The following is a 115,343-nucleotide window of genomic DNA, read 5'->3' as shown; positions in this document are numbered from 1 at the left end:
TCGCCCGCGTTAATTCTCAGCTACGGCGCTCTATACAATTCAGTCAGCCCGCAGCCGTTCTTAAGTCGGTCCTCGAAGTTGGTGGATTGACGATTTCACCAGATGAACATACCGTCACTCTTTACGGCGAGGTAATAGACCTAACTCCGAAAGAGTTTGATATTCTTCATTTATTGGCGAGCCATCCTAAGCAGGTGTTTAGCGCGGAGAGTATCTTCCAGCAGGTATGGGGAGAAGCTTATTATGAGAGTGGCAACACGGTCATGGTGCATATCCGTACCTTGCGCAAAAAGCTTGGTGAAGACATCAATAAGAACAAATTTATTAAGACAATCTGGGGTGTAGGATATACCTTTACTGGGTAAGGCCGCTGAGCCCTTATACATTTTAAGAAAAACTTTATAATTGTCCTGCTTTTCTTTAAAGTGTCTTCGTTATTCTATTCCTATCAAGCATAAACGTCTTAAGGAAATGGGAGGACATTACGGATGAAAAAGTGGGTTTTTTTGGTGATCGTTGTGTTATTTCTTGGTTACGCAGCCGCTCGTTATTTACCGGATACGGGTAATTTAGCTGATAAGAATGATAAGATCCAGAAAGGATCGATTAGAAATAGCGATAGTTTAAAGGTGATTACGCAAGATCAGGTATATCAAGGGGATTTATTGCTGGTGAACAAACAATATCCGGTACATGAGGACAGCGTGAAGTCTGATATTGTGACCTTATTTGATCAGAAGGATCTGGTTCAGGGCTATGGATTACTAGATACCTCGATTCGGTTGTCTGAAAGTGTAGCACATAAATTCAATAAAATGATCAAAGCTGCTGAGAAGGATGGCGTGAATCATTTTTTAATTAGCAGTGGGTACAGGGACTTTGAGGAGCAAGAGCAATTGTATGCGGAAAAAGGTTCAGACTATGCTCTTCCAGCGCAATATAGCGAACATAATTTAGGATTATCGCTGGACATCGGATCGTCTCAATCAGAAATGAGCAAAGCACCTGAAGGCAAATGGCTGGAAAAGAATGCGTGGAAATACGGCTTTATTCTACGCTATCCGAAAGACAAAACGGAGATTACGGGGATTAAATATGAACCTTGGCACTTCCGTTATGTCGGCTTGCCGCACAGTGCGATCATTCAGGAGAAGGGGATCGTGCTGGAACAATATTTAGATCTTTTGAAGGAGAATAGTGAAATTTCAACGGTTGTAGACGGCAAAACATATACGGTGAACTATTATCCAGTATCAGGATATACAAGTATTAAGATTCCAAAGGAAGGGCAATATAAAACGTCGGGCGATAATATGGATGGCGTAATTGTCACTACATTTTGATGAGTACGAAGCCTAAGAGCGAGTCTACTATGACATTATTGCTGGCAGCCGTATTTATTGTCTATATGTATTTCTTGATCCGAATTATCGTATTTAAAGGCGCACCTTTTAGCTTGCAATCACTTTGGGAACAGGCAGGGCGTATGCTCGAGCATCCCGACAGAATTTTTAAGCGACAGGGCAACTATGTACCCTTTAAAGAGATCTCGCGGGGGATAGATCATCTGTCACTTTCAGATCCTTTTTCATCACTTAATTTAGTGGGCAATCTTCTTGCGTTTATTCCGTTTGGAGTCTTTGTTCCAATGCTGTTGTCGCAAAAAGTAAGGTTATTTCAAAAGGTCTTCATGCTCTCTTTTGCGCTGAGTCTGAGCTTTGAAGTTACACAATTAGTATTGTATATCGGCACCTTTGACGTGGATGATCTGATCTTAAACACTTGCGGTGGGGTAGTCGGTTACGCCATATATAGAATGCTGGTTTCTTCTGGATTGTTTACAACTATATCGAAGCGGTGTTAGTATTTGTGGATGGTAGATATAGACAGAGGATAGAAGGGGCATGGTATGAAAAAGCGTATTACGGATATTGTTTCCATCATTGTAGGAGCATTGCTGTTTTCCTTGGCCGTTAACTTGTTTGTGATTCCGAACGAGTTCGGTGAAGGCGGGGTAACGGGACTGACTATGATTACATACTATTTGTATCAGTGGTCACCAGGTATTGTTAGCTTAATTCTTAATGCTTTATTATTGATTGTGGGTTATAAATTTCTGGACAAAACGACGACAGTATACACGATTATTGCGGTGTTTTTTAACTCGTTATTCCTGATTCTTACGAAGAATTGGCATATCGCCAGCGATGAGTTGATCATCAATGCAATATTTGGAGGCATCTTGTCTGGTGTGGGTATCGGAATGATCATACGTGTGGGTGGAACGACCGCAGGGTCAACCATTATCGCCAGAATCCTGCATAAATTTTTGGATTGGAACGTTAGCTACGCTCTTCTTCTAGTCGATTTAGTTGTGGTATTTGCTTCTTATTTCATCATTGGTGTTCAAAGTCTGATGTTTACGATTGTGATGCTCTATGTAGCGACTAAGGTGATGGACTTCATTATTGAGGGAGTGAATCCTAAGAAGGCCGTTACGATTGTATCCAAGGAGCAGGACAAAATTGCTGAACAAGTTAATGGAATCATGGATAGAGGGGTCACAGTCATTTATGGCCGAGGGTATTATACTAAAGAACCCAAAGAGCTTCTCTATATTGTCATTAGCAAACAGGAAGTAACCATGCTTAAGAAAATTGTAAGATCGATTGATAAAGAGGCTTTTATTGCCATTCACGATGTAAGAGATGTGTTCGGAGAAGGCTTTGTGGAGCTGGCAAAATAAGAGTGAAAGTGCTGTCCGGTAGCTACCTGAGCTGCTTGGACAGCTTTTTTTTGGATTGGGCATTCGAATGTGATGGATATCATTGCATTTTCTGTTTATTCACATTTTATTAAATTTTAAAGTGATTCAGCGCACACTCGCTCATTTGCAGCTTCTATATGCTTTTTATAGAGGTATTATCTAATTGCAGGAGAGAGGGTATTCATATGTTAGATCAACAAACGATTGCTATTATAAAATCAACAGTTCCTATATTACAGGTTCATGGAACAACCATTACTACGACGTTCTATGGCATGTTATTTGAAAACCATCCAGAGCTATTAAATATATTTAATCATGCCAATCAGCGGCAAGGCAGACAGCAGACAGCGCTTGCTAACGCAGTCCTAGCGGCGGCTATGAATATTGATCAACTAGGGAATATCTTACCGGTGGTAAAACAGATTGCAGAGAAGCATCGAGCACTGGGTGTATTACCTGAGCATTATCCGATCGTGGGTGAGACGTTGTTAGCTGCGATTGGACAAGTACTTGGCGATGCGGCAACACCGGAAATTATAGATGCATGGGCCAAAGCCTATGGTGTGATCGCAGATGCTTTCATTGGTGTGGAAACAGAAAAGTATCGTGAAGCTGCGGAAGCTCCGGGGGGCTGGAGTGGATTCAGAAACTTCGTCGTCACTCGGAAGGTTAGTGAAAGTGAGCATATTACTTCCTTTTACCTGTCTCCAGAGGATGGAGGAGCTATCTCCTCTTATTCCCCTGGCCAGTACATCACGGTTCGTGTTCAGCCCGAGGGGGAAGAATATTCCCATATTCGCCACTACAGTTTGTCCAGTGTTCCGGGACAGGCGTATTACCGTATCACTGTTAAACGGGAAGGTGAAGGGATAGACAGACCTGCGGGCGTCGCATCCACTTATCTGCATGATTTCGTCCAAGTGGGCTCTATATTAGAAGTGGGCTCTCCAGCGGGCGATTTCGTACTGGATCAGCGCAGTGACACTCCGGTGGTTCTAATCAGTGGGGGTGTAGGCTTAACCCCAATGGTAAGTATGCTGGAGACAATAGTTGCTGCACAGCCAGAACGCGAGGTAACCTATATTCATGCAGCCATCAATGGAAGTTTGCATGCTATGAAAGATAGGGTGGCAGATTTAGCACAATCTCATTCTTCTCTTCGGTCCTATGTATGTTATGAATCTCCAAGAGAAGGCGACAAGTGCAATAGATCTGGTTACATTGATCTTTCTTGGCTTCAAGAAATAGCAGATGTGACCTCTGAATTCTATTTCTGTGGGCCGACCCCATTTATGAAGGTCATATATAAGGCGCTCAAGGAATGGCGGGTACCTGATGACAGAATTCATTTTGAATTTTTTGGACCTGCCGGCAGTTTAGAAGAATAATATAGATAACAAAAAGCGCCTTAGCCGATTGGCTGAAGCGCTTTTTGTTTTGCGTTAGTGTTTATTTGAAAGAAGCAAATGGATCGGTGCCTTTAGGCAGTATTGAACTGAAATTAAAGGTGTAGGTAGGAATTCCAGCTGCATAAGGTGCGATTTCATATTGTTGATAGAAGATAGCTAAGCCACTTTCACTGACGTAGAAGGCTGGTTTATCTGTGAGACCACCAGTTGACTCCGGAAAAGCAATATCCTTGGTGCTTTCCTTCAACATTTTATCTAGTTTTTGTTTGTAGTTTGGTTCTGCCTTTAGCAGGTCTTTAAGCTCTATCTTCTTACCATCCTTCAGCGAGAAGGTATGTCCCTCGCGCATGGTACCGCCGTGTGCTCCACCGCTGTAACCATATTGATCGACTACAATACTAAGTACGCCTTCACGGTTAAAGGTGACAACATAAGTTTGAGAGTAGTCATATTTATTCTCTATTGTACCATCTCTGCGGCTAGCCTCTTTTTCGCTTTCTGATGCGAATAGTTCAGCCTCTTTTTTGAAGGCAGCATTAATCGTGTTTTGTACTTCATCTGTCAGACCGCTGATCTTTGGATATTGTACTTTAATACTAGCATTCTTATTGCTCTTGTCTAAGGAAACAGAGGTGATCTTGATGTCATTCATCACCTTTTTGCTAAGTTCAAGCGATTTCTGGGCTGGATTATATACGCCTTGAACACCTAAATAATCATTCAACAGTTTGAATGGAACATATAAGCGGTCGTTGATCATCTTCACTTCATGATTTCCGGTCATGCTATAAATGTAATATCCGTTCAAATCGGTACTGACGCCATAGTCAGAGACCTCCATGTTAAGCTTCACCGAGTCACTACTTACACTGTAAGTCTTTGTGGTTGAATTGTATTGAATAGCAAGGCCGAAGGCATCACGCAATACGGTTAAAGGGATCATCGTATTTCCGTCTACGATTTTTCCTTGCTGCGTTAAGACTTGGCCTTTATATTTAAGCGCCACAGAAGGCTGCTGAACAGCTTGATTGACGGTTTTTGTACCGGTAGTTGCAGCTTGAACAGAATTCCCTCCGATGAGTCCAGTACCTCCAAATAATACTCCAGTTGCTAATACAGCAGACGTCCATTTCATAGTTTTGTTCATGATTTAATTTCTCCTCTCCAATGATGGGCTTATGTAGTTCATTATGATTTTTGATGTTATCTATCACTCCTACAATTATACCTAGGCCCCAAATAGATTTGATTACAAACACGGTTACAGTGTTGTTGCATAGACGTGCAAAAGGTATATACTTTTTAACCATTTATTAATTTTTGACACAATCATGAGGACTTTAAAGTAATTACGGTAAGCTCGGGACGACAATTAAAACGTACAGGCATACGAGTCACTCCAATTCCGCGTGTGGTGTAGACCTGGAGTCGACTATCTGGGAGCTGGTATAATCCGCTTGAATATTTACTGCCGTGCGGCGGGGTATACAAGGCACCTACAAATGGGAGACGCACCTGTCCTCCGTGACTATGGCCGGACAATTGCAGATCTATGGGAAGATCACTGTATTCATCGGCAAAATCAGGCTCGTGCGCAAGGAGTAGAGTACATGCCTTATCAGGGATATGGCGTAGCGCCTGATGAATATCTGCTTTGCCGACCCACGGATCATCCACTCCAGCTAGATAAAGCGCCTCCGCATCTTTTTTTAAGACAATATGTTCATTATGAAGTACGTGGAATCCAGATTGCGTTAACCCTTTCGTCACAGCTTTCCTAGTGCCAAAAGCATCGTGGTTACCTAACACAGCATATTGTCCAAAGGGTGCCCGCAACTGTGAACAGATGTCCACAGCCTCAGAAATATAATCGACAGAATGATCTAGTAGATCCCCTGTGAAGCAGATCAGATCTGGATTTACATGTTGAATTTGCTGTACTAACTCTGTTAAGGCTTCGGACTTCGTATACACGCCTAAGTGTAAATCACTGAAATGAACGATACGAAATCTATCGAATGCTGGAGGGAGTAGACGAAGCTTTATATCTATATGTTTAACTTCAAGCCAGTAGGGCTCAACCCAGTGTGAATAAATGCCGGATGCACTTGCGGTTCCAAGCAGCCCGAGCGACACTTGAGCACTTTTCTTCAGAAATTGGCGTCTGCTAATAGTATTCATAAACAAATCATACGTGGGGATTGTTACTCTACTATGACAATATTCATTTAATAACCCATTGTGACGATAAAACTACATATACATTTTTTATATGGGAGATGAAGAGATGAGTATTATCGATGCCTTAGTCCTCGCAGCACCTTATTTCAAAAAGATTCACTCGCAGGATATTATGATTGGAATCACGGACAGGGAGATCTTCCATTATTACGCACCAAGTAAAGTTATTGATCTCGGATTGGTTAAGGGTAACCCTATCCCTCCTGAAGATCTGTCGCTTTCAAATGGACTGAAAGGTATAGCAAGCTCTAACCGAATCCCAGCAGAAATTTATGGAGCTCCTGTTATCTCAACATGTGTACCTATCTACGGAACGGATGATGATGTAATCGGGGTTTTTGCCATTGCCTATACACTAGAGAACGAGAATAAGCTTGAAGGATTCACAGATGAGATTAATGAGATAAGCAGTCATCTAATGGAGATGGTGCAGAGCGTAGCTGCCCAATCTCAGGAATTATCAGCTACTTCGCAGCAAATATTAGATAATACGCGTAGAGCCGTAACGGAATCACAAGAAGTGAATAAGGTTGCCGGCTTCATTCGTGAGATTTCTGAGCAGACGAACCTGCTTGGGCTGAATGCGGCAATCGAAGCCGCGCGTGTAGGAGAGCAAGGGGCAGGTTTTGGGGTGGTTGCTACTGAAGTGCGCAAACTGTCCGTTAACACTAAAGAAGCAACCCATAATATTGAAAAATCACTGAGTGATGTTCAAAAGTCCATTAAGCAAATGGAGCAAGAAATTGAAGCGATCTCTGCTTCTTCACACGCACAAGCAGAATTGGTCACTGAATTCAGCGGGGTAATTGAGCGCTTGAATAAGGCCAGCAAAGAAATGACTACTTTCATGCAATCCATCATCCAGTAGGGTGTATGCATAAAGTTACTTATCCTAAACCATGCTAGAAGAGAACAGGCGCATTTCAGAAGGGAGCGAATTTCATTTATGAAACAACCCGATTCCAGTCTGCAAGCGAACGACAATGTAACTCAAGCCAAAAATGCTTTAGGCAAGCTTCATTTCTCTGTCTCTCAGGCGCTTAGTCATCCAACAGAACAGACTTTGGCACAGGCTGAGAACCGTTTGGCGCATACCGAACAGGCGGTAGAGCAAGCTCGTGCCTCGTTAGGTCCCCAAGGTGTGGAGTTGGCTGAAGAACTGCTGGCCGAGGATAAGAGCAGGCTTGCTGCATTGAAGACGCAAGGGAAACGTTCAGAACGCTAGATGTTCCTGCTACAACCCGTGAAGCGAATAAGCTTCACGGGTTGTTCTCATGTGCTATTCCCCTAAGGATGTAGCTTAGGAGTGTGGGTGGTATACTGGAACGAGAGTTCTAGCATGGCTTAGATGGAGGATAAAGGATATGAATGGCATGCACATCGAAGAGTTAACCCGGCAGGCGGAGGCTTTCATTCGACAATGTTACGCTGAACTTGATAAGACTGAAGCTGAGATGGATCAACGCATCCAAGCCGTACGAGAAGAAATTAATCAATCCGGGAGTTACACACATACAACGGAAGAGCTGGCTCATGGGGCGAGAATGGCTTGGCGAAATAATAGCCGCTGCATTGGCCGCCTCTTTTGGCAATCCATTGAGCTGATGGATGAACGTCTGGCAGAGACCGAGGAGGATATTGCTGAAGCTTTGCTGCGACATCTGGAAAAGGCGAATAATGGAGGACGGATTCGTCCACTTATCACAGTCTTCCGCAGCGGGGAAGCTCCTGATCGGAGAATCCGGATTTGGAACCATCAATTGATTCGTTACGCGGGATATCCTGGTGATGCTGAACATGAACGCGCTGGTGATCCGGCATCGGATGAATTTACGAAAGTGTGCCAACAACTAGGCTGGCAGGGAACAAGGGGCAATTATGATGTATTGCCGCTAGTGATCAGCATAGGTAATGGGCACCCCCATGTATTTCCTATTCCTCAACACCTCATTCAAGAGGTACCGTTAACTCATCCTGAAATTGAACGTTTTGCGGAGCTTCAGCTTCGCTGGTATTCTGTGCCGATCATTTCGGACATGCAGTTGGAGATTGGCGGGATTCTATACCCTGCGGCTCCTTTTAACGGCTGGTACATGGAGACCGAAATTGGCTCACGTAACTTAGGGGATACTGGAAGATATAACACTTTGCCGGCTGTAGCTGATCTGATGGGACTTGACCGCTCCAGTAACACAACGCTTTGGAAGGATCGGGCGCTTCTTGAGTTGAATCGTGCAGTACTGCATTCCTTTAAGCAAGCTGGGGTCAGTATCGTTGATCACCATACAGCAGCTGATCAATTTGTGAGATTTCAAGAGCAGGAGCAGGGACATGGACGTCAGGTTTCAGGACGCTGGTCATGGCTGATCCCCCCTATGTCTCCGTCGTCTACACCGATTTGGCATGACAGTAAGCTGAAAGAATATGATTACAGCCCTCGTTTCCTTTATCAGCGATCACCTGTGGCCACCTGTCCTTTTCACTAGCAATCGAATTTATGATCAAAAAAGCGCCAAGTTCCCCTCATAAGGAAACTGGCGCTTTTTAGGCTTTTAAATGCTCTAGAAAGATTTGTTTAAGAAGCTCAAGCTGCTTGTCGGAGTCTAAATCCGATTCTAGCAGGAGGATGTTCTCTTTCATCGTTAGCTTTCTGGAAAAGAGAGTAAAGCTGTTCATCAGCGTGATTAAGGTCTCTTTCACAGGGAGATCGGCGCGAATAGAACCGTCTTCTACCCCATTTTGAATGATCCTGGAGTACTCATGCCAAATCTTGCGGTTTAATGCATTGAAATCCAGAACGTCCTCAACAGGCTCATTTAAGTGAGAGGCGTAGCTTTCAAAATTGACCATAAAAATAATGCTTAAATGATTTTGATCCTGAATAAAGAAGTCAAATAACATCTCGATCTTTTCGAGACAGGTAAGTGGCAAGTCAGCTACATGCTTAAAGTAATCGAGCATTGGCTCTAGCATCCGGGTGGCCACCGCCACGATGAGCTTTTCTTTTCTAGGAAAATATCGAAACAGCGTCGCAATCCCTATATTTGCTTCGCTTGCGACATCCTGCATCGTCGACTTTTCAATTCCTTTTTGCGAAAATATTCGTTCTGCGGATTCGAGAATCGTATATAATCGCTGCTGTTTACCGTCGGATCGTTCTTTTTCATAGCGTGCTTTAGGATTCATGAGGGATAGACCCTTCCATTTTTTAATTAGGTTCTTTAATTATTAGTATTATATCCACCGTTTATTGGATTAAGCAAGGAGAGGTTGTAGTTATTTCGTAAAAATGATATGATGAATATCACAGTAATAGTGTGACTATCATCACTCGAATTATTATATCACAATACGATTATAGAGGAGACTTAATTATGAATCGTCTAACTAATAAAGTAGCAATTATTACAGGTGCAGGCAGCGGCATGGGTCGTGAAGAAGCCCTTTTATTGTCCAAAGAAGGTGCTACAGTTGTAGCAACTGATATTAACGAAGCTGCTGTACAAGCAGTTGTAAAAGAAATCGAAGCCAATGGTGGACAAGCCGCAGCTTATGCACATAATGTAGCTTCCGAAGAAGACTGGATCAAAGTTGTAGAAGATGTGATTAGCAAATTTGGAAAAATCGACATCCTGGTAAATAACGCAGGGATCTCGTTCCCAGTTCAATTGCTTGAATCCACTGTTGATCAATGGAACAAAGTAATGAACATTAATGTAAGCAGCGTATTCCTTGGGATGAAACATGTTGTTCCTCAAATGAAGAACAATAAAGGTGGTTCCATCGTCAATATCTCCTCCATCGCAGGTTTGACTGGCAGCAGCGGTGCTGGCGCTTATACAGCTTCTAAAGGTGCCGTTCGTATGCTGAGTAAAGCAGCAGCTGTAGACTTTGGTAAAGATAACATTCGCGTGAACTCTGTTCACCCAGGATTTATCGAAACTCCAATGAGTGCTGAATTTGTAAATGATGAAAGAATGCATAGCTTCTTTATGTCCCAGACTGCATTGCCACGCGTTGGACGTGCTTCTGAAGTAGCTGAAGCTGTATTGTTCTTGGCTTCCGATGAAGCTTCTTACATTACAGGTGTTGAGCTGCCAGTTGATGGCGGAGTCGTGGCTAAATAATAAATTTCTAAATAGGCAACACTAAGAAAGCCGTCTCATGCGTAGATGTTATCTATGCGTGGGGCGGCTTTTTGCGTTCTAGGCGTCTCGATAAGCACTCAAGTAACGCTTGATATACAAAATTAATAGTAATAGATACACTGAAACCATCATAAATGAGGAGGAGATTTCAGTGTTCGATATGTTAAAGGTAGGCAAGAATATCGCTGATTTAAGAAAGCAGACAGGGATGACTCAGATGGGGCTTGCCGATCAACTTGGCATTAGTTATCAGGCGGTTAGTAATTGGGAACGAGGAGAGACTATGCCGGATGTTTCTAAGCTTCCCCAGCTGGCCGAAATTTTTAATGTGAGCATTGATGCAATCCTTGAAAAGAGCAAATCGACACAGATAGTAGTAAATGTACTCGAAAATACCACAGAACAATTTTTAAATCATAATGAGCTTTCAGTAGCCGAAATTTCCGAAGTTGCGCCTATTCTTCTTACGGAACATGTGAACGAGGTATTTGAATATGTGAAGGATCCAGTATCGATACAAGATCTGCTATCCATCGCTCCATTTATAAGCGAAGAAGTACTAGATGAGTGCGCAAAAGTTGCCTTTGAGCGAGAAGGAATTCATGCGCTGTTGTCTATTGCTCCGTTTATAAGCGATGAGATGCTGGATGAGTGTGCAAGAAGTACCTTTGAACGAGAAGGCATTAACGCATTATTGTCTATTGCTCCTTTTTTAAGTGACGAGGTACTAGATGAGTGCGCTAGAAGAGCTTTTGAACAAGAAGGGATAAAAGCCCTCGTGTCTATCGCACCATTTATTAGCGACGAGGTGATGGATACATTAGCAAAAGCGTCTCTTTCTATTTAAATGATAAACATTTAATGGCCCATTTCTACCGAACATTAGCCTACAATTCTGCATAACATATAGCACTTGTAAGCAGGAGAAGGGTGTGGTTCAGAGATGGGCATCCAATTAACAGCGCTCCATTATGTATATTTGGCATTCATCGTGTTCATTATGGCACTTCTGATTAAGCGGCGGGATACAACGATGATCTGTATTGCAGGCATCTTTGTATTAGGCTGGCTCGCGACAGAAACGGTTAGTGGTTCTGTCACAGGCGTATTCAACTCTTTTGTATATGCAACTAAGGAGCTAATGGGTACGATTATGATTATTTCGATCATTGTAGCCATGAGCAGAGTTTTAACACGTACCGGAATAAACGAGACGATGGTTGCCCCGCTTACACGTTTTTTACGTACGCCGTTTATGGCATTTTGGGGCATTGGCTTGATTATGATGGTGACATCATGGTTCTTCTGGCCTTCGCCAGCAGTGGCTCTGATAGGGGTTGTGCTGCTGCCCGTTGCTATTCGCGTAGGATTGCCTGCACTTGGAGCAGCGATTGCGATGAATCTATTCGGTCATGGGATTGCGCTGTCGAGTGATTATATTATTCAAGGTGCACCTAAATTGACGGCAGATGCGGCAGGACTTCCGGTAAGCAGTGTCATGGAAGCGAGCATTCCGCTTGTTATAGTGATGGGTGTAGTCACTACGGTAACAGCTTATTGGATGATGCGACGAGATCAGAAGAACGGTACTTGGCGAGACGGACTTATTTCCGGGAAAAATGCCGCGAATGCGCTAGCTGCAGACAGTGAGGCGGTCGAGGGTCAAGCGGTGATTCCTCCCACACTGAAAAAATGGCTGGCGATCGTTATCCCACTCCTGTTTCTAGCTGATGTAGCAGGCATGTTCCTACTGGATTTACAGGGTGGAGACGCAACGGCCTTAGTTGGCGGGACTGCTGTATTTATCTTGGTTGTAGTAACAATGCTCGCACATCGTAATAAAGGACTTGAGCAAGTCACCACATATCTGATCGATGGGCTTACGTTCGGCTTTAAAGTATTCGGTCCAGTAATTCCAATTGCGGCATTCTTCTATCTGGGAGATTCGGCCTTTGCTGAATTGTTTGGTAAAGTCTTACCTGCTGCATCTCAGGGAATTGTTAATGATCTAGGGGTTGCTCTGGCGCATAATGTACCTCTAAATGGTGCTGTAGGTGCTGTGACCGCTACCATAACAGGGGCCATTACGGGCCTTGATGGTTCAGGGTTCTCGGGAATCTCACTTGCGGGGTCCATCGGAAAATTGTTCGCTGTTGCCACACATTCCGACGCAGCTACTTTAACTGCACTCGGTCAGGTATCTGCCATTTGGGTTGGCGGGGGGACGCTAATCCCATGGGCATTGATTCCAGCCGCCGCCATCTGCGGCGTAAGTCCATTTGAGCTCGCTAGACGCAATGTTAAACCGGTGCTGATTGGGCTGATAGTTACAACAATTGTTGCTATGTTTCTGGTGTAGAACTAGCTTAGAATATTGACTCAAAAAAAGGCTGCCGAGACTAATCTCGACAGCCTTATATGTTTATCGAATACCCTTCATGAAATTCTGAATCTTAGGAGAGAACAGGAAGAGAATTAACGCGAGCACAATGGCTACTCCGCCGATAACTCCGAAGTACAGCATCTCGGTATCCGGGGTATAGAACTTCACAATCTGAGCATTAATAGCTTGCGCAGCAGCATTGGACAAGAACCACATACTCATCATCTGAGCGGTAAAGGCAGCTGGTGCCAGTTTGGTTGTTGCTGATAAGCCAACAGGTGACAAGCATAGTTCCCCAATGACGACGATAAAGTAGCTGAGAACCAGCCATAATGGATTCACCAGTGAATTGGCTCCACCGAAGTAAGCCGGTACCAGAATTACTAGGAAGGACAGACCGGCAAACAATAAACCAAGCGAGAACTTTTGTGGAATCGTTGGTTGGCGGTTACCGAGCTTTAACCAAAGCCATGCAAATGCAGGTGCAAGGGCGATAATAAACAGCGGGTTAAGCGATTGGAACCAAGCTGGAGAAATGTGTATGCCTGCAAAGTCCAATTGGGTACGCTTATCAGCAAAGCTTGCTAGAACTGTTGAAGTTTGTTCCTGAATCGCCCAGAACATAATCGAAGCAATAAATAAAGGGATGTACGCGAGAATCCGTGATCGCTCTACAGCTGTTGTTTTGGGACTGCGGTACATCACAATGAAGTACATTGTAGGAATAAGTAGCCCTAACACCCCTACGATTTTAATGAATGTCTCAAAGGTGAGTATTCCAGTAAGAATGCCGACCGTAACTAATACAGCAAGCACAACTAGTCCAATGCCAATCCAAGTAAATAATTTTTTCTTTTGTTCGGCTGGAATCGGGTTGCGTACAATCGTACCTGCCAGACCTAGATTTTTGGTGCGAGTCACTACGTAAACAACTAATCCAATAAACATGCCCACCGCGGCAATCGAGAAACCGAGATGGAAATTATTCATACCTACAGCGCCTACAATCAGTGGAGAGATGAATCCGCCGAGATTAATACCCATATAAAAAATGCTGAAAGCAGCGTCGCGGCGGTTATCTTGTTCGCTGTAGATTTCGCCTACAATACTTGATACATTGGGCTTAAGAAGTCCGGTTCCAAGCACGATCATAATCATCGAAGAAAAGAATAGCGTGGCATTTCCCGGTATCGCCAGTAAAATATGCCCAAACATAATTAGAACGCCGCCGTAAAAGACAGCCTTCGAAGTCCCGAAAATCCGATCCGCAAGCCATCCACCTATAATTCCAGACATATATACGAGTGATCCATAGATAGACATAATCGAAAGGGCCATATCCTCTGGAAATCCGAGCCCGCCTTTGCTTACTTCATAATACATGTAGTAAACAAGGATCGCTCTCATGCCATAATAGGAAAAACGTTCCCAAAATTCAGTAAAGAAGAGTGTGAATAGTCCCTTGGGATGTCCAAAAAATCCGGTTTGTGGGACACTATCTACAATTTTTTGCCTGTCTGTTGCTGACATGAATCAAATCCCCCTTGATGCTAATTGCTCTTTTCATGAAGTTAACGCAACTCTACACTACCTTAATATTTATAATACCCTCATGAGGAAAATCACAACCCTTTGGCGAGAAGGTTCTGAATAACGTCATATTTTTTAGTAATATTTCCAGTGGGAATTTATAATTAACTTTTATTGTATTTTTCATTCAGGATGAGACGCTGTATTTAACCAAAGAACCTGTGATCCTAAACGGTGGTAAATACGAGCGTTATTTGGGTTAAATTCCCACTAATCCATTTGAACAAGGGTGTGAAAGATAGAATAAAAGGCAAACTTATGATACTATTTACTCCTATATAGAAAGAGGACGTGAGCTAAAATGATCAACATAACTATGCCCAATGTGGATGTTAGTATTACTAAACAAATCAACCCGCAGCTAAGCAATATCTACGGATTCACTGATTTCCACCTAATTCCTAGAGATTACGGCGGTATCTTTATGTTCTACAATGACCAAGATGAGTTGTTGTTTGTAGGTAAAGCGAGAAAGCTAAGACCCAGAATCAAAAAACATTTTGAAGATACCGTATCTGATATTAAGCTGCATCGGGACGAGGTCACCAGAATTGATGTAAGTTTAATCGAGAGCCCCGTTCATAGAGAGATCTACGAAACGTATATCATTAATGAATTGAAGTCTAAATACAATGTAGATAAAGTGATGTTCAGATAAGTTTAAGGGAGAGGCGCCGTCTAATGACGGTGCTTTTTTTTTTATGTACAAGAAGATAGGAATGAAATAAGAGTATCGGTACACACTATACAAGATTGTTAATAGATGCTTAAAAGGAGATAGGTCATATTGAAGCCTAAGTTTTTGATTGCGAAGTTAGTTTTTATGTGTATGTTCCTTGTTGTTAGTGTAATGCCTGTAACTGCCGATGCTGCAGCCAAAGAGAAAAAGAGTTCACACAAGCAATGCTTTACGCCCTCTGTAATAGAGCTTAAGGATAATCTTAGGAAACTATGGAGCGACCATGTGATATGGACGAAAAACTACATAGTTAGCGCCTTTGCGAATTCCGAGGACAAAGAGAAGGTACTGGCAAGGTTGCTACAGAATCAGCAGGAGATAGGGAATGTTTATAAGCCGTATTACGGTGAGGCAGTAGGTGATAAGCTAGCTCAATTATTGCGGGAGCATATCCTTATTGCCGGAAAGGTAGTTGCTGCTGCACTAGCAGGTAATCAGTCGGATTTGGAAAAATACAATAAAGAGTGGTATGACAACGCTGACGACATTGCTAAGTTCCTTAGCGCACAGAATCCCAAATATTCGTATGAACAATTGAAGGAGATGCTTCATGAACATTTGGAGCTAATAACGGATGATGTGACAGCTAGAGCTAAAAAGGATTGGGATGCCGAGATCGTCGCTTTCGATAAAGGGCTCGAGCATATGATTATGTTTGGAGATATACTAACCGAAGGTATTGTTAAACAATTCCCCGATAAATTTAATTAAAACCAGAGCACCCGCAAGGGTGCTTTTTTCTTGTTATTGGCAAGAATTTAGGTCTTTTGATCCAATTCAAAAAGTTAGATATAAAGGCTCACTTACAGACAAGATAAGTAAACTATAATAGACTCGTGGGCACTCGACATTTTTTGACATTTTTTTATAATTGAGGTGATAAGATCAATGATTTCTCCCTTTTTTAAAAAGAAAGATTCAGTGGATAAGCAGTCCAAACCGGGTATGGTTCAAAAGGTGCAATTATCAGAAGAGCAGGGCGAGGAAGTAGAGGAACAGGTTGCTGGCGAGACTTTAGCAGGAGTGGTTACTACAGGGAAAGCGCCGCTTGATAAAAAATCACTCGATTTGATCTTCTCCGTGGAGCAGATCATTCAGGCCAGACAGCATGCTGAGACGAATATTAATGAACTTCAGGATCGGTTGACTCATTCCAGCAGCCATGTTGAACGTTTGAACCGGGACATGAAGAATCTCAATAAAGTGATTGAGGAAAGAGAGAAGAACGTTCGAGAGCTTGAGCATAAATTGATTGAGAAGAATCTGAAAGTCGATCAAGTGCTGGAAGATTATCGGGAGCTTCAGACTACCCTCACTGCAGAGATTGAAGAATTAAAGAGTACGATCGATCTGGAGCATCAAAAGTATGTAAATCTGATCCAAAAGCATAACGAAGCTCATGCAGAGAAGCTCAAGAAGATGAATGATCTGGAAGAGAAACTCGGACGGATTGAAACTGAGAACGCGCATTTAAGACAGAAATACGATACGATCCGCCAAGAAAAAGCATATCTCTCCGGTATGATCAGCGATTTTACAAATCGTATGACCGTTCCTTTTGGGAATGGAAGCACACTGGCGGGACGAAATGACGAAAACGGAGATACATAAGATTCATGGCAATGAATGAACCGAGCACTGTTCTAATGATTGAGTTGCTGTCGCTTGAGCATGAACAGGCCGGTTATCAGATTGAAGTAGGTTTAACCCGTGATATTGGGTATGCCAGACGCATGCTAAACATAGACGAATTTACATATGAACAACTAAACGCGCTGGCTCCCTTTTTCGGGGAAAGAATGAGATTGTCATTGTATCCGAAGTGGGATCCATTTCGTAATAGTTATTACAGCACACTGATTATTATGAACCAAACCTTCAGCGAAACTATGTATTTTGCCTGCTCTGAATATTATGTGTCTCAGCTTCTTCAATTAAAGCAAGTGAACGATCCCCATGTACAGGAAGAGATTACTGTTGAAACTACGCCGCCCTCTATACCTCCAGCACGCAGGCTAAGAAAGAAGAGCAAAAAACGGGTTGGAAGACTTAGACTGCAGAGTATCATGTTCGCTTGTTTAGTCGTTATATTGTTGTCTCTTCGAATGGGTGGTCAAGATATGGACCGTGCAGAAGGATTGGAAGGTCCCCTACTTGGCGCCAGCGCTGAGGGGATCGAGAAAATAGTCTCTCTACCGTTCATTCCTCCTATTGGTAAAATAGAAACGACCCCTAGCCAGCAAGAGGAGTCTGAGCCTACGCCAGAACCTTCTAAACCTACACCAGAACCTACAGAGCCTCCTCAAGAACAAACACAGCGGTATGAGGAGATTAAATTAACCGGGAATAAATACACCTATAGCCTGCCGAAGGGTTACGTGGCCTTGTCATTTGATGATGGTCCGTCGAAGTATACGAAAGAAATCGTAGATATTCTAGTAGAACATGAGGTGGCAGCCACCTTTTTATTTGTTGGGAATAAGGTCGCTCATAATGTGGAAGCGGTTAAGTATGCGAGTGAACATCAGATGTCGATTGGAAGTCATTCGTGGGATCATAGCAAGATGACCGACAATGGGGCTAACGAGAATCAGAATAATTTGGCGAAGGCTAACCAGGCATTGGAGCAAATCATTCAATCGCCGATTACTGTTTTTCGGCCGCCATATGGTGCGATTAATGATAAGTTAGCAGCCAAAGTGACAGAACAGCAGATGAAAGTATTGTTATGGAATCGTGATTCCGAGGATTGGAGACGCAAGACCCCAGAAGACGTCATTCAATTTGTTCATCATACTGATCCGTCCGGTGCTGTATATCTTTTTCACGAAAAGAAGATTACCGTAGAGGCATTGCCTGCTATCATTCAGTATCTAAAAGGCAAAAACATGAAATTCGTCATTTTTAAATAACATCAATGATCCATGATTGGGTCTTATCTTAGAATAAGAGTAGCTGTTACAGGGTTATGATCGCTGTGTTCAAAAGATAGGTCATGGCCCTGTACGCCACTTATTGTGATATTCGGTGAAACTAGGAAGCCATCAATTACAGCCCGGAAATTCACACCTTCTGAATAAGCTACATCAAGTGTCCGGACGGACGGCACTTTAGCATCGACAGCCCATTGAAAGCCCTCCGGTTTGAAATCTTCAGGGAACTGCTGCAGCCATTCTGGCCAAGCTTGTGTAGTCTCAAAGGCCTCAGGGGTTGTGCCCGGTAAAGAATGATTCCAGTCTCCGCCTAAGATGAGGTAATTGCCTTTATCATTCTCTCTCTGAATATAAGTAGAAAGATATTCTAATTGCTGCTTGCGAATCGTTCCCCCTTGGTCAAAGGCTGATAAATGAAGGTTGATCAGGATCAGTTCTTTCCCGTTATCGACGGGGAATCTGCTCTCCAAAAAGGCGCGGTCAAGTTCAAACAGTTGACGAGGCCAGCTTTCTTTTCCCGGAAGATCATATCTAACGTTACTTGTGCTACCGAATTTAGATAAGGTTAATAAACCGCTATTTACTGAGCCCATCGGATCAAGAACGGGAATCGGTACCCAAGGCACCTTGTAGTTCGTTGCGAATACGTTGCTGTAATCAGAGAAGGTATTCGATAACAAGGAGACTTCATCTATATGGTTGCTACGAGAAGAATCGATATCTACCTCCTGCAACATAAATAAATCTGAGCCTGAAGTAGTCATTAGAGAGGCTATTGCCTCAAGATTTGTCTTCGTTTGTTCCTCGCTGCTTGAACGTGATTTGGTCCCGCCATCCATAAAGAAATCCTGATCCTTATCCAGACCAGCATAGCCAATATTAAAGGTTGTTATTGCTAAAGGTTCTCCATGCTTCATCATTTGTTCCTGATTATGGTTTACCGTTAGTGGAGTAGTCTCCTTCGGCTTATAATCGGTAATGGTAATATACAGTAAAAAGCCACCAAAGATTAGAACGGCAGCTAGAAGGGCAAAACCGATGATTTTTATTGTGGTTGAGCTCATTTGATTCGATCTCTCCTCAGATGTAATTTCATAGAACGGACTTCTAATGGTGTAAACTTCGACGCTTCGTTACAACTCCCCTTGTTTAAATAAAAAAAATTTGAGACAATGAGTAGTGATGGACTGAACTTTAATGTTTTGAAAAGAGGATAACGAATGAATATGGAATCCATTTATGGATTAACTTTTGATCAACTGGCGGCATGGCTGTTAGAACGTGGACATAAAAAATTTCGAGCTACGCAGGTCTGGGATTGGCTTTATCGGAAGCGGATTACAGAATTCTCAGAAATGCTCGATGTAAATAAAGATTGTGTAGAATTATTGGAGCAGCACTATGTGATCCATACGCTGGAAGAACATGTGAAGCAGGAGTCTGCGGATGGGACGATCAAGTTCCTGTTCCGTTTAAAGGATGGCAACCTGATCGAGACGGTGCTCATGAGACAGAAATACGGTTTGTCCGTATGTGTCACTACTCAGGTTGGATGTAATATCGGCTGCAGCTTTTGCGCTAGTGGACTGTTAGCGAAAAGTCGTGATCTTTCCAGCGGTGAGATTGTAGAGCAGATTATGAAGGTTCAGCAGCATTTGGATGCAGCAAACCTCGAACAAAAGGTTAGTCACGTTGTAGTCATGGGAATTGGCGAACCGTTCGACAACTTCAAGAACCTGCTCAATTTCTTATCGATTATTAAGGACCACAAGGGATTAGCCATCGCAGGAAGAGGTATTACTGTATCGACGAGTGGGCTTGCTAACAAAATCGTTGAATTCGCCGATGCGAATACACAGGTGAACTTGGCAGTATCGCTTCACGCGCCTAATAATGAGCTGCGGACGAAGATTATGAAGATTAACAAGGCCATTCCAATTGAGAAGCTAATGGAGTCCATAGATTATTATTTGGAAAAAACAAATCGCAGAATTACGTTAGAATACATTCTGATGAAGGATGTAAATGACGGCAAGGAGCATGCGCTTGAGCTGACCGAGCTAATCGGCGACCGGCGCCAGCTCGTCAATGTGAACTTGATTCCTTATAATCCAGTCGATGAGCACAGTCAATATCAAAGAAGCGAGCGGGAGACCGTACGAGCCTTTTTTGATACCTTGAAGAAGCAGGGCGTCAGCGTAAGCACTCGTCTGGAGCATGGTGTAGATATTGATGCTGCTTGCGGACAATTGCGAAGCAAGCAGATCAAGAAGTCGAAAGCTATGGCTTGAGGGACGGGCGACCCCTTCATGCAGCTTTTTGTGATACAATGACGTGGCAGGTATTAGGAAAAGAGGTTGATTGAGCAATGTTGACATTTACAAGCTACAACGTGGAGAATGTTAAAGATCCTTTTGGTATACTAACCGGTAAACGGTATGAATTCGTGGTTCAACTGGATGTTCCAGAAGATGATGAGCTCTATGTAGAGAACGGAGTATCCGCTAGAGCGATTATTAAAGTGGATGAAGATCAAGTTAGCATCGTGAGTTATGATCTACAGGAGACAACAACAGGTCAGTTGCTTGACTTTGATATGGAAGAGGACGAGGAAGCAGCATTACTCCTTTTCTGTAAAGAGCATTTGCCAGAATAATGATGCAGCATTGACATCCTTGCCCAATGTTCAATTGTGGCAGGGATTTTTATTTAAATATAAGAAAGTATAGGTTTTGCACCTATACTTTAATTTTTATATTTCTCGCTTAAACGCTTACCGTCCTTACAAGGACGCCGAAGACGTTTATGCTTGTCGCATGAATGTGAAATATAGGTTAAAATATTAAAAAGCATCCAAAATAGGAGTTGTATACATGTCTAATGAAGAAGTGTTCTTGACCAAAGAAGGATTGGCTCAATTAGAGGAAGAACTGAAGGAATTGAAGGGCCCAGGGCGCAAGGAATTGGCAGCACGGCTCAAATTGGCGATCAGCTATGGAGACTTGAAGGAAAATAGCGAGTACCATTCGGCCAAGGACGACCAATCGTTCATGGAGACTCGTATTATGATTTTGGAGAAAATGCTGACCAAAGCCAAGATCGTAGATGAGAGTCAGATGGATCTGTCAAAGGTTAGTATGGGTTGTATCGTTACCCTGAACGATATCGAATACTCCGAGAAGATTGAATATAGAATTGTAGGGGCTGCTGAAGCAGATGTCCTAAACAACAAGATTTCCTATGAAAGTCCGCTGGGCAAGGAATTGCTGGGTAAAAAAGTCGGGGATATCGTTAGTGTAAACGCACCAATGGGTATCATCAAATATGAATTGCTTGAAATCAAAATGATGTAACACATGATAAAAAGGTCTCAACCTCGTTATAGGGGTTGAGACCTTTTTTAATTATAGGTAATGGCTATTGTGTATATTGATTTCATATCTTAGACGTCTTGCTCTGTTGCGCTTATAGTTTAGAGTAACTTAGAGCAGAGGAGTACTGTTCATGATCCAGAGCGTGTTATCAACGTTGTATCAAGTCATCGTGCCATTATCCATTCCGGTGATCGTCGGTGCACTGCTTGGACGGTTTAAGAATTTGGATACCAAGCCGTTATTGACGCTCTATTTATACTTTTTAACGCCGGCTATTATTCTTAATACACTGGCTACGGCCGAGATTTCTATGGATGATATTTACAAGACGCTCGCTTTTTCGCTGCTAAATCTGTGCTTTTTATGGGCGATTGCAAATATCATCGGAAAGTTATTGAAGCTCGGCCCCTCTGAAATATCGGGATTGACTCTGGTCTCGACATTTACGAATAGTGTGAATTATGGACTTCCCTTGGTGTTGCTGGCTTTCGGACAGCTTGGGCTCGATAAGGCTTCTGTTTATGTGATTGGGCAGATGATTATCGTGAATACTGTGGGCGTTTATTTTGCGGCTAGATCGCAGTTCTCGGTGAAAAATGCGGTAAAGTCCGTGTTCTCTCTCCCAGCCATCTATGCAGCTATGCTAGCACTTTTTCTTAGAATATTTGACCTGCATTTACCTTCTGAGCTTGCTACAGGGGTCTCCATGGTTGCCGGAGGTTATTCACCAGTCGTACTGGCGATTCTGGGTGCACAGATGGTCAAAGTACGAACCATGTCATCTGAACGTAAGGGTCGGTCTACTTTTTGGACAGGGATGATCATTCGATTAATCTTAGCTCCATTAGTGGCATACCTCGGATTATCTATTCTGCATATTGATGGTATTTTATTCTCTGTGCTGCTGATTCTGGCCTCCATGCCAGTTGCCGTCAACGCGGTGGTATTAGCGGAACGATTTGAAGCCTCTCCAGAGCTGGTATCCAAATGTATTTTATGGACGACGCTTGCTTCCTTTCTTGTGTTGCCGATCCTTATTGTGCTAGTGCAAGGGGCGTAAAGACAAAAAGGACCCCTCTTTCATTTCTGAAAGATAGGGTCTTTTTTTACTGTTACTTAACCTAGCGGTTAATCTCTTAGAAGTCGAAATTATCAGGGTCAGGACCTATCCGTTGATCTTGGTTCAGAGCGTTGATTAGATTCATATCCTCTTCTGTTAACAGAAAATCAAACACATCTACGTTTTCGATGATCCGGTGCTCTTTAGTAGACTTTGGAATGGTAATAATTCCACGCTGCAGGTCCCAACGGATAATCACTTGAGCTACGGATTTACTGTATTTAGCTGCAATTTGTTTCAGTACAGGCTGATCCAACAATTGCCCTTGCATTAATGGAGACCAAGCCTCCAGTTGAATTCCTTGTTCCTGGCAGAAGCTAAGCAGCGCTTGCTGACTCAAATAAGGATGGAGCTCCACTTGGTTTACCATCGGCTTAATTTCCGCATCCTTCATCACATCTTCAAGATGATGGATCTGGAAATTGCTGACCCCAATCGCTTTTACGCGTCCCTCTTTATACAAGGTTTCAAGTGCTCTCCAAGTCTCTTTATATTTTCCTTTTACAGGCCAGTGGATAAGATATAGATCAAGGTATTCAAGTCCAAGCTTAGCTAGGCTAGCTTCGTAGGCGGCAATGGTTTCTTCGTAGCCCATATCTGCAGTCCAGACCTTTGAAGTTACGAAAAGCTCTTCTCTGGACAGGTTGTTGTCCTGCAAAGCTTCTTTGATCGCTTGACCTACGCCAGTCTCATTCTGATAGATCGCTGCTGTATCGATGCTGCGGTAGCCGTGTGCAATAGCAGATTTGACCGCTTGGATCAGCTCAGAGCCTTCTTCGACTTGAAATACACCAAGTCCAAGCCAAGGCATGTTTACCCCGTTGTGTAATGCAGTTGTATCCTGTAGATGTTGAGCCATAATAAAATTACCTCCTGAGATATTTAAGAGTTTGATTGGTATGTTAAGGCAAGGCTGATTAAGCAGCCTCAGACTGGAGAAGAGTCTCATCTTTCTTCTCCAGCGCACGACTCCAAGCGGTTAGGAATACAGCGGACAGAACCATTATAGCACCCACCCAAGTGGTATGAATCAGTCCCATATGATCCGTGACGATACCGCCAAGATAGGCCCCGATGGCAATGCCAGCGTTAAAAGCAGCAATATTCAGCGCAGATGCCACATCTCGCGCACTCGGAGCATATCGATCTGCAAGTGTAACTACGTGTACTTGTAGACCAGGTACGTTCATGAAGGCTAACAATCCCATAAAGAAGATCGTAAGTAGTGCAGCCACTTTGAAGGGTGCGGTAAAGGTTAAGACGAACAGTACAACAGCTTGTATAGCAAACATGTAGAAGAGGGCATTCATAGGGTTACGGTTGGCTAATTTGCCTCCAATGACGTTGCCGATGGCGATCGCTATGCCATAAACAAGAAGGATGATGGCAACGGTACTCTCTTTGAAACCGCTGATTTCATGGAGAAGTGGAGATAAATAAGTAAAGACTACAAAGGTACCTCCATACCCTAAAGCAGTGATTGCGAAGGCAAGCAGTAACCGTCCGTTCTTCACGAGTTTGACTTGTTCGCGAAGCGGTGTTCGGGTTCCTTTGCGCAGCCCTGTGGCAGGGACCAAGATCAGATTACCGATGAGCGCTATAAGCCCGATGGCAATAATGGCGATGAATGCAGCTCTCCAGCCTAACTGTTGCCCTAGAAAGGTGCCCAGTGGCACACCGGTAACAGTAGCTACGGTTAGCCCTGTGAACATGATCGCAATAGCGCTGGCTTTACGATTCTCAGGCACAAGGTCGGCGGCAATGGTCGAAGCAATCGACATGAACAGACCATGCGAAAGGGCAGATATTACTCTAGCTATTAGCAGAATTGTAATACTGTCCGCAGCCGCGGCAAGGCTATTGCCGATAATAAATACAATCATAATGATAAGCAATAATGTTTTGCGCGATATCGCCGTGGTCAGCGACGTTAAGATTGGGGCGCCAAAGGTTACCCCTAAAGCGTACAAAGTAACAGTTAATCCAGCTGTGGTCAGCGGTATATTCAGGTCATCAGCGATTAAAGGCAGCAACCCTACACTGATAAACTCGGTGGTTCCGATCGCAAAGGCGCTAATGGCTAAAGCCAGGAGTGCCAGGGTACTTCTTTTTTGGTTTAACAACATGTCTCTCACTCCTACACTCTGATAATCACCGGCCGGTAAGTGCAATTATGAAGGCATGAGTCATTTAAGTATAGTACGTACTTTAAAGTGCTATAGGTACTAAAAAGTACCTATAAGAAATCACCTAAGGATATTGTCATCCATTCCTAGAAAAATATCCGCAATAAAGCGTTGGGCTTCCTTCAGTTGAAGGGAATACCAACGCTTTGATATTGATCTTATTGTGTTCAGTATGTTATTCGAAGCTGTATTTGATTCCCCATTGTTCTCTAACATTACTCATAATGTCCATGACATCTAAAGAGAGATTAAGGGTTTCCTGGTTGCCGTTTGCCGCGATATAGCGCTGCATATCTTCAATTTCGTATTGCAGCGCTTTGGAAGTATCGCCGGCTTCAATCGTTTCTAGGGTGCCATCTAAATATTGAATCGTGGCTTTGGAGGCCCGTGGGAAATTATCTACGGTAATAAAGCCAAGTTCTCCAGCAACGACGCCGCGTTTAGGCATTTTGGAGCGCATGGTAAGGGAGATGACCGCCATTTCATCCGCATCGTTGTTCAGAATGATTCCGGATTGTTCATCGACGCCTGTCTCAAAACGTTTCACTGTCGTTAAAATTTCCTGTGGCTGTTTGGACAGGAAGAATCTTGTGAAGGACAAGGCATACGTCCCAATATCCAGCAGCGCCCCTCCAGCCAAATCTTTGCTGAAGAAACGGTTGTTCACATCATATTCTTTATGGCTGCCAAAGGAGACTTGCACCATTTTGAGGCGTCCGATCTTACCTTCATCCACGATTTGCCGTAGCTTTTTGTACAGTGGCATATGGTAGATGGTCATAGCCTCTGCGACGACTAAGCTTTTTTGTTTAGCAAGCTCGGCGATTTCCTGCAGTTGTTTGCTATTTACGGTGATCGCCTTTTCACAGAGGACATGTTTGTTATTCTGCAAGCTTTCTATGATGTATTCGTAGTGGTTACTATGTGGTGTTGAGATGTAGACGACATCAATTTCTGGATCTTGCAGCATTTCGCTGTAATTGCCATAAGCCTTCTCCGCTCCATATTGGCTCGCGAACGCCTGGGCTTTCTCTAAGGTTCGTGATCCTACCGCATATAAAGTTCCGCCGATGTCATTTAGAGCAGCCGCAAATTCAGTAGCGATAATTCCTGGGCCGATGATTGCCCACTTCAGATTGTTCATGGTTAGCACCTCGCCTGTTTTGATTGTTTGAGCTTACTTAGAGATTACCTTGATTCCATTTGAACCAGCCACAAGTGCTGAGGTAACTTCTTTCGTGAATAGGGAGGTCTCAATGACCCCGTTAATAGCTTTGAGTTCAGTTTGGAGAGCAGTGCTATCCTCTACCTTGTCAAAAAAGACATCCAGCAGCACATTGCCGTGATCACTGACCGTATACCCATCTTTACTTGCGCTTGTTCGAATCTCAGGCTTGCCGCCCAGCGATTTCACGGAATGTTGAACATAACTAAGAGCATCCATAAGAATTTCCAATGCTACGGGATGCTTGAAGGTTAGCTTGTTCACAAGTTTAGTTTCATCTACCAGCAATATATAATGATCCGCCATACTAGCAATCAGTTTTTCTTTCGTATGAATGCCGCCACCACTCTTAAGCGCATGCAGTTGCTCATCCACCTCATCACAGCCGTCAAAAGCAACAGCTATTCGGTCAACGGACCAAGTGGGTACAACCTGCAATCCATTTTGGACACAGAGTGAAGCTGTAGTGAAGGAGGGGGTCACTACCTTTAACCGAAGATCTGCTTCTTTAATATTCCCGATTAAATAGGAAATCGTACTACCCCCACCTAAACCAATGGTTGTGTCGTTCTCAATATACTTTAGAGCTTCTACGGCGCAACTTTTCTTTCTAAAGTCCATATTCAAAGCCGATCATCTCCATTAAAAAATTGATAATTTGCACATTTGTGCAATATAATAAAAAATGTGCAAAATAATCGTCTACAGTATAACTAGGGGTTATGGATTCGTCAAATCCTTGAAAAAAGCGAGGAGTTCTATCATGGATCGAAAAGAAGACAAGAAGCTGCTCATTAAGATTGCACAAATGTACTATGAGCAGAATTTAACGCAAAGTGAAATTTCTAATGAACTTGGCATATATCGCACCACCATAAGTAGGATGCTGAAGAGAGTCCGTGAAGAGGGCATCGTTACAATCACCATCAATTACGATATTGGAGATCATTGTACACTGGAGCAGGAATTGAAAGAACGGTTCGGGCTGAAGGAAGCCATTGTTGTAGAGGTAGATCCAGCCCAGTCCGGGGTGATCAAGCGTAAAGCCATTGGACAGGCTTGTGCAAGATGGCTGGAGCAAGTGGTTCAGCCGAAAGATACGATTGGGTTCTCTTGGGGAAGCAGCTTAGCTGCCGTTGTAGACAATCTGACCCTCGGACAGAGGCCTTTTGTAACCTGTGTTCCTACGGTGGGTGGTCCATCTGGAAAGATGGAGAGCGGATACCATGTCAATAATATCTGCTACCAAGCTGCCTTAAAGTGGGGTGCGCGCTCATTAATGATTGACGTGCCAGCGATCACGGAGCAAAAGGAAACCAGAGATCAACTGATGCGTTCGCAGTATTATCAGACCATTTCCAAGGCATGGGATCGGCTGGATATCGCTATATTCGGCATTGGATCACCGGAAATTAAAGGCGAAGAGGCATGGCGTGGATTTTATGGCGATGCTGTGATTGATGAATTGGAGGACGGGGAAGTAGCTGGTGATATTTGCTCGCGTTTTTATGATGGCAATGGATTGCCTGTACGCACAGCAATATCGGACCGAACGTTGACCATTGAGCTGGAGCAGATCAGACGAGCGAGGTACGCTATTGGTGTAGCGGAATCGCTGGAGAAGGTTTCGGGGATCTTGGGCGCGCTAAATGGCGGGTATATGAATGTGCTCGTAACGACCGAAGAAACGGCGCAGAAGATCTTGGAGTAACCCCTACTAAATGTAAACAATTGAATTTCGTGAAAATAACCTGAAAATGGTATGCAAAACACTAAAAATTTTGCTTGTAAGCACCAGACAGAGCGTGTAAGATATACAAGGTATTCATATCGAACATTAATAAAACTCATATAATCTTGGGGATATGGCCCATAAGTTTCTACCGGATAACCATCGTAATTATCCGACTATGAGTGAAATAGCGCATCTAGGGTTCCGCTTTCTTCTTTGGAGGAAAGGTCTGGACCGAGCGATGCGGACACTATGTAGTGTTACACCACTAAGGGACAAAAGCCCAGAAGGACAGATTCACTTGAGAGAAACGACTCAAGGGATTTGTCCTTTTTTTGTTTTTTTAATGAAGAGGAGAGATTAGTTCACGATGAAAGTACTTCAAGAGCGCATTAGACAAGAGGGTCTTATTTTATCAGATACGGTACTGAAGGTAGATTCATTTCTGAATCATCAGGTCGATACGGAGCTAGCGCTGCAAATCGGTCAAGAGTTCAAAAAGTTGTTCGGTCATCAACCGATCACTAAGGTGATTACGATTGAAGCTAGTGGGATTCAGTTCGCCATGGCTACTGCGATTGCATTAGGTGTACCGTTTGTTTATGCGAAGAAAAAGAAAGCAGTGACGCTCTCAGAGGCTGTCTACTCAGCACCTGTTCATTCCTTTACTCGCCAAGAGGACTATCTGGTCAGCGTCTCCCAGAAATATCTTGGAGCGAATGACAAAGTGCTTATTGTGGATGATTTCCTCGCTACTGGTGCTGCACTTGTGGGATTGGTTGATATCGTAAAAGAGGCAGGAGCAGAGCTCCTTGGCGTCGGCTGTGTCATTGAAAAGAGCTTCCAAGAAGGCCGGAGCCTTCTGGAGAACAGAGGCATAGAAGTCCATGCCTTGGCTCGTATTGCATCTATGTCACCAGGTGAAATTCACTTCATTGATAATGAAAGCTCATTAGAGAAAATCAAGGAGAGTGCGGGATGTTAAGCAAGCAAAAGGTATTTACGTTAGGTCTTCAGCATGTCCTAGCCATGTATGCAGGAGCAGTAATTGTACCGCTGATTGTTGGGGGTGCCTTGAAGCTAAATGGGACTCAAATGGCTTACCTCATCGCAGCCGATTTGTTCACTTGCGGATTGGCTACACTGCTGCAAATAATGGGCACCAAGTATTTTGGTAGCAGGCTCCCGGTTATTCTTGGATGTACCTTTACAGCAGTTGGCCCGATTATTGCGATTGCCTCGACACATAATCTGGCGACTGCGTATGGTGCGATCATTATTTCCGGTTTGTTCGTTGTTCTTGCGGCCCCGCTTTATGGGAAGCTACTGAAGTTCTTCCCGACCATTGTAACGGGTTCTGTCGTGACCATTATCGGGTTATCTCTTATTCCAGTAGCTATGAATAACGTTGCTGGCGGAGAAGGCAGCGCTGATTTTGGACAACCCCGCAATTTGTTGCTTGCACTGATTACACTACTTGTCATTTTAGCAGTTAACCGTTTCGCCACTGGATTCCTGCGCTCGATCTCAGTTCTGGTAGGTCTTGTGGTGGGTACAGCGATTGCTTATGGAATGGGTATCGTTAATTTTTCTACGGTAGGTGACGCTTCTTGGGTAAGCATCGCACAACCGTTTTACTTCGGATGGCCTGAATTCAGTCTTACTGCAATCTTCACTATGATCATCGTTAACATTGTTAGTATGGTGGAGTCTACTGGGGTTTATTTTGCAGTAGGTAAAGTAATTGATCAGAAAGTTGAACAGAAGCAGATCGTAAACGGACTGCGTTCCGAGGGAGTAGCAATTATGCTGGGCGGAATTTTTAATGCTTTCCCATACACTGCTTTTTCTCAAAATGTGGGTTTGATTTCGTTGTCTCGCATTAAGACCCGTAATGTTATTTTTGCCGCTGGCGGGATCATGATTGTACTAGGACTCCTGCCTAAGCTGGCTGCCTTGACGACGATTGTACCGAATGCCGTACTTGGTGGAGCCATGATTGTCATGTTCGGATCGGTTGCCGTTTCCGGGATATCCATTCTATCCGATGTGGATCTCCGCAAGGATGGTAATCTACTGATCGCTGCTTGCAGTATTGCTGTTGGCTTAGGTTCAGCGACACTTCCTGCAATGTTCGCAGAGCTGCCTGAATTTGCGCGGATGCTGCTACAGAACGGTATCGTATCCGGTTCGCTTACAGCGATTGTACTGAACATTGTCCTCTCCAAGACAAAGGATGATGTGCAGGTAACGGATAACACCGTACCTGTTCTTACTAAGGAATCTCAAGTGTCCTAAACTTAAGCTTAGATTAGCTTGCAAAAACGAAATAAAAGATCTGACTCAGCTTCATGGCATGAGTCAGATCTTTTTTTTAATATAATAATTAATTCCACGCGACGCAGAAGGCGTCTATACTTGCGATTAACGTTTACTATGTTTGATTAATGTACCTATATTGCGCGCGGTGCGCTCCATGTTGAAGGAAGCATCGGTGAGCGCTTTATCTAACGTACATACTCCAGGCACGATGGAGAAGAACATATCGATACCATGCTCGTACACGGCTTCTACGCCAGTACCGAGGGAACCCGCTAAGGCAATAACAGGTACACCGGCGGCTTGTGCTACTTTGGCAACACCAATCGGTGTTTTGCCATAGACGGTTTGGCTATCCATACCCCCTTCGCCTGTGATGACATAATCGGCATCTTTCACTTTATCCGCAAGCTTCATGGCATCGACGACGATGTTCACGCCTCGCTTCAATTTGGCTCCTAGGAAGGCCATCACGCCAGCACCTAGTCCACCTGCTGCACCTGCACCTGCTGTATCATTCACTTCTTTGCCGAGATCGCGCTCAATGATGTTTGCTAAACGTACAAGATTTGCATCCAATTGCTTCACCATGTCGGGTGTTGCACCTTTTTGCGGACCGAAGATGGCGGATGCCCCGCGCTCACCAGTTAACGGATTGTCTACGTCACATGCGGCTACCACTTGTACACCGTGGAGTCTCGGATCTACATGATCACTATCAATACGGGTAACTTCACTTAGCGATCCTCCACCGTATCCAATCTCCGTTCCATCTTCTCGCAGGAAGCGGAATCCAAGCGCTTGTGCCATGCCTACACCGCCATCGTTGGTTGCACTGCCACCAAGACCCATAATAATAGAACGTACGCCTGCATTCAGCGCATGAACGATAAGCTCTCCTGTACCCTTTGTCGTGGTGATCAACGGATTACGCTCTTCCTTCGGCACAAGCCCAAGTCCAGAAGCAGCTGCCATCTCAATAATCGCGGTCTTTCCATCTCCCATAATGCCATAAAATGCATTCACAGGGTGACCGAGCGGCCCTGTTACGTCACAATGTACAATTCGTCCGCCTGTCGCATCGACGAGTGACTGAACCGTACCTTCGCCGCCATCTGCCATCGGAACTTTAATATATTCTGCATCGGGAAAAGAGGAACGAAGTCCTCGTTCTATGGCCTCACAGGCTTCCATTGCTGTCATACTTTCTTTGAATGAATCTGGTGCCAAAACAAACTTCATGCTCTTCACATCCTTTTGTGTTGTTTATGCTTCAACAGTTGTTATAGGAACCATTGGAATACACCGAATACTAATGTCGAAACGATCGCTAGTGTTAGACCAATTGCGGTTTCATAAGGAATCAATTTCAGACGCTCTTTCATCTGCATGTTCACACTGCCACCAGTTGCGTGGAAGAAGCTGCCGTGAGGCATGTGGTCTAATACAGTCGCACCAGAGTGAATCATTGCCCCTGCTCCAAGCGAAGCTACGCCAAGTCCCATGATGGTGGAGCCGAACACAGAGCTTGCTACGGCTGTGCCTGCTGTTGTCGATGCTGTTGCAAGAGACATTAACGCACCACTGATTGGAGCAAGCAAGTATGCCGGTAGGCCAGATGCAGTAAGGCCGTCGATAATAACATCCTTTAATTGCGAATTTGCAATGATACCAGCTAGTGTACCTGTCCCGATTAACATGACGGCTACACCCGTCATTTTACCAAGACCAAATACAGCGAACTCATTTAACTTCTTAAATCTTCCCATTGCAATGGCGCCTACGATACCTCCTACTGGAAGCGCAATAACTGGATCGATTACGATGCCTGCAATTGGACGAAGGGATAACAAGATAATGGCTACAAGTGGAGCTAGAAAGGCTGTAAAGAAGCTTGGAAGCTGCTCATTCGGATTATTCGTTACCTCAGAAGCTTCTACTTTACTGCCTTTATTGTTTAAACGCTTTGCGATGAAGTACGTTACGATAATCCCGAATACAGCTGGGATTATACCTGCTGCCATCAACGAAGTTAATGGAATATGAAATGCATCTGATGCGGCAATCGCATTCGGGTTTGGTGACATGATGTTACCGGCTTTACCGCCGCCGATCATAGCGATCAGGATTGCCAATTTCGATAGATTCGCACGTTGTGCAATAGCTAATGCAATGGGTGCTACAGTAATAACAGCTACATCCACGAATACACCGACCGCTGTAAGAACCATTGTTGCTAAGGCTAATGCGAGTAATGCCCGTGTCTCGCCGGCCTTCTGAACCAACGTCTCTGCAATCTTTTTCGCCGCGCCTGATTCAATCAATACACCTGCTAACACACCTGCTGCCAAGATGCGAAGCACGGCAGGAATCATCCCTTTGGCACCATCCATCATCAGCGTAATGGTATCCACCATACTCACGCCGCCGATTAAACCACCTACTAACGCACCGATCATCATGCCGTAGGCTGGCGGTACTTTTTTCAATATTAGAACGATTGCCACAACCAATGCAGCTAAAGCACCTAAAACGCTTACACTCACTGTCATGAGTTATTCCTCCCCAGTTTTACACAGAGTTGTATATATCGATATGTGGTTTGAGCTCATACCTATACTTTAGCGAATATTTGTAAGCGTTTCATTAGGCGGAGAAATAAATATTTCGCATCAATTGATGTCTTTTTTTGTGCATATGCACATATATCCTCTTATTCATCACAAGACATAGCAGAATGCTCCAACAAATATAACCAACGCGCACTCATGAGTAGGAACAGCTCCTGATAATTTCTTGGATCCTTCCCTGTGAGCTCGGTTATACGCTGGAGTCGGTAGCGTAACGTATTCCGATGAATGCGCAGTCGTTCAGCGATATGCTGTTGCTCCCCACTTTCGAAGTAAAATAGAGCTAATGTCTGCTGAAGCTCACCACTACGATCCTCCTCCACAAAATGCGCCCATAGCTGCAGCAACTCCTCCGACATCCAATTATGTACACTCGGAACGACCATCGTCTCCAGTTGCAGATCCGTTGCATAATAAACCGGCTCATCCGAATATATTGCATAGCCTGCACGCATCGTATCTTCTGCGGATTGAATGGACTTCATCATCCCTTGAATCCCTGTAAAAGGTTTGCCTACCGCGATACGTAGTGGAGAAATCTCCTTTTCATCTAACCAACGTCTTATCTGGTGAATTCCTTCACATATATCCGTATGCGGCTTCCGCTCATGGAGATGCTCCTTGACCAGAACAACTTGTCTGGCATTACGAATGGTAATCAATTGAACAGCCGGGCGTCCTTCTAATACATCAGTTACCCGCTTCATTGTTGCCATTAGATCCTCTTCATTACGATTAATTAATTCAATGATGCATGCGATATGAGGCTTATCCACCTGAAAATGAATCTGCTGTGCTTGATGTCGCAATGTTTGTACGTTCCCCTCATCGCCATTCATCACCGCGAGCAGGAAATTCTCCTTCATTCGTTTGTCCCATTGAGCCTGCTCTAACAGCTTCATATGCTCAAGATACATTTCCGCTGTCATCTTCACCAATTCACCATATTTCGTCACTTCCTTGGGATCACCAGTAATCCCAATAACACCAACAATCTCATTCTCAAACTCAATAACAAGGTTCGTGCCGGGCAATACCCCCTGCAATCTAGCGGCGCTCTCCTGATCAATCTCGAATCTGCCACGACGCTCTATCGCGAGTAATGCACCCTCATGTGATTGCCCTAACCGCTTACCATCTCCAGACCCAATAATTCGTCCTCGCTTGTCCATAACATTGACGTTGTACCCAATCACATGCATCGTACGTCGAACAATTTCCATCGCAACTTCTTTTGTCAAACCCCTCATGGCTACTACCTCCTATTTAGAAATTCTCTATGCGAACTCTTGTGAACACTCTTTTCCTAGTTCATGCGCGATATAATATACCTCTAAGATCTTATCATTATCACAAGCCGGGTCTGATTGAAACACTACAAGTATATATTGCGGAGAATGGAGATCATAATCGAACGGGAGTGTGGATTGATGTGGCGCAAGTAATTCCCTCTTCTAATTGCCAACCTCTTTTTATAGGCATAAAATTAGTTGAGCATGTATAGATAAATTAGGACAGGGATGGAGTAGGAATGAATGAGAAAGTAGGAATGAATGAGAAAATTGTCATGCCATTATGGACGATGTGCCTCTTTATTGTAGTGATGAACACAACGATGTTTAATGTATCGCTTCCAACCATTATTCAGGATCTCCAAATTTCTGCTGACCTAGGCTCATGGGTCATTTCCAGCTATTCGATTGGATATGCGTTGTCGACGGTTATTTATAGCCGGTTATCCGACTTGGTGCCGATTCGCAAGCTCTTGACCATTGGCTTAATTACGCTGGGGACAGCATCAGTGTTTGGATTGTTCGCACATGACTTTAATATGCTATTGATTACAAGAATCCTACAATCTGCGGGCGCCGGATCTATGGCTGGATTGGGGCTTGTACTCGCCAGTCGCTATGTTCCGATTGAAAGACGCGGCGCTGCTATTGCGATGATCTCGGCGGGGAGTGCAATGGCCTTTGGTTTGGGTCCTATTGTGGGAGGTGTCATCAGCCAGTACTTTGGCTGGAACGGATTGTTCGGCATAACTTGCCTTGTGCTTATTGTGCTGCCGGTACTGCTGCGGTTATTGCCTAAGGAACAGCCACAGCCTGCAAGCTTTGACATCCTGGGGGCAGCGCTGACCGTTGTAAATGCGGCAAGTTTACTGGTAGCTGTAACTACCCAGTCGCTTGTATGGCTAGCGGTGGGTGTAGTGTCTATTATCGTGCATGCCGTACATCTGAAGAAGGCCAAGGAATCATTCATTAATCCGCAGCTGCTTACCATGCCGGGTTACTTGAAACTGGTTGCCGTAGGCTTTTGTATTCTGGTGCTGAACTTAGGGAACTTGTTCCTGATGCCGCTTGCGCTCGCTAATCTGTTCGATAAATCAGCGCTGATGATTGGTTTGTATATCGCACCGGGAGCGTTATTATCTGCTTTTCTGACCCGTTATGTGGGACGTTTTATTGATCGGTACGGTAATATACGCTTCTTAGTGATTGGACATTGTATACTTGCAGCCGTTATGGCTGTGTTTGCCCTGAATCTTTCTGTATCACCTGTAGTACTACTGCTAGGTTATCTATGCTTCTCTCCCGCTTTCTCAGCTACGATGGCATCCTTAAACAATGAAACTTCTATAGTTCTTCCAAGGACTTGGATTGGTTCTGGTATGGGGCTTTTACAACTGGTTCAATTCTTCGGAGGCTCTGTATCTGTTGCAGTCTGCGGGCTTTTACTGCATGCTCAGCGTGATATCTCCCCTGCAAAAGCATATCAGCATGTATACGGCGTGTTGCTCCTCGTTTGCTTGTGCTCGTTAGGAATTCTTCTTTTATATAGACGTTCTAACGCCAAGAGTAAGGTTGGGCAGTCTATGCACACCTAGAACTGAAACGAAAAGGTAATAAAGACGTATCAGATGCTATAGCAGAACTAAGGAAGGAATGGTAATAATGGACAATGGGATGAATGTAATCTTATTTGAAAAAATGCCGGAAGGCGGGCTGCGAGTCATTGAGGAACGCACGTGGAGCATGAATATGATCGCAGCGTTAGAGCATGTCAATTATATTGTGGTTGGCAGTGTTGAATATGAAACGGTTGAAGGACGGCTGAATGTAGATGAAGGCAAGCTGGAGCTTTTACTTGTTCCGATGCACAACGAATGATTGAGATAAGGGAAGGAGAACCTTACGATGTCTAAAGATGAAAAGGATAAGGAATTAGCGGTATCCAAATTATTCACTTCTGATGGTAAGCCCATTCGAGTATTATCTACTTCGCTAGGCATAGCTTTGTTAGCGAATGCTATGTTTATTCCTGGCGGCGCAGGGGCTAGTGCAAATACTTCTGGAGATGAACCACAGCTAGTGTCCTGGTCTACTGAAGAGGTTAAAGCCTATTTTGACAAAAATGTGGATTGGAATATTCCATATCCGGAAGGTGCACAAGAGGTAGAACAGGAAGGCCAAGGTGTTGTAACCAATAATGGAACGACGGTAGTGAATAACTATGGTGGATATCATTCAGGTTTTGGTTGGGATGACTTGCTGCTATATCACATGCTGTTTAACAGTGGTGGCAATTACTCTTCCAGAGGATGGTCTAAGGACCGTCCAACTTATTATGGAGGCACCAGAACAACTTATAAGCCGCCTACCTATAGCAGTGAGAAATTCCAGAATAAGAAGGTTCCCGGTTCTGTTGTAAAGCCCAAAACATCGACTTCCTCCACAGGCTCTATTACGAGAAGAGGTTCTTCCTCAAAAAATGGAATCGGTGGCACTTCCAGCGGATTAAACTCTTCGAAGAACTCTAAATCTAGCTCAGGCTCGAAGTCCTCTTCGAGATCAGGCTCAAGTAAGAGTGGTTTTGGCGGATGAGTGAGCAGCAGAGTGTATTTGAAATTCTAGATCAGTCTGAGCTTGAAAGAGGTCCACGGGTCAAAGCGTTATATGAACTCGGGTTCACTTGGGCTGATCTTGAGGATGAAGAGTACTGGTTGGATGCAATTGCTCTAATGCACAGGGACACTTATAAGGAGCTTGAAGAAGCCTCATCAAAACTCTGGGCCATTCTCGATAAAGCGGTTCGCTATGTTCATCTAAAGCGCGATTTGTATGAACTGCTTGGGATTCCCCCTGTACTTTGGGAGATGCTTGACGGGTGTCCTATGCCAGAAGAAGGATTCATTAGTCGGTATGCCAGATTTGACTTTGCCATAGCCCATGATGGGACGATTAAGCTGCTCGAACTGAATGCGGATACCCCAACAGGTTATGTGGAAGCCTCGATAGCTACACCATGGATCTGTGAGCAAGCTGGAATGCAGAGTCCAAATCAAGGGATGAAGGCACAAGTTGCGGCAGCTTGGCAGGTAGAACGTCCGGATACCGCAGCTTGTGTGGCTTATGGATCTCATCTTGAAGATTCAGGTACGATAGAAGCATTAGTGAAGCACAGTGGTCTCGATATCCAGTGTGTGGATTGTCTTGATCTGTGGGTCGACAACGGAATTCTCAAGGATGGGGAGGACCGTGTGATCGAGCGGATGTTCGCTCTATATCCTAAAGAGTGGATGGCTGTGGATGAAGGCGGCGATGCCCTCGCCTATGCGGTAGAGCAATGGAATCTTCAGCTCTTTAATGGTCCTCACAGTATATTGCTCCAATCCAAGGGGCTGGTTGCAGCGGTGTGGGGAATGTATGAGCTGGGCCTGCTATTCGACAAGGAAGAGCGAGAGACGATCTCGCGCTATATTTTGCCTACTTATAATAAGCCTGTATTCTCAGGGAACTTTGTGTCCAAATCTGTTTTTGGTCGTGAAGGGGGTTCGGTGCGCATGTTTGATGATAGCGGTGCGCTAGAGCTTGAAGATGAAGACGGTTATGACAGTAGTCAGCTCTTCCCCACTGTGTATCAAAAAAGAGCCGATTTAGCACGGATAACGACATCAGAGGGTGAATTTCATCTGCTGACAGGCATGTTCGTGATTAACGGGAAGCCTTGTGGTATGCTCGGCCGAGCGGGCGGATTGATTACAGGCAATGCCAGTCATTTTATTGCGTTGGGAGTGAGATAATTGGATAAGAGCAAGAAAGCCCGAATCAGAGTCTTATGTATGATGCTTTTGACGGTACTGTTGCTAAGCGCATGTTCCAGTAATCAGGGCAGTGTATTTGATTCAGGAACAGCTCAAACTTCAGATAGTGTAGCACGGGTACCGTGGGACTACCGGGTGGTAGAGAGTACCGTAGGGGATTTAATTGGGAGTGACATGACGGTTTTGCCGGATAATGAACTGCTCCCGAATGATGGGAATTATGCTACTGGCGATAAAATTTGGACACTTCAGTTCATGGACGCCGAGTTAATCACGGATGCTGATCAGAAGAATGAAGTTCGCCTGTCTTCATGGAGCACGATTAAGTCTTATGCAGATGAAAAAACGGCAGCAGAGGATCTTACCAATCTTAAAGTATCGGTAACCACTGATGTTGATCTTGTAGGAGTATACAAGACTAAGTATAAGGATAAGACAAGAAACTTTGCGGTGCTTGAGCTCCCTTCAGGTAATCGGATTAAGCAGCCGATTGATGATGAACGCTATACCGCATTAGAAAAAAAGAAGACCGCTTCCGTAGTCCTTGAGGAAGTACATGATTTTGCCGACTATGATTCGGCTTATGCGAAATTTCGGGGGTGGGCGAAGTGACGATGGTGGTTAATTTGGTAGTGAGTGTGTTTGTGATTATTCTTTTGCAATTGTTAGGCATGGTGATCTTTGGTTTGATGACTCCGTTTAAAGATATGGAGGAGCTGAAGAAAGGCAATGTGGCTGTAGCCTTGGCTTTAGGCGGCAAGTTTCTGGCAACGGCTATTATTATTGGCGTAGCGGCGTATACGAATACCTCCATTCTGCACATGATCATTTGGTTTGCGGTAGGTTATGTGTGCTTGATTGCGGCTTATTGGATCTTTGAATTGGCAACCCCAACCTTTAAGATTTCAGAGCATCTGGAGAAGGGAAATGTGGCAGTAGGCACTATGCTTTGCTTGGTGTTTATTGGGACAGCATTTGCGATTAGCAGTTTGATTGTTTAGTTCGAGTATGAAATAGGGTTGAGACAAAGGTTGCCCCGATCCATCCATCGAGCGGCAGCCTTATTGAAAATCTAAGAAAGTATAAGTTTTACTTTTAGCTTGATGTGAAGAAGGGGTGGGCAGATGCATCTGTTTCTGAGAATTTCCACCAAGATGATGCGGTTGCGTAAACGGACTATAGGGTTAATTATTCTGATATTTATAGTTCTTAGTGCGTCGATTGCTTACCTGATTGAGCCGGGTACGTTTCACAGTTGGTTTAATGCATTCTATTGGGTTATGACAACGATGGCGACAGTGGGGTATGGGGACTATTTTGCAGAGACCGTAGTTGGAAAGCTGTTTACCATGTTTCTATATATCTTTGGTATCGGCCTCCTCAGCTTGGTTATTGGTAAGGTCATTGACTCCATTGCGGAGGTGCAGAGAAGGAGAGGAGCGGGAACGTTGAGCTTTCGGGGAAAGGACCATGTGATTCTAATTAATTGGAGTAAGAAAGCACAAGCTGCCGTAGACGAGGTTCTATGCTATTCGCCAAAATGCCACATTGTCATCATTGATGAGACAGGAAGTCATCCTCTGGAGCATATGGATCAAGTTCACTTTATAAGTGGCGATGCCTCCAGTGATGAGATTCTTCTTAAGGCTAACATCCATGAAGCAAGAGCAGCCATTGTGTTCGGGGACACAAGGATTGATGAAGCATCGCTGATCGACGGCAAGTCTTTGTTAATTGCCTCTAGCATTGAGCGCATTGCGCCACAAGTACATACGACTGTAGAAATAATGCAAGAGAAGAATATTCAGAATTTCAGGCATGTCCAAGTAAACGAGTTCGTTCTTTCGCATGATGCCATCTCCAGACTGGCTGTTCGTTCTGCACTGCAAGAGGGCAACTCTGAGGTGATAACGCAGCTGCTGAGCCGTAAATATGGTGATGATATTTATGAGATTCCAGTGAATACTACGTGGAAGACTTATGGGGATGCATTTCAGAGCCTGCTTCTGCAAGGTGCAACCTTATTGGCGGATCGTAGCGATCTAAGTATCAATCGAAAGCTGGATCAGGCTATTCCTAAGGATGCTAGATTGTATGTTGTTTCCGATGAAGCGACGTATCGCAGGATTAAGGGTTAGGTCAGAATTAGATGGAATAGGCGGATTTTCGGGAGCTATGGCTTCGCGGAATTCCGCCTTTTTTTGTTTGCCAAACTTTCCTAAAGGGTAAGAGATACATGATAATATTTACTTTACCTTTGGAAGGAGCCATTGTTAATGAGTGAACATCAAAAAGTGAACGGAAACAGCAAGAATGAGCAACTGGAACAGTTTCGCAGTAAGGATGAAGGTCACACCTTAACAACGAACCAGGGTTTAAAAGTATCAGAGGACGAGTTCTCCTTAAAAGCGGGTGATCGGGGCCCAACCTTACTGGAGGACTTTCATTTCCGGGAAAAAATGACGCATTTCGATCATGAGCGAATCCCTGAACGAATCGTGCATGCACGTGGATTTGCTGCTCACGGTGAGTTTGAAGTATATAAATCACTGAAAGAATATACAAAGGCGAAATTCCTTCAAGATCCCTCCGTGAAGACACCGGTGTTTGTCCGATTCTCGACGGTAGCCGGATCACGGGGATCAGCCGAGACGGTGCGGGATGCCCGCGGATTCTCTACCAAATTCTATACAGAGGAAGGGAATTACGATTTAGTCGGAAATAATATGCCCGTCTTTTTTATCCAGGATGCAATCAAGTTCCCAGATTTAGTACATGCGCTTAAGCCTGAGCCGCACAATGAAATGCCTCAGGCCGCATCGGCTCACGATACCTTTTGGGATTTCATAGCCAATAACCAAGAATCGGCCCATATGGCAATGTGGCTGATGTCGGACCGTGCTATTCCACGTAGCTTCAGAATGATGGAAGGGTTTGGGGTGCATACTTTCAGGTTGATTAATGAGCAAGGAAAAGCCCATTTTGTTAAATTCCACTGGAAACCGGTGCTCGGTGTACACTCTTTGGTGTGGGACGAAGCTCAGAAAATATCAGGTGCGGACCCTGACTTTCATCGCCGTGATTTATGGGAATCGATTGAAGCCGGCAACTTTCCGGAATACGAGTTGGGCATTCAGCTTCTAAGTGAAGAAGATGAATTTAAGTTTGATTTTGACGTGCTGGATCCTACAAAGCTATGGCCAGAGGAAGATGTACCTGTACAGATTGTTGGGAAAATGACCTTGAACCGCAACGTGGATAATGTCTTCGCCGAAACGGAGCAGGTAGCTTTCCACCCTGGACATGTGGTTCCAGGCATCGATTTCACCAATGATCCACTGCTTCAGGGCAGATTGTTCTCTTATACGGATACTCAGCTAATTCGGCTTGGCGGTCCTAACTTCCATGAGTTGCCGATCAATAGACCGGTATGTCCTTTCCACAACAATCAGCGTGACGGGTATGGACGGCAGACGATTAATCAGGGTTCAGTGAGCTATCATAATAATTCGCTTGCTAACAATACGCCTGCACCTGCAACAGAGGCTGAAGGTGGTTATGCACATTATCAGGAGAAGGTTGAGGGCCGTAAGGTGCGTAGCCGGAGCAAAAGCTTTGAAGACCATTTTTCACAAGCCAAGCTGTTCTGGAACAGCATGAGTGCTCCAGAAAAAACGCATATTATTGAAGCCTATTCATTCGAGCTCGGGAAGGTAAAGAGTAAGTCTGTCCGGCAGCAGGTTGTAGATATGCTCGCGAACGTTACGTTAGAGCTTGCTGTGCCTGTAGCAGAAGCTATTGGGGCGACGCCACCGAAAACGGGCGGTTCCGAGGTGGCTCAAATCTCCCCGGCACTAAGTCAGGCAAATACGAAGAAGCACCCAAACACACGTAAAATAGGTGTGATTATAGGCGACAGATTTGATGAAGACTTGGTGATGCCTGTTCTGGATACGCTTATGAGAGCCGGGATCCAGCCGGAAATAATCAGTGATAAGCTTGGATTTATTAAAGGCTCGAAGGGGACAGAGCTTGAAGTCATTCATACCTTATCCACGACAGATTCGGTGCTCTTTGATGCAATTTATGCAGCTGGTGGAAATTCGGAACATAAGAAATTCCATAAAGATACAGCGCAATTCCTGAACCAAGCCTATTCTCACTTTAAGCCCATCGCGGTGACTACTGAAAATGCTAAACTACTTGAAACGGCCGAGCATAGAAGCAGTCCGGGTGTAATCATTGGAGATGGCGGAGAGGTGTTCGCTGCCAGCCTTGTCGCGGCAATTACTGCCCATCGTTTTTGGGAACGTATGAATGAATAAATAACTGATACAGAGGGGATATCCCGCTCGCCAAAGGCGTAAGGATATCTCTTTTTTGTCTAAGGATAGATACATAACGCTCACAGTTTGATTTAACATTTTGTTGTATATTACCGTTATAGATAATACTAGGCAGTAAGCAGAATAGGAGAATATTAAAAGGAGGTGATCACTTGAGGAAAATAATTATTGCTGCACTAGCGATATTTGCAGGCATTATAGGGTTAACGGCATGCGAAAAAACGGCAGTACCGAATCCGTCCAATAGTGTTCATACTAATTCTCCAGCTCCAGTAGATTCGGAAAATGATACTAAGGTAATCCAGACGCAGGAAGTAACTAACTTAGAACAGTTTATTACCTCGAAACTCACAGGTGAGTACGGTGTATATACTAATTTTATTGAAACAGATCAGTCGGCGGAAGCGGCGAGTGGACACGAAGTTCTGAGTGAATCGGCATCTCTCCGGATGCTGGCAGCTGTGCGTAGCGGCCAACAAGAGAGATTTACAGAGCAATGGCAACTAGCTAAGCAAACCTTTGATATCAACAGCGGTTTCAGCTACCGTTACAGTCCTAAACAGCAGAAGCTATACCCCTTGAATGCTGCCGTTGATGATTTGCGTATGATTCAAGCTCTTTATGAGGCAGGGGAGAAGTTCGGCGATAAACGTTATACAGCTGAAGCGGATAAATATGGCGAAAGATTTTATGATTATAATGTAAAAGACGGAAAACTTTATGATTTCTACGATATGGAATATTCTTCAACAAACACATTCGTCACTTTGTGTTATATTAATTTGGGCACTTTGCGAAAAATGTCGTTTCCTAGCCAATTTAGTAAGAAACTGACGAATGATTTGAACGTAATATTGGAAAACGGATATTTATCGGATGAATTCCCCTTTTATGAGACACGGTTTAATTATGAGACCGGAAAATATAGTTCGGAAAACATCAATACAGTAGAGTCGCTTTTATCCATTCTAGCCTTAGCTGAAGTGGGCCAGCAGAAAGCCACCAGCATTGATTTTATCAAGCAACAGGTCGAAGCTGGAACGTTATATGGGCAATATTCGAGAGAAGGTAAGCCGCTGAACGATATCCGCTCCACAGCCATTTATGCCATTACGGCTATGATCGGCGCAGAAATCGGCGATGAATCTCTCCACCATAAAAGCATTGAAAGAATGAACGAGTTCAGAGTAACAGATGTGGATAGCCCACTGTACGGAGGATTCGGTGATGTCGCTAGCGGCCAAGCGTATTCTTTTGACAACCTGATGGCATTACTGGCCTATGTCTATTAACTTAAACTTATTGTATTGAAGGTGAACCTGCATGATGGACAACACGGTGAAAACGCCTCTAAGGCAGGGGATATCACTTGCTAATTTATCGGTTTCTCCTGCATTTCTTGCTGCATTTGGAGTGCTGCTTATTACCATCATCGCGCTGTTCACAGCTCCGTATGTCGGAGTGGCGGATAACGGTGACTTTTTCCGTAGCATTTATAGTAATGGACTCTATTTCAATCTGCCGGATTATGATAGTCAGTACTTTGGTTATTTTGTGAAGCAATATGGGATCTTTCAATATTTTAATGAGAATGGTGCAATGTTATTTTCCTCTCAGTCCTTATTTATCAAGCTGGCTATAGGACTTAACAAGTTGTTCTTCAGTAGTGAGGTATTCGACATCCGCTTTCAAGCGGCGATTTATACGATTCTATATGTAATCGCAATTTACTTATTAATAGAGGCTATTACATGGAAGATGTCCCGAAAACAGGGATTCATCATTGCAGGTATTGCTATTTTTATATTCGGAGATACCGGGTATACGGCTTATTTTAACTCCTTTTACGGCGAAAGCGTTGTGATGATCACGATGATCTTCATGTTCGCTTCATGGCTGATGTTATATCGAAAAAGATTCAATGACTACGCCATGCTGGCCTTGTTCGTAATTAGCACGCTGATCCTGACTACTTCTAAGCAGCAGAATGCGCCAGTGGGTATGATCATTGCTGTTCTGGCATGTTCACTGCTTTGGATTCGTAGAGACAAGATATTTCGGATACTAACAATGGCGTCTCTTGCTCTGATGCTGTTCGCAGGTGTGTTCACGTATTTGAATATCTCAAATGAGTTCGTAAACATTAACCAGTTCCATGCCATGACCCGAGGGGTGCTGAAGGAATCACCTGATCCAGAAGCCGCTTTAAAAGCGTTAGGGATGGACGAGCAATTCGCCATTCTGAAGAACAGCATTCACTATGAGAAATACGTGACCATAGACGTGAATTCACCACTTCTCGAGGAGAATTTCTACAGTCGTTATGGATTTGTATCCATCCTTAAATATTATTTAACGAACCCTGACCAGCTTAATTCGATTCTTAATGTAGCTGCTCAAAGTGCATTCTCGATTAAGCCTGCGGCTATGGGGAATTTCGAGCATTCTGTTGGTAAGGAGTTTCGAGCACAGAGTCACTTTTTCACCGGATACAGCCAACTGAAACAAACGCTGGCCCCGCGAACATTCGGGTTCATCTTCCTCTGGATGGTGCTTGTCATCGGTCTCTATATGCCTTCCTTTGTAAAAGCGATCAAGTCCCGTGATTTCAGAGGTATGCAGCGAATGGTATTGATTGTCGCTTCGATTGGCATTGGGCTTTCAGGTATTTTTGTATCGATTATCGGGGCAGGCGATGCCGATATTTCCAAGCATGAGTTCTTATTTACATTATCCTTTGATTTAGTCACTTTTCTGACCCTATCCAGTGTGATTGGGCGTAGAGTTTCTAAAAACAGCAATCGGGTTAAGCAGGTTAGCAAGAGCACCCTTTCTAGCCCGTATACAAAGCCTCAAAAGGATGTGAGTGTGTGAGCATCAGAGGAGTTTTAAACGGTATATTGCTACTGACGTTGACCCTAACAGCCCTTCTGATTCCCGTCACACCTGTCCAATCTGCTGCTTCGCCACAGCAGGTCCTACTACTCTATGACAGCCTCGCTAAGGGGACAACGAAGGAAGGCAACGTGACTGAACTCCAGCGACTGCTGGCGGCCTATTCCATGAAGGTCACACTTAGAAGTCTGGATCAATATGAACAAGGGATGCTGAATCATTACTCTAAAGTGATTATGGTCCGTAATGCAGCGGATATTTTGATTACTAATAAATTTTATGTAGAGGATTGGGAGCATTATCAGGGACAGTATTTGCACATCGGGTACAGTCCTCCAGCCTCGCTGACAAAGAAACTTCAGTTAACCACAGATGTCATGTATGACGCGAATCCAGATCTCCAGATCGGACAGTTCTCGGGAATTTCACTTCAGGTACAGGATATGCTCTATATAGCCGGAAGTCAGGGAACCCAGTCCCTTGGAAAGCTGATCTTCCAGGATGATAGCCTGCAAGCACCTTATGCTGTGAGTAAAGAGGATGCTGCTTATGTTCCGTATTTTGAACAAGGGAATGTCAGTGCACTGGCGATGGGGTATGTTCTGAAGGATTGGCTTCATATCAACGCAACGCCTAAAGTGTATCTTGCGATCAAAGAGATCTATCCCTTCTCTGATCTGGGACTGCTGACAGAGACTGCGGAGCGGCTGTATCAAGTGGGGATTCCTTTTCTCGCAAGTGTGCGGCCAGTGTTCAGCAATACCGATTATCCGGCAATGCAGCGTTATATGGTAGCTATCAAAAGAGTGCAATCGAATAATGGCAGCATTCTGGTCAATGCCCCTATTGCGATGCATTCAACGAGTACTAGTAATATGGATCATTCACTTCAGGTGAAGATGAACGCGTTCATTAATCTGCTGGTGCAAAACAAGATTGGGCCGCTTGGAATCGGAGCACAAATGCACTGGGCGTATGACAAGGAATACTCGGAGGCGGGGATGGGGTTTTTCGATTCTGTGATACTGTATCCGGATGAAAATGTTGATTATATGGAGCAGAGCGACACCTCCAAGTCCTTTCCATTCTCTTTATATAGTGTGCCGATTGATTTTTTGCAGGATCTGCAAACATCCAATAATGTGATGCCAGAACTGCCGATGGACACGGTAATCACTGTGGATATGCCTAAGGATAAGGAAGAACTTGAGGAAATGCTGAAGATGCTGGAACAATACTGGGTTTCTTTTGCGGATTATAAACAAGAGAGGCATGAGGTTGTTACAGACGTCAATACGATCACTTCATCAGAAGGAGTGATTTCTATTAATGGACAACCCCTGAGTCTGAATTATACGCCAGAAACAGTGAATAGCGATTATCGGTATACAGAAGAGCAGAAGAAGAGCTTTACGACGCTTTTTAATATACAGAATCAGTTCTTTATAGTTGCGATAATGATTTCTCTGTTGCTATTCGGCGGATTAATGATCATCGGATACCGATTGTATAGGAAAAAGTATTTGAAATGAGACAACTAATCGTGATTTGGAGGATCCTATGACGATTTCAGACATACTGATGGTAATTGCAGTGATCTGTATCTGGTCTCTATTGCTGGTGAATGTGACCCTCATTATCGCAGGCTATTTATATTACATTAAATCTGAAAATGAGGACATACCAGAGATAGAGGGCGAATATCCCTTGGTTTCAATTATGGTTCCTGCTCACAATGAGGGGGTAGTAATCTGTAAGACGGTGGAGTCTCTGCTAGCGCTTGATTATCCGGAAGATCGATATGAGATTATTGTGATTAATGATAATTCCTCTGATAACAGTGCTGAACTGCTGGCCGGTATCCAAAACCGAAATCCGGGGCGGCAGCTGATCGTCATTAATACGGATGCGATTACTGGTGGCAAAGGGAAATCGAATGCGCTGAATATAGGCTTTACCCATTGCAAAGGGCAGTTAATTGCGATTTATGATGCAGACAACACTCCTGAAAAAACGGCTTTACGTTATCTGGTCGCTGAGATCATGAATGATTCTAGCCTAGGCGCAGTAATCGGTAAGTTTAGAACCCGTAACCGTAACGCAAGCCTACTTACCCGGTTTATTAATATTGAGACGTTGTCCTTTCAATGGATGGCGCAAGCGGGACGCTGGAAGCTGTTCAAGTTATGTACCATTCCCGGCACTAATTTTATTATGCGCAGGTCTATCGTAGAAAGTATCGGTGGCTGGGATGTTAAAGCGATAGCCGAAGATACAGAAATCAGCTTCAGAATATATATGATGGGTTATCGGATCAAGTTCCAGCCGAAATCGGTCACATGGGAGCAAGAGCCACAGACTTTAAAAGTCTGGTTCAAGCAGCGAACGCGCTGGGCTAAGGGCAACATTTATGTCATTGTCAAAAATATCCCCCTGCTGTTCGATAAATCCGCCGCAAAAGTCCGATTCGATATTCTTTATTTTTTAGCGATTTACTTCTTATTGTTGATTTCGTTAATTACCTCCGATGTGCTGCTCATTCTGCATGCTTTGGGCTATGTACATACTACTATTGCTGGGCTTAGCAATTTTCTCTGGCTGCTCGCCATCATACTGTTCGTTGTAGGTACTTTCATAACGTTGACGACAGAGAAGGGCGAGATGAGCTTGTCCAATTTATGGATCGTAATGTTAATGTACATCTCTTATTGTCAGCTGTGGATGGTTGTCGCGGCTTACGGATTATATCTTTACGCCAAAGATCTCATCTTCAAAAGAGAAGCAAAGTGGTATAAGACTGAACGCTATTAATAATGAACAAAGAAGTAATATGAGAAATATGTGATCACAGGAGAAACAGAACATGATGATGAAGAAACAAATGGTTATACTGTTAACCTGCCTCTCTCTTTTTCTAATTCAATTGAATGTTGCAGCCGCCGAGGCTCCGCCTCAGGATACTAGATTAACCTACACAACGTCTTTCACAGGAACAGATACTGCGTTAAAGGGTTCGAGTGCTCAGCAGCAATATTTTGAGGTCATGGATTATTGGAATGTGGATGAGATCAGAATTAACCTGCACTTTCAAATTTCGCAAATTACCAAGGAGCAGATTTCTAGCGTTACCTTAACGCTAAATGGCAGCCCATTCTATACATTTAGACCCTCTCTAAAAGATAATGGCGAACAACAGCTGGTCCTTCAGGCACCTAAAGGGTTTCTAAAAAAAGGAACCAATACGCTTGGAATTCAGGGCTATTTGCAGTCGAACTATACAGATGAACAATCTTGTTCTGTCGATTATGATTTTGATAATTGGCTGCATCTGTTTAATACATCCAGTATTAGCGTGATGTATACGCCGAAGCCCTTGACTGGAGGGATTAGTGACTTTAGCGAGCGCTTCTCTGGCGTTGATACCTTAACGAAGAATCATAGTGTGCTGACCGTACCGGATAAAAGCACAGGGGCAGAATTGGAGTCGGCTACTTATGCGCTCTCCGGGCTTGTGAAGGGAAATACATTGGACAATAGAACGATTCCAATGCTTCCCTACCGGTCAGATGCGGTGAAGAATAAAGCTGCGGTTGTACTGGTAGCTATGTATGACCGAGTACCAAGTGGGCTAAAGGCTCAGCTAAGCACCTCTGAAGATTTAAGTACACATGCACTGCTGCAGTTAGTGAATAAGGATACTCAGCCCACACTTGTCATAACCTCGAAGGATGAGAACTTACTGATTAAAGCAGGTCGTTTTGTTGCGAATGAAGAGTTATTGGGTCAAATCAGCAGTGATTTAAAGGTGGTCGATGATGCTACAGAAGTATCTGCACCCCCCCTTTCGATTAGCTCCAATATTACGCTTACAGAAACGGGTGATAAACTCACTGGGGCACGTCATCAGGAGCAGACATACTTTGTTGCACTGCCCTCTAACCGCTCGATTGCAGATTCAGGCAGAATCAGATTGGATTTCCGTTATGCACAGAATTTAGATTTTGACCGTTCATTAGTGACTGTCAGCATCAACAACACACCCATTGGCAGCAAGAAGCTGACCAAAGAGCTGGCGAATGGCGATAAGCTGGATCTTCCAGTTCCCCAAAGCTTGAATATCTCTGGTAATTTCACGGTAACTGTAGCCTTTGATTTGGAGCTGAAGGGAGCCGAATGTACTTTAGATAAGGAACAAATGCCATGGGCGTATATCAGTAAAGATTCTGTAATGCGTCTTAATACTAAGGATCGTACGGATCTTTTGTTTAATAACTATCCGTATCCGTTTATACGTGACGGGCTTTACAATCAAGTAGCAGTTGTTTTGCCGCAAGAAATGGATGATTACTCATATTTGAGTTTAGCTAATGTATTTAATCTACTGGGAAAATACGCTAGCGGAAATATAGGTAACATTCAGTTCTACACGGATAACATTAGCGCTGATCATTTGAAGAATAATAATGTTATCGCCATAGGTACGTATAAGAATAATAAGATCATCCGTGATCATAATGATAAGCTCTACTTTCAATATAACGGGAACGGAACAGCGATTCGCTCCAATGAGAAGATGAGTATTGAAGATCATTACGGATCTCAAATTGGAACACTGCAGCTGATTGAATCACCATTTGAGGCGGGACGGGGATTGCTTGCTGTTACGGGAGCCCACTCTGAAGAGTACTATTTGGCGTCGAAGTTGATCGCAACAGAGCGGGACAAATGGAAGGTGTTTGGCGATGGGGTAATCGTTGATAAGGACGGTAATGTCAATGCGCACCGTTTCAAGATCATTACTGGAGCAGCAGAGGATTCCGTGGTTAAAAAAATAGCGGAACGAACGGACGTGCTGAGTTTCATTATCGTAATTGTGCTGGTGCTGACACTGGTGATTCTATCGCTGATCCTGCTGCTTCGTAAACATATGAAGAAACGTGGTGATAAGCGTGAGACGTAATCGCAGCGGTTTAGTTTCAGATATCGCTCTCTTATCGTTCCTGGTGCTTCTTTTTATTTGTATTGTCTTCATTTCAGGGGCACCCGATGATTATATCCAGAATATTATCATTTTAAATGTGGCTTTTATTCTGGCGATTGTTACGTATTTTACAACGGTGACTGCAGGGTTGGTCTTGAACCTGGTGTTTATATTTGCTTACGGCTTCTACACGATGTATCAGACGATATCTTTGGGAGAGACAATTGGACTGAATACTTACTTCTGGCTAATTATGACCCCATTGTTAACAGTGGTACTGTGGATATTTACACTAAGCAATCGTGAGCTGCAGGCTGAGAATCAGCGTTTGGAGAATAAGACTGCCAATATGGCCATCATCGACGAGAACACAGATTTGCGTAATAGTATTTCTTTTCAGAAGGATGCCGCTTTATTTACAGGCATTTCTACTCGATATCAGATTCCACTCACACTGCTTGTAGTGAAAGTGAAATACTGGAATGAGATTAGACGTATTATTCCCGAAGATAAGCTGGCTGAGGCCATTCACGACGTATCTCAGCTCAGTCAGGCCAGCATTCGTACCAATGATGCACTGTATCTGCTGGACAAAGATGACGCAACATGGGGCCTTCTGCTGTTCACCGACAACGATGGAGCAAAAATCGTGATCGAGCGGATTAAATTGAAGCTTCAAGAGCTTAATGACACTGAATTTGTCAAAAAGTATAAAGTTAGCCTCGGTCTCAAAATAGGTGCTGTAGAATATCAATCCAGCACTATTGAGAACCCGTTAGATTTTATTGTTCAGGCTAAAAAACAACTGGAGTATGATGTATAAGTCAGTTAAACGTAAGGGAATATAAGGAATATCGGATAGTAGTTGACTTTACATGTCGATTTCACGTATGATGGAGTGGTGGTCTAAATCGTAAGATTTACGAATTTTCCTACGTTTATTAGGTTATACTTATAGATAAACCTACAGATCATTTGGTTAATTTACCATAAAGGCTCCACTAATTTGTTCAGAAGGAGGACGATCAGAATGAGAGAAGGCATACATCCAAAGTACAACAAGGTTATTTTCATGGATGCAAGCGTAGGCTTCAAATTCTTGAGTGCATCTACAAAATCATCCAATGAAACAATGGAATGGGAAGATGGTAACACTTATCCTGTTATCCGCGTGGACGCAAGTTCCGCATCCCACCCATTTTACACTGGTAAACAAAGAGATACAGAACAAGGCGGCCGTGTTGACAAGTTCAAACAACGTCTTGCACAAAAGAAATAAGAATCCTTACGGATTAAAAAGGGACAACCCATTTAGAAGCGATCGCTTCAGGGATGTCCCTTTTTTGTGTTCAGGCATGTTAGAATGAAATGGAATTGATAAATTTCGATAGTGGCAGGGGAGCGATCAGTAGTGGAAAATGAAATAAAAGTAGATACCGTCCTTAAGAGTGAGGACGTTCAGGAGTTTAACCTATGGTTCAGCTTGAACAGCCGAATTATACTTAGCTCTTTCAGTGTGGTTGCTTATTTTGTGATTTTGCTGTTAATTACTAAGGATTACAGTACTAAAAATATTTCAATCCTTGCTGTGACTGCTGTGATTCTTGCCGCTGTTTTATGGTATATGACCAAATCAAGTTTGACCAAAAAATCTAAAAAAGCCTTCGCAACAGACAGTTTAGCCCAGCAGCCTCAGAGCTATTCCGTATCAGATGAGGGTATAAAGTACGTATCTGAGGCAGGTTCCGGGCAAGTAAAATGGGAAGAGATACATAAAATAGGTGAAACGATGAACCTGTTCGTGTTTTTTGTGTCTTCTAATCGAGCGCTGATTATCCCTAAACGCTACTTTCAGTCGGTACAAGATAAAGATGCATTTAAGGACTTGGCCAGAAAGTATATGTTCTCCCATCGAGTAAAGTTCAAATCGTAAGATGTACAGATGTAGAGATGTGCTGGTATTTGTTGATTCATTTGTAGGATTGATTAGGATATAATGATAGGAGCGACTTGAAAAATAGGAGAAATATGGCATGCCGTGGATTCAAGGATATCCGTATTACTTATTAATGGGCAGTGTTCTAAGCTTTTACATGGGCATCAGCTCCTATCGACATCGAAAGTCGGCAGGAAGACGCTATTTATGGATCTTAATGCTGCTGGTCAGCCTCATATTTATTGCGACGGCGGGAGAGATCATGTCATCCTCTTTTCAGGCTAAGCTGTGGTGGAAGAATATGCAGCAGGCTCCGCTTTTTTTAAGTGCGTTATTTACTTATGCTGTCGTTAAAGAATATGTGTCTCCTTCCGCGGAACGCCTACCTGTAAAACTTGCTATTTTCTCGATTCCAATTGCTTTGGACGTACTGCTTATTTTTACGGATACCTATCATCATCTAATGCGTAGTGAAGTGGGCATGGCCACTGTTGCGGGTGTTAGTGGAATTACTGTAAAGCCTACGCTTCTTAGCATGGCTTTTATTGCTTATGATCAGCTATTTGGTCTATATGCGGTCTGCTTGCTAGCTGTTTCCTTAATGAATAGACCGAGAGCTTTTTTGCGACGTGCGTTCTTACTATTTGTCGGGTTACTGGTTCCGGTCGTTTCTGTTTTTTTACTTCCCTTGTTGAAGATCACGCTTACAGGCTTTACGGCCTTCACTTATCTACCCGCAATTATAGCGGCTTATTTGTGTTTATTCATTGACTCCAAATCTACGATCTATCCTTTAACTAAAATTAAAATCCTGGAGCATATGAAAGACGGCGTAGTTTTGACAGACCGGAATGATAATATTATTGGTATAAATGAGGCTGCAACCTCCATTTTGTTTGAGATTACCGGGATATCGAATGAGACCTGGATGGGGAAAAATATTGATCTTTTTATGAGGCATCACAAGGACATTGGCGCTCATTATAGTCAAAGGACCGAAGGACAGTTTGAGATTGTATGTACTGGAATAAGAGAGGTTTGTTATGGGGTTTCCTTGATAGCGACTGAACATCAGGCAACAGAGAACAAGGGGATGCTAATTGTTTTTAGTGACCATAGTGAAAAGAAGCGGTATGAACGTGAATTGGTCTATCAAGCAACGATAGATGATTTGACGGGACTTTATAATCGCAGGCACTTTATGCAAATGGTGCAAAATCAAACGATTCCGGACGGGCTAGGACTGGCGCTGTTGTTATTTGATATCGATGATTTTAAGTTAATTAATGATACCTATGGTCATTTAGCAGGAGATCAGGCATTAGTTGATTTCTCGAATAAAATACTTCAGGTGTACCAAAACAAAGGCATTGCCGGAAGAGTCGGGGGCGAGGAGTTTGCTGTATGCTTTTTTGCTGAGGATAAACGTGCAGCCTTGATGGAAGCAGAGGATTTTCGCACTACGATGAGTGATTATAAAATAATTTTGAACGAACACGATAGCATTCAGCTTACCGCTAGCATCGGAATTTCTTTTACAGAGCGCAGAGAGGTGACTTTCGAAGATTTGTATCGGGAAGCGGATGAAGCGTTATATCGTTCCAAGAATTCGGGCAAGAATAGAGTAACGCTGGGTCGTGAGCTCATTTTAAGAGAAGCGATGAAGGGATAAAGAGGTGTTCTAATGAATCTGACAATTAATGAAGTGATGAGTAAGCTTGAGGAAATGGGTACAGAGCAGACGAAGCGTACCTTCATACGACATGGTGCTAAGGAGCCTTTATTTGGAGTAAGGATAGGGGACATGAAGAAGCTGGTAAAGGATATCAAGAAAGACCAAGGTCTAGCTCGCGCTTTGTATCAGACGGGGAATTATGATGCGATGTATTTGGCAGGGCTTACAGTTGACCCCAAGACGCTTACGAAGGAAGAGCTTCAAAGCTGGGTAGTGGCAGCTTACTGCTCTGGAATAGCGGAATATACGGTAGCGTCTGTCGCTGCAGAGAGCCCTTACGCACTAGAACTTGCAAGAGAATGGATTTCTTCATCGGATGAAATGGTGGCCACCTGTGGCTGGAGTACTTATGGGAATTACATTTCAGTTACGCCGGATGATCTGCTAGACATCGCTGAGATCAGAAAGCTACTACAGCAAATACAATCTACCATTCATCAGGAACGGAATCGAGTTCGTTACACGATGAATATGTTTGTAATTATCGCCGCCAGCAGCGTAACCGAACTGCATGATGAGGCAACGCAGATTGCTGCAAGCATTGGAAAGGTCCAGGTACAAATGGGACAAACTGCATGTAAAGTACCGCTGGCAGTAGATTATATTGCTAAGGTTGAACAGGCTGGAAAGCTTGGTGTGAAGAAGAAGACTTGTATTTGTTAATATACCCCGTGTAGTATCGCCTTCAAGTAGTCACTCCATGTCCCCTCATATTCTATTGAGGAGCGAGTGAACTTGGAGGTTTTTTATGGCAAATAAAGAGTGTTTCAACGGTATCCAAAAGTGTTTAATTTACAAGCAGTAAAAATTCTCATAGATGTCTACATAGGGTATTGGAGCAGGAGAAAAAGCTATTAATATAAGGATTTAGGCAAAGAGCTAGTTAGATGACAGGACGGAGGCACTTTGTGAAAAAACATCGATTTACTTTGCAGTATAAAATACTATCCGTTACAGTTTTGATCGTGATCTGTCTATTAGGATTTGTTATGATCATGCATGATAGAATTAATACGCTACAGCGGGAAACCAGCTTTATTTCCCATCAGGACCGAGAGATAACTAGTTTGGCAAACAAGATCGAGAAGAACATTCTTGATATGGAAACAGGACAGAGAGGTTATATTATCACCGGCGATGGAAAATATCTGGAGCCCTATAATTTGGGAAAAGCACAATGGAAGGCAAGCTATGATAAGCTCTCCGTGCTGAATGCTAATGATTCCTTGCAACTTCAGCGTCTGGTGGACATCGAAAATAGTATCCAGCATTGGATCGAGCAATCCGGGGATTATGTAATAGAGTTGAAAAAAGAGGGACAGGAAGCCGAAATCTTACGATATTTCAATTCGGATGATGGCAAGGACCAAATGGACCGGATTCGTAGTCAGTTCAGTACTTACCGCGAGACGATGAATGAGAACACTAATACTCTGATAGCCGAACAGGCAGATCGAAACAAATTGCTGCTAGATTTCCTTTATATTGCTTGGGCAATTATTGCTATTACCTCTGTGGTCGCCTCGTGGATCATTTCACATGCTATCGTTAGTACGATTCGTAAGGTTACCCATACGATTGCTGGTTTAGATTCTTCTGTAGATATGAAGACAAGAGTGGAGATTACCACGAATGATGAAATCAGCGATCTCAGCGTCGCTACGAATCATCTGATAGATACGCAACAAGAGCGGATATGGATTCAGGATCATGCTAACGATTTACTGTCAAGATATCCGGGCATCACACATGTCTCACAACTGGGAGACATCTTTTTAAGTAAAACGGCAGAAGTTATTGATTATCCATACAGTGCCTTATATATACGGACACAAGAACATGATCAGGACTTGTTTAATAGAACCTCCACGTTTGGTGGGAGTAGCAACATTACAGATCATCGGATATTTCATATCGGAGAAGGTTTGGTTGGTCAATGTGCTAAAGAGGCGCGCTTGATGCATATACAGGATCTTCCGGAGCATTATATCAATATTCAGTCTGGGCTGGGCGTTTTTGCGCCGAAAACCCTTTTATTACTTCCAGTTTCTTTTTCAGGTGAAGTAGTTGCTGTGGTGGAAATTGCGACCTTCTCTCCGCTTACGGAGCGGCAGATTGAATTCTTGGATTCTATTTCAGATGCGTTCGGCGCTGCAATTAACAGTACGATCAGCAGTATGAGAATTGAGCAGCTTCTGGAACAATCCCAGCGTTTAAACGAAGAACTTCAGGTGTATACCGAAGAACTACAAACTCAATCTGAGGAGCTGCAAATCCAGACAGAGTCGCTACATGCAACGAATAGAAAGCTGGAGGAGAAGAATCTCTTAGCCGAACGAAAGTCATTTGAGGCTGAACAAGCTCAAATCGAGCTTGCTCAATCTGCGGAGTTATTGCGGCAAAGCTCTCAATATAAATCGGAGTTCTTGGCCAATATGTCTCATGAACTCCGAACCCCGCTTAACGGCATATTGTTACTCTCCGAATTTCTCATGGAGAATCAGTCGGGAGCTTTAAGCGAGGAGGATATTGAATTCTCACAAGCTATACATTCTTCTGGACAAGATCTGCTTAGGCTGATTAACGATATTTTGGATTTGTCCAAGGTTGAAGCAGGGAAGCTGAATATTGAAATTGAAGCAATAAATCTAACGGAGATCCCGGAGGCTATGCTTCAGAGCTTCAATCAGCTTTCTCGAAAAAAAGAGATTCCTTTCCATATACAAATCGGGGAGGACTTACCTCCATTATTTTATTCGGATGCTCAAAGGGTACGGCAAATTATTATAAATCTGCTGTCCAATGCGTTTAAGTTTACAGCTAAAGGCTCAATAACGCTTGAAATACGCTTAGCGACTAAAGACGAGTTAGTGAAATTAGGAAATTTGGAAACAGGGTTATTTATTGCTTTCGCCATCAAAGATACTGGAATTGGGATCCCCTATGAGAAGCAGTCCATTATTTTCGAAGCTTTTCAACAGGCGGATGGAAATACAGAACGTCAATATGGTGGAACTGGGCTTGGGTTATCCATATCCAGAGAACTCGCAACACTGCTCGGCGGTAGAATTACAGTGGAGAGTCAAGAAGGAATGGGTAGTGTCTTTACGGTGTATTTGCCATTGAAGCTTCAGGACCCTAGCCTTGAAGAAACCACTGAGAAAGTAGTAGCTCTTAATCATGAGGAAGAAGGTTCGGTTGCTCTTGCCGCTGCAACCAGTGAGAATATTAGTAGCGATTTCACCTCGCTAAATCATAAGCATGTTCTAATTGTGGATGATGATGAGCGGAATCTGTTCGCGCTGTCTAACATGTTAAGGAAGCGTGGACTGCAAGTGACTACAGCTGCGGATGGAGAGAGAGGCATACATGCGCTGGAGCAATCTGCATCCATAGACATCGTTCTTATGGATATCATGATGCCGGTAATGAACGGCTATGAGGCTATCAATCGAATCAGAGAAATACCAACAAAGAAGGAAATTCCAATTATAGCGCTGACTGCGAAAGCGCTGAAGGAAGATAAGGCGAAAATCTTACAAGCGGGAGCAACAGATTATCTCAGCAAGCCCATTAACTTAGACCGTTTATTAGCTTTGATGCAATTGCTCTTAACTAGTGATTCATAGAGTGCTAGATTCTAGAAAAATCAAACAAGCGCGCGCCAATACTTCATTGGCGCGCGCTTGTTTAGTTTGTGCGATATGTCTATTAATAACGTTATGCTTCTTATTGTTGAACGGAATCTACTACGACTTTAGCAGCTGTGCCGATTGGTGGCAGGCTCTTAGTCAGCATAGGGCTGTAGAATCCTATAACTTTTGCGCCTTTTACAAGCTCGCTGCTGTTTACAGCTTTGCCATCGGTATTAATTAGCGCGGTATCTTTGCTAATGCGAAGTACTACTTCTTGTTGTGACTGTTCGTTCAGGCCGCTGCCTTTAACGGTGATGCTGATGTTTCCTTCATCGTCTTTTTGAACTTCTTCAATGGTACCTGCAGTACCCAAAAGATCATTTTGTTTCTGCTCATCTAGAACAGTGATCTTGTAAGTTGGAGTTTGCGGTGGCAGGCTCATGGTCATGATCATGGAATGCTCTGCTTTTACGGTCATACCGATATGAAGATCTTTTAGAGCAAGTTTAGTACCGTCTGCCATTTCGATAGTCGTATCTTCACCTACATTCAGTACGATGCCATCTGTGCCTACACCCTGGATCTGAACGGATTGGTATTTGCCCTCATTATTGACAGCTGTAATCACGCCAGTCTTGGTCATATGCTCTTCCTGATTAGCAGCAGTGATCACGATGGAATCTCCCTTCACTGTCATGTTGTGGTGGATGATTTCACTTACAAAGGAAGCTGGAACGTACAAAATGGAGTCAACCAATTGTGGTGCAGTTCCAAGCGTAGTATTCATTTTATTAATGCTATAGCGATCTTCTCCGGCTTTCACTGTAGTGAACACAGCACCATTGATAAGATCAACGGATTTAGTTTGTCCATTCCAAGTCAATTCAAAGCCAAGTGCTTCAGTAACCGAACGAAGTGGCACCATAGGCTCTTTGCCATTTGTAGTTTGGAAGCCTGTTTCTTTCAGAGCGGAACCGTTGATTTCAATCGCAAATGTTTTTTGGTTAGCGCTAACGGTAGTTTGAGCAGCATCATTTTTGGCAGAAGTTGTTGTTGGTGCGGCATAGGCTGCTCCTGTTGATAGTGCTAGGGACAAAGTTAAAAGAACTGTACTTGTTTTTAAAATGTTGTTCATAGTTGTGAGCTCCTTTTAATTTCATTTGTTAGTGTTGTTATTATCTAGACGGGACATCCCTCAAATATGTTGCAGTTTTTTGCATAAAAAAGAGTAAGAGATCCTTCCGTTTGTAGTAAAATGGAAATATTAACAATCGCTCACATTAGGAGGCGCTATGGAGTCATTCAAAGATCGACTTAGATTCATGAAGGTCCAGCAGGACGGGCTTATTAAGGAATATGAAGCTCTGATCGCGGAATATGAAAGTCACGATCTGGTCAACGAGAATGAACACTTAAAGAAGCAATATGAGAAACATAAGCTTGCTTTAGTGGAGTTAAAGACTCAGGTAGGGAAGCTTCAAGAAGAGAATACAGAGCTAAAAGTTACGCTAACGGAACAAATTTTAGATGAGAAGCTTGGCATTCTTAGTCTGTCGAGACAGAAGCTGCAGACTTATTTTGCCTCTAAAAGCCTTGCCCATACGGACCGGCTGACGGCTTTTGAGATGGACACAAAGCGTCATATTCAGCAGCTGTACCAAACAGCCGCGAGGCAGCTCGGTGAGGATAAAGCGGAGTTATCCAGTCGACTTGGAGCGTTGTCGGCGGAGTTAAATGAGCGTGTACTAGCGCAGCGACAAAGACTGAGGGAATCCGAAATTGCTCTGAACTCCAGAATGGATAACGGATTACATGATTTTGCCTCAGAAGAGATCAGTGAAGAAGTATTGGAACGTCGAAGAAAACAAAATCAGATCGAAATGAAAATTGGACTAGGCTGGATTAACAAGCTTGGGATCTTGTTGCTGATCTTGGCCGTGGGAGCAGCATTCAGATACTCCTATTCCAATTGGTTCACCGGTTATATGAAGGGAGGCGCCTTTTTCCTACTGGGTTTACTGATGTTAGGGGGCGGGGAGTGGCTATACCGCAAAGGAAAAGGGACGTTCGCTTTAGGGCTACTTGGCGGCGGGATTTCAGTGCTGTACGGCTCTATTTTCTATAGCTATTTTTTACTGGATATTATCAGTATTTATGTAGGGCTGTCCTTATCCGTGCTCGTCACATTGACTGCGGTGCTCCTGTCTTTAAGGTATGAATCACGAAGTATTTGTGCGTTGGGTTTAATCGGAGGGTACCTGCCGCTATATTCTTATCTTGGGGCTTTCGGGCTTTCAGGCAACGCAGTTTATGTGGCAATGGGCTACTTATTTCTTCTGAATTTATTCATTCTACTAATTTCCTTCCGCAAACGCTGGAACGTGGTCAATTACATCAGCTACTTATTTAATACACCCTCCATGCTGATATTAATAGCGTTATCGGATAGCAACGGAATGAATATGATTTATGCGATGCTGACTTTTGCGATGTACTTGGGCATTACGTTATGGTACCCGTTCAAGTATCGCTCCAAGTTGTCTTGGTGGGATTTCTCTCTACTGGGATGCAACACGTTTATTAGCTGTCTTACCTTGTATCTTCTATTTCTGGATGCAGGGCTCAAGGATTACAATGGTGCGCTGGCGCTGCTCTTCTGTCTGCTGTATCTAGGGCTTGGACGAGGGCTTGAAAAGCTGATGCCACAAGAAAAAGAAAGCATGTTGCTGTTCTACGCTACTTCGCTGACCTTTGGTATTCTGATGATTCCGTTCCAATTCGGAGCGGCTTGGTGGTCCATTGGCTGGTTGGTTGAAGGCGTTGTGCTTACCTTGTTTGGTAATCTGAATCGGTTTAAAGGGATGGAAAGGGCAGGCTGGGGTATTTTAACGCTTTGCCTTGCGGTGTTCTTCGGATTAAATGTACCAATGCAGCTCAGTATAGCCAATGAATGGTTGAATTCCGCAGACGTCTATTTTCCGCTAAAATATGTCTTCATTACTGCAGGCATGCTGATCATTGCCGTATGGTACGCCGTTCAGCATAATCGAAAGGATGTCCTACAGCGCAGTGAGCCTTACGAAATCACCTTAGCCCTGTGGTTTAAATACGCGGCATTATTGAATTTCTGGATCTATGGTTTGTATGAATCGAGAAGACTGTATCGTCTGGCTGTACCGGAGGATTTCTCGCATAGAACCTTCTATAATTTGCTGCTGTCCGCTCTGTTAACTATTGTTCTGGCCTATGTATTGCCAAAGGTGAAGGTGCTTTATGACACGATTGTTAAGTATTTTGTGAGACTTCTCTTTGGGATCGGCTACGCTATTTGTTTGGTGATTACAGTAGGCTTGCCAAGCCTGCAGAATGATCTTTCACGTAATACTGGTGCTGATTATATCGCGCTGAGTGTACTTATCATCTTCAATATCTTCGTGTGGTTTAGTGGACGTGATCTGCTGATCACCTTGCTTAAACGTGAGTATAAAAGTATGGAAATCTATCCTGTCTTCATGGGAGTGTATCTACTCGGAATCATCACCGCTTTTCTAGGGGTACAGCTGCAATTAAGCGATGCGGGATTAATATTTAGTCTTGTGTATCTGTTGATAGCAGTTCTGTTCATCATGTACGGCTTCCGCAAAAGATATGTGTATATCCGGCGCTTCGGCCTTGGATTAACGCTTCTGGCGACAGGTAAGCTGCTGCTATACGATCTTGGACTACTGAATACCGGAAGTAAAATTATCGCTTATGCCAGCTTTGGGATTTGCCTGCTCGGGATCTCCTATCTCTATCAAAAGGTGTCAAACAAAATGGAGGAGGGGCAGGCAGCGACGGAGAATGTGACTAAGGGGTAATTTACAATGTGAATCATGGGAAGGAAGACAGGGATGTATCAGACTTATATTTTCGATCTGTACGGTACACTGATTGATATTGAGACCGATGAGGAGCAATCTGAGGTATGGGAAAGGTTGGCTCTCCATTTCGGATATCAGGGACTCTCTCTATCAGGTGGTGAACTGCAAGAACGGTTTTTGCGGGAGCGGAATCTTCAACTTGGTGAAGCCGCACGGAGCTGCGAGTATCCGGATTTCGTAATGGAGGAAGTGTTTCGGTCTGTGGCCCGTCAATTAGGTGGAGAACCGGATCAAGCGTGGTTATATGAAACCGTGAGGTGGCTACGGACGTTATCGATGCTTCATATCTCTCTATATGAGGGTGTGACTGAAATTCTACAAACGTTAAGAGAACGTGGCAAAAAAGTATTCTTGCTCTCCAACGGGCAGAAGACATTTATTGAGGCAGAGTTAACTATGCTCGGAATCATACATCTATTTGATGGCATTGCGATCTCTTCGGAAGCAGGGGTGAGCAAGCCTGATCCGCTATTTTATCGCTATTTAGTTGAAAGGTACGGAGCGGATTTGAGCTCAGCCATTATGATTGGAAATGATCCTCGTACGGATATTGAGGGGGCTCTGAAGGCAGGGATTGATTCCTGTTACATTCACACGGCTTCTTCACCGTCCGATATGGTTGTGAAGAGTACGTATTCTATATGGGATGGTGGTTTGCGGCAAATCCCAGGTTGGAACTCATAGTTGACTTAAAAAGTCCCCGTCCCCGGCTTCTTACTCACCGGTTACGGGGACTTCGTATGATCACAACGCCGTTTGTTTGTTATTGATTAAATTACGCCTTCAGCCAACATAGCATCGGCTACTTTCTTGAATCCAGCGATGTTCGCTCCTGCAACGAGGTTACCGGACTGTCCATACTGCTCGGATGCATCTACAGACTGTTGATAGATGGAAACCATGATCTCATGCAGTTTCGTATCAACTTCTTCAAAGCTCCAGGACATACGCATGCTGTTTTGGGCCATTTCAAGCGCAGATACAGCTACGCCGCCAGCATTAGCAGCTTTGGCAGGTGCGAATAGCACGCCAGCTTGTTGGAACTGGTGAATAGCTTCAAGGGTGGATGGCATGTTAGCGCCTTCGCCTACTGCTTTAACACCATTCTCAATCAGTTTCAATGCCATGGCTTCATCAATCTCATTCTGAGTAGCACTCGGAAGGGCGATATCACAAGGAATAGTCCAAATTTGCGTGGAATCTTCGGTATACACAGCGTTAGGGTGTTCATTCACATATTCACTTATCCGTTTTCTTTCGACTTCTTTCAGGCGGCGGACAGTTTCGAGGTTAATGCCGTTTTCGTCATAGATATATCCAGCGGAGTCACTACAAGCTACGACTGTTGCACCTAGCTGTACAGCTTTTTCAATCGCATAGATCGCTACGTTACCAGAACCGGAAACAACAACGCGACTTCCTTCAAAGGAAAGGCCTTTTGCTTTCAGCATCTCGTTTACGAAATAAACTGTACCGTAACCAGTAGCTTCTGTCCGAGCCTGACTTCCGCCGTAACCAATACCTTTACCAGTCAATACGCCAGCCGGATATCCTCCGCGGATCCGCTTGTATTGTCCGTACATGTAACCAATCTCACGACCACCTACACCGATATCTCCTGCAGGAACGTCTTGGTCAGGACCGATGTAATTTTGCAATTCAGTCATGAAGCTTTGTGCAAAACGCATGATTTCGCCTTCGGATTTTCCTTTAGGATCAAAGTCGGATCCGCCTTTACCTCCGCCGATGTGTTGGCCGGTAAGAGCGTTTTTGAAGATTTGCTCGAAGCCGAGGAATTTGATAATACTAGCATTAACGGAAGGGTGAAAGCGAAGTCCACCTTTGTAAGGTCCAATGGCACTGCTGAACTGTACACGATATCCACGGTTAACTCTGACCTTGCCTTGATCATCTGTCCAAGGAACACGGAACATAATCAAACGTTCTGGCTCAACCAATCTTTCCAGAATGGCATTTTCCTGATACTTAGGTTCAGCAGCCAGGATTGGAAGCAAAGATTCAAGGATTTCCTTTACAGCCTGATGGAATTCGGGCTCGAAAGGATTACGCGCAACAACCTGTGCGTATACGTCTTCGATATAACGATGTGCTTTGTTGCTGTTTGTGTCTAATTGCTGGGAAGATACAGAGCTCATGAATTCAACCGCCTTTTCTAGTATTCAATTTGGTCCAACACTTTTTTTATATTTTGGCACAAGTCAATGTTCCTCACAACTGTTTTTATTAAATAACTTACCTGAAGTGGAATGTTGCAGAGCCTGTGATAGCAAGAAAAGTGTGAACAAACCGCGGTATACTTCGCGTAATGACGCGTTAAAGCGTGAAATATGCTACAATGGAGATGTAATAATTGTAGGGAGATGAAATTTGAAAAATGAGTGACAAATTAAACGAGCAGGAATTAGTAACCGTATTATCTGCCAAAACCAAAGTAGATCCTAAATTAATTCGTTTAGTATTGAAGCATGAACAGACCTTTATCAATAACGCCAAGGCCAATGCCAAAGGCGAGGTAGACATCGACAATGATGATCTGGTTGATTATGTTGTTGGCCAGCGTGATGTGAAGCTGGATGAAATCACAGTGGAGACGATTCTTGATGCGGAGATGGATTACTTAATGGATAAAGGGTTGGCAGGATACATCGATTAACCCGTGCACATTTCCGGCTCTAAAGCCTTTAATATAGAGGATATTGAGCCGGAATGAAAAAAGTAGGCATTTACATTGCATTCAATGATTTAGTGTGGTACAATGAAGTTAATCATAAATTTAACCCTTAATTCACATATTGTAAAAGGTTATCATTTGTGCGTATGAGTCCTTTTCCAATGTGTGAATTTTTATTTGTTCGTACACTACGTAGGAATAAAAGGACATGTGTTAAATAAAATATTGGAGGTAATATCATGCAAACAGGTACAGTTAAATGGTTTAATGCAGACAAAGGATTTGGTTTTATCGAGGTTGAAGGTGGAAGCGACGTATTCGTACACTTCTCCGCAATCACAGGCGACGGATTTAAATCTTTGGACGAAGGCCAACGCGTTGAGTTCAACGTAACTCAAGGCGCTCGTGGACCACAAGCCGAAAACGTTGTAAAACTGTAATTCGAAAATTAGGCTGCCCTTAACACAAGTTGAGGGCAGCTTTTTTATTTTTCATCTTATGAATCTGCCCCTAATAGGGTGGCGAAATCGTCTCGATTCGATCCAAGGAGGGGTACTTATGTATTTTCGTAAAAAAGCACTGGAGGATCTTCCGCAGGAAGACACAGCCATTTGGTCTTGTACCAAGGAAGGTTGCACCGGTTGGATGCGCGATAATTTTGCATTTCAGTACGTACCTACCTGCTGGCAATGTAACTCTCCCATGACGAGAAGTATGAAGATACTGCCAATGCTTGTGAACACGAATTCAGATATGAAGGCTATGAAGAAAGGCATCACGATTAAGTAACAGCCTTTACTAAAACCATGCTAGAGATGGTTAAATAGAAGCAGCTAACATACTCAAACAGCTGGACCCTTGATGGTGGGCAGCTGTTTTTTGTTTGAGTATTTTTATTTATGGTCGAGCAGTTTCTCCCACTCGGTTAAGATGATATTCTCTGAGAGATGCTTCAAATGTTCAGGAACCTCTACATGGCACATCAATTCCAGGCTGTTGCCGTCCGGGTCGTTGAAGTACACAGAAGCATTCCCTTGATAAGCTCGAATAAAAGGCTCAACGGAAGTTCGATTACGGAACGGAACAGCGTCTACCCCAATGGATTCCAGCCATTGCAGTGATTGCTTCAGATCCTCATAAGTTACGCGGAAGGCAATATGCCGTAAAGATGGGTGGTATGGCGTTTCTACTTCCTTTCCTTCCCAAATGCCGATCCAACTCCGACCTTCCTCAATCCAGAAGAATGCAGTTTCCTCATCCCGCCAGGCCATTTTTAATCCCAATTTCTCATAAAATTCGATAGATACCTCAAGATTGCTTACTGGTAAATGTGCTTCGTATAGTCCTTTTATCATATTCTCGTCTCCTCGTGCAGGCTTAGCCTGAATTCTATCAATAACTACCAGGTTCTTCCGTGTATCAGTTCCCATTCTTTCCAGGGTACCATTCCTAGCTCAGGTCTGGGTGAATCAGACAGTACAGCTAGGAACTCTAAGGAATGACCATCTGGATCACTGAAATACACGGATACGGCTGGCATCCAGCCAAATACATACAATTGTCCCTTATCATCATCGAGGAAGTTGGAGGTTTCAATCCCCTTGGCCTTTAGGCAGGATACTGACTGCTTCAAATCCTCAAGCGTTACTTGAAAAGCAAAGTGCTGACGCACAACCTCGGAAGGTGCCTTCTCCCAAATCCCCAGCATGGCCTGATTACGATCTTCTCCAATCCAGTAAAATCGCCGCTTGCGGCCTTCAGTATTCTCCGAATGTGCTAAGGGTAGTCCTAGAACATGTTCATAGAAATGAGCAGATTGTTCAAGGTTAGTCACGTTCAGATGGGTTTCAAACAGTCCTTTGATCATAGGGCGGCACCTGCCGGGCTAATGATTTTGCGAGCTAAATTTAGGAATGATTCTAAGACTAGGCGAATGCGATCTTCAATTTCTTGACCACCCTCGTACCCGTCGTATTCAACCTCGAACCGCTTGCGCTGCATCCCACCGATGGAGATCCAGTCTGGCGTATTAATCCCATGTAGATTGCGTACAACCGCCTGCAATTGAAGCAATGAGCTTACACCTACAGCTCCACCTGCAGAGCTAGCAGACAATACCACTTTGCCGTTGAAGTGCGTCTGGCCTAGATGGTCGAGAGCATTTTTCATCACGCCGCTCATGGAACCGTGGTATTCCGGGGTAATCAGGATGATTGCGTTCGCAGTTAGCATCTCTTGATGGAGGGCGCTTAGATGCTCATGCTCCGCGTAAGACTCATCTGGTGAATAAAAGGGCAGGGGGCGTTTATGGAGATTAAACAGGGTGACTTGTTCGCCTTGCTGATTAATAAAATGTGCGGCATGCTCTGCCAACTTTGTGCTGGTCGCTTCTTTTCGATTGCTGCCTGTCAGGATCATGACTTTCATCTGTATCCACTCCTATAAGGTCGATTGCTATAAACCAATGATAGCTGAATCGACATTTGTTGACGTCAGCACATGGAATGAACCTGCATAATAAAAACGCTCAGCAATTGTGCTGAGCGTCTAAGACTATAGTTGTAGATGAGCTGTGGCGCTATGAGTTGTAGCCGCTTTTCAATGCAAAAATGGCAGCTTGAGTCCGATCCGATAAGTTCAGCTTTCCCAGTACATGACTGACATGTGTCTTAACAGTCTTCTCGGTGATGACCAGCTTACTGGCAATCTCTTTGTTGCTCATACCTAGTGCAATGAGGTCTAACACTTCCTGCTCTCGCGGAGTAAGAAGCTCAGATCCGGTGATTGTAACCGATGTAGTACTGGATCCATTCAGATCTGAGTTGCTAACATTCAGTTGTTCTGGTGTAGAAGCTGCCATTAGATTCATCAGTTGGCTGGCAGCTGCGGAATGCAGCTCAACTTGACCACTTTGTACCTTACGGATGGCGACTACCAGCGCTTCTGGTTCTATGTCTTTTAGCAAATATCCTTTGATCCCTACGCGGATAGCAGGGAGTACATGATCCTGATCTGAAAAGGAGGTCAACACAATGATTTTGACCTGTGGATGGGAGATCCGCAGCTGTTTAGCCGTCTCGATGCCATCCATAACGGGCATGTGCAAATCCATTAATATGATATCCGGATGGAGCTCGGCCGTTCTCTCTAGTGCCTCGCAGCCGTTCGATGCTTCTCCGATAACCTTGATGTCCGGTTGTGTCGAGAGAAACACTTGTAGCCCTCGACGAACCATTGCATGATCGTCAACCAGTAATAAACCTATTGTCATTTGTGATCACCCGACTTCATGTGGATTGGAGGGGCAAAGGGATGGTTACCTCAATCGTTGTGCCTTGGTGCTCCTCACTGTAAATATGAATATGGCCGTAGAGCGCCTCAGCTCTTTCCTTCATAATATGCAGGCCGAGAGATTCATTGGTGTCTGTGTTACAGCGCCGTTTGGCACCGCCCTTGCCCTGATCGGCAATGCTCAGTATCACCTCGGTAGCGTTTAAATGTAGAGATACTTCAGCTTTAGAAGCTCCGGAGTGCTTACGTACATTATTAAGTGCTTCTTGACCAATGCGCAGCAGTCCTTCTTCCACATTGCGGGGAAGTTCGAGTACACCGCTGCGTTGAGTCTGTATTAACAGCCCTAGTTGCTGACCATGAGCCTGCAGCGCGGTCAATAACCCGGCTTCCAGTCCTGCAGGACGAAGCTGCATGATTAAAGCACGCATTTCTTTGAGTGCAGATTGAGAGAGCTCTTGAATATCGCGGACAGCCTCAGCAGCCGGATGGGAGGTGTGCTCTTGCTGCAGCATGCTTTCTACACCTTTGGCCGTCATCGAGAGGGAGAACAGAATCTGGTTCACCGAGTCGTGGAGGTCACGGGCCAGTCGATTCCGCTCGTCCAGACGCGCGATTTCGCGGCGCTTCTCTCCGAGCTGTACACTTTCCAGTGTAGCTGAAATATGCTCGGCAATCGCTTCGAGTACTTCTCCATCTGCGGTTGCGGAGGCGAGTGCTTTAGGTGAGGTGATGAGTAGAATGGCTGAACCATGTGCAGTAATCTGCCGAAAGGGGACGGCAAGCATTACAACTCGCTCTGTAACAGGCTGTTCGGAACAGCATGAGTTCGTAATTTCCTGTTCTTCGTCAGAGGTTAATGTTGCGAAGCGCTGTCCTTTTGCAATATCCCTTAGACGATTCTTAAAGGAATCCGAGAGCTCAAAAGGAGCTAATTCAGGTGTTATATTAGCTGCATGAGCGGCTGCATGTACTTCGAATTTGCCCGCGTGTTGTCCAATGATCGCTGCAAAAGGCCAATCGAAATATTGGCCAATCAGGGCGGTGGTTTTCTCCACCAGAATGCTTGGGGAGATGCATTCACTAGCCGTTATATTCAAAGCAGCGCTGAACTCCCCTAATTTGGCGTACAGATTGGCACGACGCTGCTCGGTGCTATATAGCTGCATGCGTTCAATGGCACTGCCAATTTGCAGGGCCACGGATTGTAGCAGAGCCAGCTCACTGTCGGGGTAATGTGCTTTGCCTGGTGCAGCTACATTCATAAGCCCTAAGTAGCGTTCGCCTGAATGCAATGGGATAGTGGCGTGGTGGGTGATCCCCAACGTATCGCCCCAGTTATATTGCCTGGCATTACTCAGCCGCTTGCAGTTTAGAATGTTAACAGCATGCTCTAGCCGTCCATCCCATAGGCGTTCTAAGCACCAGCAGCTTCCACACTGCATCGGCTGTTTATTGTCCCGTTGCAGCGCTGGCGGTAAACCCCGATCTGCGGCGAATTCATACTCCATATTCTCTTCGCTCAGGAAGATCCAGCCTGCCGTATTTCCTGTTAGATCTAACAGCTTGCCCATAACTGTATCGAGCATCGGTTTGAGCTCATTGGAACTGTTTAAGGTCTCCGCAATCGTCTTGAGCGTCAATAACTCGTGGATTCCGGTTTCTTCCGGCATGAGGTTCTCCCCTTTAGATTAATTAGGTTCTATCTATTGTAACGTAGAATGCTTCATTCATTCTAATATTTATGTAATCATGAAGCGATAAAAAAGGTGGACCCTTAAGATCTGGTATGACCTTAGAGAACCACCTAAATAAATTCGTTAATTTACAGCTGCAGGGGTAGTGGAAGGCGTGCTGTGTTCTACATCATCGTGCTGAATCAGTCCATGTTTCTCCCAAGCTCGACTCTTCCAGCGGAAATACATAATGACAGCTCTTGTCCACTCATCAGCCGCAGTGGCAATCCACACACCGGCTAATCCTAGGTTAAGCTGGAATACCAGAAAATAGCCAAGGGGTAAGCTCATGCAGACCATGGAGATCAGTCCCATATATACTGGGAACTTCGCATCACCCGAGGCGCGTAGTGAGTTAATGATGACCAAATTAGTTGTGCGCCCGGTCTCTAGGAAGAAACTAAGCAGTATAACCTGAGCCCCCATCAGAATAATGTTCTCGTTGTCTGTGAAGAGGCCGAATAGCGGTACCCGGAAGACGATCACAAGCACATCTATTACTACTGTGACCAGAAGTGCCCACTTCACACTGGTGAATACACGCTTATAGGCCTCCTTGGGACGTCTAGCTCCCACCAGATGTCCTACGATAATGGAGGTTCCCATAGAGACGGCTACACTGAATAAATAAATATAATTGGAAATGTTGAGCGCATATTGACGAGTGGCCATAGCCTCGGCGCCCAGATAGGTAATATACAGCGTGAATACGAGCTGACAAGATTGATAAATAATCGATTCAAACGCGGACGGGATGCCGATTTTGAGAATTTGCTGCACATATTTTTTGGAAAGATGAATGTAGTAGGTTAACTTTACCCGTACCTCCATCACTCTGTAGAGCAATAAGAAGAAAATAATAAGACAGATAAACCGACTGACAACCGTTGAGATAGCTGCACCTTCGACACCTAACGCTGGAAGTCCAAAATGACCATAGATGAGTAAGTAGTTACCCACCACGTGAATGATGTTCATCAGCAAGGATACGACCATCGTCTGTTTAGTGAAACCGTGCGTACGGATTGTGGTCGCCAGAGCATTGATTAATGCTTGGAGAAAAATACCGCCCCCGACAATATGTATATAGGATTTAGCGTAAACGAGAATATCCCCTTTTACATTCAGGGCAGTTAGTAGAGTCCCTCCGAATATCAGCAAAAACGTACTTAGGAGAATTCCTACTAACAGGTTTAGGGTAATGGCATTGCCGGTCACTTGAGCGGCTTCCAGAGGTTTTTTGGAACCGAGGTATTGGGAGACCACAATCGCTGCGCCGTTACCAATTACACTGAGAACTAAAATAGCCATCGCGATAATCTGATTCGCTGCGCCAACACCCGATACGGCATCGTCCGATACGGAGCTGATCATAAAAGTATCCACACTGCCCATGAGCATAAATAGGAACAGTTCCAGGAATATCGGCCAAGTTAGTTTTACAAGGTTAAATTCTTGGTGATTATTGTGCTTCATTGTACACCTTCTTACATCATGATTAAATTGCTGTTATTCCATAAACAAACTGTAATGTTAGCACAGCTTTCATGAAAATGCAGTACTTTTACAAAAATATGACAAAAGGTTGTTAATGTCTGCAAAGATAAAGCTGGCAGCAGCACATTAGTATCCTCCAGGTAACTACATCACAATAAAGTGCCTACTTCCCTTAAAGGATGTAAGGATCTACAATTTGTACATGACTTACTAAAATATATTAACAAGGAGTGCAAATAAATATGAAATTGCAATTAGCATTGGATCTAGTGGATATTGCGGGAGCGAAAGAGATTGTCTCAGAGGTTGCTGAATATATAGATATCGTTGAAATTGGAACACCTATCGTTATTAATGAAGGCTTGCATGCGGTGAAAGCAATAAAGGAAGCTTTTCCTGCTTTGACAGTATTGGCTGATTTGAAAATAATGGATGCTGGTGGATATGAAGTGATGAAGGCGGCAGAAGCTGGTGCTGATATCGTTACTGTGCTTGGTGTATCTGATGATGCTACCATTCGGGGTGCGGTGGAGGAAGCTAAGAAGACGAATAGAGAGATTCTGGTTGACCTGATCAATGTAAAAGATATTAAGTCAAGAGCGGCTGAAGTAGACGCACTTGGCGTAGACTATGTCTGCGTACACTCTGGATATGACCATCAGGCGGAAGGGAAAAATTCTTTTGCAGATTTGAATGCAATTAAAAGTGTGGTTAAACAGGCTAAAACCGCTATCGCTGGGGGTATCAAGCTAAGTACGCTTCCGGAAGTTATTGCAGCGAATCCTGATCTTGTTATCGTTGGCGGAGGCATTACGGGTGAGGCTGATCAAAAGGCCGCAGCGGCAGAGATGAAACGTCTAGTTAACCAGGCTTAAGATTACAATGGATACATTGAAATATGCGCAGCAAATTATAGAGGAGCTTCAGCGCTCCATTTCTCAGCTTGATCATCAAGAGGCTGAACGAATGGCTGAACTGCTTCTTCAGTCGAATAAGGTATTTGTGGCCGGGGCTGGTAGATCAGGATTGATGGGACGAGCTTTTGCAATGCGACTCATGCATGTCGGTAAAGAAGCGTACGTCGTGGGAGAAACGGTAACCCCGGGTATTGAGCCTGGTGATGTGCTTGTGCTCGGTTCGGGTTCAGGAGAGACTAAGGGGCTGATCTCTATGGCAGAGAAGGCCAAAGGAGTAGGTGCAGAGGTTATTGCCGTTACGATTGCGCCGGACTCGACCGTCGGACGTTTAGCGAGCTATGCAGTGAAGCTGCCGGGATCTACAAAAGATCAGACCAGCGGAGGCTACAGCACGATTCAGCCAATGGCTTCTTTATTCGAACAGACGATGTTAGTCTTTTACGATGCAGTGATTCTGCGGATGATGGAGAAGACGGGGCAGACGACTAAGCAGATGTTCGGCAAGCATGCTAATTTAGAGTGAGAGTACAGAAACGAATGCCTTCCTAGTAAGGAGGTTATTCGTTTTTGTGTTAGTATGACAACAGGAGAGAGGAGGCGCTTTAGTTATGGCGACCGAGATTAAAGATCGCATCAATTTGAAGGAAATTAACTGCGAGAAGGAACTAACGCTTGCGGTGATCGGAGGCAAATGGAAGCTGATAATCCTGTGGCATCTTGGGCTTGAAGGGACAAAGCGGTTCAGTGAGCTGAAGAAGCTAATTCCTCATATCACGCAGAAAATGTTGACCAATCAGCTTCGAGAGCTTGAAGAAGATCAGTTGGTTCTTCGGAAAGTGTATGCCGAGGTTCCTCCAAAAGTAGAGTATTCTCTGACTTCATATGGACAAAGCCTGCTTCCCGTCCTTCGATTGATGTATGATTGGGGTAAGAATTACGGGGAAAACGTGATCTGGAAAGACACGCCGCCGGAAGAAAGATGCTAATCGAATAGACTTTGAACATTAATAATCCCTGAGAGGTCTGAATCGACCTTTTCAGGGATTTTTTTGTGTTCAATATGGAGTGACGTGAATTACGATTTAGGCTTTTTGTTCGAACAGCTTGGCGATCTCGACGATTACGTTCACCGCTTTTTCCATGTTGTCAGCAGAGGCGTATTCGAATTTGCCGTGGAAATTTTCGCCCCCCGTGAAAATATTAGGTGTAGGTAACCCCATGTAGGAAAGCTGTGAGCCATCTGTTCCCCCACGAATCGGGCGGATGATCGGCGTAATGTTCAGATTCTCCATCGCCTCATGGGCAATATCGACAATATGACGCACCGGTTCGATTTTTTCGCGCATGTTGTAATATTGGTCTTTCATTTCAAGCACGATGTTCTCTTCACCATAGATGCTCTTGAATTCATCTACGATGGCAGAAAGAAAGGCTTTACGTGCCTCGAATTTCTCGCGGTCGAAGTCACGAATGATATATTGAAGCTTGCTGAATTCCGGAGTGCCTTCTATGGAGCTAAGGTGGTAGAAGCCATCATAACCGTCTGTGAATTCTGGAGCTTCCTCAGCAGGGAGTCTAAGGTGGAGCGCCATAGCGATTTTTGCGGAATGAATCATTTTTCCTTTGGCAGTACCAGGATGTACATTGACGCCGTAAACCGAGATTTTGGCTGATGCAGCATTAAAGCTTTCATACTCTAGTTCACCGAGTGGGCCTCCGTCCACAGTGTAAGCATAGGAAGCATTAAAAGCAGCTACGTCAAATTTATGAGGTCCGCGGCCGATTTCTTCGTCCGGTGTGAAGGCAACTCTAATCTTGCCATGTTTGATTTCTGGATGCTGAAGAAGGTAATTCATAGCTGTCATAATCTCGGCAATACCGGCTTTATTGTCTGCGCCAAGCAGGGTGGTACCATCGGTTGTAATTAATGTATGGCCTTTATATTCTGCCAGCTCTGGGAAGCTCGCTTTAGACAATACAACATTTAATTCTTTGTTCAAAAGAATATCTTTGCCATCGTAGTTCTCCACGATCTGTGGCTTTACATTTGTTCCTGTGAAATCAGTTGCTGTATCGAGATGCGCTAAAAAACCAATGGTCGGAACATCCTTCTCCGTATTGGCTGGGAGTGTAGCCATGACATACCCATGCTCGTCCACCTGCACTTCATCCATGCCGATCTCCTTGAGCTCTTCGACCAGCTTGTGAGCCAGCACCATCTGCCCCGGAGTGGACGGACAAGTTTCATTATCCTCGTTCGATTGGGTATCCATTTGAGCATACGAAATAAACCGTTCTATAACCTCTTTTTTCACTGTGGGTCATCTCCTCATTACTGTTGTATCTATATAGTATCACTTTCCATATCCGGTCTCATCCCTGAGGAGGAAGATTAAGAGTTAAGATTAGCTTTAATGAGGCGATATTTCTTTCTTTACTAGCTTCGCTGAAAGTAAATACCGGTCCGGTGCTGACCCCACGTATGAAAAAGGATAACAGGTGATCAAGGTAAGAATAGCCTTATCGCTTGGTTTTATTGCGCCGCGTTCAGTCCCGTCTACAATCGTGCTGCCTGTCACTTCATAGGTGAACGTACCGTCCATGCTTTCCAGTTCGATTAGATCTCCTGCGACAAGTTCTCCTAGATTGCGGAATACGGTATCACGGTGTCCAGCAAGCACGCTATTACCGATGGCACCGATGGCTGCGCTACCTATATAGTGTCCAGCTCCTTTTTTTAATTCAGGGCTTTCCGTACCCTCCAGAATAGCCACCTTCTTATTTAAGGTGGGGAAGCGGATTTCTCCAATCACTTCACCCTCTTTATAGGAGGGAGGAGAAGATGGTTGTTCTTTTGAAGAACTGACCATTCCCTTGGGGAGAGGGTTCTCTTCATTTGAAAGGGGGCGGGCGATGGCTTCCTCCCTCTTTTTTGCCCAATCATTTAGGGCCTGCTTGGCCTCGATGGGTGCTTTGACGACTTGGACGATCGAATAAATCAGCACAACTAAAGAGAGTATGAAGATTAGCTTCACGGTTAATAAAACACCATTACGCTTCTTCATACTCTCTCCTCCAGACTTATATTACTAAATGTTATTCTTTCTTCGATTTCAATCTGCGCATGATGATCACGCTGAGTACCGCAATAGCTAAGCTGGCCAGAATTAAGTTATACCAAGGCTCGGCGGTATTTGGAAGCTCGTTGCCTGCCTCTGGTGCTCCCAAAGGAATGTCGCCGTCAGGTAAGGCTACCTCATCGCTTGGCTGAGGTGTTGCACTGGTGGTTTGACTACCAGCACCTGGTGACGCTGCAGGTGTAGGCTCATTACTGCTTCCGCCCATTGGAATCGGTTCTTCAGTAACGCTTATTTCATCGACTGCAGGCGGTGAAGCCGTAGGTGTAGGCGATGGTGTTGCTGTTGCTGTTGGAGGCACTGACTGACCTGGTGTTACGACAGCTGTAGGTGAGGCAGTAGTCGTTGGTGAATCCGTAGGTGTTGTGGTTGGTGCAACCGTAGGTGACGGTGAAGCTTCAGGTGTAGCTGCTGGTGTTTCAGTAGGTGTTTCAGTAGGTGTTGTAGTAGGTTCAGTTGTTGCTGTTGCTGTTGCTGTTGCCGTTGCTGTTGCTGTTGCTGTTGCCGTTGCTGTTGCTGTTGCCGTTGCTGTAGGTGATGGATCAGGTGTAGGTGCAACCGTCGCTGTTGGCGTAGGCGTTGAAGTAGGCTCGGTGGTTGGACCTGGTTCTCCGGAAGCGGAGAATTCAAAAGCTACGGTCGTGGCCTTCCCTTGATATTCGTTGCCGGCTTCCCATGGGAAGGTTACATCCATTTGAATTACACTCTTCTCTCCTCCAGCAAGTGAACCGATGGTTACTCTGCCAGCAGCCTCACTCATCACTCCCGAATAGATGATTACTCCCTCTTTTTCGAGTGTCATTTGGAGAATATTGTACAACTCTACGTCTCCAGAGATGAATTTAAAGTCCACAAAGTAATCAAAGCCTTCTGTGCCATCATTAATAATCGTGTACTCTGAGCTCATTTCGTCACCGGGCTTCATATTGTTCATGGTGGCTGTGCTCGTGGTATGAGAATTCACAGTAAGCTTAATGGTATCCTGAGCGCTTACCCCTCCAGCGTGCCATATTACTCCTACCAGAATAATCAGAACGTAAGCAGCTATGAAGACCGAATGGTATTTCTTCTTCACTTTCTTTGCTCCTTTCTCCTGAGCCCATTGTAGCTGTTGAAAAACAAAATCTGCGGGCTTCCGGCAAAATCCTCCGTTTTAAACGATTATTCCATTCTACATTGTCGAAATAAGTGGTATTGTGAAGTACCACTCTTTCATTCGTGGGCGGAATCTTTCTGAATGAACGGAGAAAGAGGGCATAGCCAAAATACAAATCGTTCGTTATAGCGAATATATAAAGTATAAACAAAATGATATCCAAAGAAAAATGATGTATTACAACTAATTAGATCATATTTGCTTAAATAATAAGTATATGGTCTGTTTATCTGTTGATTTCTCTCTATATCTCTTTATTTTTATATTTTTTAATATCTTATTAGTGTTTTATTAAGAACGGTTTCGAAAACAAAACAAAAAAGGCAAGACGCATATCTAAAACGGGAGAATTCCCGATACTCAGATAACGTCCTGCCTTGTTAAGACTGCAATCTTACAGTTCTTTCATAGCCTCAGCTACAATTTCATAGGAACGAAGACGAGCTTCATGATCATAAATCCCTGCGGAGATAATCAATTCATCTGCTTGTGTCTCTTTCAGAATGTCTTGAAATCGTTCTTTAATCGCTGCTTTATCGCCAGAGAAAGAATAACGCTGCTTATCGAGCATGATTGCTTTTTCTTGTACCGTCCATAGCCCATCCATACTCTCAACGGGTGGTTGTAACTTGCCTGTACGCCCGCGGATGATATTGAGGAACTGCTGCTGCTGCGAGGTAGCTAGCTTTCTTGCCTCATCTACAGTATCGGCTGCTGTAACCCCTAGTCCGACCATAACATAAGGTTTGTCTAGTACTTCTGATGGACGGAAATTACTGTGGTATATGTGCAGCGCCTGAAGTAAATACTCAGGTGCAAAATGGCTGGCAAAGGCAAAAGGCAACCCTAGCTTGGCTGCTAGCTCAGCACTAAAGCCGCTGGAGCCTAAGAGCCAGATGGGAACATTTAAGCCTTCCCCAGGAACCGCGCGTACTCCAGCTGGGCGCGATCCTGCTCCTGCAGGGTCGAAGTAAGCTCTTAGCTCACTTAGCTGCTCAGGGAATTCACTGCCATCGCTTCCGAGCCCGCGACGCAGCGCACGGGAAGCTGGTTGATCAGATCCGGGTGCTCTGCCCAGTCCAAGATCGATCCGTCCCGGATACAGAGATTCGAGAGTCCCGAACTGTTCGGCAATAACAAGTGGTGCGTGGTTGGATAGCATAATGCCGCCAGAGCCAACACGTATGCTTTGGGTGCCACCAGCAATATGTCCGATCAAGAGTGAGGTAGCAGAGCTGGCAACTCCGATCATATTATGATGTTCAGCGAACCAATACCGATGATAGCCCCACTTCTCAGCGTTCCGAGCTAAATCTAGAGAGTTATGAAAAGAGTCTGCCGCGGTCCCTCCTTCCACAATAGAAGCCAGGTCCAGTACGGAGAATCGAATGTCACGAGGTTGTTTCAATGTTATCCCTCCTATAATAAATGCTCTATGCTCATAGAGCAGTATTTGTAGCTACGAATATCGCTACTCGGATAGTATACCATGTAATAAAACTATATACACACTTTAAGTAAGTCGTTTATCTTCCGAGTGAAGAAAGAGGAGGAAAGATGAATTGTTTAAAATAATGTAAGCGCTTCAATAATTCTATTGTTATTTCCAATCGGGCTTGCTATAATCACATCGAAAAGTTCCCTAAAAAAGGAAGTTATCATTATGAAGCCAACCATAAGAGATGTTGCCAGAATGGCCGAGGTGTCGATTAGCACAGTGTCACGTGTTATGAATGCACCGAATTCGGTAGTGGAGAGCAAACGGAATCGAGTGATGGAGGCTGTAGAACGATTGCGGTATCAACCTAATTCATTTGCACGTGGTTTGATTTACAAGAAGTCCTTTACACTGGGCCTGCTTATTCCGGATATTGAGAACCTGTATTTCGCAGGGGTGATTCGGGGGATGCAGGATGCTTGTATCAAGCTTGGGTATAGTCTAATGATCTGCAATACGGACCGCGACAAAGAACGACTACTGTCCTATATTGATAACTTCCATGAGAAGCAGGTGGATGGAATTGTATTCGCCAGTGATTTTCTTTACCCTGAGTATCATGACAAATTGGTCGGTTGTAGAATTCCATTTGTGCTAGTGTCCTCGCATTCCGATGAGTTCGACATTCCAAGTGTGGAGGTGGATGATGAAGCGGCTGCCTATGATGCGGTAAAGTTCCTGATTGATTTAGGTCATAAAGACATTGGTATGATTGGTTTTAACCATGATAATTCCGTATCAGGACCACCACGCTATGAGGGATTTGTAAGAGCACTAACAGAGTCAGGGCTACAGCAGAATATTGTGAAGAGCAAATATGCCAGTCACCGGTTTGAACATGCTTATCAAGCTGCGCACGAACTATTTACGGATTACCCTGAGCTAACTGCTGTTTTCTGTGTTGCTGATGAATTCGCGATGGGGACGATTTCTTATCTGAAGGATCGTAATATTCTTGTTCCGGGTCAGGTATCCGTGATTGGGTTTGATAATCTAAGGATGTCGGGTATGTTCATCCCGAAGCTAACTACGATTGCACAGCCAATTTACGAGTTAGGGTATCGTGCGGCCGAGAAGCTGCATGAATTGCTTACAACAGGTGAAGTGCAGGTATTGAATGAGAAGATGGAGCATAAGCTGATTGTGCGGGAATCTACACGAGAAAAATAGGAGTAGTTCACTTTTGTACCACCCTCTGAAAAGCTTTTCAGAATTCAGCGCTCGTCTTAAGCAACATTTGAATATTTGCTTAGACAATAAAAATAATTTTTACCAAAACATTTCAAATACAGATTGGAAACGCTTACTTTATGTGATACTATAACAAATGTAAGCGCTACAATTAATTGGAATTTGTAATTCGATTCTTTTTTAGTATAGATTCTTAGATTCTGAAAAGCTTTGCAAGGAGGTGATCTGCTACAAGCTGCTTATACATGCCAGGGTACCGGATGATTGAGTCAGAAGCAATCTCTAAAACCATTAAAGGGGATGTACAAAAGATGAAGAAAACCTCAGGACGTAAAAAGTCATTGGCTTTAGTACTGTGTTTATCCTTCACTATGATGCTGAGCGCATGCGGCGGAGGCAATAACAACAATGCAGCGCCTACAGATCCACCTGCAGCGACTACCAGCCCAACAGCAGATAACACTGAGAAAGCTACAGCTGCTCCTAGCACCGAGCCATCGGGATCTCCGCTAGAGCTAGCCATGAAGGGCGACTATAAAGGAACTAAAGTAACGATGTTCGGCCCCTTCGTAGATGCTGACCAAGTGAAATTTGAGAATAGTATTAAAGAGTTTGAAGAGAAGACAGGAATTGATATTCAATACGAGGGCTCAAAAGAGTTCGAAGCTACGATAAACATTCGAGTAGACGGTGGAAATGCTCCGGATATCGCTGATTTCCCGCAGCCGGGACTGCTAGCCTCGATTGCTAAGACTGGCAAGGTTATCGATTTAACTAACGTGCTGGATCAAGCCAAATTGACGGCTAATTACAACAAGAGCTGGCTTGATATGTCTAATATGGACGGGAAAGACGGCAAGATCATGGCGGGGATCTGGAACCGCAGTAACGTAAAGAGCTTGGTCTGGTATCCAAAAAAGCAATTTGATGAAGCAGGCTACAAGGTTCCTGAGACATGGGATGAGATGATGGCTCTGACGGAACAAATTGCGAAAGACGGTGATCCTGCTTGGGCTATTGGAATCGAGAGTGGTGCTGCAACAGGCTGGCCGGCAACAGACTGGGTAGAAAATATAATGCTGCGCACAACTACACCTGAGAACTACGATAAATGGGTAAAAGGTGAGCTGCCATTTACCTCTCCAGAAGTGAAGAATGCAGTTGAAACCATGTCGAAAATTTGGCTCAACAAGGATTATGTCTATGGTGGTGCAAAATCCATCGTGACGACATCGTTCGGGGATGCCCCAGCACCAATGTTCAATAATCCTCCTAAAGCATGGTTTAATATGCTCGGCAACTTTATTACAAGCTTCTTCCCTGAAACCGCAAAGGTTGATGTAGATTATGATTGGTTTTACCTGCCGCCTATCGACCCTCAATATGGTAAACCAGTACTAGTTGCTGGCGATATTTACGCGATGTTCAACGATCGTCCTGAAGTTCGTGCAGTTATGGAATTCTTTACTACAGGAGAATCCATTAAGAGCTGGGTGCAATCGGGCGGCGTAATTGCTCCAATGAATGATGCTTCCCTGGACTGGTATACCTCAGAATCCGATCGCCGGATGGCGAAGCTGGTTCAGGATGCTTCCACGCTGCGCTTTGATGGCTCTGACCTGATGCCGGGCAAAGTGGGCGCAGGTACCTTCTGGAAGGGCATGACCGACTACGTAAGTGGTACTGCGACGCTGGATCAGGCGTTGGAACAAATCCAGTCTGGCTGGAACAACTAACCTAATATTGAAAGCACACAGTTAAAAGAGGGGCAGCGAGATTTGAAGGTTCTCTGCCCCTCTTTTTGTTTTCCAAAGCGCGAGTATAGGAGGAGCTGGAGCTAATATGGGTGGACAATCACAACTACAACCACAAATGAAGCCACAATTAAAAGCCAAGCAGACGGTAAGCCTTAGGGTGGTATTGCTGTCTCTTTTAGTATTAATAGCCAATGTTGTTGTTAATGGCTCGATCTTTTTATTCTTTCGGGATTCAACGCTAAATCCGCTACTAACGGCAGTTCTGGCTGTTCTATGGGGGGTTCTGGGTGTTTATCTGATCTATTACACACTTACCTGGGCAGTCGAGCAATATCCTGATTACGTACGCCGAAAGGTATTGCCTTATATTTTTATTGGTCCGGCAGTGATTATATTGGGGTGGCTATTGGTGCTGCCTGCGCTGCGGACGCTGTATTTAAGCTTTTTCAATGCTTCTTCAGAGAAATTTGTGGGTCTCAGCAACTATGCAGCGATCTTTAGCGACCATCTAATGGCGACGGCACTGCGTAACAATTTACTTTGGGTATTCGTTGGTACACTGGCATGTGTAGCTTTTGGGCTCTTGATTGCAATTCTTGCCGACAGAAGCAGCTATGAGAAGCTAGCCAAATCGATCATTTTTATGCCGATGGCTATTTCTTTTGTAGCCGCAGGCGTTATTTGGAAGTTTGTATATTACTATCAACCCGGCGATGAACAAATTGGACTTTTGAACGCCATCGTTACTTATTTTGGGGGAGAACCACAGGCATGGACGAGTATGCTTCAGCCGTGGAATAACTTTTTCCTCATCATCATTCTGATCTGGATGCAGACCGGATTTGCAATGGTGATATTCTCGGCAGCTATTAAGGGAGTTCCTGATGACATATTGGAAGCTGCACGAGTGGATGGTGCTAATGAGGTGAAGATCTTCTTTGGAATCATGATCCCCTACATTTCAGCAACCATTCTGACTGTGACAACGACCATTATCGTCTTTACGTTGAAAATATTTGACGTCGTCATGGTGATGACAGGAGGTCAATACGATACAGAGGTAGTGGCTACACAGTTTTACCGCCAATTCTTTATGTACCGGAATTTCGGTTACGGCTCCACGCTGGCTATTGTTCTGCTGATCGCGGTGTTGCCTGTGATCATAATCAATCTACGTCAGTTCCGTAAGCAAGGGGGATTCTAATGGCCGGGAAAAAGAAGAGAAAAGGCAGCAAGACGATTGTTAATATCGTGCTGGGTGTGATTTGTTTCATTTGGTTGCTTCCGACCCTTGGGCTGTTCATTTCCTCCTTCCGTCCGGCTGCCGATATTTTGCAGACTGGATGGTGGAAAGCTTTTCCTCATCAGGAGTGGAAGGCTGGAGAGACCCTTCAGCTATCTAAAGATGTGGATCTGCGGGAGCCGATCGAGGTGAATGGCAAAACCTATACAGATGATCAGCTGAAGGCAGGCGTTAAGGCCGATGGCAGTCGTTTGATGTGGGAGAACCGCAGAGCGCGTACCATAAATCAACAGGAACAAGGCTGGAAAATGACACCGGATCTCACATTGGATAACTACAATAACGTGCTCTCGGGCAAGGAATACAAGCTCAAGCAAGCCGATGGCAGTGAAACGGTGCAAAAGGGTACCGGATTGTCGCAAGCCTTCTGGAATACACTGACGATTGCTGTTCCGGCGACGGTCATTCCGGTGTTGATCGCTTCTTTTGCCGCCTATGCTTTTGCTTGGCTACGTTTTCCTGGACGCCGCACGCTTTTTGTCATCATTATCGCAATGCTCGTTATTCCAATACAAGTGGCACTTATTCCAGTGCTCAAAGATTATACGGCTCTTGGACTGAACGGAAGTTACTTGGGCATTTGGCTGGCGCATACGGCCTTTGGATTACCGCTGGTTACCTACTTTATGTATAACTTTATCAGTCAGCTTCCTAAGGATTTGTTTGAGTCAGCTTTTATGGATGGGGCGAGCCATTTCACTATTTTCAGTAGGCTGATTCTACCGTTATCTGTGCCCGCACTGGCTTCTATCGGAATCTTTCAATTCCTATGGGTGTGGAATGACTATTTAGTCTCGCTGATTTTTATCGGCAATCAACCGTCAGTGCAGGTCATGTCGATGAAGATCGCCGACTTAGTAGGCTCACGAGGCAACGACTGGCATTTACTCACCTCGGCTGCATTTATCTCTATGCTGATGCCGCTCGCGATTTTTTTCCTGCTGCAAAAGTATTTCGTCAGAGGGCTTATGGGTGGATCAATAAAAGGTTGATTTGAACATTTCAGGAATTATAAGGATGAAGTATAGCTAATTGAACAAAACTGTGTCAGGAGGAGCATAGAGAGATGAAGATGAAACCATACGTACATCCGGCTGCGGTGTATCCTTACCGGGAGTGGAGTCTTGATGAGGAGACTTATGATGAAGAGAACAATCAAAGAAGCGAAAGTGTATTTGCTCTGGGTAATGGATACATTGGCATGCGCGGTAATTTCGAGGAAGGTTACCATGGCCACTCGGGCTCATCTGTAATAGGGAACTACTTGAATGGATTTTTTGATTCCGAGCCTATTGTGTATCCAGAGGGAGCTTATGGGTATCCTTCCCGCAACCAAGCTATGCTGAACGTGACGGACGCCAAGATTATTGAACTCAGCATTGAAGGTCATACCTTTCAGTTGAACAGTGGGCAAGTGCACCGTTATGAACGGAAGCTGGATATGCGAAAAGGGATCTTGCTTCGGCAGGTAGAATGGGAATCTCCTGCCGGACACAGGGTACAGCTGAACATTCGTCGGATGGTGGCCATGCAGCATAAACATTTAGCGGCCATAGATTACGAGGTCAAGGCATTGAATTTTGAGGGAACCCTAACGATTACTTCATCGATCGATGGTGAGATCCAAAGGCCGGAGGTCACGGATGACCCCCGGCTGGGATCAGGGAGTAAGGAACCCAACTTGCTGCTAGTCGAAACCGGTCATGAGCTCGAGCAGTCCTTTTTGTGGATGAAGCAGAGGACGCGGCATACCGGGTTTGCTCTTTTAACAGGGATTAGCCATAGTCTGAATTGTAGCTCTGGATATGAAAAGCTCCTGCAGCTAGAAAATCAGCGATTATCCATGCAATGGGTTGTACCAGTGGTGATGGGGGAAAGAATCTCTCTGACCAAGTACATTTCGTATCACACTTCTAAGGATTATATAGAAGACGAGCTGTTAGGCAGGTGCTTAGAAGTACAACGTTTGGCGGAGAATTGTGGGTTTGAGGCTCTTGTTCATGAACAACGGGCTTTTCTGGATCATTTCTGGGCACATACCGATGTAGAGATTCAGGGCGATCTTGCGCTTCAACAGGGTATCCGGTTTAATGCTTTTCAATTGCTGCAATCCGTAGGACGTGACGGGGTTACGAACATCGGGGCCAAGGGCCTGACGGGTGAAGGGTACGAAGGTCACTATTTCTGGGATACCGAGATGTATATGATACCCTTCTTTACATTTACACAGCCGGAGATTAGCCGGAAGCTACTCGAGTTTCGTTATGCTACGTTAGATAAGGCACGGGAACGGGCAGCAGTCATGTCTCAGAAGGGAGCACTGTATCCTTGGCGCACCATAGATGGGGCTGAGAACTCTTCCTATTTTCCGGCAGGAACGGCACAAATGCATATTAACGCGGACATTGCCTATGCCATTAAACAGTATGTACGGGCAACTGGCGATTATGAGTTTCTGGTCCTGGAGGGGGCGGAAATGATATTCGAGACCTCCCGCTTTTGGGTGGATCTGGGTCATTTTAATCCAGCCAGGGAGGGTGCGTTCTGTATTGACGCAGTAACGGGTCCAGATGAGTATACAGCTATCGTTAACAATAATGCATACACTAATCTTATGGTACGGGATCAACTCTATTATGCATATGAGATAGCCAGACTGTTAGGAAAGCAGTATCCGGAGCATTTTGAACGTCTGAAGGGCAAGATTGGTCTGACTGAGGAAGAGCCTGATGATTGGCTGGTCGCCGCAGAAAAAATGTATGTCCCTTTTGATGAGGAGCTTGGCATCTATGCTCAGGATGATACGTTTCTGACTAAGAAAAAGTGGGACTTTGAACATACGCCAGCGGATAAATATCCACTTCTGCTTCATTACCATCCGTTGGTGATTTACCGTCATCAGGTGCTCAAACAGGCAGATCTGGTGATGGCCATGTTTCTGTTAGGTGATCAGTTCAGCTTGGCGGACAAGATCCGCAATTACAATTATTATGAGCCGCTAACGACACATGATTCTTCTTTGTCACCGTGCATTCACAGTATTATTTCTGCTGAGATTGGTGATTTAACGGGAGCGTACGCCTATTTTGACCGCACGGTACGGATGGATTTAGATGATATTAACCGCAATGTGAAGGACGGGCTGCATACTGCTGCTATGGCAGGATCTTGGCTGTCGATTGTGAATGGGTTTGGTGGGATGCGCTTATGTGGCGGTATGCTATCCTTTAATCCTGCCTTGCCAGCACAATGGGACAGCTATCGGTTTAAAATAACAAGCGGTGGGCATTTATTGGATATTTATGTTGATAGTAAGGTAGTGATCTATACACTACTGACAGGTGAAGTGGTTGAAATTCTACATAAAGGGAGCCTTGTGCAGTTAACTGTAAAGAAGCCGGTGTCCCTTTCAAATGTGAAGCAGCTTGAAGCTGTTATTTTCGAGCTGGACGGGATTATTACCGATTCTAGTGAGTATCATTATCTGGCCTGGAAAGCCTTAGCCGATGAGCTGGCGATTTCTTTTGATAGAGAGAAGCATGTACGTCTGAAGGGCCATAGTCGAATGGAATGTTTAGAGATTCTACTGGAAGGAAGCGGTCTGAATTTACCCCAACCGGTAAAAGGAATGCTCTGCAATAAAAAGAACGAAAAGTATAAACAGCTGATTCAACAAATGACACCGGATGATTTGCATCCGGGTATCTATAGTCTTCTGACCGATTTGAAGAAAAAGCGAATCCCTGTCGGACTGGCTTCCGTTAATGAGAATGCAATGCTGATTCTTGAACGATTGAAGATCGGGCGCTTGTTTCAGGCGATTGCTGACCCTAAAAACATCCGTATGGGCAAGCCAGATCCGGAAATTTATTTACAGGTTACCGAGATGCTGGGCATATCACCTGACTGCTGCGTAGCTATCGAAGATACAGTGGAGGGGATAGCTGCCAGCAAAGCCGCTGGTATGAGGTCCGTTGGAGCCGGAAGTCCATCCTTGAAAGAGAGTGCTGAGCTCTGGTTTCCTTCTACCGCGGAGTTACATGTAGAGGAATTGGTACAGCTGTTCAAATAATGAAAAGTGGTTCCTCTGAAAAGTAGCAAGCCTCCCAGTCATGGGAGGCTTGCTGCTTTGTCTATTTTAATACTTTTCGTACCAGCTTGATCTTATTCCCATAGGGTGGGTACACAATCCCGAGGTCGATTCGTGTGCCTCTCTTAACGATGCTTTTGCGGTGGGAAAAGACTTCAAAGCTGTGCTTCCCGTGATAACCGCCGATTCCAGAGTTGCCTACCCCACCAAACGGCAAGCTAGCGTTCGCCACATGCGAGATCGTATCATTGATGCAGCCTCCTCCGAAAGAGACTCGGGAAAGCACCTCTTGTTCAACATTTTTATCCTCTGTGAATAGATAAAGTGCAAGTGGTTTTGGGTGCTCGTTAATACTCCGGATAGCTTCATCCAATTGATGATATTCCAATATGGGTAGGATCGGACCGAAGATCTCATCTTCCATAGAAGCGTCAGTCCAAGCCGCAGGATAGATTAGTGTAGGTTCAATATAACGTTCTTCTGAAATGACGGTTCCGCCCATAACCACCTTTTCCCGATCCCGTTCAATGAGACTGGCGAGTCTTTGCAGCTGGCGCTCATTTACGATCCGGCCATAATCTGTATTCGGCTGCGCATTTTGACCGTAGAATTCAGTAATCTGATGTTTGATTTTGGTGATCAATTCATTAGCAATGTCCTTATGAACGAGCAAATAATCGGGGGCGATACAGGTTTGACCGGCATTTAATAATTTTCCCCATACGATTCGCTTCGCTGCAACATCAAGATTGGCTGATGTGTCGACAATGACCGGACTTTTCCCGCCAAGCTCCAAGGTTACAGGCACTAGATTCTTCGCAGCAGCTTCCATCACGATTTTGCCGACCGGAACACTGCCCGTGAAGAAAATATAATCAAACTTGGCATGGATCAGCAGATTGGTGGTCTCTTTCTCCCCCTGAACTACGCGAATATACTGGGGTTCGAAGGTCTCCTGAATGAGCTGCTCTATAACAGCCGTAATGGCTGGTGTGCTCTCCGATGGCTTGAGGACAGCGCAGTTTCCAGCGGCAATGGCGCCTATAAGCGGTTCGATCAGCAACTGAAATGGATAATTAAAAGGACCTATAATGAGCGCGGTACCGTAAGGTTCACTTAAGATATAACTCTTCGCAGGAAATAAGTGCAGTGGTGATCTAACCTTTACGGGCTTCGCCCAACGTCTGAGATGTTTCATCATGTAACCTAGGCTGTCCAAGGTGAAGCCGATTTCTGTGGCATAAGCCTCGAACTCACTTTTTCCTAAATCCTGTTGTAAGGCAGTGATAATACGACTCTCGTATCGTTTAATACTGTCTTTAAGTTTCTGAAGCTGACTAAGCCGAAAGGCAACCTCTTTAGTTGCGCCACGATTAAAAAAGTCCTTATGCTCTTCAAGCATCGCTTGAATGCTAGCCGTTGTATGTGTTGTCATAATACTCCCCTCCTTCATTGTAATAGCTAGATTATGGGAGCCGATAAAAAGCGAAGGGCTCGCCAAAGCGGAAGGAATCACTTGCCTCATCCAGCTTGCTCACTGTCTCTTCGTTAAGCTGAATGGAGGTACTATGCAGATTCTGTTCCAGCTGCTCCACGCGTGTAGCCCCCACAATAACTGTCGAGACGGCAGGACGATTCATGAGCCAAGCTAAGGAAAGTGCTGTAGAAGAGGTTCCCAGTTCTTCAGCGATCTGCCCCACTTTGTTCCCCAGTTCGATCCGTTCATGATTCAGGAATCTTTTGAAATTAGGATCGGTATCTGCTCTGGATCCTGAAGGTGCGGAACCGTTTGAGTTATATTTACCTGTGAGAATTCCGCCCGCCAGTGGAAAATAAGGAATAATCCCTACACCTTGATCAAGACAAAGGGAGAGAAGCTCATTCTCCGGGGTCCGATCCGCTAAGGAATAGCTACACTGAATTGAAATATATTTGGCGAAGCTCCGTGCCTCACTAATTCCAATTGCCTTCATTAATTGCCATGCTGTATAGTTGGAAGCCCCGATATAGCGTACTTTGCCCGAAGATACCATATCGTCCAAGGTCCGTAACGTCTCTTCAAGTGGCGTTTTGGGATCGAAGGTGTGAATCTGGTATAGATCGACATAGTCCGTTTTTAGGCGGCGAAGACTATCTTCTAATTCCTGCATCAAATGGCGCCTCGAGGAGCCGCTTCCGTTAGGTCCGTCATTCTTAACTAAGCCTGCTTTAGTGGCGAGAACAGCCTCATGTCTTCTACTTTCCAAGGCCAGACCGATGATTCGCTCAGATTCGGAGCCGGCGTAAATATTAGCGGTATCGATAAAGTTAATGCCATGATCCAGCGCAGTATGTACGATCTGAATGGAGGTCTCTTGATCCGCCCTTTTACCAAAAGCGTTTGTCCCCAGTCCCAATGCGGATACTTGTAGTCCGCTATTTCCAAGTCTTTTAAAGTTCATCTTCAGCACTCCTCATCATCCATTTTTTTAGGCTTAGTAAAAAGATCCATAGCTGTCTCCATGAACATCTTTACAGCTATGGAAGTATCGGTATGCGAGCTGACTGCGATATGTATATCTCTGTAGGCGTCGGGCTGCAGTTCACGGGTTACTACATTTGGAGGTAAAGATAACAAAGATAGCTCAGACATCACACCTACAGCCAGCCCCTCTTGAACCATATTAAGAGCTGTTGCATAGTTATTAACCACATATTTTACATTCAGATAGCTGCTGCTTCTGCGGAATAAATCTACCACCGGTGGTTCATAACCTGCTTTACAGATCAGCATAGGCTCACCTGCTAATTCTCTCACACCTATGACAGAACGCTCGTGCAAAGGATGGTCATTTCTGATTACAGCGTACAGCTTTTCTCTATATAGTGGGATGGTTTCGAACGCCTCGCAAGGAGCGAGCAATAAGCCAACATCAATTTCTTTGGATTCCAGCCATTCTCTGACTTCGGCGATAGAGCCCTCCTGCAGGCTAATCGTAATATTCGGATATCTTTCAGTGATAGAGCTAATAATCTTCGGTAAAAAATAGGCAGAAGCCACTGGAAAAGCCCCAATTCGAATGCTTCCCTTCTCAAGCCCCCTCTCGGCGGAAATCTCCTGATTGACCTTATCAAAGCCCATTAGAATTTCACGAAAAATAACAAGGATACGCTTGCCGATGTCAGTAAGCATTAGACCGTTCCGTCGATCTCGAAGTAATAGCTTTACATCCAGTTCGGCTTCTAAAGAGGAAATTGCTCGACTGACAGCAGGTTGGGTCATATTCAGTTCTACACCAGCTTTGGTAAAACTACCGCTCTCCGCGATTTTGACGAACAAACGAATTTGATTATTGTTCATAACAAATATGATATGCCCCTTATGAGTATTATTCATTTCATTTATATTCTTAATTATTGTATCATTTGTGATGAATCTACACCAAGGAGTGAATACATGAATCAGCAGAAGAAAAGCATCATCCTTCTTATATTTTTGGTGATTGTATGGGGCATAAATTGGCCTATATCGAAAATCGCCTTAGACTACGCTCCACCCTTATTATTTGCAGGTATCCGAACCGTCATCGGCGGATTCATTCTGATTCTAATTGCACTTCCTAAGATGAAGGAGCTTCGCTTCAAGCAGCTATGGCCGATCTATCTGACCTCGGCTATATTAAGTATCGTGTTTTATTATGGATTTCAGACGATTGGCTTGCAGTATGTACCCGCAGGATTATTCTCGTCCATTGTATTTCTGCAGCCGGTATTGCTGGGCATTTTTTCATGGCTGTGGTTAGGAGAGAGTATGTACGGGCTCAAAATGGCAGGTCTGTTGCTAGGGTTCATCGGAGTAGGCTCCCTCAGTATTGGAGGACTTAACGGAAGCATCTCTGTATGGGGGATTGTGCTTGCTTTAGCCAGTGCTTTGAGCTGGGCATTAGGAACGGTATATATGAAACGAAATGCTGTGCGCGTGGATATGCTATGGATGACCGCTATGCAAATAACGATCGGTGGTATCATTTTGCTACTTTCGGGATCTGCTACAGAGAAGTGGTCGGATATCACCTGGAGTGGAACGTTTATAGCCGATACACTATTTATTGCAGTCTTTGTGATCGCTTTAGGCTGGCTGATCTATTTCAAACTGATTAACGAGGGAGAGGCAGGGAAGGTCGGATCATTCACTTTTTTGATTCCACTGATCTCGATAGGTACTAGCGTAGTCTTTTTAAATGAGCAGATTACTTTGAATCTTGTGATTGGTCTACTGCTTATTGTTAGCAGCATTGTTCTGGTGAATGTGAGGATAGGACGTGCCGCGAAGCAGTCGGTTTAATTAATTTATGTGGTGATTGTAGTAATCAGGGGCGTATGAGGGCATATTGATGAATAGGCAAGCATAAACGCCTTCGGCATCCTTATATTTGAACAAAAGGGACACTCCCGAAGCTTAAAGCTTCTGGGAGAGTCCCTTTTTAATAAAACGTAAAGCGCGTGCGACTTCAGCCGTTGAGGGCCGAGTGGCTACAACATAAGTAGCAGATTTAGCACGCTCTACTTCCTCCAACACCCGGTTTAAGTGACTGAAGACCGCACCAAGATCACGAATGCTTGATAGCGAACAATTCCCTTGTAGTTCAGAGAAACTGGCCAATTGCAGGTCACGAGCACGCTCTATACAATCGGCAAGAGAACGTTGGCATTCGGCGTCTGATAAGGTTCTGGTTCCATAAAGAGCAATGCAATCTGCGGTTGATTCCAGCACATCCTTCATCCAGTCCGAAGAGGCGTGATGCGCTGGCAGAAGACGAATATCGTCGGCGATTTCTTTGACGTAGGAATGAATGCTTTTTAGATGTGAGGTAGCCTGTATGAGTCCCTTCAGTTCACCCCGGCACTGATAATGTGTGAGGGTATAGAACATTTCTTTCTGTTCCCGGCTGCTATTCGACAGGAGTTTACCTGCTTCCTCCAGCAAATTATCTTTCGGAGAATCACGTCTTACGCCTACGAGATCTTTTAATGCATCCGCAAGTAGAAGACTTCCTTCGAATGCCAATGCTTTTACCTTGACGAACCTGTTCGGCGGCACGATAATCATATTGATGGCCAGGGCGATCAGCACACCAATAAATGTTTCCCCTATTCTCCAAAGCACGTAGTCATTCTGGTAAAAAGTAAGAGCTAGAACGGAAGTAACCCCCACCTGTGAGACAGCTTGAATGTTCATCTTACAGGCCGTAGCGATGCCAATCCCGATGAGTAGAATGAGCAGGATAGAAAGCCCACCTACATCAAAAAACTGGCCAACAATTAGGCTAACGATCCCGCCAAGAATAATGCCGATCAGGCGGTAGATTCCTTTTTCTAGCGATGCTTTAACACTGGCTTGGGTGATGAGGATAGCCGCAAGGGGTGCGAAGTATAAATATTGGCTACCATATATGCTGTGTACGGCGACCCATGAAAGTGAAGCGGCCAGCGTAATTCGTATCATGTAAAGTGAGAAACCATATTTTTCAAGGCGGTCTTGTAACCCCTCGTTCATTATCATTCATCTTCTTTCGGAAAAAAATGAAAAAACTGTCTGGTCTTTCAGTTCGTTTTCATTATAACACCTTAAAAAAGGCCTGGAGGACTGGATATTTTACAAAGTTGTTAAGTTTACGCATTCCTTCTCCATGTAAGCTATCGCATATAATGGTACAATCTAATATGCTATATCTATTGGAGTGTCGAATGAGAGGAGGAATTGTCGCTTATTAGCGCTGAGCATGCCCATTCGATTGTTCTCCGCGAGATGCGGGTAAAATAGTATTGTGATACTTTAGGCAGGGAGGTTGTTAGCTATAGCTATTCAGGAAGGCACCATTATTTCATTTGAAGAGGTTACCAAGCAATATGACGACGAAGATCCGGTGTTAAAAGGAGTCAGCTTTGAGATAGAGCGCGGCAAATTCTATACACTACTTGGTCCATCAGGCTGTGGTAAAACGACTATTCTACGATTGATCGCTGGCTTCGCAGAGCCAACAAGCGGTTCTATCTATTTAAACGGTAAAGTGATCAACCACATTCCAGCCAATGAGCGGCAGGTCAATACGGTATTTCAGGATTACGCATTGTTTCCACACCTGAACGTATTCGAGAATGTGGCTTTCGGACTGCGCATTAAGAAGCTTAAGAAAGACGTCATCACGAAGAAGGTGCAGGAAGCGCTAAGTTTCGTTAACCTTGTGGGCTACGAGCAGCGTGCCATTAACGAAATGTCTGGTGGTCAACGTCAGCGCGTGGCTATTGCTCGTGCGATTGTGAATGAGCCGCAGGTTCTTTTGCTGGACGAGCCGCTATCTGCGCTCGATCTGAAGCTGCGAACAGAGATGCAGTACATACTGCGTGAAATGCAGCAACGACTTGGCATTACTTTTATTTTTGTTACACATGACCAGGAAGAGGCACTCGCGATGTCCGACTGGATTTTTGTCATGAACAAAGGAAAAATAGAACAAAGCGGAACACCTAATGATATCTATGATGAGCCAATTAACCGTTTCGTGGCTGATTTTATTGGCGAGTCCAACATTGTTCCAGGTGTTATGATTGAAGACTATCTGGTGGAGTTTAACGGGCGCCGCTTTGAATGTTTCGATGCTGGTCTTAAACCTAACGAATCTGTGGAGATTGTTATACGTCCCGAGGATTTGGAAATTTCAACGCTGGAACAGGGTAAGCTACGTGTGCGAGTGGATTCCCAGTTGTTCCGGGGTGTCCACTATGAAATCAGTTGTTATGATGAATCCGGACATGAATGGCTTGTGCATTCTACACGTAAGGCGACGGTAGGTAGTGAAATTGGCCTTTATTTTGATCCGGAAGCGATTCATGTTATGCGTTTTGGTGAAACGGAGGAAGAGTTCGACAAACGTCTGGAAGCTTACGGCGAGGTGGAGAGTCATGAAGAATAAGGGCAGATCGTATTATCTCATCCCTTATTACCTGTGGATCGCCTTGTTTGTAATCGCACCAGTACTGCTTGTCATCTATTATTCTCTATTTGATCTGGATGGGCATCTTACGCTAGATAACTACGTGAACTTCTTTACACCTGTGTACTTAAAAATGACGCTGACCTCATTCTGGTATGCGTTTTTGATTACAGCATTCTCTTTGCTGGTCGCCTATCCGGCGGCATATCTGTTGACGAGAACGAAGCATAAGCAGCTATGGTTATTGCTGATTATTTTACCGACATGGATTAATTTGCTGCTAAAAACTTACGCTTTTATCGGCATATTTGGTACGTTCGGACCAATCAACAATTTCTTTGATCTGCTTGGAATCGGAGAACAGCAAATTTTGTTTACGGGCTTCAGCTTTGTATTTGTATCTGTGTATATCTTTATCCCATTCATGATCTTGCCGATCTACAGCGCTTTGGAGGATCTTAATTTATCCTTGCTGGATGCGGCACGTGATCTGGGTGCTTCAGGCTGGACGACGTTCCGGCGCGTTATTTTTCCATTGACCATTTCGGGTGTACGTTCCGGATGTATGGCGGTATTCATACCAGCGCTGTCCCTGTTTATGATTACTCGTCTGATTGCAGGCAACAGGGTCATTACACTCGGTACTGCGATTGAGCAGCATTTTCTGGTCACACAGGACTGGGGCATGGGCTCCACGGTTGCAGTGTTTCTGATTGCTATTATGGCGCTGTTCATGATTATTACCGGCGGATCGCGGAAAGGGGTGCGGAATGAGAAATAAAAACGGGTTCTCCAATCTGTACCTAGTGCTAGTGTTCGCTGTTCTGTATGCGCCAATCTTCTATCTGATGTACTATTCGTTCAACAGCGGGGGGACGATGCACAAGTTCGAGGGCTTTACGCTGGATTACTACCGTGAGGTCCTTCAGGATACACGTCTGATTATCATCATGATTAACACGCTTGTAATCGCGCTTCTGTCCTCGGCTATCGCCACGCTTATCGCTATTATTGGTGCACTGGCCATTAAGAGTGTACAGAACCGCCGTGCTAAAAACACCTTGTTATCTCTGAACAACGTGTTGATCGTTAGCCCGGATGTCATTATCGGTGCATCGTTCCTGATCCTGTTCACCATTGCAGGCATCAAGCTTGGCTTCGTGTCCGTCCTGCTTTCGCATGTCGCGTTCAGTGTACCGATTGCCGTGTTGATGATTCTGCCGCATTTACAGGATATGAGTCCTTCACTGACGGATGCCGCACGTGACCTCGGCGCAAGCCGCAAGGATGTTCTGACTAAGGTTATTCTGCCGATTATCAAACCGGGGATCTTTAGTGGATTCTTCATGGCACTTACGTATTCACTGGATGACTTTGCAGTTACGTTCTTCGTAACGGGTAATGGTTATTCGACGCTATCGGTTGAGATTTATTCCAGAGCTCGGCAAGGGGTGTCGTTATCCATTAATGCGCTATCGACATTGATCTTCCTGTTCACGATACTGCTCGTTGTCGGTTATTACTTCCTGACCCTTAAGAAGAACCGTCAGAATACCTCGGAAGCTGTGGCGGAGCCAGTGGCGGAAGCGGGGGTGCCTAGATGAAACAGCTGGTAAATGCTTTTTTGGCGATCATGATCACGGCATTCGCTCTAATGTACTTGGGCTCCTGGATGAACTCGAGAGAGGGCTATTCCGGAGGGAATACACTGACTATCTATAACTGGGGCGACTATGTCGATCCTGATCTGTTGAAGGAATTTGAAAAAGAGACCGGATTAACGGTCATTTACCAAACTTTTGACTCTAATGAAGCTATGCTAACTAAAGTGGAGCAGGGTGGAACTACTTTTGATGTCGTAATTCCTTCGGATTACGCTATTGCTAAGATGAAAGAAGAAAATTTGCTCATACCGCTGGATCATAGCAAGGTTCCGAATCTAAAGAATATTGATCCGCGGTTTATGGACCTTTCCTTCGATCCTGGCAACAAGTATTCCGTGCCTTACTTCTGGGGAACCGTCGGGATTATCTTCAACCCGGAGATGACCAAAGGGATGGACTTCACCAGCTGGGATTCCCTCTGGGACAGCAGGCTGAAGAACAACATTTTCTTGGTGGATGGAGCACGCGAAGTGATGGGTATGGCTTTGAACAGCCTGCACTATTCCGTTAATGACCGGGATGAGGCTCACCTGCAAGAAGCACTGACCAAGCTGAATAGACTGTCTCCTAACGTTAAGGCGATTGTCGGAGATGAGATTAAGATGCTGCTTGCCAATGAAGAGGCTGCCGTTGGGATTGTGTGGTCCGGTGATGCTTCTGAGATCATGGATGAGAATGATAAATTGGATTATGTAGTGCCTGAGGAAGGCTCGAACAAGTGGTTTGATAACATGGTCATTCCACGAACTGCGGATAATGTGGATGGAGCGCATAAGTTCATTAACTTCATGCTTCGCCCAGATGTAGCGGCTAAGAATGCAGAATACGTAGGTTATTCCACACCTAACATCCCTGCGCTGGAGCTACTTCCGAAGGAAACTTCCGAGGATACCCGTTTCTACCCGCCTGCTGAGATTACGGATCGGCTTGAGGTGTATGATAATCTTGGCAAACGGATGCTTGCTCATTACAATGAGCTCTTCCTGAAGTTTAAGATGAATAAAAAGTAAGTCGTTTGGAGGTAAAGTCAAACGACTTCAAGAGCGTCTACATGCGGATTACCGTGTTAGACGCTCTTTTTTGAAAGATAAGAAAGTATAAGTTTTGCGCTTTCGTGAAACGATCATCACCCTTTAAATGATGCCGAAGGCGTTCCTTCTTGGCTGGAAGTATATTGTAGTATAATGGCTAGGATGGATAACAGGAAAAGAGGGTACGAATGCCTACTATACTAGTTGCTGACGACGACGCGAACATTCGCGAACTCGTCTGTTTATTTCTACGTAACGACGGATTTGATACAGCCGAAGCTGCAGACGGCAAAGAAGCGTTAGCCGTTTACGCCTCAAAGCAGGTTGATCTTGTTGTACTCGATATCATGATGCCGATTATGGATGGGTGGACGTTATGTAAAGAGCTCCGAAAAGCCAATCCGGATCTTCCCTTACTTATGCTAACTGCGAGAGGTGAAACCTGGGAGAAGGTGAAGGGCTTCGAACTGGGGACAGACGATTATTTGACGAAGCCATTCGATCCGCTGGAGTTGACGGTTCGTGTTAGATCCTTATTGAAGCGATACAAGATTGGCTCTACTCAGACGATCCATTTCGGTGACGTCATCCTTGATCGCCAGACCTATAAGGTGATGAGAGGGACGGAGTCATTCACGTTGCCACTCAAGGAGTTCGAATTGCTGTATAAGCTCGCTGGAACACCCGGACAAGTCTATACGCGCGAGCAGCTAATCGATCAGATCTGGGGGATTGATTACGCTGGAGATGATCGAACGATAGACGTACATATTAAACGTCTACGCGAACGGTTTGCGACTACACCCGATTTTCGAATCGAGACGGTGCGGGGGCTTGGCTATCGGCTTGAGGTTTACGAATGATCAAATCGTTATATACACGTGTTGTTCTGACCTTTCTAGTCTCCGTGATCGGAGGCACACTGATTTCTCTATTTGTGACAACCTGGGTATTTCAAGATAAATTAAACGAAAACCTGCGAATTCCCTTACTTCGCTTTGGTCAGGACATCGCCCGGATATACGAAACCTTACCATCACGTGAAGCGGATGTTCTTATAAGTGGAATGAAGCAGCTTGATTCCTACCATATTCGAATTTACGATGAGAACGGTCAGTACCAGTCTTACGGAGTGCTTAATGGAGAGAGCCCTGTTACCGTGACTAGGGAGCAACTGAAGAAAGTATTGGCTGGTGAAGCTGTTCAAGTTAAACCGAGTATAGGTTCTTCCAACCTCTTAGGACTACCTTTGAAAACTGAAATGGGAACGAAGGCGATGTTTGTGGAGCCGATTGTGCCTCCTACTTTGTCTTCTACGAGGAATCTGCTATTTAATTTTTTGGCGTATTCGTTAATAACGGGAAGCGTATTGATACTGGTCGCTTCTATGTTCTTAGTGAGACCGATCAAAAGGCTTACAAAGGCAACTAGGCGTATAGCAACTGGGGATTTTAATGTCGAATTGAATATTAAGCAGATGGGTGAGTTAGGTACCTTGGCTAATAGCTTCGAGGAAATGATGCACGATCTGCAGCACCTTGAGCAAATGCGTAGGGAGTTCGTAACGAATGTGTCGCATGAGGTTCAGTCTCCGCTTACCTCGATATCTGGTTATGCTATTGCGCTCAAGAAAGTAGCCCTCACAGAGGATGAACGGAATCGTTATCTCGACATTATTATTGCTGAAGCGGAGCGGATGTCCAAGATGAGCGATAGTTTGTTAAAGCTGAGCTTGCTTGAATCGCAATCCCAACAACTGCGGCTTATCACGTTCAGTCTTGACGAACAGATCAGACGTGTAATCGTGGCGATACAGCCCCAATGGTCGGCACGTAACATTAGTTTTGAACTTGATTTGAAATCAGTAATCGTATGGGCAGACCATGATCTGTTAAGTCAGGTGTGGACGAATCTCCTTGGAAATAGCATCAAGTTCTCCAAGGATGACAGTGTGATTAACGTCAGCATCAAACAAGATTTGGACAATGTAATCGTCCGAATATCCGACACTGGCATTGGTATTTCTCCCGAGGACCAAGAACGTATATTTGAACGCTTCTTTAAAGCTGATCGTTCTCACAGTCGCAAGTATGGCGGTAGCGGGATGGGACTAGCCATTGTTAAACAGATCGTATCGCTTCATAAAGGGGATATCCGAGTGGAAAGCGAACCTAGCCAAGGAACGACCTTCATCGTCACCTTACCAATTATAGTGCCGACAGAATAATTATCGTTCAAGGATATTTTGCGAGGGGTTGAACGCGCGCCTCATTGTTCATACTACGGTAGCACAGGTAAGATTTCTTGCTTGCGCTGCCGTAGTATTTTTTTTGCCTATTCATATTTAGTTCATATTGTGGTCATGAGGAGTACATCATCGTTGGTTAAGATCTCATTAGCGAAACGTTAAGGCGACATAATAAATAGATTAGGACAGGAGAAGATGAGGGTGACACAAACAGAGGTAATAAAAACGGGGAATGAAAAGAAAAAGCATAAAGTACGTAACTTGTTGCTTAAAATATTAGGAGCAATAGTGATTTTGATCGTGCTTTTTCTAGCTGTTGTTTATACAGTTAATGTGATCAGCAACAAATCTGATCAGAAAAAAATACATCAATATGGTCAGTTAGTTCCTGTTGACGGAAAAAGTATGAATGTTTTGATCCAAGGACAAGGGAAGCAGACTATTGTGCTTATCCCGGGCTTTGGAACTGGAGCGCCAGCACTTGATTTTAAGCCGTTGATTGATGAGTTATCACCATTTTACAAAGTGGTCGCGGTTGAGCCGTTTGGGTATGGATTAAGTGATGAGACTGATAAGGAACGAACTACAGCGAATATCATAAGTGAGGTTCATGAAGCCGTACAGAATCTAAACATTGACCAATATATTCTAATGGGTCACTCTATTGGAGGTATTTACGGACTAGAATATGCGAAGACATATCCAAACGAAGTGAGTGCATTTGTGGGGGTTGATAGTAGTGTTCCTGAGCAAGGCGGTATGGATGTTAAATTCCCGATAAAAAAATTAAAGCTGCTCAAAGACTCGGGTATCCTTAGATTGGGATTGCAATTAAGCGGTGACCCTTATGATGGACTGCCATTTGATGATGAGACCAAAAAACAAATGAAATTGATCTCACTCAAAAATATGAATAATTCCACTACCTTAAATGAAATGGAACATATATATCCTAACTTTGTCGCAGCCAGAGGGTTGAAATTCGACAAGAACCTTCCCATTATATTCTTTATACAAGCGAATAATACAACCGTGAAAGATTGGATTCCTCTGCATGAAGGGCAAGTTAAGGAATCTGTGCATGGAAAAGTGATGACATTCGAAGGCGGACATTATTTACACCATTCCAGATCTAAGGAAATCGTTGAGAACCTAAATTTGTTCATGGAAGAAGTCAAATAAAATAAGAAAACGCTCCGACTTTCCTCCTATAAGGAAAATCGGGGCGTTCTTTGCGCTTAAGGGCGGAAATTATTTGATGCCAATTCTCATTCGGTAGCTGATCAGTACCTCTAAGGTGCGTCCTTGAAAATGGTCTTCAACTGCAGCGCTGAAATCTGCAATGTCCTGATTGAGTAGGGTAGCGTCTTGCTTCAGAACGGTTCTTATACCCCCTTGGCTTAGAGCGAGTCCAACATAGCGCTGTGCATCGCAGGACTCAAGATTATGAAATACGATCTCTCTTGCAAAAGAGAAAGCTCCACTAGCCTGAATCCGTGACAAATGCCCTTCTTTGTCCCATTTATGTGCTCTCTCAGCATCAGGTAAGAGTGAGGCGAGCAGTTCCTCGGATTTGGAGATCAGTTGGTTGTAACGTTCTTCTACCTTCTGTTGAAGGGGGAGAGGCCAGTCGCAATCGTAGGCAGCGAAGACACCCCCTGTTCTCAAGACCCGGGAGATTTCTCGAAGTGTGCTTTCAGGATCCATCCAGTGGAATGACTGTGAGCAGGTCACTATGTCTACGCTGTCCACTGCAAGTGGAAGCTGGTTAGAATAACCTTGTACAAAAGTGATGGATTGAGGATCTTCTATCCGGCTTAATTTATCGATTGCTTTTCCCAGCATATCTGGATTCGGTTCAATACCAATTACGTTGTCCGCGACATCCTTCCACAGAAAAGTAGACAAGCCCGTGCCGCAGCCTATATCTGCGACGACTGAAGGTGTGCTGCCTAAGTAGTCGGTCAGCAGCTTGATGATCATGCCAGGAGCTTCAGGACGGTAACGGTCATAGTCCTCTTGAAAGCCGAGAAATCGATCGATGTTTTGTTTGCTATTGTTTTCAGGTATCATGTGATCCTCCTTCATAGAACCTATTTATAGGTCTATTGTATAGCCATCGCTTCGCCATGCCAAATAATGGATCGAAGCAATCGCGGGGAATGTTACTCAGAACAAGCATAAATGCCTTCGGCGTCCTTATAAGGACGGCAAGTGTTTAAGCGAGAAATATAAGACATAAAGTATGGTGTGAAACTTATACTTTCTTATATTTCAAACAAAAATCCCCGGAGAACACCTTATGGTGTACCGGGGATTGTGGGTTATGTCTAGTTTTAAAGTGCGCTAAGAACGTCTAGCAAATGCTACCGAAGTAATGCAGGATCGATGGCAGGTACAAGTCCTTCTGCTGCAGCACGATTTAGTAAGGAGGTGATTGCAGCGTAGCCGTCATCGCCTAGATTCATCGAGAAGTCGTTCACATAGAGATCAATGTGTGATTTAGCCACTTCTGGAGCCAGCTCTTGAGCGTGGCTAAGCACATAATCTCTAGAATCGGTAGGATGATCCCACGCATATTGTAGAGAGCTGCGAATCCAGCCAGTGATGGCATCGGCATCCAGATCGCGGCGAGCAATGATCGCGCCGAGTGGAATCGGCAGTCCGGTATCGCTTTCCCACCAGCTGCCCAGGTCAGTCAGCATATTAAGACCATAAGATGCGTAAGTAAAACGGGCTTCGTGAATTACCAGTCCAGCGTCGATATGTCCATCGCGTACGGCAGGCATGATCTCATCGAAAGGCATGACGACGATTTCGCCAATCCCTCCCGTTATATGCTGTGCTGCCCATAATCTGAAGAGCAGATAAGCGGTAGAACGTTCGCTAGGTACGGCAATTCGGCGTCCAGCTAGCTTCTCGTGACGTTTAATCGCGGTTGGGCCACTTGCTGTAAGAAGCAACGGCCCGCAGCCACGACCCAGTGCGCCGCCGCATGGCAGCAATTTGTAGCGCTCAAGAACCCAAGGTAGAGCGGCATAGGAGATTTTAAGGACTTCAGGTCCCTCTCCATTAGCAGCAAGCGTGTTGGTAATATCAATGTCGGCATAGGTTACATTAAGTTGTGGTGCATTCGGGACAAGCCCGTGTGCCCAGGCATGGAATACAAAGGTATCGTTAGGGCAAGGGGAAAAAGCGATATTAAGCTCAGTTGTCATTACAGCACCTCCAATAGTATAGCGGCTGCCGCCGTTAATGCTTCCATTGCATCGCCGATCTTCCAGGCGGCCCGGTCGCGGGGACCGACCGGGTTCGAAATGGCGCGGAGCTCCAGTACCGGGAGCCCCAGTGCCTCAGCGGCCACGGCAACTCCGTGGCCTTCCATCGCTTCCGCGACGGTACCGGGATGCCGCGCGATGAGGGCGGCGGCCGTCTCCGCGGTGCCGGTCGCCGTCGAGACCGTAAGCACGGTCCCCGTGCTTACGGTCAGTCCGGCCGCTGCCAGCGCGGCCGAAACTGCCTGTACCGTGCCGCGGTCAGCCGGCACGGACACGCTGCCGAAGCCAAGCTCGGCAGCGCTGCGGAAGCCCTCCGGCGTCTCGGCCCCGAGGTCGGCGGCAATCATCTCGCTGGCAACGACCAGCGAGCCTAAAGGTGCCACCCCCGGGAATCCGCCGCCGATCCCGGCGCTGATTACGCAGCCGTAAGATCCGGCTGCGAGTGCCGCGGCGGTTCCCGCCGCCGCTGCTGCCGTACCTGCGCCGGCAGCAATCACATGGAACCTGTCGCTGCCTTGTAGGCCGCGCAGGACCGCGTCTCGCTCTGCGGCTACAGCTGTTACGATCAGCACGCGCCGCGCACCAGCTTGTTCCTCCACCATCAGGTTGCCTCCTTTGAGAGAAGTGAAATCGCTTACTAAATAGTCATTCGTAAAGACAAGAATACGCCGTTTTAAGGGTCAGGTCAAACTTAGAGTGATTTTCATCACGCTCCTAAAAAGTCGTAGAAAGAACATTAACAGCTCGTTAAGCACCTTATGTTATCTTTTTGGAGTGGCGAGGTTGACAAAGGTAGTGTGAGGAAGTATAGTTATCTTAACTTAAAGATATTTAATGTAAAGACATTTGCTTTATAGTGAACAACATCGCTGTCAAACTGGAGGTGGGAATGATGAGTAATACCGAAGAGAATGTTCGTAATACAGAGAATACTACGGAGATGGATCAGGCGTCTTCTTTAAAGTTATTTGTTGTATTATCTAAGGCTTACAGGAGCTTGATGGATCAAGCTGTGAAGGATATGAAGAGTTATGGGCTGGCATCTGCCGAGTTCATGGTGCTTGAGGTGCTGTATCACCGGACCCGTATTCCACTACAACAGATCGGGGAGAAGATTCTCGTTACGAGTGGAAGCATCACCTATAATATCGACAAGCTGGAGAAGAAAGGTCTGCTGAAACGTGTGCCGTGTAGTGAGGACAGACGCGTGACCTATGCGGAGATTACGGATGCAGGGCGTGAGCTGTTCGATAAGATTTTCCCGCGTCATGTGGCTTCGATTCATGATTTGATGCGTGGACTGGATAAGGATGAGAAGGGTCAGGCGATTGAATTACTGAAGAAGCTAGGCAAAGGTGTGTAGGAGCGCTGAAATATCGCATCAAGGGCGTTTTTATAAGGTCGGAAGCAGTTCGCTGCTTCTTGCCACTGAAAGATAAAAATTTTTATCATATATCTTAATGTTAAGATAATTAAATCAAAGAAAATTGGAGTGGATTAACAATGATAAGTGTAGGAATATTATTGATGAGATTAGTGATCGGGATTGCGTTTATAGGGCATGGTGCCCAAAAGTTGTTTGGATGGTTTGGGGGTTACGGCCCGAAGGGTACAGGTGGCTGGATGGAATCCATTGGCATTAAACCGGGGGTTACTATGGCGGTATTAGCAGGACTAATGGAGCTGGTAGGCGGATTCATGTTCGCGGCAGGCCTTCTGACGCCTGTTGCAGCGGTGTTGATTGTTGCCACAATGCTGGGGGCTATCATTAAGGTTCACGCTCCAAATGGCTTCTGGTCTACTTCGAACGGAATTGAGTTTCCGCTTACGGTACTGGTAGTCGCTGCAGGTATAGCACTTACAGGGCCAGGTTCGATTTCTCTGGATGCATTGATTTTTAACTAAGAAGGGGGTTTATCATTATGACACTTCAAACTGCAGGAATCCATCATATTACCGCTTTTGTTGGAGATGCTCAGCGTAACGTTGACTTCTACGCCGGTATTCTAGGACTACGGCTTGTGAAGAAGACGATTAATTTTGACGCTCCGGAAGTTTATCATTTATATTTTGGGAATGAAGTAGGTGCTCCGGGAACGATTATTACCTTTTTCCCTTCACCTATTGGTCGTAAAGGCAGAATCGGCAGTGGGCAAGTTGGCGTAACGACTTACGCAGTACCAGTGGGCTCTCTGTCATTCTGGGAACAGCGTCTTGCTGCATATCAAATTCCGGTTACTCTTAAGCATAGAATCTCGGAATCTTATCTATCCTTTGCTGATTATGACGGATTGCGCATTGAACTGGTGGAACGTGAGGAAGGACCTCTTAGTAAATGGTCTTTCGGAGGGGTTCCAACCGAGCATGCTATCAAAGGGTTCGGTGGTGCTGTGCTCTACAGCAACAATCCGCTGCAAACTGCAGAAACGCTTGTCCATACGATGGGAATGAAGCATATCGCTGATGGAGACGGATATAGTCGTTATAGAACTACTGGCGATTTGGGTAATATTATTGATCTGAAGACAACACCGGTTCCGCAAGGAGCAGGAGGTACAGGCACCGTTCACCATATCGCATGGCGTGCACAAGATGACGCTGAGCAGCTGGAATGGGGGCGTCATGTACAGAGTCATGGACATCATCCAACACCGGTTCAAGACCGCCAATACTTTAATGCGATCTATTTCCGCGAAAGAGGTGGAATCCTCTTCGAGATTGCTACGGATCCTCCGGGCTTTGCCCGTGATGAAGCAGTGGATGCCCTGGGTGAGAAGCTGATGCTGCCATCTTGGTATGAACCGCATCGTGCGGCTATCGAAGAAAATTTAAGTCCTTTTCAAATAAGAGAAATTGAGGTGAAGCAGGGATGATTCATGTATTCCATAAAGGTAAAGATGTAACGAAACCCACGCTTGTATTATTTCACGGTACTGGAGGCAATGAGCAGGACTTGCTGCCGCTTGCCGGGTTGTTATCTCCTGATTCATCGGTGCTGGGCATCAGAGGGAATGTGCTGGAGAATGGTATGCCGCGGTTCTTCCGACGGTTAGCCGAAGGGGTATTCGATGAAGCAGATCTAATCTTCCGTACTCACGAGATCAAGCAGTTTCTGGATGAAGCCGCAGCACAATACGGCTTCGATGCCAACAATCTGGTAGCCGTGGGTTACTCTAATGGTGCGAACATTGCGGGCAGCCTGCTGTTCCATTATAAGGATGTTTTCCGCGCTGCAATTCTACTGCATCCGATGGTACCGCTTCGGAATATTACGCTTCCTTCGCTGGAAGGAGTATCTGTCTTCATCGGAGCAGGCACAAATGATCCGCTTATCGCTTCCTCGGAGACTGAGGATTTGGAGATTATTTTACAGAATGGAGGCGCAGAGGTTACAACACACTGGGGGAACCAAGGTCATCGCCTGAGTGTTGCTGAGGCTGAAGCGGCTAGAGATTGGTTGCAAATGCGCAGCACATCTACAAATGCATAAAACAATCAGAATAACCGCCGAATGGCGGTTATTCTTGTTATACAGGCACCTATAACCCTCCATAAAAGGATTGATCAATTCACTTCCTTTACGTTAGTATGAAGAATACAAAAAAAGGCCCAAGGGTTGCTTTAGAAAGGTTGAAGTAAGGATCATGATTGGAATTCAAAATGGTAATAAGCTTGCCGCAGATGGACCCTCTCGGAAGCAGAGATTACAGCTGGCTGTGATTCTCGGCTCCATTACAACAATCGGCCCGTTGTCGATTGATATGTATTTGCCGGCACTGCCTACGCTTGTCGCGGATTTCGGTACGACCGCTGCTTTAGTGCAGCTTAGTCTGACCTTCTTTTTGCTGGGGCTTGCTTCAGGTCAGTTGGTCGCTGGACCGCTGAGTGATGTATATGGCCGCCGTCGTCCGCTGCTTATAGGTATGTTCATCTACGCCGTTTCCTCAGTGCTATGTGCTTTTAGTCCTTCGATTGGACTGCTGATCGTTTTGCGGTTTATTCAAGGTCTTGCTGGTTCAGTGGGGGTGGTTGTCTCTAGAGCGGCTGTTCGTGATTTATATAGTGGCTCTGAACTCACGAAGTTCTTCTCACTATTGATGATTGTGAATGGTCTCGGACCGATATTAGCTCCAGTTATTGGGGGCCAGCTGTTAAGGGTGACTACATGGCAAGGGATATTCCTCGTATTATTTGCTGCCGGAATTATTTTTTGTTTAACTATTTTATTGCGCTTGCCGGAGACGCTGCCGAAGGAGAGACGCTCTAAGAGTGGACTGAAGGGTACACTGCTTACCTTCCGGGTATTGCTGGGCAATCGTAAGTTTATGGGTTATGCCTTGTCTCAAGGTTTCGTTACGGCATCTATGTTCGCGTATATCTCAGGTTCTTCTTTTGTATTGCAAAATATTTTTGCGGTTACCCCGCAGGTATATAGTCTGATCTTTGCAGTGAATGGGATTGGGATTATTATTACTGGCCAAATAGCCGGTAGACTTGCTGGAAAGGTAAGTGAGACTAAGTTGTTACTTAGTGGACTATTGCTATGTACGATGGGGGGCATCTTGCTACTGCTGACGGTTCTGGTAGGAGGAGGACTGATCCCTATTCTGATCTGTCTATTTGCGGTTGTCTCCAGTGTAGGTATTGTCGGAGCGACCAGCTTCTCACTGGCGATGCAAGATCAAGGTGAAACTGCAGGCAGTGCCTCGGCATTAATCGGATTAATCCCCCTATTGCTGGGTAGCTGTGTAGCGCCACTTGTGGGTCTTGGGGGCGTTGAGTCCGCTCTTCCGATGGCGATTGTGATGGCATGTACGGGAATTCTCTCGATTCTATCTTATGTGCTGCTTGTTAGACGAGGAAAAGCAAGCTCCTAGCAGTCTAGCATTGTAACCTGGCAAGTGTAGTACTTTCAGCAAACTTTCAGCGGGTCTTAACGTTCCTTACTTGCAAAAGGATTATATTGGAGGTAAGGAAGGGAGGGATAACCATGAGTATATCAGCAGTCTCAGGTTCCACATCGTATACTACCTCGACATCTAGCACTACAGATACCAGTACGCTTGAGAAACAAAAAGCGAAACTGGAAGCAGAACTGGACAAGATTAATGCCAGCTCAGACGATGACAAGACCAAGGAAACGAAAACGAAGCAAATTGAGCAACAGATTAAGACTATCGAGGCACAAATCTCGCAGAAGTCTCAGAGCAGTGCTTCCTCCGCTAGCAGTGTTGTAGAGGCACCTGCCAAACCTGCGAACAATACGCTTGCTGCAGCAAGTCCGCAAGAGATAGCTACCGCAACAACGGATAGTAAAGGCAGATTTGATATTCGAGTATAAACGCTAGTTAAACCCGTGCTACATAACAGAGAGGACATCCTTTGCCGTGAGGGATGTCCTTTTTGTTGTGCAATTTTATGTGTAAACTACAGTCTCAATGTACTTTAGGTAAATAGAATTTCACTAACATTTTTTAACTATTGCAGGGATTAGGGTTGTGCTGGCAGTCTAATGTAGTAGGTGTTGATTATCATGGGTTTTTTATTCCAATAATTGTTATAATGAAATGGTTGTAAAAATTGTCTAGCACAACGTGTGTCGGCGGTAAGGGTAGGTGGCCTAATGCAATCAAAACAACAAACATTAGAAAGATTCAAAATTGTAAGGCTGTTCTTAACCATCTATCGGATTCGGGCGGTGAGAGCTCTCTTTCCAGTAGCTATCATAGCGCTGGTGTATTGGGAGGGGCAACATGAGCTGAAGCAGGTTCATTTAGGACTTATTATGCGTGAGCTAAGAAGAGTGCCTACATCTGCCGTTTTGCAAATGATCGGATTTGCACTTCTCGCAGTAGCTGTAATGAGTGCTTATGATTATTTGATACGAGCACATTTTCGTTTAAAAGTAGGGCTGTGGGACACCTTCCGTTATGCTTGGATAGCTAATACATTTAATAATTTAATTGGTTTTGCAGGTCTGGCTGGAGTGGGTTTAAGGACGTTGATGTACAAAAAAAGCGGAGTGTCAACTTCCGTCCTAACGCCGGCAATCGTATTTTTATCACCACTCATGATTACCGGGTTATCTTTACTTTCTTGGGCAAATATTTTTGGTTTACTCCCGGCAACGGCATTGCTGGAAGAGCATCATTGGTTAGTATTTGCGGTATGGGGGATGGCGCTTTATTTGCCGTTTTTTGTGTTTGTACAGCGCTCTGCTCTTTATGCAAAGTGGATTAACCGGGGACAAGGTAGAACACCCTGGCTTACAGTAGTTGCCTCTGTGGGTGCCTCCTTTCTGGAATGGAGTTTTGCTGGTGTAACGTTTTGGACAATCAGTAGTCATCTTTTGCACGAGGTACACTTTCCAGTCATATTCGGCATCTTTACGATTGCTGCCATCGCAGGCATCTTGAGTATGGCGCCTGGTGGTATCGGTGCTTTTGACCTTATTGCATTGCTGGGTCTTACGCAGCTTGGATTTAAAAGTGATCAGGCCATGGCAGTGCTTGTTATTTTTAGATTGTTCTATTATCTCATTCCATGGCTGATCGGATTGGTGCTGGCTGCACTGGAATTTGGTCTGCAGGGAAAAAAGGGTCAAGATCGTTCAGCTCCAGGGTTCGAACCCGCTCTTAACATTTGGCAGAGGATTTGGGGTTGGCCGGGTCAGTATACCTTTCTGAGCGATCTTGGTGTGTGGGCTCTAGGCAAGCTTGTACTAGCTAGCGGGCTTATTCTCTTACTATCAACAGCTACGCCCGGATTGTTGTACAGACTGAAGATTACAGAGGAAATATTGTCATTCTCGATCATGCAGCTCTCACATCATTTATCTGTACTTATTGGCTTTATGCTCATTTTGTTGTCGAGAGGCATTACATTACGGGTTCGTAGCGCGTACATCTGGACCAGCATTTTATTATTTTCCGGGTCTGTGTTTGCGGTGGCTAAAGGCTTTGATTATGAAGAGGCGCTGTTTCTGCTCCTCGTTGCACTCATTCTGTGGATCTCCAGATCTCGGTTCTACCGGATCAGTGCTCCCGTAAGCAGACAGAGTACGATTTGGTGGCTTGCGCTTACTTCAGTAATTGCCCTAAGCTATTATCTATTGGGCAGCCATGTCCATCGTGGATTTCTGAAGCATCTCCCGCCCGGTGTAGAGCCAGAGTGGCTACAGCGGCATAGTCATGTTGCTTTTACAGCCGTAGGGGGACTAGCTTTCTCTTGGATCATTCTTACTTTGCTGATCACCCTTAGACCCCATCGTAAACCGGAGGAGTTATTCGGAAATTTTGATATGGCAAGGCTGAAAAACTTCCTAGGTGAAGTTCAAGGCAATGCCCTAACTCATATGCTGTTTTTGGGTGATAAAAGCTTCTTCTGGGCGCAAGAAGGCAAGGTGTTGCTCGCTTTCGCTAGGGTTAGGGATAAGCTTGTAGTCCTTGGTGATCCATTGGGAGAGAGAAGTCTCATGAATGAGGCAATCAGTGAATTTAGACAAGCTGCAGATAAGTACGGTCTGGTCGTAGTTTTTTATCAGGCCACACCTGATTTCTTATCGATCTATCATGAGCAGGGATATCGCTTTTTTAAGCTGGGGGAAGAGGCATTAGTAACGCTCGATACCTTTACGCTCAGTGGCAAAAAGAACAGTGATTTGCGAAGCGTATGCAACCGTTTCGAACGGGAAGGCTATGCCTTCGAAGTTGTAGAAGCACCGCACGCTGAAGATTTGCTACGAGAGCTGCGATCCGTTTCGAACGAATGGTTGAATGGGCGCACCGAAAAAGGGTATTCGCTGGGTTGGTTTAACGAGGCCTATCTACAGCTGGCTCCAATCGTGCTCCTGAGGAATGCCCAAGGGACGATACTGGCATTTGCTTCGATTGCACACGGGTATGATCAGGGTATGACCTTATCGATTGATTTGATGCGCCATCGAAAGAATGTGCCGAACGGAACGATGGATTATTTATTTGTTCGTTTGCTAGAATGGGCGAAATCTAAGGGATATCATCGATTCAATCTAGGTAATGCCCCGCTGTCCAGTGTGGGTGAGAATGCTGGGGCCTTGAAAGAGGAGAAGCTGGCTCATCTCGTATTTAAAAGAGGGGGGCATTGGTACGGCTTTGTCGGACTTCGCCGCTATAAAGAAAAATTCAGCCCGGAGTGGGAACCGCGTTACTTGGCTTATCCGGCTTCTATAGCATTGCCGATCTTAACACTCGATCTGGTGAGGTTAGTATCCCGCCATCCTAGGGCGGAGGAGTAGAGTGAGACGTGCGTGAAGTCTCTATGTACATTGACCTAACCAAAGAAGAGGGTGCCGTCTCAAAGTAGTTTTAGCTACTTGGGTACGACCCTTTTTTTGCGTTGAAGGTTAATTGAAGTTTCAAATGATGGTTTGAGTGAAACATCAATACAACAATTAGGGAATTTCTCCCTGAAATTCTAAGATTACTGGTCATTAGATTTATAATTAGGGAAAATATCCCTAAAATTCATCTGATTTGGTGGGAAATCAAGGCATTACCCTAATTTTTAGGGAGGAATTCCCTAATTTCGTTGATTATAAGCGAATATCGAATATTTTTAGGGAGCTTTTCCCTAATTAGTGTTAAACCCACTCTGCCCACCGCAAAAACGCCCACCGCACATTCCCGCATGCATATCCTCATCATCGTCTGCCATCATTACCCAATCTGAAAAGGTTTAATGGTTAAGTGAGATCTTTACTTGGACTATTCCATAAAATAGATGAAGCTGTCCCGTAAGCAGCATTCACTACTTTCGAGGGCAGCCTCATCTATATTTAAATAGCACCACTCTTATTTTTCGCCAGCTTCTGTATCAGGCAGAGCCCAGACAGATACGCTGCCACCGTTGACCGGGAAGGTCGCCCAGCCATCTTTTTCAATCGTTATAGTCGCCTTGTGATTATGAGTGAAATCTACCCATGCTTCACCCGCGCGTTGTTCCCCTACGAACATTCTTTTCTGACCGTTCTCGCCGTTACTAATCACAACCGCACAGCCGGATCGTTCGATGTCTTTCACGCCGAGTCGTGTCCAACCAATCGTGTTGGGATGATCGAAATAATCCTTCTGCTCACCATAGGCTTTGTGATAGCGGGTATATAGCAGCGGGTCAATCGCCTCTTTTTTGCCTGCGACAGGTGTAGGTCCCTCGATCCCATAATAATCTCCATAAAAGACCACAGGATATCCGTCGCGTCGCAGTAGGATAAGTGCATAAGCACTTTGCTTAAACCAATCATCTACCCAAGATTCCAGAGCTTCATGGGGTTGAGAATCATGATTGTCAACGAACGTTACAGCATTGGTAGGATGGGTCTGCACCAGTGTGTCGTCGAGGATTTTGGTTAAATCAAAGTTTCTACCCCCCAAGGAAGCTGAATGCAGCTTGTAGTGAAGGGAAACATCGAAGAGGTCGATCTTATAATCGACGGTATTTAGAAATTGTCGGCAGGATTCTAAATCCGAATTCCAGAACTCGCCCACGATATAGAAATCCTTCTCACATTTATTAAACATTTCTACCGCGAATTGTTTCACAAACTCATGGTTGATATGCTTGATGGCATCTAAGCGAAAGCCGCTGCAGTGGAGCGTGTCCACCAGCCATTTTCCCCATTGGATCATTTCTTTTTTGACTTCTGGATGACTGTAATCAATATTTGCGAACATTAGATAATCGTAGTTGCCGAACTCGTCATCAACATTCTGGTTCCATGTTTTATTCTCGCCTGCGATACGGAATACACCTGTTCGCCCCGACTTGGCGTCGAAGTCAGTGCCGTTAAAATGATTGTGATTCCATTTAAAGGAAGAGTGTTCATCACCGCGGCCGGGGAAGGTGAATTTAGTCCAGCCCTCAATCTCGAAAGGTTTGGAGATTTCTTTCATCCGGTCATTAGGGTCGACCTCGATCACCTGGAAGACTTCCTTTTCATCCGCTCCTGCCTTGTGATTCATGACCAAATCAACGTATACGGCAATGCCGTTTTTTTGACATTCCGAAATGGCTTCAATTAGTGCTTGTTTGGTGCCATATTTGGTGCGTACCGTACCTTTTTGGTCATATTCGCCCAGATCGTATAGATCATACACGCCATAGCCTGTATCGTCGGCGGAGACGGCCTTTGTCACAGGAGGTACCCAAACAGAATCAATGCCTACGGCTTTTAGTGCGGAAGCTGTTTCTTTCAGGCGATCCCAGTGTTTCCCATCCGCAGCGACATGCCATTCAAAAAATTGCATCATTGTATGGTTCCTCATTATTTCTTGCGCCTCCATATCCATAAAGCGAATTTTTTCTACACTCTGATTAGATTTTCAGATAACTCTTATTAAACGTAAAAACAGACTATGAAAAATAAGGCAGGCTGATGAATGCGCTGGGAGGGACAAAGATGCGATTTATATAGGCTTGAAAAGTGTAATTTCTGATCTCTGGGAGAGGTGGACAGCATTGCGTCCGTTTCGTTTGGAACTGTACAGAGCATGGTCAGCCTCTGACAGTAGCTCTTCTAGAGTGGCTTTAGGACTTAGGGCTTCTACTACTCCGAAGCTGGCAGTCACGTTAATGGACCCGATGAGCGTATACAAGACACTTTGTTCAATATCTGCGCGGATAGTTTCGCAGAGTTGTGCGGCTTGCTTCAGCGACGTATCTGGCAAACAGATCACAAATTCCTCACCGCCATAACGTCCGAAGATGTCACCCTCCCGGATATGTCTGTTGCATACCTCGACAATGTGCTGAAGGGCTTGATCTCCATATTGATGTCCGAATCGATCATTAATGCTTTTGAAGAAGTCTACATCCAGCAAAATAATCGATAGTGAACTCCGATTGCTCGCGGCCTGAACAAGAAGCCCTCGGCTCAGCTCCAAAAAATAGGTACGGTTATAAATCCCCGTCAGACTATCCATCGTAGCCAATTGACGCAGCTTATCTTGAAGCAGTATTCGTTCAGTTACGTCAATCAGCATGATCATTTGTCCTGCTAAGTATCCCCCTTGTTTCTGTACGGGAGAGGACCGGATTTGGTAGTAACAAATCTCGTCTCCTTTGATCCAAGCAACTTCCCGTTCTTCGCGTTGCAGTGGCTCTGTATCCATAACATAGGACAAGGCATCTTTGCCGGCATTAAGAAACAGTTGAGCCAGCGGTTTACCAATCGCCGAGGAATTAAGTCCTTCTATCATATCCGCGGCTGCGCGATTGTAATCGACGAGCATGTCCGAACGATCGGTGACAAGCACCCCATCTCGCATGCTTTCGAACAGATTCTCACGGGCGATAGGCGCAGCTGTTAGCATACCTCTTGATAGGATAGCCCAGATATATAGGGTGGAAGTGATACTCATAATGATGGGAACGGGATCCATCCCGTAGGGAGTCAGGCCCATTAAATATAAAAAAGAGCCTAACGTTGGAAGGCTTAGTCCAATTAGAATGGTAACGATTTGTCTCCGGTATACCCGTTTCATCCGGTTCCACTGCCATAACATAAGGCAGATAGCTGCCAGTAGACAACCAAAAGTAAAGCTGCCGTGAACGATATACCAAGGTCCCATCACTACATCAACGAGTGGGGAGGGCGTATTGTCTCGCAAATAAATGGATTTATAGAAGAGGTGGTGGTAATCATTGGTCCACACCATCAGTGTTGTGATGAACGGTATTATATATAGCGCTGCTCGCATGCCCTTTTTAATTAGACTCTCCAGCCCTACGAAATGCATCACCATAATAAGGCTGGCGGGCGCTATAAAAGGCATCCCCAGGTACTCTACTTTAATCCAAAAACTCATTTCCTCCAGTGTTTTCCCCGACAGTTCTAGTGCGAAGCCGAAGGTATAAATCGCGGAAGTGAAGGAGCTTATAACAAAGGCTCTAATTCCTAAGAAATCCGTTTTTTTATAGTAGGCGAAAAGGGCTAGTAAAACGCTCAGGACACCAGATATAGCCACAATAACAATATAATTCGAAATTACAGATCCCATGGGTCTATTGTCTCCTACTGAGGAAAGATATGGATAAATATTACCACAAATCTACAAATATTTAAAAATCACTTCATTTGAAACTTGAATAAATGTCCCCCTAGACAAAATGACGTGATTTAGCGGGAGCTATTTTACTAATTGTCTAATGAGAGTCCAGTGAGCAGCGTGTAACATGTTAGTTAATACTACACAACAGAAGATTTTAACTCGACACACTCTCTAGTGAGTCAGATTAATTAACATTAATTGCATAGCTTATTTTGATAAGGGGGGGGCTGAGGATGTCATTACTCGCGACAAATATTCCTGAAATTCAGCTGGAAAATGTTGAAATGCGCTATAGGGCAGAAGCTGCGGAAGTGCTTGCACTGCATCAGGTGAGTCTTGATATTGCAAAGGGGGAGTTCGTCTCACTGCTCGGACCTTCAGGATGTGGCAAAACAACGCTTTTGAGACTGATGGCCGATCTCATCGCGCCAACGGGCGGGAACATTGTAGTCGCTGGAAAAAGTGCTAAAGAGGCAAGGCTGGCGCAGAAATATGGCATTGTTTTTCAAAGTCCTGTGCTGTATGACTGGCGGAAGGTGAAGCATAACATCACATTGCCACTGGAACTGATGGGAGTTAAAAAGTCGATCCGTGAAGAGAGGGCGCTGGAGCTTCTTGATCTAGTGGGCTTGCAGAGCTTCGCGGATAAATACCCTTGGCAGCTTAGTGGGGGGATGCAGCAAAGAGTAGCGATTGCCAGAGCGCTATCGATGGAGCCGGAAATTCTACTGATGGATGAACCGTTCTCTGCACTGGATGAGTTTACACGTGAGCGTCTGAACGAAGAACTGTTATCTGTCTGGAGCAAGGTGCAGAACACGATTGTCTTCGTAACACATAGTATTCCTGAGTCGATATTCCTCTCTGACCGGGTGTTTGTTCTTTCCCCGCATCCAGGTCGCTTATCCGCTGTGGTTGAAATTCCTCTGCCACGTCCGCGAACGGCGGAAATGAGAAACAGCCCAGAGTTTTTCGAACTGATCGCAAGTATTCGCGACAGCTTTGAAGGGGTGTAGGGATGAAAGGGGGCAGTATCTTTGTACGGGGTCGCCTGCTGCCGTTGTTTGTCTGGATATTTGGTTTGCTGCTAGTTTGGGAAGGAGCCTCCTGGATGCTGCTCCATGTAGTGGAGACACCGTTAGCTCAGTCCAAGTTGCCCTACGTTCATGAGGTGCTATCCACGCTGTGGAAGTATAGTGGCACGCTTCTGAAGGAGGGGGCTGCCACCTTTGGCAATGCTGGTGTTGGCTTCCTGATTGGTGCGGTGGCTGGTGCTTCACTGGCGGTGCTAATGAGCTTGTCGAAGACGATAGAGCAGTTAACTTTTCCTTACGCTATCGCCTCGCAGATGATTCCGATCCTGGGGCTGGCGCCGATCATTTATGGGATTGTGAGAGATGAGCAGACTTCACGGATTATTATTTCGGGTTATATTACATTCTTCCCAGTGGCTCTCAATATGCTGCGCGGCTTGCGAAGTGTGGATCCTTCCGCGCTGGAATTAATGCATTCTTATGCGGCAAAACCTTGGGCGGTCTATTGGAAACTCAGATTTCCAGCGGCCCTGCCGGGTTTGTTCGGAGGGCTTAAGATTGCTGCTCCGCTCGCAGTGACTGGTGCTATCCTGGTAGAGCTCATGGGTGCGCAGCACGGGATTGGCGTAATCATGCTGCGTAATCTCTACTACGGCAGCTCTCATACCTACATGTTCTGGTCTACGGTGATTGTCGGCGCTTTGTTGGGGATTGTAAGTTACTGGTTGATCAGTCTGATAGAACGTTTGGTGGCGCCGTGGCAGCCTGAATTTCGACCGAAAGGAGGTAGCCGCTAATGGAAACCAACTCCGTTCGGGAGACTTCATTTATAGGCTCTACTAGTAAAGAGGTGGCCCAGCCGGTATTAACGGCTACGCAGAAGAATGTTGCAACAGGCTCGAAGCCTGCGGTAATTGCCAAGCGTAAGGGTGGCTCGCATGGCCTGAAGAGGATATTTAGCGCAGGGGTGCTGCTGCCTGTATTGGCGGGGGTGTTGTTTCTTGGGCTATGGGAGTTCGAATTCTTTCATAAGATCTTTGATCTGAAGAAATATCAGCTGCCGTTGCCCACAGCAATTGCCACGACCATGAGGGATAATTTCAGCATGTTGCTATCCTATACCGGATACACCCTTACTGAGGCTGTGTTGGGAATGTTGGTTGGTTCTGCTATCGGATTTCTGATCGCTTTAGCTGCTACGGCGTGGCCGCGTTGGGGAAGTGGAAGTTTAACTTTGGTTGCTGCTCTAAATGCTGTGCCCATCGTCGCCCTCGCGCCCATTATGAATCTGTGGTTTGGAGATGGGATAGGCTCACGAATTGCCATAGTAACAGCAACTACAATGGCAGCGATGGCGATCAACGCCTATAAAGGCATGGCGGCGATTGATCCATTGGCGCTGGATCTGA

105 protein-coding genes and 1 riboswitch (2 of these 106 only partly in view) are annotated in these 115,343 nt (G+C 44.8%); of the genes, 72 read left to right on the top strand and 33 right to left on the bottom strand.

Annotated elements, in window-relative coordinates:
* The 5 genes from NST34_RS31140 to hmpA form a co-directional block, all read left to right on the top strand.
* Positions 1-365 carry the 3' portion of a response regulator transcription factor gene (locus NST34_RS31140; protein WP_042192843.1) on the top strand. It extends 331 nt beyond the left edge of the window, so only the last 365 of its 696 coding nucleotides appear in the window; the start codon falls outside the window, past its left edge; its stop codon occupies positions 363-365.
* A gap of 123 nt (positions 366-488) precedes the next feature.
* Entirely contained in the window at positions 489-1,343 is an 855-nt protein-coding gene (locus NST34_RS31135) for a M15 family metallopeptidase (protein WP_076298023.1), read from the top strand.
* A complete protein-coding gene (locus NST34_RS31130; protein WP_076284956.1) occupies positions 1,343-1,864 on the top strand; it encodes a VanZ family protein in 522 nt (173 codons plus the stop codon). The genes NST34_RS31135 and NST34_RS31130 overlap by 1 nt, the downstream gene beginning before the upstream one ends.
* A gap of 45 nt (positions 1,865-1,909) precedes the next feature.
* A complete protein-coding gene (locus tag NST34_RS31125) occupies positions 1,910-2,746 on the top strand; it encodes a YitT family protein (RefSeq protein WP_076298022.1) in 837 nt (278 codons plus the stop codon).
* Positions 2,747-2,952: 206 nt separating this feature from the next.
* Entirely contained in the window at positions 2,953-4,158 is a 1,206-nt protein-coding gene (hmpA, locus tag NST34_RS31120; protein WP_341129433.1) for an NO-inducible flavohemoprotein, read from the top strand.
* A 61-nt stretch (positions 4,159-4,219) separates the two neighbouring features.
* On the opposite strand, the gene NST34_RS31115 is transcribed toward hmpA, so the two are convergent.
* Both NST34_RS31115 and NST34_RS31110 read right to left on the bottom strand, forming a co-directional pair.
* Positions 4,220-5,326 carry a PdaC/SigV domain-containing protein gene (locus NST34_RS31115; RefSeq protein ID WP_076284954.1) on the bottom strand — a complete coding sequence of 369 codons (1,107 nt, stop codon included), beginning with the start codon at positions 5,324-5,326 and terminating at the stop codon, positions 4,220-4,222.
* 182 nt (positions 5,327-5,508) lie between these two features.
* Positions 5,509-6,360: a metallophosphoesterase gene (locus tag NST34_RS31110; RefSeq protein ID WP_076284953.1), complete on the bottom strand. Its 852-nt coding sequence runs from the start codon at positions 6,358-6,360 to the stop codon at positions 5,509-5,511.
* Between the two features lie 91 nt (positions 6,361-6,451).
* Between NST34_RS31110 and NST34_RS31105 the strand changes: the two genes are divergently transcribed.
* The 3 genes from NST34_RS31105 to NST34_RS31095 all read left to right on the top strand — a co-directional run bounded on the left by NST34_RS31105 (position 6,452) and on the right by NST34_RS31095 (position 8,906).
* Positions 6,452-7,288, top strand: coding sequence for a methyl-accepting chemotaxis protein (locus NST34_RS31105; protein WP_443189833.1), 837 nt, complete (start codon positions 6,452-6,454; stop codon positions 7,286-7,288).
* Between the two features lie 78 nt (positions 7,289-7,366).
* A complete protein-coding gene (locus NST34_RS31100; RefSeq protein ID WP_076284951.1) occupies positions 7,367-7,645 on the top strand; it encodes a hypothetical protein in 279 nt (92 codons plus the stop codon).
* A gap of 148 nt (positions 7,646-7,793) precedes the next feature.
* Complete coding sequence (locus NST34_RS31095) at positions 7,794-8,906, top strand: nitric oxide synthase oxygenase (RefSeq protein ID WP_076285075.1); 1,113 nt, start codon at positions 7,794-7,796, stop codon at positions 8,904-8,906.
* A 58-nt stretch (positions 8,907-8,964) separates the two neighbouring features.
* Here NST34_RS31095 and NST34_RS31090 read toward each other — a convergent pair whose 3' ends face one another.
* A complete protein-coding gene (locus NST34_RS31090; RefSeq protein ID WP_341129432.1) occupies positions 8,965-9,606 on the bottom strand; it encodes a TetR/AcrR family transcriptional regulator in 642 nt (213 codons plus the stop codon).
* 188 nt (positions 9,607-9,794) lie between these two features.
* On the opposite strand from NST34_RS31090, the gene NST34_RS31085 reads away from it, so the two are divergent.
* From NST34_RS31085 to NST34_RS31075, 3 genes are all read left to right on the top strand, one after another.
* Entirely contained in the window at positions 9,795-10,547 is a 753-nt protein-coding gene (locus tag NST34_RS31085; RefSeq protein WP_076284950.1) for an SDR family NAD(P)-dependent oxidoreductase, read from the top strand.
* Between the two features lie 181 nt (positions 10,548-10,728).
* The gene (locus NST34_RS31080) at positions 10,729-11,415 is read left to right on the top strand and encodes a helix-turn-helix domain-containing protein (RefSeq protein WP_341129615.1); all 687 of its coding nucleotides are present in this window, start codon (positions 10,729-10,731) and stop codon (positions 11,413-11,415) included.
* 96 nt (positions 11,416-11,511) lie between these two features.
* Positions 11,512-12,927, top strand: coding sequence for a hypothetical protein (locus tag NST34_RS31075; protein ID WP_341129431.1), 1,416 nt, complete (start codon positions 11,512-11,514; stop codon positions 12,925-12,927).
* 63 nt (positions 12,928-12,990) lie between these two features.
* On the opposite strand, the gene NST34_RS31070 is transcribed toward NST34_RS31075, so the two are convergent.
* Positions 12,991-14,481 carry a peptide MFS transporter gene (locus tag NST34_RS31070; protein ID WP_076298016.1) on the bottom strand — a complete coding sequence of 497 codons (1,491 nt, stop codon included), beginning with the start codon at positions 14,479-14,481 and terminating at the stop codon, positions 12,991-12,993.
* A gap of 361 nt (positions 14,482-14,842) precedes the next feature.
* Between NST34_RS31070 and NST34_RS31065 the strand changes: the two genes are divergently transcribed.
* The 4 genes from NST34_RS31065 to NST34_RS31050 all read left to right on the top strand — a co-directional run bounded on the left by NST34_RS31065 (position 14,843) and on the right by NST34_RS31050 (position 18,192).
* Entirely contained in the window at positions 14,843-15,199 is a 357-nt protein-coding gene (locus NST34_RS31065) for a nucleotide excision repair endonuclease (RefSeq protein ID WP_042192814.1), read from the top strand.
* 129 nt (positions 15,200-15,328) lie between these two features.
* Complete coding sequence (locus NST34_RS31060; protein ID WP_340973416.1) at positions 15,329-15,991, top strand: glycosyltransferase; 663 nt, start codon at positions 15,329-15,331, stop codon at positions 15,989-15,991.
* 177 nt (positions 15,992-16,168) lie between these two features.
* Positions 16,169-16,891, top strand: coding sequence for a hypothetical protein (locus NST34_RS31055; RefSeq protein WP_341129430.1), 723 nt, complete (start codon positions 16,169-16,171; stop codon positions 16,889-16,891).
* Positions 16,892-16,896: 5 nt separating this feature from the next.
* The gene (locus NST34_RS31050) at positions 16,897-18,192 is read left to right on the top strand and encodes a polysaccharide deacetylase family protein (RefSeq protein WP_341129429.1); all 1,296 of its coding nucleotides are present in this window, start codon (positions 16,897-16,899) and stop codon (positions 18,190-18,192) included.
* A 23-nt stretch (positions 18,193-18,215) separates the two neighbouring features.
* On the opposite strand, the gene NST34_RS31045 is transcribed toward NST34_RS31050, so the two are convergent.
* Positions 18,216-19,277, bottom strand: a complete 1,062-nt coding sequence (locus NST34_RS31045; protein ID WP_341129428.1) for an endonuclease/exonuclease/phosphatase family protein — start codon at positions 19,275-19,277, stop codon at positions 18,216-18,218.
* 156 nt (positions 19,278-19,433) lie between these two features.
* Here NST34_RS31045 and rlmN point away from each other — a divergent pair, with 156 nt between their 5' ends.
* From rlmN to NST34_RS31025, 4 genes are all read left to right on the top strand, one after another.
* Complete coding sequence (gene rlmN / locus NST34_RS31040) at positions 19,434-20,504, top strand: 23S rRNA (adenine(2503)-C(2))-methyltransferase RlmN (protein WP_042192804.1); 1,071 nt, start codon at positions 19,434-19,436, stop codon at positions 20,502-20,504.
* Between the two features lie 77 nt (positions 20,505-20,581).
* On the top strand, positions 20,582-20,869 hold the full coding sequence (locus NST34_RS31035) for a DUF6509 family protein (protein ID WP_042192802.1): 288 nt from the start codon (positions 20,582-20,584) through the stop codon (positions 20,867-20,869).
* A 217-nt stretch (positions 20,870-21,086) separates the two neighbouring features.
* Positions 21,087-21,566 carry a transcription elongation factor GreA gene (gene greA / locus NST34_RS31030; RefSeq protein ID WP_042131553.1) on the top strand — a complete coding sequence of 160 codons (480 nt, stop codon included), beginning with the start codon at positions 21,087-21,089 and terminating at the stop codon, positions 21,564-21,566.
* 151 nt (positions 21,567-21,717) lie between these two features.
* Positions 21,718-22,647 (top strand): AEC family transporter, encoded by a 930-nt coding sequence (locus tag NST34_RS31025; RefSeq protein WP_076298012.1) that lies wholly within the window; start codon positions 21,718-21,720, stop codon positions 22,645-22,647.
* Positions 22,648-22,723: 76 nt separating this feature from the next.
* Here NST34_RS31025 and NST34_RS31020 read toward each other — a convergent pair whose 3' ends face one another.
* The 4 genes from NST34_RS31020 to rpiA form a co-directional block, all read right to left on the bottom strand.
* Positions 22,724-23,566, bottom strand: a complete 843-nt coding sequence (locus tag NST34_RS31020) for an aldo/keto reductase (protein WP_341129427.1) — start codon at positions 23,564-23,566, stop codon at positions 22,724-22,726.
* 58 nt (positions 23,567-23,624) lie between these two features.
* The gene (locus NST34_RS31015; protein ID WP_076284942.1) at positions 23,625-24,833 is read right to left on the bottom strand and encodes an MFS transporter; all 1,209 of its coding nucleotides are present in this window, start codon (positions 24,831-24,833) and stop codon (positions 23,625-23,627) included.
* A 235-nt stretch (positions 24,834-25,068) separates the two neighbouring features.
* Complete coding sequence (locus tag NST34_RS31010; RefSeq protein WP_341129426.1) at positions 25,069-26,037, bottom strand: Gfo/Idh/MocA family protein; 969 nt, start codon at positions 26,035-26,037, stop codon at positions 25,069-25,071.
* Positions 26,038-26,070: 33 nt separating this feature from the next.
* Positions 26,071-26,739 carry a ribose 5-phosphate isomerase A gene (gene rpiA, locus NST34_RS31005; protein ID WP_340975040.1) on the bottom strand — a complete coding sequence of 223 codons (669 nt, stop codon included), beginning with the start codon at positions 26,737-26,739 and terminating at the stop codon, positions 26,071-26,073.
* A gap of 142 nt (positions 26,740-26,881) precedes the next feature.
* On the opposite strand from rpiA, the gene NST34_RS31000 reads away from it, so the two are divergent.
* The 3 genes from NST34_RS31000 (at position 26,882) to NST34_RS30990 (ending at position 30,148) form a co-directional block, all read left to right on the top strand.
* A complete protein-coding gene (locus tag NST34_RS31000; protein WP_341129425.1) occupies positions 26,882-27,829 on the top strand; it encodes a sugar-binding transcriptional regulator in 948 nt (315 codons plus the stop codon).
* Positions 27,830-27,945: 116 nt separating this feature from the next.
* Positions 27,946-28,049, top strand: a riboswitch (purine riboswitch).
* A gap of 171 nt (positions 28,050-28,220) precedes the next feature.
* Positions 28,221-28,835 (top strand): xanthine phosphoribosyltransferase, encoded by a 615-nt coding sequence (locus NST34_RS30995; RefSeq protein ID WP_339799366.1) that lies wholly within the window; start codon positions 28,221-28,223, stop codon positions 28,833-28,835.
* Positions 28,829-30,148, top strand: a complete 1,320-nt coding sequence (locus NST34_RS30990) for a nucleobase:cation symporter-2 family protein (protein WP_341129424.1) — start codon at positions 28,829-28,831, stop codon at positions 30,146-30,148. The genes NST34_RS30995 and NST34_RS30990 overlap by 7 nt, the downstream gene beginning before the upstream one ends.
* 126 nt (positions 30,149-30,274) lie before the next feature.
* Here NST34_RS30990 and NST34_RS30985 read toward each other — a convergent pair whose 3' ends face one another.
* From NST34_RS30985 to NST34_RS30975, 3 genes are all read right to left on the bottom strand, one after another.
* Positions 30,275-31,411 (bottom strand): glycerate kinase, encoded by a 1,137-nt coding sequence (locus NST34_RS30985; RefSeq protein ID WP_341129423.1) that lies wholly within the window; start codon positions 31,409-31,411, stop codon positions 30,275-30,277.
* A gap of 41 nt (positions 31,412-31,452) precedes the next feature.
* Positions 31,453-32,721 carry a GntP family permease gene (locus tag NST34_RS30980; RefSeq protein WP_341051195.1) on the bottom strand — a complete coding sequence of 423 codons (1,269 nt, stop codon included), beginning with the start codon at positions 32,719-32,721 and terminating at the stop codon, positions 31,453-31,455.
* 161 nt (positions 32,722-32,882) lie between these two features.
* Positions 32,883-34,049, bottom strand: a complete 1,167-nt coding sequence (locus tag NST34_RS30975) for a sugar diacid recognition domain-containing protein (protein WP_341129422.1) — start codon at positions 34,047-34,049, stop codon at positions 32,883-32,885.
* Between the two features lie 281 nt (positions 34,050-34,330).
* Between NST34_RS30975 and NST34_RS30970 the strand changes: the two genes are divergently transcribed.
* The 19 genes from NST34_RS30970 to NST34_RS30880 all read left to right on the top strand — a co-directional run bounded on the left by NST34_RS30970 (position 34,331) and on the right by NST34_RS30880 (position 57,425).
* On the top strand, positions 34,331-35,686 hold the full coding sequence (locus NST34_RS30970; protein ID WP_341129421.1) for an MFS transporter: 1,356 nt from the start codon (positions 34,331-34,333) through the stop codon (positions 35,684-35,686).
* 79 nt (positions 35,687-35,765) lie between these two features.
* Positions 35,766-35,969, top strand: a complete 204-nt coding sequence (locus tag NST34_RS30965) for a hypothetical protein (RefSeq protein ID WP_445253162.1) — start codon at positions 35,766-35,768, stop codon at positions 35,967-35,969.
* Between the two features lie 27 nt (positions 35,970-35,996).
* On the top strand, positions 35,997-36,683 hold the full coding sequence (locus NST34_RS30960; RefSeq protein ID WP_149645450.1) for a hypothetical protein: 687 nt from the start codon (positions 35,997-35,999) through the stop codon (positions 36,681-36,683).
* Complete coding sequence (locus NST34_RS30955) at positions 36,680-37,882, top strand: glutathionylspermidine synthase family protein (protein ID WP_341129420.1); 1,203 nt, start codon at positions 36,680-36,682, stop codon at positions 37,880-37,882. Before NST34_RS30960 ends, NST34_RS30955 begins: the two co-directional genes overlap by 4 nt.
* A gap of 39 nt (positions 37,883-37,921) precedes the next feature.
* Positions 37,922-38,515 (top strand): hypothetical protein, encoded by a 594-nt coding sequence (locus tag NST34_RS30950; RefSeq protein ID WP_179085796.1) that lies wholly within the window; start codon positions 37,922-37,924, stop codon positions 38,513-38,515.
* The gene (locus NST34_RS30945; protein WP_149645447.1) at positions 38,512-38,904 is read left to right on the top strand and encodes a DUF350 domain-containing protein; all 393 of its coding nucleotides are present in this window, start codon (positions 38,512-38,514) and stop codon (positions 38,902-38,904) included. The genes NST34_RS30950 and NST34_RS30945 overlap by 4 nt, the downstream gene beginning before the upstream one ends.
* 123 nt (positions 38,905-39,027) lie before the next feature.
* A complete protein-coding gene (locus NST34_RS30940) occupies positions 39,028-40,041 on the top strand; it encodes a potassium channel family protein (protein ID WP_076298004.1) in 1,014 nt (337 codons plus the stop codon).
* A 138-nt stretch (positions 40,042-40,179) separates the two neighbouring features.
* Positions 40,180-42,228, top strand: coding sequence for a catalase (locus NST34_RS30935; RefSeq protein WP_341129419.1), 2,049 nt, complete (start codon positions 40,180-40,182; stop codon positions 42,226-42,228).
* A 173-nt stretch (positions 42,229-42,401) separates the two neighbouring features.
* Complete coding sequence (locus NST34_RS30930; protein WP_341059202.1) at positions 42,402-43,541, top strand: glycosyl hydrolase family 8; 1,140 nt, start codon at positions 42,402-42,404, stop codon at positions 43,539-43,541.
* A gap of 31 nt (positions 43,542-43,572) precedes the next feature.
* Positions 43,573-45,123 (top strand): glycan biosynthesis hexose transferase WsfD, encoded by a 1,551-nt coding sequence (gene wsfD / locus NST34_RS30925; protein WP_341129418.1) that lies wholly within the window; start codon positions 43,573-43,575, stop codon positions 45,121-45,123.
* Positions 45,120-46,676, top strand: a complete 1,557-nt coding sequence (locus tag NST34_RS30920; protein WP_341129417.1) for a hypothetical protein — start codon at positions 45,120-45,122, stop codon at positions 46,674-46,676. Before wsfD ends, NST34_RS30920 begins: the two co-directional genes overlap by 4 nt.
* A 28-nt stretch (positions 46,677-46,704) precedes the next feature.
* On the top strand, positions 46,705-47,955 hold the full coding sequence (locus tag NST34_RS30915; protein WP_076297999.1) for a glycosyltransferase family 2 protein: 1,251 nt from the start codon (positions 46,705-46,707) through the stop codon (positions 47,953-47,955).
* Positions 47,956-48,007: 52 nt separating this feature from the next.
* Positions 48,008-50,104, top strand: coding sequence for a cellulose biosynthesis cyclic di-GMP-binding regulatory protein BcsB (locus NST34_RS30910; protein ID WP_081382674.1), 2,097 nt, complete (start codon positions 48,008-48,010; stop codon positions 50,102-50,104).
* On the top strand, positions 50,094-50,948 hold the full coding sequence (locus NST34_RS30905; RefSeq protein ID WP_042192759.1) for a diguanylate cyclase domain-containing protein: 855 nt from the start codon (positions 50,094-50,096) through the stop codon (positions 50,946-50,948). Before NST34_RS30910 ends, NST34_RS30905 begins: the two co-directional genes overlap by 11 nt.
* Positions 50,949-51,155: 207 nt before the next feature.
* Positions 51,156-51,404 (top strand): type B 50S ribosomal protein L31, encoded by a 249-nt coding sequence (locus NST34_RS30900; protein WP_042131530.1) that lies wholly within the window; start codon positions 51,156-51,158, stop codon positions 51,402-51,404.
* A 132-nt stretch (positions 51,405-51,536) separates the two neighbouring features.
* Entirely contained in the window at positions 51,537-52,058 is a 522-nt protein-coding gene (locus tag NST34_RS30895; protein ID WP_076284927.1) for a YcxB family protein, read from the top strand.
* A gap of 100 nt (positions 52,059-52,158) precedes the next feature.
* Complete coding sequence (locus tag NST34_RS30890; protein ID WP_341129416.1) at positions 52,159-53,733, top strand: sensor domain-containing diguanylate cyclase; 1,575 nt, start codon at positions 52,159-52,161, stop codon at positions 53,731-53,733.
* A gap of 18 nt (positions 53,734-53,751) precedes the next feature.
* Positions 53,752-54,459: a DNA alkylation repair protein gene (locus tag NST34_RS30885; protein ID WP_081382694.1), complete on the top strand. Its 708-nt coding sequence runs from the start codon at positions 53,752-53,754 to the stop codon at positions 54,457-54,459.
* A gap of 245 nt (positions 54,460-54,704) precedes the next feature.
* The gene (locus tag NST34_RS30880) at positions 54,705-57,425 is read left to right on the top strand and encodes a CHASE3 domain-containing protein (protein WP_341129415.1); all 2,721 of its coding nucleotides are present in this window, start codon (positions 54,705-54,707) and stop codon (positions 57,423-57,425) included.
* Positions 57,426-57,525: 100 nt separating this feature from the next.
* Here NST34_RS30880 and NST34_RS30875 read toward each other — a convergent pair whose 3' ends face one another.
* A complete protein-coding gene (locus NST34_RS30875) occupies positions 57,526-58,566 on the bottom strand; it encodes a copper amine oxidase N-terminal domain-containing protein (RefSeq protein ID WP_076284923.1) in 1,041 nt (346 codons plus the stop codon).
* Positions 58,567-58,723: 157 nt separating this feature from the next.
* On the opposite strand from NST34_RS30875, the gene NST34_RS30870 reads away from it, so the two are divergent.
* Both NST34_RS30870 and NST34_RS30865 read left to right on the top strand, forming a co-directional pair.
* Positions 58,724-61,291, top strand: a complete 2,568-nt coding sequence (locus NST34_RS30870; RefSeq protein ID WP_076297994.1) for a DUF2339 domain-containing protein — start codon at positions 58,724-58,726, stop codon at positions 61,289-61,291.
* Positions 61,292-61,306: 15 nt separating this feature from the next.
* Positions 61,307-62,038, top strand: coding sequence for an HAD family hydrolase (locus tag NST34_RS30865; RefSeq protein ID WP_341129414.1), 732 nt, complete (start codon positions 61,307-61,309; stop codon positions 62,036-62,038).
* Between the two features lie 86 nt (positions 62,039-62,124).
* Here the strand turns inward: NST34_RS30865 and gdhA are convergent, their stop codons facing one another.
* Complete coding sequence (gene gdhA, locus NST34_RS30860; protein WP_042192743.1) at positions 62,125-63,510, bottom strand: NADP-specific glutamate dehydrogenase; 1,386 nt, start codon at positions 63,508-63,510, stop codon at positions 62,125-62,127.
* 239 nt (positions 63,511-63,749) lie between these two features.
* On the opposite strand from gdhA, the gene NST34_RS30855 reads away from it, so the two are divergent.
* From NST34_RS30855 to NST34_RS30845, 3 genes are all read left to right on the top strand, one after another.
* Entirely contained in the window at positions 63,750-64,028 is a 279-nt protein-coding gene (locus tag NST34_RS30855) for a hypothetical protein (RefSeq protein ID WP_042192741.1), read from the top strand.
* 257 nt (positions 64,029-64,285) lie between these two features.
* Complete coding sequence (locus NST34_RS30850) at positions 64,286-64,486, top strand: cold-shock protein (protein ID WP_019914790.1); 201 nt, start codon at positions 64,286-64,288, stop codon at positions 64,484-64,486.
* Positions 64,487-64,604: 118 nt separating this feature from the next.
* Positions 64,605-64,835 (top strand): cold-shock protein, encoded by a 231-nt coding sequence (locus NST34_RS30845; RefSeq protein ID WP_042131520.1) that lies wholly within the window; start codon positions 64,605-64,607, stop codon positions 64,833-64,835.
* Positions 64,836-64,939: 104 nt separating this feature from the next.
* Here NST34_RS30845 and NST34_RS30840 read toward each other — a convergent pair whose 3' ends face one another.
* The 6 genes from NST34_RS30840 to NST34_RS30815 all read right to left on the bottom strand — a co-directional run bounded on the left by NST34_RS30840 (position 64,940) and on the right by NST34_RS30815 (position 70,549).
* A complete protein-coding gene (locus NST34_RS30840; RefSeq protein ID WP_341129413.1) occupies positions 64,940-65,401 on the bottom strand; it encodes a VOC family protein in 462 nt (153 codons plus the stop codon).
* Positions 65,402-65,445: 44 nt separating this feature from the next.
* A complete protein-coding gene (locus NST34_RS30835) occupies positions 65,446-65,913 on the bottom strand; it encodes a VOC family protein (RefSeq protein WP_341129412.1) in 468 nt (155 codons plus the stop codon).
* Positions 65,910-66,473, bottom strand: a complete 564-nt coding sequence (locus NST34_RS30830; protein ID WP_341129411.1) for an NADPH-dependent FMN reductase — start codon at positions 66,471-66,473, stop codon at positions 65,910-65,912. Before NST34_RS30830 ends, NST34_RS30835 begins: the two co-directional genes overlap by 4 nt.
* A 151-nt stretch (positions 66,474-66,624) precedes the next feature.
* On the bottom strand, positions 66,625-67,317 hold the full coding sequence (locus NST34_RS30825) for a response regulator transcription factor (protein WP_341129410.1): 693 nt from the start codon (positions 67,315-67,317) through the stop codon (positions 66,625-66,627).
* Between the two features lie 16 nt (positions 67,318-67,333).
* The gene (locus NST34_RS30820; protein ID WP_341129409.1) at positions 67,334-69,010 is read right to left on the bottom strand and encodes a GAF domain-containing sensor histidine kinase; all 1,677 of its coding nucleotides are present in this window, start codon (positions 69,008-69,010) and stop codon (positions 67,334-67,336) included.
* A 147-nt stretch (positions 69,011-69,157) separates the two neighbouring features.
* A complete protein-coding gene (locus tag NST34_RS30815) occupies positions 69,158-70,549 on the bottom strand; it encodes an MATE family efflux transporter (RefSeq protein ID WP_341129408.1) in 1,392 nt (463 codons plus the stop codon).
* Positions 70,550-70,812: 263 nt separating this feature from the next.
* Here NST34_RS30815 and hxlA point away from each other — a divergent pair, with 263 nt between their 5' ends.
* The 3 genes from hxlA to NST34_RS30800 all read left to right on the top strand — a co-directional run bounded on the left by hxlA (position 70,813) and on the right by NST34_RS30800 (position 72,473).
* The gene (gene hxlA, locus NST34_RS30810; RefSeq protein WP_076284916.1) at positions 70,813-71,445 is read left to right on the top strand and encodes a 3-hexulose-6-phosphate synthase; all 633 of its coding nucleotides are present in this window, start codon (positions 70,813-70,815) and stop codon (positions 71,443-71,445) included.
* 7 nt (positions 71,446-71,452) lie between these two features.
* The gene (gene hxlB / locus NST34_RS30805; RefSeq protein WP_341129407.1) at positions 71,453-72,010 is read left to right on the top strand and encodes a 6-phospho-3-hexuloisomerase; all 558 of its coding nucleotides are present in this window, start codon (positions 71,453-71,455) and stop codon (positions 72,008-72,010) included.
* Positions 72,011-72,095: 85 nt separating this feature from the next.
* Entirely contained in the window at positions 72,096-72,473 is a 378-nt protein-coding gene (locus NST34_RS30800; protein ID WP_036682121.1) for a winged helix-turn-helix transcriptional regulator, read from the top strand.
* Positions 72,474-72,569: 96 nt separating this feature from the next.
* On the opposite strand, the gene pepT is transcribed toward NST34_RS30800, so the two are convergent.
* The 4 genes from pepT to NST34_RS30780 form a co-directional block, all read right to left on the bottom strand.
* On the bottom strand, positions 72,570-73,802 hold the full coding sequence (pepT, locus tag NST34_RS30795; RefSeq protein WP_341129406.1) for a peptidase T: 1,233 nt from the start codon (positions 73,800-73,802) through the stop codon (positions 72,570-72,572).
* 96 nt (positions 73,803-73,898) lie between these two features.
* Positions 73,899-74,552 carry a sortase gene (locus tag NST34_RS30790; protein ID WP_052404454.1) on the bottom strand — a complete coding sequence of 218 codons (654 nt, stop codon included), beginning with the start codon at positions 74,550-74,552 and terminating at the stop codon, positions 73,899-73,901.
* 31 nt (positions 74,553-74,583) lie between these two features.
* The gene (locus NST34_RS30785; protein WP_341129405.1) at positions 74,584-75,699 is read right to left on the bottom strand and encodes a hypothetical protein; all 1,116 of its coding nucleotides are present in this window, start codon (positions 75,697-75,699) and stop codon (positions 74,584-74,586) included.
* Between the two features lie 475 nt (positions 75,700-76,174).
* Positions 76,175-77,188: an LLM class flavin-dependent oxidoreductase gene (locus tag NST34_RS30780; RefSeq protein ID WP_341129404.1), complete on the bottom strand. Its 1,014-nt coding sequence runs from the start codon at positions 77,186-77,188 to the stop codon at positions 76,175-76,177.
* A 255-nt stretch (positions 77,189-77,443) separates the two neighbouring features.
* On the opposite strand from NST34_RS30780, the gene NST34_RS30775 reads away from it, so the two are divergent.
* The 5 genes from NST34_RS30775 to pgmB all read left to right on the top strand — a co-directional run bounded on the left by NST34_RS30775 (position 77,444) and on the right by pgmB (position 85,601).
* Entirely contained in the window at positions 77,444-78,448 is a 1,005-nt protein-coding gene (locus NST34_RS30775) for a LacI family DNA-binding transcriptional regulator (protein WP_076297981.1), read from the top strand.
* A gap of 332 nt (positions 78,449-78,780) precedes the next feature.
* Entirely contained in the window at positions 78,781-80,205 is a 1,425-nt protein-coding gene (locus NST34_RS30770; protein ID WP_341129403.1) for an ABC transporter substrate-binding protein, read from the top strand.
* A 136-nt stretch (positions 80,206-80,341) separates the two neighbouring features.
* Positions 80,342-81,430, top strand: coding sequence for a carbohydrate ABC transporter permease (locus NST34_RS30765; RefSeq protein WP_341129614.1), 1,089 nt, complete (start codon positions 80,342-80,344; stop codon positions 81,428-81,430).
* A complete protein-coding gene (locus tag NST34_RS30760; protein WP_042131499.1) occupies positions 81,430-82,521 on the top strand; it encodes a carbohydrate ABC transporter permease in 1,092 nt (363 codons plus the stop codon). The genes NST34_RS30765 and NST34_RS30760 overlap by 1 nt, the downstream gene beginning before the upstream one ends.
* A 74-nt stretch (positions 82,522-82,595) precedes the next feature.
* Positions 82,596-85,601 (top strand): beta-phosphoglucomutase, encoded by a 3,006-nt coding sequence (gene pgmB, locus NST34_RS30755; protein ID WP_341129402.1) that lies wholly within the window; start codon positions 82,596-82,598, stop codon positions 85,599-85,601.
* Between the two features lie 61 nt (positions 85,602-85,662).
* On the opposite strand, the gene NST34_RS30750 is transcribed toward pgmB, so the two are convergent.
* From NST34_RS30750 to NST34_RS30740, 3 genes are read right to left on the bottom strand one after another with little or no spacing between them, the layout of a single operon-like run.
* Positions 85,663-87,054, bottom strand: coding sequence for an aldehyde dehydrogenase (locus tag NST34_RS30750; protein WP_341059226.1), 1,392 nt, complete (start codon positions 87,052-87,054; stop codon positions 85,663-85,665).
* Positions 87,055-87,085: 31 nt separating this feature from the next.
* Complete coding sequence (locus NST34_RS30745; RefSeq protein ID WP_341059227.1) at positions 87,086-88,060, bottom strand: aldo/keto reductase; 975 nt, start codon at positions 88,058-88,060, stop codon at positions 87,086-87,088.
* A gap of 2 nt (positions 88,061-88,062) precedes the next feature.
* A complete protein-coding gene (locus NST34_RS30740) occupies positions 88,063-88,959 on the bottom strand; it encodes a LysR family transcriptional regulator (RefSeq protein WP_341059229.1) in 897 nt (298 codons plus the stop codon).
* 96 nt (positions 88,960-89,055) lie between these two features.
* Here NST34_RS30740 and NST34_RS30735 point away from each other — a divergent pair, with 96 nt between their 5' ends.
* A complete protein-coding gene (locus NST34_RS30735; RefSeq protein WP_339799311.1) occupies positions 89,056-89,943 on the top strand; it encodes a DMT family transporter in 888 nt (295 codons plus the stop codon).
* Between the two features lie 114 nt (positions 89,944-90,057).
* Here NST34_RS30735 and NST34_RS30730 read toward each other — a convergent pair whose 3' ends face one another.
* Positions 90,058-91,155 carry an FUSC family protein gene (locus NST34_RS30730; RefSeq protein WP_076284905.1) on the bottom strand — a complete coding sequence of 366 codons (1,098 nt, stop codon included), beginning with the start codon at positions 91,153-91,155 and terminating at the stop codon, positions 90,058-90,060.
* A 307-nt stretch (positions 91,156-91,462) separates the two neighbouring features.
* On the opposite strand from NST34_RS30730, the gene NST34_RS30725 reads away from it, so the two are divergent.
* The 7 genes from NST34_RS30725 (at position 91,463) to NST34_RS30695 (ending at position 98,718) form a co-directional block, all read left to right on the top strand.
* Positions 91,463-92,572: an ABC transporter ATP-binding protein gene (locus tag NST34_RS30725; RefSeq protein ID WP_042194671.1), complete on the top strand. Its 1,110-nt coding sequence runs from the start codon at positions 91,463-91,465 to the stop codon at positions 92,570-92,572.
* Positions 92,562-93,374, top strand: a complete 813-nt coding sequence (locus NST34_RS30720) for an ABC transporter permease (protein ID WP_042192705.1) — start codon at positions 92,562-92,564, stop codon at positions 93,372-93,374. The genes NST34_RS30725 and NST34_RS30720 overlap by 11 nt, the downstream gene beginning before the upstream one ends.
* The gene (locus tag NST34_RS30715; protein WP_042131492.1) at positions 93,364-94,197 is read left to right on the top strand and encodes an ABC transporter permease; all 834 of its coding nucleotides are present in this window, start codon (positions 93,364-93,366) and stop codon (positions 94,195-94,197) included. Before NST34_RS30720 ends, NST34_RS30715 begins: the two co-directional genes overlap by 11 nt.
* On the top strand, positions 94,194-95,267 hold the full coding sequence (locus tag NST34_RS30710) for an ABC transporter substrate-binding protein (RefSeq protein WP_076284904.1): 1,074 nt from the start codon (positions 94,194-94,196) through the stop codon (positions 95,265-95,267). Before NST34_RS30715 ends, NST34_RS30710 begins: the two co-directional genes overlap by 4 nt.
* 209 nt (positions 95,268-95,476) lie before the next feature.
* Positions 95,477-96,151: a response regulator transcription factor gene (locus NST34_RS30705; RefSeq protein WP_341059230.1), complete on the top strand. Its 675-nt coding sequence runs from the start codon at positions 95,477-95,479 to the stop codon at positions 96,149-96,151.
* Entirely contained in the window at positions 96,148-97,515 is a 1,368-nt protein-coding gene (locus tag NST34_RS30700; RefSeq protein ID WP_076284903.1) for a sensor histidine kinase, read from the top strand. The genes NST34_RS30705 and NST34_RS30700 overlap by 4 nt, the downstream gene beginning before the upstream one ends.
* 222 nt (positions 97,516-97,737) lie before the next feature.
* Positions 97,738-98,718 (top strand): alpha/beta hydrolase, encoded by a 981-nt coding sequence (locus NST34_RS30695; RefSeq protein ID WP_076284902.1) that lies wholly within the window; start codon positions 97,738-97,740, stop codon positions 98,716-98,718.
* A 69-nt stretch (positions 98,719-98,787) separates the two neighbouring features.
* Here NST34_RS30695 and NST34_RS30690 read toward each other — a convergent pair whose 3' ends face one another.
* The 3 genes from NST34_RS30690 to NST34_RS30680 all read right to left on the bottom strand — a co-directional run bounded on the left by NST34_RS30690 (position 98,788) and on the right by NST34_RS30680 (position 101,416).
* On the bottom strand, positions 98,788-99,609 hold the full coding sequence (locus NST34_RS30690; protein ID WP_042192694.1) for a class I SAM-dependent methyltransferase: 822 nt from the start codon (positions 99,607-99,609) through the stop codon (positions 98,788-98,790).
* Between the two features lie 293 nt (positions 99,610-99,902).
* Entirely contained in the window at positions 99,903-100,754 is an 852-nt protein-coding gene (locus NST34_RS30685) for a 1,4-dihydroxy-6-naphthoate synthase (RefSeq protein WP_341129401.1), read from the bottom strand.
* Complete coding sequence (locus NST34_RS30680; RefSeq protein WP_341129400.1) at positions 100,754-101,416, bottom strand: futalosine hydrolase; 663 nt, start codon at positions 101,414-101,416, stop codon at positions 100,754-100,756. Before NST34_RS30680 ends, NST34_RS30685 begins: the two co-directional genes overlap by 1 nt.
* 290 nt (positions 101,417-101,706) lie before the next feature.
* Here NST34_RS30680 and NST34_RS30675 point away from each other — a divergent pair, with 290 nt between their 5' ends.
* From NST34_RS30675 to mprF, 7 genes are all read left to right on the top strand, one after another.
* The gene (locus tag NST34_RS30675; protein WP_081393105.1) at positions 101,707-102,177 is read left to right on the top strand and encodes a MarR family winged helix-turn-helix transcriptional regulator; all 471 of its coding nucleotides are present in this window, start codon (positions 101,707-101,709) and stop codon (positions 102,175-102,177) included.
* A gap of 140 nt (positions 102,178-102,317) precedes the next feature.
* On the top strand, positions 102,318-102,719 hold the full coding sequence (locus NST34_RS30670) for a DoxX family protein (RefSeq protein WP_042192683.1): 402 nt from the start codon (positions 102,318-102,320) through the stop codon (positions 102,717-102,719).
* A 17-nt stretch (positions 102,720-102,736) separates the two neighbouring features.
* Complete coding sequence (locus NST34_RS30665; protein ID WP_076297967.1) at positions 102,737-103,687, top strand: ring-cleaving dioxygenase; 951 nt, start codon at positions 102,737-102,739, stop codon at positions 103,685-103,687.
* Positions 103,684-104,304: an alpha/beta hydrolase gene (locus NST34_RS30660; RefSeq protein WP_341129399.1), complete on the top strand. Its 621-nt coding sequence runs from the start codon at positions 103,684-103,686 to the stop codon at positions 104,302-104,304. Before NST34_RS30665 ends, NST34_RS30660 begins: the two co-directional genes overlap by 4 nt.
* 154 nt (positions 104,305-104,458) lie before the next feature.
* Complete coding sequence (locus NST34_RS30655; protein ID WP_076284895.1) at positions 104,459-105,691, top strand: multidrug effflux MFS transporter; 1,233 nt, start codon at positions 104,459-104,461, stop codon at positions 105,689-105,691.
* A gap of 113 nt (positions 105,692-105,804) precedes the next feature.
* Complete coding sequence (locus tag NST34_RS30650; protein WP_042192675.1) at positions 105,805-106,155, top strand: FlxA-like family protein; 351 nt, start codon at positions 105,805-105,807, stop codon at positions 106,153-106,155.
* A 282-nt stretch (positions 106,156-106,437) separates the two neighbouring features.
* Positions 106,438-109,089 carry a bifunctional lysylphosphatidylglycerol flippase/synthetase MprF gene (gene mprF / locus NST34_RS30645; RefSeq protein WP_076284894.1) on the top strand — a complete coding sequence of 884 codons (2,652 nt, stop codon included), beginning with the start codon at positions 106,438-106,440 and terminating at the stop codon, positions 109,087-109,089.
* A 556-nt stretch (positions 109,090-109,645) separates the two neighbouring features.
* Here mprF and NST34_RS30640 read toward each other — a convergent pair.
* Both NST34_RS30640 and NST34_RS30635 read right to left on the bottom strand, forming a co-directional pair.
* Positions 109,646-111,118, bottom strand: a complete 1,473-nt coding sequence (locus tag NST34_RS30640; protein WP_076298125.1) for an alpha-amylase — start codon at positions 111,116-111,118, stop codon at positions 109,646-109,648.
* Positions 111,119-111,256: 138 nt separating this feature from the next.
* Complete coding sequence (locus NST34_RS30635) at positions 111,257-112,849, bottom strand: histidine kinase N-terminal 7TM domain-containing diguanylate cyclase (protein ID WP_042192671.1); 1,593 nt, start codon at positions 112,847-112,849, stop codon at positions 111,257-111,259.
* A gap of 284 nt (positions 112,850-113,133) precedes the next feature.
* Here NST34_RS30635 and NST34_RS30630 point away from each other — a divergent pair, with 284 nt between their 5' ends.
* The 3 genes in view from NST34_RS30630 to NST34_RS30620 are tightly spaced (at most 2 nt apart) and all read left to right on the top strand, a layout consistent with a single transcriptional unit that may run on beyond the window.
* A complete protein-coding gene (locus NST34_RS30630) occupies positions 113,134-113,916 on the top strand; it encodes an ABC transporter ATP-binding protein (protein WP_076284892.1) in 783 nt (260 codons plus the stop codon).
* 2 nt (positions 113,917-113,918) lie between these two features.
* The gene (locus NST34_RS30625) at positions 113,919-114,731 is read left to right on the top strand and encodes an ABC transporter permease (RefSeq protein ID WP_076284891.1); all 813 of its coding nucleotides are present in this window, start codon (positions 113,919-113,921) and stop codon (positions 114,729-114,731) included.
* Positions 114,731-115,343, top strand: partial view of an ABC transporter permease gene (locus NST34_RS30620; protein ID WP_341129398.1) — the 5' portion only. It continues 305 nt past the right edge of the window; 613 of the gene's 918 nt are visible here — the first part of the coding sequence; it begins with the start codon at positions 114,731-114,733; its stop codon lies off the right edge, out of view. Before NST34_RS30625 ends, NST34_RS30620 begins: the two co-directional genes overlap by 1 nt.

Source organism: Paenibacillus sp. FSL H7-0714, assembly GCF_038003765.1.
Taxonomy (GTDB): Bacteria; Bacillota; Bacilli; order Paenibacillales; family Paenibacillaceae; genus Paenibacillus_AQ.
Note: the sequence above shows the minus strand (reverse complement) of the source record. Positions and strands in the feature narration are given on the sequence as shown.

Coding starts and splice junctions, on each gene's coding strand:
- NST34_RS31135 (WP_076298023.1), top strand. CDS start 489: ATGAAAAAGTGGGTTTTTTTGGTGATCGTTGTGTTATTTCTTGGTTAC.
- NST34_RS31130 (WP_076284956.1), top strand. CDS start 1,343: ATGAGTACGAAGCCTAAGAGCGAGTCTACTATGACATTATTGCTGGCA.
- NST34_RS31125 (WP_076298022.1), top strand. CDS start 1,910: ATGAAAAAGCGTATTACGGATATTGTTTCCATCATTGTAGGAGCATTG.
- hmpA (WP_341129433.1), top strand. CDS start 2,953: ATGTTAGATCAACAAACGATTGCTATTATAAAATCAACAGTTCCTATA.
- NST34_RS31115 (WP_076284954.1), bottom strand. CDS start 5,326: ATGAACAAAACTATGAAATGGACGTCTGCTGTATTAGCAACTGGAGTA.
- NST34_RS31110 (WP_076284953.1), bottom strand. CDS start 6,360: ATGAATACTATTAGCAGACGCCAATTTCTGAAGAAAAGTGCTCAAGTG.
- NST34_RS31105 (WP_443189833.1), top strand. CDS start 6,452: ATGGGAGATGAAGAGATGAGTATTATCGATGCCTTAGTCCTCGCAGCA.
- NST34_RS31100 (WP_076284951.1), top strand. CDS start 7,367: ATGAAACAACCCGATTCCAGTCTGCAAGCGAACGACAATGTAACTCAA.
- NST34_RS31095 (WP_076285075.1), top strand. CDS start 7,794: ATGCACATCGAAGAGTTAACCCGGCAGGCGGAGGCTTTCATTCGACAA.
- NST34_RS31090 (WP_341129432.1), bottom strand. CDS start 9,606: ATGAATCCTAAAGCACGCTATGAAAAAGAACGATCCGACGGTAAACAG.
- NST34_RS31085 (WP_076284950.1), top strand. CDS start 9,795: ATGAATCGTCTAACTAATAAAGTAGCAATTATTACAGGTGCAGGCAGC.
- NST34_RS31080 (WP_341129615.1), top strand. CDS start 10,729: ATGTTAAAGGTAGGCAAGAATATCGCTGATTTAAGAAAGCAGACAGGG.
- NST34_RS31075 (WP_341129431.1), top strand. CDS start 11,512: ATGGGCATCCAATTAACAGCGCTCCATTATGTATATTTGGCATTCATC.
- NST34_RS31070 (WP_076298016.1), bottom strand. CDS start 14,481: ATGTCAGCAACAGACAGGCAAAAAATTGTAGATAGTGTCCCACAAACC.
- NST34_RS31065 (WP_042192814.1), top strand. CDS start 14,843: ATGATCAACATAACTATGCCCAATGTGGATGTTAGTATTACTAAACAA.
- NST34_RS31055 (WP_341129430.1), top strand. CDS start 16,169: ATGATTTCTCCCTTTTTTAAAAAGAAAGATTCAGTGGATAAGCAGTCC.
- NST34_RS31050 (WP_341129429.1), top strand. CDS start 16,897: ATGGCAATGAATGAACCGAGCACTGTTCTAATGATTGAGTTGCTGTCG.
- NST34_RS31045 (WP_341129428.1), bottom strand. CDS start 19,277: ATGAGCTCAACCACAATAAAAATCATCGGTTTTGCCCTTCTAGCTGCC.
- rlmN (WP_042192804.1), top strand. CDS start 19,434: ATGAATATGGAATCCATTTATGGATTAACTTTTGATCAACTGGCGGCA.
- NST34_RS31035 (WP_042192802.1), top strand. CDS start 20,582: ATGTTGACATTTACAAGCTACAACGTGGAGAATGTTAAAGATCCTTTT.
- greA (WP_042131553.1), top strand. CDS start 21,087: ATGTCTAATGAAGAAGTGTTCTTGACCAAAGAAGGATTGGCTCAATTA.
- NST34_RS31025 (WP_076298012.1), top strand. CDS start 21,718: ATGATCCAGAGCGTGTTATCAACGTTGTATCAAGTCATCGTGCCATTA.
- NST34_RS31020 (WP_341129427.1), bottom strand. CDS start 23,566: ATGGCTCAACATCTACAGGATACAACTGCATTACACAACGGGGTAAAC.
- NST34_RS31015 (WP_076284942.1), bottom strand. CDS start 24,833: ATGTTGTTAAACCAAAAAAGAAGTACCCTGGCACTCCTGGCTTTAGCC.
- NST34_RS31010 (WP_341129426.1), bottom strand. CDS start 26,037: ATGAACAATCTGAAGTGGGCAATCATCGGCCCAGGAATTATCGCTACT.
- rpiA (WP_340975040.1), bottom strand. CDS start 26,739: ATGGACTTTAGAAAGAAAAGTTGCGCCGTAGAAGCTCTAAAGTATATT.
- NST34_RS31000 (WP_341129425.1), top strand. CDS start 26,882: ATGGATCGAAAAGAAGACAAGAAGCTGCTCATTAAGATTGCACAAATG.
- NST34_RS30995 (WP_339799366.1), top strand. CDS start 28,221: ATGAAAGTACTTCAAGAGCGCATTAGACAAGAGGGTCTTATTTTATCA.
- NST34_RS30990 (WP_341129424.1), top strand. CDS start 28,829: ATGTTAAGCAAGCAAAAGGTATTTACGTTAGGTCTTCAGCATGTCCTA.
- NST34_RS30985 (WP_341129423.1), bottom strand. CDS start 31,411: ATGAAGTTTGTTTTGGCACCAGATTCATTCAAAGAAAGTATGACAGCA.
- NST34_RS30980 (WP_341051195.1), bottom strand. CDS start 32,721: ATGACAGTGAGTGTAAGCGTTTTAGGTGCTTTAGCTGCATTGGTTGTG.
- NST34_RS30975 (WP_341129422.1), bottom strand. CDS start 34,049: ATGAGGGGTTTGACAAAAGAAGTTGCGATGGAAATTGTTCGACGTACG.
- NST34_RS30970 (WP_341129421.1), top strand. CDS start 34,331: ATGAATGAGAAAGTAGGAATGAATGAGAAAATTGTCATGCCATTATGG.
- NST34_RS30965 (WP_445253162.1), top strand. CDS start 35,766: ATGAATGTAATCTTATTTGAAAAAATGCCGGAAGGCGGGCTGCGAGTC.
- NST34_RS30960 (WP_149645450.1), top strand. CDS start 35,997: ATGTCTAAAGATGAAAAGGATAAGGAATTAGCGGTATCCAAATTATTC.
- NST34_RS30955 (WP_341129420.1), top strand. CDS start 36,680: ATGAGTGAGCAGCAGAGTGTATTTGAAATTCTAGATCAGTCTGAGCTT.
- NST34_RS30950 (WP_179085796.1), top strand. CDS start 37,922: ATGATGCTTTTGACGGTACTGTTGCTAAGCGCATGTTCCAGTAATCAG.
- NST34_RS30940 (WP_076298004.1), top strand. CDS start 39,028: ATGCATCTGTTTCTGAGAATTTCCACCAAGATGATGCGGTTGCGTAAA.
- NST34_RS30935 (WP_341129419.1), top strand. CDS start 40,180: ATGAGTGAACATCAAAAAGTGAACGGAAACAGCAAGAATGAGCAACTG.
- wsfD (WP_341129418.1), top strand. CDS start 43,573: ATGATGGACAACACGGTGAAAACGCCTCTAAGGCAGGGGATATCACTT.
- NST34_RS30915 (WP_076297999.1), top strand. CDS start 46,705: ATGACGATTTCAGACATACTGATGGTAATTGCAGTGATCTGTATCTGG.
- NST34_RS30910 (WP_081382674.1), top strand. CDS start 48,008: ATGATGATGAAGAAACAAATGGTTATACTGTTAACCTGCCTCTCTCTT.
- NST34_RS30900 (WP_042131530.1), top strand. CDS start 51,156: ATGAGAGAAGGCATACATCCAAAGTACAACAAGGTTATTTTCATGGAT.
- NST34_RS30890 (WP_341129416.1), top strand. CDS start 52,159: ATGCCGTGGATTCAAGGATATCCGTATTACTTATTAATGGGCAGTGTT.
- NST34_RS30875 (WP_076284923.1), bottom strand. CDS start 58,566: ATGAACAACATTTTAAAAACAAGTACAGTTCTTTTAACTTTGTCCCTA.
- NST34_RS30870 (WP_076297994.1), top strand. CDS start 58,724: ATGGAGTCATTCAAAGATCGACTTAGATTCATGAAGGTCCAGCAGGAC.
- NST34_RS30865 (WP_341129414.1), top strand. CDS start 61,307: ATGGGAAGGAAGACAGGGATGTATCAGACTTATATTTTCGATCTGTAC.
- gdhA (WP_042192743.1), bottom strand. CDS start 63,510: ATGAGCTCTGTATCTTCCCAGCAATTAGACACAAACAGCAACAAAGCA.
- NST34_RS30855 (WP_042192741.1), top strand. CDS start 63,750: ATGAGTGACAAATTAAACGAGCAGGAATTAGTAACCGTATTATCTGCC.
- NST34_RS30850 (WP_019914790.1), top strand. CDS start 64,286: ATGCAAACAGGTACAGTTAAATGGTTTAATGCAGACAAAGGATTTGGT.
- NST34_RS30845 (WP_042131520.1), top strand. CDS start 64,605: ATGTATTTTCGTAAAAAAGCACTGGAGGATCTTCCGCAGGAAGACACA.
- NST34_RS30840 (WP_341129413.1), bottom strand. CDS start 65,401: ATGATAAAAGGACTATACGAAGCACATTTACCAGTAAGCAATCTTGAG.
- NST34_RS30835 (WP_341129412.1), bottom strand. CDS start 65,913: ATGATCAAAGGACTGTTTGAAACCCATCTGAACGTGACTAACCTTGAA.
- NST34_RS30830 (WP_341129411.1), bottom strand. CDS start 66,473: ATGAAAGTCATGATCCTGACAGGCAGCAATCGAAAAGAAGCGACCAGC.
- NST34_RS30825 (WP_341129410.1), bottom strand. CDS start 67,317: ATGACAATAGGTTTATTACTGGTTGACGATCATGCAATGGTTCGTCGA.
- NST34_RS30820 (WP_341129409.1), bottom strand. CDS start 69,010: ATGCCGGAAGAAACCGGAATCCACGAGTTATTGACGCTCAAGACGATT.
- NST34_RS30815 (WP_341129408.1), bottom strand. CDS start 70,549: ATGAAGCACAATAATCACCAAGAATTTAACCTTGTAAAACTAACTTGG.
- hxlA (WP_076284916.1), top strand. CDS start 70,813: ATGAAATTGCAATTAGCATTGGATCTAGTGGATATTGCGGGAGCGAAA.
- hxlB (WP_341129407.1), top strand. CDS start 71,453: ATGGATACATTGAAATATGCGCAGCAAATTATAGAGGAGCTTCAGCGC.
- NST34_RS30800 (WP_036682121.1), top strand. CDS start 72,096: ATGGCGACCGAGATTAAAGATCGCATCAATTTGAAGGAAATTAACTGC.
- NST34_RS30790 (WP_052404454.1), bottom strand. CDS start 74,552: ATGAAGAAGCGTAATGGTGTTTTATTAACCGTGAAGCTAATCTTCATA.
- NST34_RS30775 (WP_076297981.1), top strand. CDS start 77,444: ATGAAGCCAACCATAAGAGATGTTGCCAGAATGGCCGAGGTGTCGATT.
- NST34_RS30770 (WP_341129403.1), top strand. CDS start 78,781: ATGAAGAAAACCTCAGGACGTAAAAAGTCATTGGCTTTAGTACTGTGT.
- NST34_RS30765 (WP_341129614.1), top strand. CDS start 80,342: ATGAAGCCACAATTAAAAGCCAAGCAGACGGTAAGCCTTAGGGTGGTA.
- NST34_RS30760 (WP_042131499.1), top strand. CDS start 81,430: ATGGCCGGGAAAAAGAAGAGAAAAGGCAGCAAGACGATTGTTAATATC.
- pgmB (WP_341129402.1), top strand. CDS start 82,596: ATGAAGATGAAACCATACGTACATCCGGCTGCGGTGTATCCTTACCGG.
- NST34_RS30750 (WP_341059226.1), bottom strand. CDS start 87,054: ATGACAACACATACAACGGCTAGCATTCAAGCGATGCTTGAAGAGCAT.
- NST34_RS30745 (WP_341059227.1), bottom strand. CDS start 88,060: ATGAACTTTAAAAGACTTGGAAATAGCGGACTACAAGTATCCGCATTG.
- NST34_RS30740 (WP_341059229.1), bottom strand. CDS start 88,959: ATGAACAATAATCAAATTCGTTTGTTCGTCAAAATCGCGGAGAGCGGT.
- NST34_RS30735 (WP_339799311.1), top strand. CDS start 89,056: ATGAATCAGCAGAAGAAAAGCATCATCCTTCTTATATTTTTGGTGATT.
- NST34_RS30730 (WP_076284905.1), bottom strand. CDS start 91,155: ATGAACGAGGGGTTACAAGACCGCCTTGAAAAATATGGTTTCTCACTT.
- NST34_RS30720 (WP_042192705.1), top strand. CDS start 92,562: ATGAAGAATAAGGGCAGATCGTATTATCTCATCCCTTATTACCTGTGG.
- NST34_RS30715 (WP_042131492.1), top strand. CDS start 93,364: ATGAGAAATAAAAACGGGTTCTCCAATCTGTACCTAGTGCTAGTGTTC.
- NST34_RS30710 (WP_076284904.1), top strand. CDS start 94,194: ATGAAACAGCTGGTAAATGCTTTTTTGGCGATCATGATCACGGCATTC.
- NST34_RS30705 (WP_341059230.1), top strand. CDS start 95,477: ATGCCTACTATACTAGTTGCTGACGACGACGCGAACATTCGCGAACTC.
- NST34_RS30700 (WP_076284903.1), top strand. CDS start 96,148: ATGATCAAATCGTTATATACACGTGTTGTTCTGACCTTTCTAGTCTCC.
- NST34_RS30690 (WP_042192694.1), bottom strand. CDS start 99,609: ATGATACCTGAAAACAATAGCAAACAAAACATCGATCGATTTCTCGGC.
- NST34_RS30685 (WP_341129401.1), bottom strand. CDS start 100,754: ATGACAACTGAGCTTAATATCGCTTTTTCCCCTTGCCCTAACGATACC.
- NST34_RS30680 (WP_341129400.1), bottom strand. CDS start 101,416: ATGGTGGAGGAACAAGCTGGTGCGCGGCGCGTGCTGATCGTAACAGCT.
- NST34_RS30675 (WP_081393105.1), top strand. CDS start 101,707: ATGAGTAATACCGAAGAGAATGTTCGTAATACAGAGAATACTACGGAG.
- NST34_RS30670 (WP_042192683.1), top strand. CDS start 102,318: ATGATAAGTGTAGGAATATTATTGATGAGATTAGTGATCGGGATTGCG.
- NST34_RS30665 (WP_076297967.1), top strand. CDS start 102,737: ATGACACTTCAAACTGCAGGAATCCATCATATTACCGCTTTTGTTGGA.
- NST34_RS30660 (WP_341129399.1), top strand. CDS start 103,684: ATGATTCATGTATTCCATAAAGGTAAAGATGTAACGAAACCCACGCTT.
- NST34_RS30655 (WP_076284895.1), top strand. CDS start 104,459: ATGATTGGAATTCAAAATGGTAATAAGCTTGCCGCAGATGGACCCTCT.
- NST34_RS30650 (WP_042192675.1), top strand. CDS start 105,805: ATGAGTATATCAGCAGTCTCAGGTTCCACATCGTATACTACCTCGACA.
- mprF (WP_076284894.1), top strand. CDS start 106,438: ATGCAATCAAAACAACAAACATTAGAAAGATTCAAAATTGTAAGGCTG.
- NST34_RS30635 (WP_042192671.1), bottom strand. CDS start 112,849: ATGGGATCTGTAATTTCGAATTATATTGTTATTGTGGCTATATCTGGT.
- NST34_RS30630 (WP_076284892.1), top strand. CDS start 113,134: ATGTCATTACTCGCGACAAATATTCCTGAAATTCAGCTGGAAAATGTT.
- NST34_RS30625 (WP_076284891.1), top strand. CDS start 113,919: ATGAAAGGGGGCAGTATCTTTGTACGGGGTCGCCTGCTGCCGTTGTTT.